The organism is Bacillus sp. LK2, assembly GCF_001043575.1.
In the GTDB taxonomy this organism is placed as follows: Bacteria; Bacillota; Bacilli; order Bacillales; family Bacillaceae_G; genus Bacillus_A; species Bacillus_A paramycoides.
Map to the genome: position 1 here is coordinate 56676 of NZ_LDUK01000045.1, position 84434 is coordinate 141109.

At 36.4% G+C, this 84434-nt stretch carries 90 protein-coding genes, 1 pseudogene, 1 riboswitch and 2 other annotated features (1 of these 94 only partly in view); of the genes and pseudogenes, 27 read left to right on the top strand and 64 right to left on the bottom strand.

Annotated elements, in window-relative coordinates; translation table 11 throughout:
- Window positions 1–236 (bottom strand): annotated as a pseudogene (locus VK90_RS22500) (hypothetical protein) (it extends 207 nt beyond the left edge of the window).
- A gap of 138 nt (window positions 237–374) precedes the next feature.
- Between VK90_RS22500 and VK90_RS22505 the strand changes: the two are divergent.
- Complete coding sequence (locus VK90_RS22505) at window positions 375–929, top strand: histidine phosphatase family protein (protein ID WP_048375362.1); 555 nt, start codon at window positions 375–377, stop codon at window positions 927–929.
- A gap of 74 nt (window positions 930–1003) precedes the next feature.
- On the top strand, window positions 1004–1483 hold the full coding sequence (locus tag VK90_RS22510; RefSeq protein ID WP_048375364.1) for a YbaK/EbsC family protein: 480 nt from the start codon (window positions 1004–1006) through the stop codon (window positions 1481–1483).
- 19 nt (window positions 1484–1502) lie between these two features.
- On the opposite strand, the gene lipA is transcribed toward VK90_RS22510, so the two are convergent.
- Window positions 1503–2399: a lipoyl synthase gene (lipA, locus tag VK90_RS22515; RefSeq protein WP_025149596.1), complete on the bottom strand. Its 897-nt coding sequence runs from the start codon at window positions 2397–2399 to the stop codon at window positions 1503–1505.
- Window positions 2400–2588: 189 nt separating this feature from the next.
- On the opposite strand from lipA, the gene VK90_RS22520 reads away from it, so the two are divergent.
- Window positions 2589–3572 carry a M23 family metallopeptidase gene (locus tag VK90_RS22520; protein ID WP_048375365.1) on the top strand — a complete coding sequence of 328 codons (984 nt, stop codon included), beginning with the start codon at window positions 2589–2591 and terminating at the stop codon, window positions 3570–3572.
- A 46-nt stretch (window positions 3573–3618) separates the two neighbouring features.
- Here VK90_RS22520 and yunB read toward each other — a convergent pair whose 3' ends face one another.
- The 15 genes from yunB to VK90_RS22590 all read right to left on the bottom strand — a co-directional run bounded on the left by yunB (window position 3619) and on the right by VK90_RS22590 (window position 16705).
- Window positions 3619–4350, bottom strand: coding sequence for a sporulation protein YunB (yunB, locus tag VK90_RS22525; protein ID WP_002174058.1), 732 nt, complete (start codon window positions 4348–4350; stop codon window positions 3619–3621).
- A 55-nt stretch (window positions 4351–4405) separates the two neighbouring features.
- Complete coding sequence (locus VK90_RS22530; RefSeq protein WP_002015926.1) at window positions 4406–4708, bottom strand: YunC family protein; 303 nt, start codon at window positions 4706–4708, stop codon at window positions 4406–4408.
- Window positions 4709–4773: 65 nt separating this feature from the next.
- Window positions 4774–6189 (bottom strand): bifunctional metallophosphatase/5'-nucleotidase, encoded by a 1416-nt coding sequence (locus VK90_RS22535; protein WP_331457119.1) that lies wholly within the window; start codon window positions 6187–6189, stop codon window positions 4774–4776.
- Between the two features lie 788 nt (window positions 6190–6977).
- Window positions 6978–7106 carry a hypothetical protein gene (locus tag VK90_RS31125; protein ID WP_269431826.1) on the bottom strand — a complete coding sequence of 43 codons (129 nt, stop codon included), beginning with the start codon at window positions 7104–7106 and terminating at the stop codon, window positions 6978–6980.
- 74 nt (window positions 7107–7180) lie between these two features.
- The gene (gene sufB / locus VK90_RS22540) at window positions 7181–8578 is read right to left on the bottom strand and encodes a Fe-S cluster assembly protein SufB (protein ID WP_002174060.1); all 1398 of its coding nucleotides are present in this window, start codon (window positions 8576–8578) and stop codon (window positions 7181–7183) included.
- 48 nt (window positions 8579–8626) lie between these two features.
- On the bottom strand, window positions 8627–9058 hold the full coding sequence (gene sufU / locus VK90_RS22545) for a Fe-S cluster assembly sulfur transfer protein SufU (RefSeq protein WP_000009523.1): 432 nt from the start codon (window positions 9056–9058) through the stop codon (window positions 8627–8629).
- On the bottom strand, window positions 9048–10268 hold the full coding sequence (gene sufS, locus VK90_RS22550; RefSeq protein WP_002174061.1) for a cysteine desulfurase SufS: 1221 nt from the start codon (window positions 10266–10268) through the stop codon (window positions 9048–9050). Before sufS ends, sufU begins: the two co-directional genes overlap by 11 nt.
- Window positions 10268–11560 carry a Fe-S cluster assembly protein SufD gene (sufD, locus tag VK90_RS22555; protein ID WP_048375370.1) on the bottom strand — a complete coding sequence of 431 codons (1293 nt, stop codon included), beginning with the start codon at window positions 11558–11560 and terminating at the stop codon, window positions 10268–10270. The genes sufS and sufD overlap by 1 nt, the downstream gene beginning before the upstream one ends.
- Window positions 11561–11575: 15 nt before the next feature.
- Window positions 11576–12361: a Fe-S cluster assembly ATPase SufC gene (gene sufC, locus VK90_RS22560; protein ID WP_000929159.1), complete on the bottom strand. Its 786-nt coding sequence runs from the start codon at window positions 12359–12361 to the stop codon at window positions 11576–11578.
- A gap of 238 nt (window positions 12362–12599) precedes the next feature.
- On the bottom strand, window positions 12600–13412 hold the full coding sequence (gene metQ, locus VK90_RS22565; RefSeq protein ID WP_002174063.1) for a methionine ABC transporter substrate-binding lipoprotein MetQ: 813 nt from the start codon (window positions 13410–13412) through the stop codon (window positions 12600–12602).
- A gap of 22 nt (window positions 13413–13434) precedes the next feature.
- Window positions 13435–14100 carry a methionine ABC transporter permease gene (locus tag VK90_RS22570; RefSeq protein WP_002174064.1) on the bottom strand — a complete coding sequence of 222 codons (666 nt, stop codon included), beginning with the start codon at window positions 14098–14100 and terminating at the stop codon, window positions 13435–13437.
- Window positions 14093–15118, bottom strand: coding sequence for a methionine ABC transporter ATP-binding protein (locus VK90_RS22575; protein WP_048375373.1), 1026 nt, complete (start codon window positions 15116–15118; stop codon window positions 14093–14095). The genes VK90_RS22570 and VK90_RS22575 overlap by 8 nt, the downstream gene beginning before the upstream one ends.
- A 200-nt stretch (window positions 15119–15318) precedes the next feature.
- Window positions 15319–15426, bottom strand: a riboswitch (SAM riboswitch).
- A 125-nt stretch (window positions 15427–15551) separates the two neighbouring features.
- Complete coding sequence (locus VK90_RS22580; protein ID WP_048375374.1) at window positions 15552–15896, bottom strand: hypothetical protein; 345 nt, start codon at window positions 15894–15896, stop codon at window positions 15552–15554.
- 152 nt (window positions 15897–16048) lie between these two features.
- A complete protein-coding gene (locus tag VK90_RS22585) occupies window positions 16049–16357 on the bottom strand; it encodes a thioredoxin family protein (RefSeq protein WP_082148028.1) in 309 nt (102 codons plus the stop codon).
- A gap of 3 nt (window positions 16358–16360) precedes the next feature.
- Window positions 16361–16705, bottom strand: a complete 345-nt coding sequence (locus tag VK90_RS22590; RefSeq protein ID WP_000640865.1) for a toprim domain-containing protein — start codon at window positions 16703–16705, stop codon at window positions 16361–16363.
- Window positions 16706–16871: 166 nt separating this feature from the next.
- Here VK90_RS22590 and VK90_RS30335 point away from each other — a divergent pair, with 166 nt between their 5' ends.
- A complete protein-coding gene (locus tag VK90_RS30335; RefSeq protein WP_197088224.1) occupies window positions 16872–17042 on the top strand; it encodes a hypothetical protein in 171 nt (56 codons plus the stop codon).
- Window positions 17043–17201: 159 nt separating this feature from the next.
- Here the strand turns inward: VK90_RS30335 and gcvH are convergent, their stop codons facing one another.
- The 3 genes from gcvH to VK90_RS22605 form a co-directional block, all read right to left on the bottom strand.
- Window positions 17202–17585, bottom strand: a complete 384-nt coding sequence (gene gcvH / locus VK90_RS22595) for a glycine cleavage system protein GcvH (RefSeq protein ID WP_000026897.1) — start codon at window positions 17583–17585, stop codon at window positions 17202–17204.
- 41 nt (window positions 17586–17626) lie between these two features.
- Window positions 17627–17992, bottom strand: coding sequence for an arsenate reductase family protein (locus VK90_RS22600; RefSeq protein WP_048375379.1), 366 nt, complete (start codon window positions 17990–17992; stop codon window positions 17627–17629).
- Between the two features lie 430 nt (window positions 17993–18422).
- Complete coding sequence (locus VK90_RS22605; protein ID WP_048375381.1) at window positions 18423–18950, bottom strand: hypothetical protein; 528 nt, start codon at window positions 18948–18950, stop codon at window positions 18423–18425.
- Window positions 18951–19074: 124 nt separating this feature from the next.
- Between VK90_RS22605 and VK90_RS22610 the strand changes: the two genes are divergently transcribed.
- Window positions 19075–19722 (top strand): phosphatase PAP2 family protein, encoded by a 648-nt coding sequence (locus VK90_RS22610; protein WP_048375383.1) that lies wholly within the window; start codon window positions 19075–19077, stop codon window positions 19720–19722.
- Window positions 19723–19783: 61 nt separating this feature from the next.
- Here VK90_RS22610 and VK90_RS22615 read toward each other — a convergent pair whose 3' ends face one another.
- The 4 genes from VK90_RS22615 to VK90_RS22630 form a co-directional block, all read right to left on the bottom strand.
- On the bottom strand, window positions 19784–20797 hold the full coding sequence (locus tag VK90_RS22615; protein WP_048375385.1) for a PTS transporter subunit IIC: 1014 nt from the start codon (window positions 20795–20797) through the stop codon (window positions 19784–19786).
- Between the two features lie 22 nt (window positions 20798–20819).
- Window positions 20820–21770, bottom strand: a complete 951-nt coding sequence (locus tag VK90_RS22620; RefSeq protein ID WP_048375386.1) for an L-lactate dehydrogenase — start codon at window positions 21768–21770, stop codon at window positions 20820–20822.
- 247 nt (window positions 21771–22017) lie between these two features.
- Entirely contained in the window at window positions 22018–22266 is a 249-nt protein-coding gene (locus VK90_RS22625) for a spore coat protein (RefSeq protein WP_025149610.1), read from the bottom strand.
- Between the two features lie 13 nt (window positions 22267–22279).
- Window positions 22280–22465: a hypothetical protein gene (locus VK90_RS22630; protein WP_048375388.1), complete on the bottom strand. Its 186-nt coding sequence runs from the start codon at window positions 22463–22465 to the stop codon at window positions 22280–22282.
- A gap of 439 nt (window positions 22466–22904) precedes the next feature.
- On the opposite strand from VK90_RS22630, the gene VK90_RS31130 reads away from it, so the two are divergent.
- Window positions 22905–23033: a hypothetical protein gene (locus VK90_RS31130; protein ID WP_269431827.1), complete on the top strand. Its 129-nt coding sequence runs from the start codon at window positions 22905–22907 to the stop codon at window positions 23031–23033.
- A 28-nt stretch (window positions 23034–23061) separates the two neighbouring features.
- Here the strand turns inward: VK90_RS31130 and VK90_RS22635 are convergent, their stop codons facing one another.
- From VK90_RS22635 to VK90_RS22650, 4 genes are all read right to left on the bottom strand, one after another.
- Window positions 23062–23784 carry an MBL fold metallo-hydrolase gene (locus VK90_RS22635; RefSeq protein WP_048375390.1) on the bottom strand — a complete coding sequence of 241 codons (723 nt, stop codon included), beginning with the start codon at window positions 23782–23784 and terminating at the stop codon, window positions 23062–23064.
- A 116-nt stretch (window positions 23785–23900) separates the two neighbouring features.
- Window positions 23901–25685 (bottom strand): acyl-CoA dehydrogenase family protein, encoded by a 1785-nt coding sequence (locus tag VK90_RS22640; RefSeq protein WP_002174076.1) that lies wholly within the window; start codon window positions 25683–25685, stop codon window positions 23901–23903.
- Window positions 25686–25947: 262 nt separating this feature from the next.
- On the bottom strand, window positions 25948–27120 hold the full coding sequence (locus VK90_RS22645; protein ID WP_001206342.1) for an acetyl-CoA C-acetyltransferase: 1173 nt from the start codon (window positions 27118–27120) through the stop codon (window positions 25948–25950).
- Between the two features lie 21 nt (window positions 27121–27141).
- On the bottom strand, window positions 27142–29523 hold the full coding sequence (locus VK90_RS22650) for a 3-hydroxyacyl-CoA dehydrogenase/enoyl-CoA hydratase family protein (protein ID WP_048375392.1): 2382 nt from the start codon (window positions 29521–29523) through the stop codon (window positions 27142–27144).
- Between the two features lie 237 nt (window positions 29524–29760).
- Here VK90_RS22650 and VK90_RS27730 point away from each other — a divergent pair, with 237 nt between their 5' ends.
- Together VK90_RS27730 and VK90_RS22655 are read left to right on the top strand one after the other, a co-directional pair.
- Window positions 29761–29907 (top strand): YuzL family protein, encoded by a 147-nt coding sequence (locus VK90_RS27730; RefSeq protein WP_053081454.1) that lies wholly within the window; start codon window positions 29761–29763, stop codon window positions 29905–29907.
- A 97-nt stretch (window positions 29908–30004) separates the two neighbouring features.
- The gene (locus VK90_RS22655; protein ID WP_048375393.1) at window positions 30005–30844 is read left to right on the top strand and encodes a D-alanyl-D-alanine carboxypeptidase family protein; all 840 of its coding nucleotides are present in this window, start codon (window positions 30005–30007) and stop codon (window positions 30842–30844) included.
- Window positions 30845–30866: 22 nt separating this feature from the next.
- Here VK90_RS22655 and VK90_RS22660 read toward each other — a convergent pair whose 3' ends face one another.
- The 4 genes from VK90_RS22660 to VK90_RS22675 all read right to left on the bottom strand — a co-directional run bounded on the left by VK90_RS22660 (window position 30867) and on the right by VK90_RS22675 (window position 34778).
- Window positions 30867–31784, bottom strand: a complete 918-nt coding sequence (locus VK90_RS22660; RefSeq protein ID WP_002174080.1) for a proline dehydrogenase family protein — start codon at window positions 31782–31784, stop codon at window positions 30867–30869.
- A 310-nt stretch (window positions 31785–32094) separates the two neighbouring features.
- Window positions 32095–32340: a YusU family protein gene (locus VK90_RS22665; RefSeq protein WP_002145027.1), complete on the bottom strand. Its 246-nt coding sequence runs from the start codon at window positions 32338–32340 to the stop codon at window positions 32095–32097.
- 57 nt (window positions 32341–32397) lie between these two features.
- A complete protein-coding gene (locus tag VK90_RS22670) occupies window positions 32398–32700 on the bottom strand; it encodes an MTH1187 family thiamine-binding protein (RefSeq protein WP_002174081.1) in 303 nt (100 codons plus the stop codon).
- 77 nt (window positions 32701–32777) lie between these two features.
- On the bottom strand, window positions 32778–34778 hold the full coding sequence (locus VK90_RS22675) for a methyl-accepting chemotaxis protein (RefSeq protein ID WP_048375395.1): 2001 nt from the start codon (window positions 34776–34778) through the stop codon (window positions 32778–32780).
- Window positions 34779–34986: 208 nt separating this feature from the next.
- On the opposite strand from VK90_RS22675, the gene VK90_RS22680 reads away from it, so the two are divergent.
- On the top strand, window positions 34987–35745 hold the full coding sequence (locus VK90_RS22680) for a TrmB family transcriptional regulator (RefSeq protein ID WP_048375397.1): 759 nt from the start codon (window positions 34987–34989) through the stop codon (window positions 35743–35745).
- Window positions 35746–35849: 104 nt separating this feature from the next.
- On the opposite strand, the gene VK90_RS22685 is transcribed toward VK90_RS22680, so the two are convergent.
- The 6 genes from VK90_RS22685 to VK90_RS22710 all read right to left on the bottom strand — a co-directional run bounded on the left by VK90_RS22685 (window position 35850) and on the right by VK90_RS22710 (window position 41495).
- Window positions 35850–36032, bottom strand: a complete 183-nt coding sequence (locus tag VK90_RS22685) for a hypothetical protein (RefSeq protein ID WP_048375398.1) — start codon at window positions 36030–36032, stop codon at window positions 35850–35852.
- Between the two features lie 69 nt (window positions 36033–36101).
- Entirely contained in the window at window positions 36102–37286 is a 1185-nt protein-coding gene (locus tag VK90_RS22690; RefSeq protein WP_048375477.1) for an MFS transporter, read from the bottom strand.
- Window positions 37287–37394: 108 nt separating this feature from the next.
- Complete coding sequence (locus tag VK90_RS22695; RefSeq protein WP_048375400.1) at window positions 37395–38708, bottom strand: APC family permease; 1314 nt, start codon at window positions 38706–38708, stop codon at window positions 37395–37397.
- A 65-nt stretch (window positions 38709–38773) separates the two neighbouring features.
- Window positions 38774–39010 (bottom strand) — a binding site (T-box leader).
- A 294-nt stretch (window positions 39011–39304) separates the two neighbouring features.
- Window positions 39305–40270: a hypothetical protein gene (locus VK90_RS22700; protein WP_048375401.1), complete on the bottom strand. Its 966-nt coding sequence runs from the start codon at window positions 40268–40270 to the stop codon at window positions 39305–39307.
- A gap of 129 nt (window positions 40271–40399) precedes the next feature.
- Window positions 40400–41182 carry a membrane protein insertase YidC gene (locus tag VK90_RS22705; protein ID WP_048375403.1) on the bottom strand — a complete coding sequence of 261 codons (783 nt, stop codon included), beginning with the start codon at window positions 41180–41182 and terminating at the stop codon, window positions 40400–40402.
- A gap of 28 nt (window positions 41183–41210) precedes the next feature.
- Window positions 41211–41495 carry a hypothetical protein gene (locus VK90_RS22710; protein ID WP_025148284.1) on the bottom strand — a complete coding sequence of 95 codons (285 nt, stop codon included), beginning with the start codon at window positions 41493–41495 and terminating at the stop codon, window positions 41211–41213.
- A gap of 276 nt (window positions 41496–41771) precedes the next feature.
- Here VK90_RS22710 and VK90_RS22715 point away from each other — a divergent pair, with 276 nt between their 5' ends.
- Both VK90_RS22715 and VK90_RS22720 read left to right on the top strand, forming a co-directional pair.
- The gene (locus tag VK90_RS22715; protein ID WP_048375405.1) at window positions 41772–42665 is read left to right on the top strand and encodes a YitT family protein; all 894 of its coding nucleotides are present in this window, start codon (window positions 41772–41774) and stop codon (window positions 42663–42665) included.
- A gap of 263 nt (window positions 42666–42928) precedes the next feature.
- Window positions 42929–43315 (top strand): DUF3938 domain-containing protein, encoded by a 387-nt coding sequence (locus VK90_RS22720; protein WP_002174092.1) that lies wholly within the window; start codon window positions 42929–42931, stop codon window positions 43313–43315.
- 106 nt (window positions 43316–43421) lie between these two features.
- Here VK90_RS22720 and VK90_RS22725 read toward each other — a convergent pair whose 3' ends face one another.
- The 8 genes from VK90_RS22725 to VK90_RS22755 form a co-directional block, all read right to left on the bottom strand.
- Window positions 43422–44855, bottom strand: a complete 1434-nt coding sequence (locus tag VK90_RS22725; RefSeq protein ID WP_048375407.1) for a sensor histidine kinase — start codon at window positions 44853–44855, stop codon at window positions 43422–43424.
- A complete protein-coding gene (locus tag VK90_RS22730) occupies window positions 44855–45544 on the bottom strand; it encodes a response regulator transcription factor (protein WP_048375409.1) in 690 nt (229 codons plus the stop codon). The genes VK90_RS22725 and VK90_RS22730 overlap by 1 nt, the downstream gene beginning before the upstream one ends.
- A 12-nt stretch (window positions 45545–45556) precedes the next feature.
- The gene (locus tag VK90_RS22735; protein WP_048375411.1) at window positions 45557–46327 is read right to left on the bottom strand and encodes an ABC transporter permease; all 771 of its coding nucleotides are present in this window, start codon (window positions 46325–46327) and stop codon (window positions 45557–45559) included.
- Window positions 46328–46337: 10 nt separating this feature from the next.
- Window positions 46338–47156 (bottom strand): ABC transporter permease subunit, encoded by an 819-nt coding sequence (locus VK90_RS22740; protein WP_048375413.1) that lies wholly within the window; start codon window positions 47154–47156, stop codon window positions 46338–46340.
- Complete coding sequence (locus tag VK90_RS22745; protein ID WP_048375415.1) at window positions 47153–47881, bottom strand: ABC transporter ATP-binding protein; 729 nt, start codon at window positions 47879–47881, stop codon at window positions 47153–47155. Before VK90_RS22745 ends, VK90_RS22740 begins: the two co-directional genes overlap by 4 nt.
- 248 nt (window positions 47882–48129) lie before the next feature.
- Window positions 48130–48270: a DUF3985 family protein gene (locus tag VK90_RS29225; protein ID WP_000404783.1), complete on the bottom strand. Its 141-nt coding sequence runs from the start codon at window positions 48268–48270 to the stop codon at window positions 48130–48132.
- Window positions 48271–48366: 96 nt separating this feature from the next.
- Window positions 48367–49449: a M50 family metallopeptidase gene (locus tag VK90_RS22750; RefSeq protein WP_048375417.1), complete on the bottom strand. Its 1083-nt coding sequence runs from the start codon at window positions 49447–49449 to the stop codon at window positions 48367–48369.
- A gap of 20 nt (window positions 49450–49469) precedes the next feature.
- Window positions 49470–49691, bottom strand: coding sequence for a helix-turn-helix transcriptional regulator (locus VK90_RS22755; protein WP_048375419.1), 222 nt, complete (start codon window positions 49689–49691; stop codon window positions 49470–49472).
- 164 nt (window positions 49692–49855) lie between these two features.
- On the opposite strand from VK90_RS22755, the gene VK90_RS22760 reads away from it, so the two are divergent.
- Window positions 49856–50638, top strand: a complete 783-nt coding sequence (locus tag VK90_RS22760) for a PPC domain-containing protein (protein WP_048375421.1) — start codon at window positions 49856–49858, stop codon at window positions 50636–50638.
- Window positions 50639–50695: 57 nt separating this feature from the next.
- On the opposite strand, the gene VK90_RS22765 is transcribed toward VK90_RS22760, so the two are convergent.
- On the bottom strand, window positions 50696–51310 hold the full coding sequence (locus VK90_RS22765) for a DedA family protein (RefSeq protein WP_048375423.1): 615 nt from the start codon (window positions 51308–51310) through the stop codon (window positions 50696–50698).
- Window positions 51311–51724: 414 nt separating this feature from the next.
- Here VK90_RS22765 and VK90_RS22770 point away from each other — a divergent pair, with 414 nt between their 5' ends.
- The 5 genes from VK90_RS22770 (at window position 51725) to VK90_RS22790 (ending at window position 56154) form a co-directional block, all read left to right on the top strand.
- Window positions 51725–52168: a DUF3978 family protein gene (locus VK90_RS22770; protein WP_048375424.1), complete on the top strand. Its 444-nt coding sequence runs from the start codon at window positions 51725–51727 to the stop codon at window positions 52166–52168.
- 29 nt (window positions 52169–52197) lie between these two features.
- Window positions 52198–52659 carry a L,D-transpeptidase gene (locus VK90_RS22775; RefSeq protein ID WP_048375426.1) on the top strand — a complete coding sequence of 154 codons (462 nt, stop codon included), beginning with the start codon at window positions 52198–52200 and terminating at the stop codon, window positions 52657–52659.
- Window positions 52660–53023: 364 nt separating this feature from the next.
- Window positions 53024–53689 carry a response regulator transcription factor gene (locus tag VK90_RS22780; RefSeq protein ID WP_002174104.1) on the top strand — a complete coding sequence of 222 codons (666 nt, stop codon included), beginning with the start codon at window positions 53024–53026 and terminating at the stop codon, window positions 53687–53689.
- Window positions 53667–55115: a sensor histidine kinase gene (locus VK90_RS22785; protein WP_048375428.1), complete on the top strand. Its 1449-nt coding sequence runs from the start codon at window positions 53667–53669 to the stop codon at window positions 55113–55115. The genes VK90_RS22780 and VK90_RS22785 overlap by 23 nt, the downstream gene beginning before the upstream one ends.
- Before the next feature lie 136 nt (window positions 55116–55251).
- A complete protein-coding gene (locus VK90_RS22790; RefSeq protein ID WP_048375429.1) occupies window positions 55252–56154 on the top strand; it encodes an EamA family transporter in 903 nt (300 codons plus the stop codon).
- Between the two features lie 42 nt (window positions 56155–56196).
- Here the strand turns inward: VK90_RS22790 and metG are convergent, their stop codons facing one another.
- Window positions 56197–57831, bottom strand: coding sequence for a methionine--tRNA ligase (metG, locus tag VK90_RS22795; RefSeq protein ID WP_048375431.1), 1635 nt, complete (start codon window positions 57829–57831; stop codon window positions 56197–56199).
- 50 nt (window positions 57832–57881) lie between these two features.
- Window positions 57882–58152 (bottom strand) — a binding site (T-box leader).
- 114 nt (window positions 58153–58266) lie between these two features.
- Here metG and VK90_RS22800 point away from each other — a divergent pair.
- From VK90_RS22800 to VK90_RS22810, 3 genes are all read left to right on the top strand, one after another.
- Window positions 58267–59085 carry a class I SAM-dependent methyltransferase gene (locus VK90_RS22800; RefSeq protein ID WP_048375433.1) on the top strand — a complete coding sequence of 273 codons (819 nt, stop codon included), beginning with the start codon at window positions 58267–58269 and terminating at the stop codon, window positions 59083–59085.
- A gap of 648 nt (window positions 59086–59733) precedes the next feature.
- Window positions 59734–61425, top strand: a complete 1692-nt coding sequence (locus tag VK90_RS22805) for a methyl-accepting chemotaxis protein (protein WP_048375434.1) — start codon at window positions 59734–59736, stop codon at window positions 61423–61425.
- A gap of 117 nt (window positions 61426–61542) precedes the next feature.
- Window positions 61543–61860, top strand: a complete 318-nt coding sequence (locus tag VK90_RS22810; protein ID WP_002174114.1) for a metal-sulfur cluster assembly factor — start codon at window positions 61543–61545, stop codon at window positions 61858–61860.
- 44 nt (window positions 61861–61904) lie between these two features.
- Here VK90_RS22810 and nprB read toward each other — a convergent pair whose 3' ends face one another.
- From nprB to VK90_RS22845, 7 genes are all read right to left on the bottom strand, one after another.
- Window positions 61905–63554 (bottom strand): neutral protease NprB, encoded by a 1650-nt coding sequence (gene nprB / locus VK90_RS22815; RefSeq protein ID WP_053081456.1) that lies wholly within the window; start codon window positions 63552–63554, stop codon window positions 61905–61907.
- Window positions 63555–63761: 207 nt separating this feature from the next.
- Window positions 63762–64460, bottom strand: coding sequence for a pirin family protein (locus VK90_RS22820; protein ID WP_002174116.1), 699 nt, complete (start codon window positions 64458–64460; stop codon window positions 63762–63764).
- 51 nt (window positions 64461–64511) lie between these two features.
- Entirely contained in the window at window positions 64512–64922 is a 411-nt protein-coding gene (locus VK90_RS22825) for a MarR family winged helix-turn-helix transcriptional regulator (RefSeq protein ID WP_002174117.1), read from the bottom strand.
- A 112-nt stretch (window positions 64923–65034) separates the two neighbouring features.
- Window positions 65035–65469: a DUF3920 family protein gene (locus tag VK90_RS22830; protein ID WP_048375439.1), complete on the bottom strand. Its 435-nt coding sequence runs from the start codon at window positions 65467–65469 to the stop codon at window positions 65035–65037.
- A 215-nt stretch (window positions 65470–65684) separates the two neighbouring features.
- A complete protein-coding gene (locus VK90_RS22835; protein WP_048375441.1) occupies window positions 65685–66284 on the bottom strand; it encodes a DedA family protein in 600 nt (199 codons plus the stop codon).
- 83 nt (window positions 66285–66367) lie between these two features.
- A complete protein-coding gene (locus tag VK90_RS22840) occupies window positions 66368–67567 on the bottom strand; it encodes a cation:proton antiporter (protein ID WP_048375443.1) in 1200 nt (399 codons plus the stop codon).
- Entirely contained in the window at window positions 67568–68065 is a 498-nt protein-coding gene (locus VK90_RS22845) for a cation:proton antiporter regulatory subunit (RefSeq protein ID WP_001026069.1), read from the bottom strand.
- 410 nt (window positions 68066–68475) lie between these two features.
- On the opposite strand from VK90_RS22845, the gene VK90_RS22850 reads away from it, so the two are divergent.
- The 3 genes from VK90_RS22850 (at window position 68476) to VK90_RS22860 (ending at window position 71351) form a co-directional block, all read left to right on the top strand.
- A complete protein-coding gene (locus tag VK90_RS22850; protein WP_048375445.1) occupies window positions 68476–69909 on the top strand; it encodes an alanine/glycine:cation symporter family protein in 1434 nt (477 codons plus the stop codon).
- A 416-nt stretch (window positions 69910–70325) separates the two neighbouring features.
- Window positions 70326–70766 carry a Dps family protein gene (locus tag VK90_RS22855; RefSeq protein WP_002174124.1) on the top strand — a complete coding sequence of 147 codons (441 nt, stop codon included), beginning with the start codon at window positions 70326–70328 and terminating at the stop codon, window positions 70764–70766.
- A gap of 387 nt (window positions 70767–71153) precedes the next feature.
- Entirely contained in the window at window positions 71154–71351 is a 198-nt protein-coding gene (locus VK90_RS22860) for a hypothetical protein (protein WP_048375446.1), read from the top strand.
- 18 nt (window positions 71352–71369) lie between these two features.
- Here VK90_RS22860 and VK90_RS22865 read toward each other — a convergent pair whose 3' ends face one another.
- The gene (locus tag VK90_RS22865) at window positions 71370–71651 is read right to left on the bottom strand and encodes a hypothetical protein (protein WP_048375448.1); all 282 of its coding nucleotides are present in this window, start codon (window positions 71649–71651) and stop codon (window positions 71370–71372) included.
- Window positions 71652–71759: 108 nt separating this feature from the next.
- Window positions 71760–72323 (bottom strand): TIGR00730 family Rossman fold protein, encoded by a 564-nt coding sequence (locus VK90_RS22870; RefSeq protein WP_197088225.1) that lies wholly within the window; start codon window positions 72321–72323, stop codon window positions 71760–71762.
- Window positions 72324–72411: 88 nt separating this feature from the next.
- On the opposite strand from VK90_RS22870, the gene VK90_RS22875 reads away from it, so the two are divergent.
- Window positions 72412–72735, top strand: a complete 324-nt coding sequence (locus VK90_RS22875; RefSeq protein WP_002174128.1) for a MazG nucleotide pyrophosphohydrolase domain-containing protein — start codon at window positions 72412–72414, stop codon at window positions 72733–72735.
- 57 nt (window positions 72736–72792) lie between these two features.
- Window positions 72793–73299 carry a ferritin gene (locus VK90_RS22880; protein ID WP_002174129.1) on the top strand — a complete coding sequence of 169 codons (507 nt, stop codon included), beginning with the start codon at window positions 72793–72795 and terminating at the stop codon, window positions 73297–73299.
- A gap of 43 nt (window positions 73300–73342) precedes the next feature.
- Here the strand turns inward: VK90_RS22880 and VK90_RS22885 are convergent, their stop codons facing one another.
- From VK90_RS22885 to VK90_RS22900, 4 genes are all read right to left on the bottom strand, one after another.
- On the bottom strand, window positions 73343–74524 hold the full coding sequence (locus VK90_RS22885) for a NupC/NupG family nucleoside CNT transporter (RefSeq protein WP_048375453.1): 1182 nt from the start codon (window positions 74522–74524) through the stop codon (window positions 73343–73345).
- A 352-nt stretch (window positions 74525–74876) separates the two neighbouring features.
- Window positions 74877–76058 carry a NupC/NupG family nucleoside CNT transporter gene (locus VK90_RS22890; RefSeq protein WP_048375455.1) on the bottom strand — a complete coding sequence of 394 codons (1182 nt, stop codon included), beginning with the start codon at window positions 76056–76058 and terminating at the stop codon, window positions 74877–74879.
- Window positions 76059–76357: 299 nt separating this feature from the next.
- Window positions 76358–77800, bottom strand: a complete 1443-nt coding sequence (locus tag VK90_RS22895; RefSeq protein WP_048375457.1) for an alanine/glycine:cation symporter family protein — start codon at window positions 77798–77800, stop codon at window positions 76358–76360.
- 222 nt (window positions 77801–78022) lie between these two features.
- Window positions 78023–79453, bottom strand: coding sequence for an alanine/glycine:cation symporter family protein (locus tag VK90_RS22900; RefSeq protein WP_048375459.1), 1431 nt, complete (start codon window positions 79451–79453; stop codon window positions 78023–78025).
- A 302-nt stretch (window positions 79454–79755) separates the two neighbouring features.
- Here VK90_RS22900 and VK90_RS22905 point away from each other — a divergent pair, with 302 nt between their 5' ends.
- Window positions 79756–80394, top strand: a complete 639-nt coding sequence (locus tag VK90_RS22905) for an NAD(P)-dependent oxidoreductase (RefSeq protein WP_048375461.1) — start codon at window positions 79756–79758, stop codon at window positions 80392–80394.
- A gap of 218 nt (window positions 80395–80612) precedes the next feature.
- Here the strand turns inward: VK90_RS22905 and VK90_RS22910 are convergent, their stop codons facing one another.
- The 3 genes from VK90_RS22910 to VK90_RS22920 all read right to left on the bottom strand — a co-directional run bounded on the left by VK90_RS22910 (window position 80613) and on the right by VK90_RS22920 (window position 83668).
- On the bottom strand, window positions 80613–81521 hold the full coding sequence (locus VK90_RS22910; RefSeq protein WP_048375463.1) for a thioester domain-containing protein: 909 nt from the start codon (window positions 81519–81521) through the stop codon (window positions 80613–80615).
- Between the two features lie 127 nt (window positions 81522–81648).
- Window positions 81649–82488 carry an aldo/keto reductase gene (locus VK90_RS22915; protein ID WP_048375465.1) on the bottom strand — a complete coding sequence of 280 codons (840 nt, stop codon included), beginning with the start codon at window positions 82486–82488 and terminating at the stop codon, window positions 81649–81651.
- A gap of 16 nt (window positions 82489–82504) precedes the next feature.
- Window positions 82505–83668, bottom strand: coding sequence for an MFS transporter (locus tag VK90_RS22920; RefSeq protein ID WP_197088227.1), 1164 nt, complete (start codon window positions 83666–83668; stop codon window positions 82505–82507).
- Window positions 83669–84063: 395 nt separating this feature from the next.
- Between VK90_RS22920 and VK90_RS22925 the strand changes: the two genes are divergently transcribed.
- Complete coding sequence (locus VK90_RS22925; RefSeq protein WP_002174138.1) at window positions 84064–84411, top strand: winged helix-turn-helix transcriptional regulator; 348 nt, start codon at window positions 84064–84066, stop codon at window positions 84409–84411.
- The last annotated feature ends 23 nt before the right edge of the window (window positions 84412–84434 follow it).

The following is an 84434-nucleotide window of genomic DNA, read 5'->3' on the forward strand; positions in this document are numbered from 1 at the left end:
AAGGTAACTTCTGCATCTTGTACTTCTTTAAATAAGATTTTTTTACGAACACTATATGTTGCATTTTTGTATTCCTTATAGATTTTCTTATCTAACTGCTCATAAAACAAATCTTCACTCACAAATGACCTATTTTGATTGCTCGGGTATTCTAAGTTTTGATTTGATTGTGCATATGTTGTGGACAGTTGCGTGAGAAAACAAGCAATGAATGCAATAATTATTATTTTTTTCATGCTAGCACCCCAAATTTTCATTATCCACATTACTTTTCCACATGCCCCGGTCCCTATTCTCTTCTCTGTACACAAAAAAGGAATTTTTTCCACATTTGTCGAAGTATATATCGTCAACTTGAAAGATGGGGATGAAATATGAAGAAAATTATTGTAATGCGACATTGTTCAGCAACTGGACAAGAGCATAATGCCGAATTAACAAATGAAGGAAGAGACCAATCAAACACCCTTGCTAAATTCCTCATAGAAAATCATCTACAAATAGATTACATTATTTCAAGCCCTTTTGTCCGCGCTATCGATTCTATTCGGCCCTATGCGCTCCAAGCTAACTTATCTATCCAAGAAGATGAACGATTAGCCGAGCGGGTATTAAGCGATGCGCCAATGGACGATTGGATGCAAAAACTAGAATACACTTTCACAAACATAGATATAGCCTATTCAGGCGGAGAGTCAACAAAACAAGCGATGGATCGCGCTATCTCACTTATCCAAGAAGTTTTAAAACTAGAGCATGACACAACATTACTCGTTACACACGGCAACTTACTCACACTAATTTTAAAGCACTTTGATCATACTATTGGCTTTGGTGAATGGAAAGCTTTAACGAATCCTGATATTTACGAAATTACAATCGATGAACAATCTATCATAAAGCGATTATGGAACGAATCATCCAAGTAATATCCCTTTCCAAAACATTCAGTTGACGCCGCGAGAAGAGACTGTACTAACAATAGAGAGGGGTATCATTTCCTATGTACGAAGACGTACTTTCTTTACTACATAAAACAAATGCTTCTTATGAAAAATTTGAACACGAGCCAGTACTCGATTATGAGACAGATCGTATCGTGCGCGAAAGACTTGGTTTACAAGGTACTCCAAGTAAAAGCCTATTTTTAAAATCAAAATCCGGGGAGTATTACGTATTCTTTACGCTAGAAGGAACTCGCCTCAACCGAGGAGAGATGAAAGAAATAACAGGAGAGAGCTTATCTCTCTGTTCTCCTGATGAGCTAAGAGAAGAGACTGGTTGCACTCCAGGATGTGTAGCTCCTTTCGGTTATTCACAAGATGTAACGATTATTGTGGACAGTTTAATTTATACTTACAATAAAATTTTAATCACACCTGGTGTACCTGAATTTACAATTGAATTATCCACAGAGGAATTAAAAAAGATTTTATCAACATGTCAAAATAGAGTTTTAGATTATAAGAAAAAAGAGAGCTAATAATAGCTCTCTTTTTTCATTATTTCGCTTCTGCTGTTTTTTCTTTTGCAGAACGTACTTGCTCGTCCGCATGATAAGAAGAACGTACAAGTGGACCAGCTTCACAATGGCTAAATCCTTTGCTAAGTGCAATTTCTTTAAGCTCTGCAAATTCTGCTGGTGGGTAATATTTAATAACTGGTAAATGCTTCTTAGATGGTTGTAGGTATTGTCCAAGAGTTAAAATATCCACATTGTTTGCACGTAAGTCATCCATTGCTTCAATTAAATCTTCTCTTGTTTCACCTAAGCCCACCATAATGCTCGATTTAGTTGGAATATCAGGCTGCATTTCTTTTGCTCTACGTAAAAACTCTAATGAACGGTCATATTTTGCTCTAGCGCGAACTCGGTCAGATAATCGACGTACTGTTTCAATGTTATGGTTCAAAATATCTGGTTTTGCATCCATTAACATTTTTAAGTTTTCTTCTACCCCACCCATATCAGATGGTAATACTTCGATAGACGTGAATGGATTTTTACGACGTACAGCGCGTACTGTTTCAGCGAAAACAGCTGCTCCACCATCTTTTAAATCATCACGTGCAACCGCTGTTATAACAACGTGCTTTAAGCCCATTTGTACTACAGAATCTGCTACGCGTTCTGGTTCTTGTAAATCAAGCTCAGTTGGCAAGCCTGTTTTAACCGCACAAAAACGACAAGCACGTGTACAAACCGCACCTAAAATCATAAATGTCGCTGTTTTCCTTACAGCCCAGCATTCATGAATATTCGGACATTTCGCCTCTTCACAAACCGTATGAAGATTCTTAGAACGCATCATTTTCTTTAAGCCTGTATAGTTTTCATTCGTGTTTAACTTAATTTTCAACCATTCGGGCTTGCGCTTATATTCTGTTTGTTTTGTCATGGTTATCAACTCCGCACAATATGAAATAGTTTACCGTGTTCGCTTCTTTCAATGTAACATATCTATTCTAACGTATGAAAGCGATTTGCTCAAATGAAGATTCTAAGATTTTTTCCAATCGTTCCCTATAATGAAATACTCCGTATATCCCACACTAAAAAGAGTGATGTTGTGAAAGGAGTCTATTTCATGCTTCGAAAAATTTCTCTTTTGCTTTCGATTTGCTTTCTTCTCCACCAAAACATCGCTTACGGTGAAGATAATCAGCAAAGCATATATGAAAAGCGCATGGCACTATATAAAGAAACCGAGCAATCTTCAGGCATTCCGTGGTATTACTTAGCTGCAATGGATCAATACGAAAGAAATATACGGAGCGTAAGAAAGGATATTCCGAAAAAACCAGATGCCATCATTTCCCTTTATTTCAAACCTGAACTATGGGCTGGACCTGTTAATAGTAACGATACTCTCCCCCATACGATTTCTCTATTTGGTGGAATGGGTTTAGATGGTGACAAAGATGGATTTGCAAATGCAAATAACGACCGCGATCTTCTGCATACGGCAGCAACTATTTTAAAGAAACAAGGAACGTCAGAAGACCGTATTAAAATTATGCTTTGGGAATATTATAGACGTGCAAAAACCGTTGAATTAATTACAGAATACGCCCGCATTTATAGACACTATGGACGTATTAACTTAGAAGGAAATGCTTTCCCTCTCCCTATTCGCAGTGACCATAGCTACCGTAGTACTTTTGGTGCTGGAAGAAGCTTCGGCGGAAGGCGGATTCATGAAGGAACCGATATTTTTGCTAGATACGGCGTACCAGTAAGATCAACTTGCTATGGCATTATTGAAACAAAAGGATGGAATCGTCTTGGTGGATGGCGCATTGGTATTCGTGACCTTCATAATAATTACCATTATTACGCTCATTTAGGTGGATTCTCAAAAGAAATACAGCTCGGACAAATTGTCGAACCAGGAAAAGTAATCGGATTTGTTGGTAGCACCGGCTACGGTCCTCCTGGTACAGCTGGAAAGTTCCCACCACACTTACATTTTGGAATGTATAAAGACAACGGCTATACAGAGTGGGCTTTCGATCCATACATGCATTTGAGCCTTTGGGAACGAAAAGAACGTGCGAATACAAAACGATAACCGTAGCGCATTGCTACGGTTATTTTTTATATTCATTAAAGATATACTAACTATCCGTTTTCTTTTTATCTGGTACAACAACTCCGCCACTTCCATAATAAGTAGGTACCTCACCTTGAACGATGCGCGTTGCAATCGGAATGTTTTGCTTCACCGTAATTTCTTTCGTGTGTAACGGAATCATAACTTGCAACGTCACTTCCACTTCCATAATAATTTTGATCGCTGTATTATTAATTCCTTGCGGCTCAACTAGCTGTTTAATATCCGTATTCACATGACCAATTGGCGTAAATTTAATCGGAATATCTGGTCCTATATTACCAAGAAGCGCATTATCGGTTATACGACCAAAAGGAACTGACATAGATATCCCATTCTCTTCAGAAATACCAAGTGCTTTCATATCCCCTTTTTCTACTTGTTGTAAATATTTCTCTATGTATGCAGTAGTCGATGTTAATATTTCATTTACTTGTTTTGTATTTAAATCAATGGTAGATACTTTTCCGTTCTTATCATTTTGTACTTTCATTAACGTATCCACATCAAATCCTTCATTAATTCGGTCTTTTACCGCCTTCGTCATGACTGCTGTTGCCATTTTATGTGTCTCTGTTTCTCCATACTTAATTAATGTTGGCTGGATACTTTTATTCACAATCCATAATCCTTGTACGACCATTACTATAAAAATAATAAACGAAATAAGCAGTATATACCGAAAGGAAATCGGCCCCCTTCGAAACCGCGAATTGTTCGAACGAAATTTACGCATAAGAAAACCCTCCTTCTTATACTATCTCTATGCAAGAAAGAGGGACGATATATGCTTATCTCATTTTTAATAGTGCATCTTTTCCGATTGTTCCTACTGGAATACCTAAAGCTTCTGCTCCAGTTGTTACTGATTCCAGCGGTGCTTCAAGAAGTTGTTCGATCGTTCTTACACCGACTGCACGGCCAGCGATAATTCCTCGATCTCCTAACTTCTCATTTAAAAGGCCTACATCTAAAGCACCGCACATAATATATCCTTTATCGCTCATTACAGCTAGCAAATTTGTCTTTGGAAGCTTTACGCTAACAGCAATGAACGTATAGTTATCAATTATAATTGGCTCTACATTAACCATAGTTCACACTCCTCTCTTTCTTATCTGTATGACAAGAGAAAAATGAGTGTTACAAGTTAACTAGCCTATAGTTTGACTGAAGATGTATAAGTTATCAACATATTTGTTAACACATCTCTAAGTAATTCTGGCATATAATATTGTTTGTCAGAAAATGTGGATAGCTCTGGGTATAAGTATCCGAATGTAAACATATCAATCGTTCCTACCGTATATATACGTTCTAATTCCAGCGACTCACCGTTAATCAATACATCTTCTAGTAAAATTTTATTCCCTGAAATTGTATCTGGAATCACTTCTAAACCATCGTAAATCATTTTCCCCATTACTTTTCCTCGGAATCCGAATCCTTTCACTTCAAGGTTCTCCATATTCGGCCTACGAGCTTTCAAAATAACTTCTCTTAACGTTTTCCCCGGTACTTTTAATAGACATGGATTAATTGGATGTGGACAAATTCGATGAATGTCCCCGCGCGTCACAACACCTTCATTTAATCCCTCAAGTAGTACACCAGCGTTCACCATTCCAATATCCGCATCACACCACTCTTTAAGCGCACTTGCCAACATATGAGAAAATGTCGTCTCTTTAAACCAATCAACCGGTAATGATTCTTTTAAATGAACGACAGGCTCAGCCATTATATGTTTGCTTTCTTCCTGCAGCATTTCAATTGTGGATAACGGCTCGCTATAAGCACCTAACCGTTCTGTCTTAATCGCTCTACCGTCTTTTTTTAGGAGCACCTTCGTCTCTTTATCCACAGTAAGCTGAACGTGACCGACGTAATGTCCCCATTTTTCACAACAGCAAAGCAAAGTATCGTTTACAAGAACACCCCGCTCAAATAAATGGTGCGTATGTGCACCTAAAATAACATCTATATCATAATGCTCCGCCATATACTCATCCATACTTTTTCCAAGATGAGAAAGCACAACAGTAATATGAGCCGTATCCTTAACTTCTTCTAAAATAGATTCTAAATGGATGATTGGATCTTCAATATGCCAGTCTAACATATGATAAAACTCTGGGTAAGCTACCGTTAATCCGATAAAGGCAATCGTAACTCCATCTGTCGTTGTATGTAATTTATAAGGCTTTGCCCAGGCCGGACGTACGCCCTCTTTTTCAAATAGATTCGCTACGAGCACCTCAAACCCAGCAGCATCATATAGACGATTCAAATGCTCTTTCGCCAATGTAATTCCTTCATTATTTCCAATCGTTACATAATCATATAACGCCTCATTTAATAACTTCGTATTCCCGAGCCCATTTGTTGCTTCCGAAATACTATGAAAACGATCCACATGATCGCCAATATCCACAGTTAAAACAGTCTCTCCTGCTTCCTGTCTGCGCTTTTTCTCCCCTAGTACAAACCGAGAAATTTGCGGCCAATTTTCAAAATGACTATGTATATCGTTTGTATGATATAGGTGGATGATTGTTTCCTTATTTATATTCAGAGAAAAAACCTCCTCTCAGTTCCTTACTGCCATTTACGCTACACGCGCGCAATAATCCTGTAAATACTTTTCGTCTTTTCTTGCTATTTTACATTGTACTCGCATTATAAGAAAAAGCAAAAGATTCCCCTTTCAACATGAAAAATTTTACATTATCATTTACATAAGGAGGTGTTCTCTATTAATCGATATAGCTTTCTCTCACTATGGTCCTCATTAGCAGGAGGCCTTTTATTTATCGCTTCCGTACTTTTCTTGCCTAATCCATTTCTATTTATTAGCATCCCACTCATTATTCTCGGCCTCATATTCAGCATGATTGCAATATCTAAAAACGAAACGAGCAAATTGAGATTTGTCGGTATCTTTGTCTTACTTATATTAGTTATTTTTATCTTAATATGCGTTCCTTTTATATTTGTAATGTTTGGGTTTTAAAGCCGTCTTTTGATGGCTTTTTTTGCGGGTTGAGGGGTATATACGTCCGTTCACCATGTCTCAATTTGTGGATAAAGTGAAACTTTAATCAGTGGGGGTTTTGTTCATCCCCCACTGATTATTAGCCTTCACCAATCGGGCTTTTACGGGCAGTTGATCTCCCACCTAACTCCTTTGCTTTACAGCCGAATTTTGAGGTGGGAGTCTTACTGCCCACAAATAGCGGGATAAATCGATATATCCTTGTCGAAACGTCGATATATTTGACTGCATACTAAGTGGGGTATCCCTCACCCAGCTCCACACAATACAAAAAAGCGCCCTGCTATGCAGGGCGCTTCCTCAATATATTATCCAGTTTCGGCGGCTAGAATGTTCGGTAGCTTCGCTTCTTCCTCACATTCTGGACGAGCCGCTTCCACTTTTAAATATTGTCCAGCTTCGCCTCCTAGACCCTCATGTCTAAGAGCCTTCCGCACCAGAAGATAAAAAGCATCTTCTGTGCGAAAGAACCTTAGCCAACGGGTCTGAACAGTCGGCTTCGCATTTCTATTTAACCAATAGAACCTTCCATCTCAAACTTGATTAGGCGGTTCATTTCAACTGCGTATTCCATTGGAAGTTCGCGAGTGAATGGCTCGATGAAGCCCATTACGATCATTTCTGTAGCTTCTTGCTCAGAAATACCGCGGCTCATTAGGTAGAATAATTGTTCTTCTGATACTTTAGATACTTTCGCTTCGTGCTCAAGTGAAACGTAATCGTTTTTGATTTCGTTGTAAGGAATTGTATCAGATGTAGATTGGTTATCCATGATTAACGTGTCACATTCGATGTTAGAGCGAGAGTTTTTCGCTTTTGGTCCGAATTGTACGATACCACGGTAAGTTACTTTACCACCATGCTTCGCAATCGATTTAGAAACGATTGTTGAAGATGTGTTTGGTGCTAAGTGAATCATTTTTGCACCAGCATCTTGGTGTTGGCCTTTACCAGCAATCGCGATAGATAATGTTAAACCACGAGCGCCTTCGCCTTTTAAGATAACTGCTGGGTATTTCATCGTTAATTTAGATCCGATGTTACCGTCAATCCATTCCATCGTTGCGTTTTCTTCACAAACCGCACGTTTTGTAACTAGGTTGTATACGTTGTTCGCCCAGTTTTGGATTGTTGTATAACGGCAATATGCATCTTTCTTAATGATGATTTCTACTACCGCACTATGAAGTGAGTTAGTCGTGTAAACAGGTGCTGTACAACCTTCTACGTAGTGTACGTGTGCGCCTTCGTCTACGATGATAAGCGTACGCTCGAATTGTCCCATATTTTCAGAGTTAATACGGAAATACGCTTGAAGTGGTGTATCAACTTTAATACCTTTTGGAACGTAGATGAATGATCCACCAGACCAAACTGCAGAGTTTAATGCAGAGAATTTGTTGTCCGTTGGTGGGATTACTTTTCCGAAATGCTCACGGAAAATATCTTCGTTCTCTTTTAATGCGCTATCTGTATCTTTGAAGACGATTCCTAGAGCTTCTAGGTCTTCTTTCATGTTGTGGTATACAACTTCAGATTCATACTGTGCAGATACACCAGCTAAATATTTTTGCTCAGCTTCTGGAATACCTAATTTATCAAATGTCGCTTTAATTTCATCAGGTACTTCATCCCAAGACTTCTCAGATTTCTCAGATGGTTTTACGTAGTACGTAATTTCATCGAAATCTAAGTCGTTTAAGTCGCCGCCCCATTGTGGCATTGGCATTTCATAGAACTTATCCAGTGATTTTAAACGGAAGTCTAACATCCACTGTGGTTCTTCTTTCATACGTGAAATCTCTTCAACGATCTCTTTTGTTAAACCGCGTCCAGCACGGAAAATCGAAACGTCTTTGTCTTTGAAACCATATTTGTAATCGCCGATATCTGGCAGTTGCTTCGCCATGTTGGTATGTCCCTCCTTAGATAACCTCGTTTTTAGGAACCTTTAACATTACTTATCTTCGTTTAAGCCCTTTTCTAACGCTTTCCACGCTAATGTTGCACATTTAATACGTGCTGGGAACTTGCATACGCCTTGTAATGCTTCAATATCTCCTAAATCAATGCTGTCATCATACTCTTTTCCTAGCATCATGTCAGAGAAAATTTTAGAAAGCTGAAGTGCCTCTTCAATTTTCTTTCCTTTTACTGCTTGTGTCATCATCGAAGCTGAAGACATTGAGATTGAACATCCTTCGCCTTCAAACTTCGCCTCTTGTACAATACCCTCTTCTACTTTCATCGTAAGTTGAATACGATCGCCGCAAGTTGGATTGTTCAAGTTAACGGTAACACTATCTTCTAATACGCCATGGTTACGAGGATTTTTGTAATGATCCATAATAACTTGACGATATAACGTATCTAAATTATTAAATGACATTTGTGAAATACTCCTTTGTCTTGATTAGCGATTCAACAAATGTATCAATTTCTTCTTTTGTATTATATAAATAGAAGCTCGCACGTGCTGTTGAAGAAGCTTTCAGCCACTTCATAAGCGGTTGTGCACAGTGATGTCCTGCGCGAACCGCAATGCCTTCTACATCCAATACTGTTGCTACATCGTGAGGATGTACGTCTTCAATATTAAATGTAACGAGACCAGCGCGATGCTTTGGACCATAAATTGTAACGCCATCTACTTCTGATAGTCTTTCTAAAGCGTATTGCGCTAATTCATGTTCATGCTTTTCAATATTATCAAGACCGATTTCTTCTAGGAAATCAATTGCCGCACCAAGCCCGATTGCATTACCGATAATCGGTGTACCTGCTTCAAACTTCCACGGAAGCTCTTTCCAAGTAGATTCTTGTAAATCTACGAAATCAATCATTTCACCGCCAAATTCAATTGGCTCCATATTGTTCAGCAATTCTTTCTTACCATATAATACGCCGATACCTGTAGGTCCGCACATCTTATGAGCAGATAATGCGTAGAAATCACAGTTTAAATCTTGTACATCTACTTTCATATGAGGTGTACTTTGTGCACCATCAACGACCATAATTGCACCGTTTTCGTGTGCGATTGCTCCAATTTCTTTTACAGGGTTAATTGTTCCAAGTACGTTTGATACATACATGATTGAAACGATTTTTGTATTCGGTGTAATTGTTTGACGAGCATCTTCAATTGAGATTGTCCCGTCTGGTTGAAGCGGAAGGTATTTTAAAGTTGCGCCAGTTTTCTTCGCAACTTGTTGCCACGGAATGATGTTACTATGGTGCTCCATGTAAGAGATAACGATTTCGTCGCCTTCTTCTACATTTTCAAGACCATAGCTCGCTGCTACTGTATTTAATGCAGTTGTTGTCCCGCGTGTGAAAATAATCTCTTCCATTGATTTCGCGTTAATAAACTTGCGAACTTTCTCACGTGCACCCTCATACGCGTCGGTAGCTTTCGTACCGAGCGTATGAACACCGCGATGCACGTTAGAATTATATTCTTTATAGTAACGTTCTAACGTTTCAATGACTTGAATTGGTTTTTGAGAAGTTGCTGCACTATCGAAATAAACAAGTTGTTTGCCGTTCACTTTTTGATCAAGAATTGGAAACTGTTTGCGTATTTCATGAATATTCATTAGCGAACTTTCCTTTCAATTACCTCAACAAGCTGTGCTTTTACTCCTTCAATTGGAAGCTCATTTACTACAGGTGCTAAGAATCCATGGATGACTAAACGTTCTGCTTCGCGTTTTGGAATACCACGGCTCATTAAGTAGTATAGTTGGATTGGATCTACGCGACCTACTGAAGCTGCGTGACCTGCCATTACATCATCTTCGTCAATTAAAAGAATTGGGTTTGCATCACCACGAGCTTTCTCGTCTAACATAAGAACGCGAGAAGATTGTTGTGCATTTGATTTAGATGCACCGTGTTCAATCTTACCAATTCCGTTAAAGATAGATGTTGCACTATCTTTTTGTACACCGTGTTTTAAGATGAAACCTTCAGAGTGTTTACCGAAGTGAACAACTTTAGTTGTAAAGTTTTGTGTTTGGTTACCACGGCCAATTGTTACTGTTTTCGTATCAGCAAATGAACCGTCGCCCATTAAGTTCGTTACGTTCTCTGAAATTGTGTTTCCGTCATTCATAAGACCTAAAGCCCAATCAACACGGCCGTCGCGTCCTACAACACCGCGGCGGTTAACGTAAGTTGTTACGTCTTTTGCTAATAGATCAACCGCACCGAATTTCACTTGTGCGCCTTGTTCCACGATTACTTCTGCTACGATATTTGCAATACCTTTAGCATTTTCATTTGCAACGTAGTTTTCTACATAAGTTGCAGTACTGTTCGCATCAGCTACGAATAATACGTGGTTATATACGTTAGCTTCTTCACCGTCTACTAAGAATACAGCTTGAAGTGGAGTTTCAAGAACAACGTTTTTCGGAACATATACGAATGCACCGCCGTTGATTAATGCAGCATGAAGTGCAGTTAGACGATGCTCGTCTACTTTCACGCCGTCTTTCATTAAGTACTTTTGTACTAGCTCAGCATGCTCAGTTGCAGCTGTTACGATGTCTGTAAAAATAACACCTTTTTCTTTTGCTTCGTTTGCTAAAGAAACGAATGCAGTTGTACCAGTACGTTGTACTAATACGCTGTTATTTTCATCGATTAAGTTTTTCACTGCTTCTGGAAGCTCTGTTAAAGAACTTACAGGCTCTTGCTTAGCAGCGTCGCCTTTTCCGATAAAGTCCCATTTTTCAATTTTCGTTTTATCAGGCGTTGGCATTGGAAGTTCAGTTGCTTGTGCAAGAGCTTGTAAGCGGAACTCAGTCAACCAAGCAGCTTCGTTTACTTCGCTTGCGCGCTGACGGATTGTTTCTTGATCGAAAGGTAATGTACCGATTGTCATGTTTATGCTCCTCTCTTACGCTTCTTGCTCTGCTGTTTCGTCTTCAATACCTAATTCTTTTTTAATCCAGTCGTAACCTTCAGCTTCTAGACGCTGTGCAAGCTCAGGACCACCAGATTTAACAATGCGACCGTTCATCATAACGTGAACGAAGTCTGGAGTGATGTAGTTTAATAAACGTTGGTAATGCGTAATCATTAGGCAACCGAACTCTTCGCCGCGCATTTCGTTAATACCTTTAGATACAACTTTTAACGCATCGATATCAAGACCTGAGTCGATTTCGTCTAAGATTGCGATTTTTGGCTCAATCATCATTAATTGAAGAATTTCGTTACGTTTTTTCTCACCGCCAGAGAAACCTTCGTTTAAGTAACGTTGTGCCATTTCTGGATCCATTTCTAGGAATTCCATGTTTTTATCTAATGTACGGATAAATTTCATAAGAGAAATTTCATCGCCTTCTTCACGACGTGCGTTAATTGCAGAACGTAAGAAGTCAGCGTTTGTTACTCCGCTAATTTCACTTGGATATTGCATTGCTAGGAATAGACCTGCTTGTGCGCGCTCGTCAACTTCCATTTCTAATACATCTTCACCGTCGATGATGATGCTACCTTCTGTTACTTCATACTTTGGGTGACCCATAATCGCAGAAGATAAAGTTGATTTACCTGTTCCGTTAGGTCCCATAATTGCGTGGATTTCTCCACCTTTTACTTCAAGGTTTACACCTTTTAAAATTTCTTTGCCATCGATTGATACGTGTAAGTCTTTAACCGTTAATGTAGAACCAGCCATCTCAATACCTCCATTAATCCTCTATATACATTTTAAAAGTTCCTAAAACGTTCATATTCTCATTTTATTCTCATTCTAATTTTATATCAAATAAAATGATATCGCAAACAACTAAAAAAAGTAACAATTTTTTCACAAATGTATATAAGTATTTCCTTTGCATCTTTATATGATACACCTTCCTTCTTATATATATAAAGAAAAAAGGACTGGTAATTTCCCAGTCCTTTCCTTGTATTTATTCACTTAAAGGAAGTACAGCACCTTTATATTCTTTCTTAATAAAATCTTGAATTTCTTTTGAATGCAGTACTTCTACTAGCTCTTTAATTTCTTTTTTATCTTTATCACCTTTACGAACAACTACTACGTTTGCGTACGGTGAATCATTTCCTTCAATTGCAATTGCATCTTTTTCTGGGTTTAATTTCGCATCAATCGCATAGTTAGAGTTAATTAGAACAGCGTCGCCTTCTTTATTGTTATACACTTGTGGTAATAAACCAGGCTCAATATCTGTTTTGAATTTTAAGTTTTTCGGATTATCTGCAATATCTTTTGGAGTTGCCTTAACTGGATCTATTCCGTCTTTAATTTTTAAAATGCCTTCTTTTTGCAAAATTGCTAAACCACGTCCATGGTCGGTAACAGAATTACTCATAATAATTGTCGCCCCGTCTGGAAGCTCTTTTAAGCTCTTATATTTTTGAGAGTATACGCCAATCGGTTCTAAATGAATTTTTCCTGCTATTTCAAAATCATATTTCTTATCTTTAATTTCTTTTTCTAAATACGGAATGTGCTGGAAGTAGTTTGCATCTATTTCCTTATCCGCTAACGATTTATTCGGTAACACGTAGTCTTGGAATTTTTTAATTTCTAAATCAATTCCTTTTTTCTCAAGTAACGGCTTTGCCTTTTCTAAAATAACAGCGTGCGGTACGTTAGAAGCCCCAACAACTAGTTTCTTTTCATCTTTATCTTTTCCACCACAAGCAGCTAACCCAAAAATTGAAGTTGAAATAAGTGCTGTAAGTAATAATTTTTTCATTTAAAATACCCTCCCGTTTTCATTATCTTTTATCTATTCGAGTCGTTACGTTATCACCAATCCACTGAATTAAAAATACAACTAGCAATACACAAATTGTTGCGACGATTGTTACATCGTTATTACCACGCTGGAATCCTTCTAGGTAAGCAAGTGTTCCAAGGCCACCAGCACCAACAACACCTGCCATTGCCGTATAGCCTACTAACGCAATTGTCGTTACCGTAATACCGGATACTAATGCTGGTAACGATTCTGGAATTAACACTTTCAAAATAATTGTGCTTGTTTTTGCACCCATCGCTTTTGAAGCTTCAATTACACCTTTATCAATTTCACGAAGTGCAATCTCAACCATTCTTGCGTAAAACGGTGCTGCACCGATAATTAAAGCTGGCAATGCTGCACTTGCTCCAAGAATTGTTCCAAGAAGAATCTTTGTGAACGGAATTAATAAAATAATTAAAATGATGAATGGTATAGAGCGGAAAATGTTTACGAATGCTCCAATCACCGTATTAATTGCTTTGTTTTCCCATAAATTATCTTTCGCTGTCATAAAGAGTAATAGTCCTAAAATAAGTCCTAAAACAAATGTGGCAAGCGCTGCGATTGCCGTCATATATAGTGTTTCACCTGTTGCTTCTAACATTTGATTCCAATCAACATTTGCAAGTAACTTATCCATGAGCAATCACCTCCAGCTCTACTTGATCTTGATGTATTCCCTCTATCGCTTGCTGGATCGCTGTTTCCTCACCATTTAAATGAACAACTAAACTTCCATAAGAACCGTTATTCGTTTGTGCGATATTCCCTTGCAAAATGCTAACTTCTATATCACTGCGCTGCATTAACCTTTGAAGTACCGGTCTTTCTACTGCCTCACCGATAAACTGCAAGCGAATTACTTTTCCATCTGGGTATTTTTCAATTAAACTTTCAATCGTTTCATTCGTATCTTCAGAATCAGTTAACTGCTGTACAAATCGTTTTGTAATGTCTTGCTGTGGGTTACGGAACACATCAAGTACAGGACCACTTTCTACAATCTTTCCTCTCTCCATTACCGCAACGCGATTACAAATCTTTCGAATAACGTGCATCTCATGCGTAATCAATACAATTGTTAAACCGAGACGCTTATTAATATCTAACAATAAATCTAAAATTTGATCTGTCGTTTCCGGATCAAGAGCTGACGTTGCTTCGTCACATAAAAGTACTTGCGGATTATTAGCTAACGCTCTTGCAATCCCGACGCGCTGCTTTTGTCCACCACTTAGCTGAGATGGGTATGCATCGCCTCTTCCTTCTAATCCAACAAGATGAATTAACTCATCGACACGTTTTCTTCTCTCCGCCTTATCAACACCTGCAATTTCAAGTGGGAATGCGATATTTTCATGAACAGTTCGTGACCAAAGTAAGTTAAAATGTTGAAAAATCATTCCGATTTCCTGTCGCGCCTTACGAAGTTCATTTCCAGTAATCGCTGAAATCACACGATTTGCAATCGTAATTTGACCAGACGTTGGTTTCTCTAACTGATTAAACAATCGGATTAAAGAACTTTTCCCAGCGCCACTATATCCGATAACACCAAAGATTTCACCTTTCTCTATTTTTAAGTTGGCGTTATCTACAGCAGTGACATCACCGCTTTTTGACTTATATATTTTCTTTACATTTTCTAATAAGATCATGATGTTCACCCCTTTTTTTAATAAAAAGCGCAAGCGGCTCTTTTAGATTTACTCCGCAATTTTTTATTTTTAATGCGTGTAATCTATCGCTATTGCTCATCTTGTTGTTTGAATGTCCTCCACATTCAAACAACAAAAAAACCTTTCTGCTTTAGAGAAGCAGAAAGGTTTATATGCGTATATAACAACATTATCCCTCTCTCTCATCTCTCAAAGCATTTGCTTTGCAGGAATTGGCACCATTTCAACATAAGTTGACGGTTGCCGGGCTTCACAGGGCACAGTCCCTCCACCTCTCTTGATAAGAGAAATCAGATTAAATTTTCGTCTGATTTGAAATTTATGAAATTGTCTATATTTTATGAATTGAATTGTATCAATATCCTCATGCCATGTCAACAGAAATTTTCGTAAAAAAAGAAACTTCAGAATTTTAAGCACCCACTGACATCGGTTTACATATATGAAACATCGATTCAACTAATAACATCGTTCGATATGTTCCAGAATATTGTACTCGTCCGTCACTCATTAACGTTTGCAACCTTATATTTCCAGTCACTAATTTTTGAACATCCTCTTCCCCTAAGCAGACGATTTGTTCCGTTCCTCTCGCCTCTTTCAAAAGTTCTATATAATCTCTTGAAATTTGTAATGAACAACATTCATCTCCAAATCGAAAATTAACAGTTCTTTCTCCTTGTCTTAAAAGTGGTTCTAAATGATATTGACCATTAGCGTAATTTACAAATGATTGAAGCAAAGAATATAATTTCACCCTAAATCACATCCTTCATATCACTTTCTATTACATACCATTCCCTCTCACTAAAGAGCAATCCTGTTACTTTCGCTCGACAAATACTGTATCCATCACGCATCTCGACATATTTCCCAAGAAATATGTCGAGGCGGCAAAAACTTTGCCGCCTACTTTAACTCCGTATATAAATATTCAACCGAATGAAATGCATATATCTTCTTCATCAGTGTCCCATTTTCAAAAAGAAGTAAACAAGGTACACTTTCTATCCCATACTCTTTCGCAAAATGCGGAGCATAATTTAAATCTAACATCCCAATTTTCAAATCTTTAATCGTCATCTCAACGACCGTTAACATCTTCTTTGCTAATTGGCATGTTCCACACATTGGTGTATACACATATAACACTGTTTTTTCTTCGTTTTCTATTAGGGCTGTAGCTTCGGCTCCTGTCCAGTCAATCACTTCTATCATTCCTTACCGTAAATATTCTGTATAAACGTCAATGTCAGCTCCCCATAATACATTTGCTAAATGTGAAGAAGGCGCAGTCGCCACCTCGCGATACGAGCGATCAATATAAATATGCTCTGCTTGCGGAAATTCTTTTCGGAATTGTTTTCTTAACTTTTCTCCTGCATCATCAGCATCCACTAGCACATACACATCTTTATCAAAAAACTGATCAATGAGCTCATCCATTTTCGACAAACCAATTGTACCATTTGTACAAACAATTTCCACCGGTTCACGAATAATAGATTCAATCTTTCTTCTGTCCGATTTACCTTCTACAATAATGACTTTTTCCACATAAATCATATGTCATCACCCGATCACCATATACTATACAACCTTTAACTTAGTATATAGTATATTCGTTATTTTCATGTTGTTTCCTGTTTATTTTTGCAAAAGAAAAGCGGAACCGACTGTTTAGCCCTGTTGGCTAAGGTTCTTTCGCACAGAAGACGCTTTTTGTCTTCTCGTGCGGAAGGTTCTTAGACATGAAGGGCTAGGAGGTGGAGCTAGACAAAGAAAAGCGGAAGCGGCTCGCTCAGAACAAGAGGGCATTGGAACTCCTGAACTAGAGGCGCTTTTTGCCTCGCAGGAAGAAGCGAAGCCACCGAACAATCTAGCCACTGGAGCTAGATCATAAAGAAAAGCGCATACGGCTCGCTCAGCATGAAACCTCAACGAAAAAAGTTTTTTCAAAAACGTTCTCCTACATGATAATTAATATATGTATGTTCAAACTCATTATGTAACACACAAAAAAAAGGACAGCACAAAGGCTGTCCTTTCTCTTCGACTATAATTAGTCTTGGTTTGTCATTTCTGCATATTTTTCTGCAGTTAATAACTTCTCAACTTGGCTTGCATCAGAAAGTTCAACTTTAACCATCCATGCACCCTCGTATGGAGATTCGTTAACAAGTTCTGGTTGGTCACTTAATTCTTCGTTTACTGCTACAACTTTACCACTTACAGGTGCGTATAATTCAGAAACTGTTTTAACAGATTCTACGCTTCCGAATGGCTCGTTAGCTTCGATTGTTGCACCTACTTCAGGAAGTTCAACGAATACGATATCGCCTAACTCACCTTGCGCAAAATGAGTAATACCGATAACAACCTCATTACCTTCTGTTTTTACCCATTCGTGTTCTTCAGAGTAACGTAAATTATTTGGAATGCTCATGACTGTACCTCCAGTGAATGTATTAATTATGTAAAAATACCTTATTGGTACTTTTTCCACACACTTTCAAACTGCTCTTCGTTAAAACCAAGTGTTACATTCGTTCCATCTGTTACAATTGGACGTTTAATTAACATGCCATCAGATGCTAAAAGCTCGTACATTTCGTCTTCGCTCGCATCATTTAACTTATCTTTTAGGCCAAGTTCGCGGTAACGCATTCCACTTGTATTAAAGAATTTTTTTAATGGCAATTCACTTTTCTCATGTAAATTACATAAATCTTCTTTTGACGGTGGATTTTCAACAATATGAATCATCTCATATGCTACATCGTTTGCCTCAAACCATTTTTTTGCCTTTTGACATGTGCCACACTTTGGATATGAATAAAATGTTACTGTCATAAATTCACCTACTTTTTTACTAACCTTTACCCTTATCATATAGAAAACATTTTATTATTTCAAACGATTATTCGCTAAACTTTTACTTATTTCGTGATAATTTTTAATAATCCTGCAAATTTTTCTTATTTTTCCGCCATTTATAAGAAAAAAATAAATATATAATTTTTTCTTCACATTCCCTTTCCCCCTCCTTAACCCGAACATACATCTTAAACAAACGTTTATTTAATTTCATATTTTCTACATCAACCTTTTGAAAACATAGATCCTTTCATACCGAACATATACCTTAAACAAACGTTTATTTAATTTCACATTTTTCTATAGTAACCTTTGAAATACATAGATCCTTTCGTGCCGAACATAACCCTTAAACAAACGTTTATTTAAAATAAAAAATAAGAAGCCTCATTTATGGGCTCCTTCATCATCTACTTAAATAATCTGCAATTGTTTGAAATACTAATATATACATATTATGAATATTTTGATCCGAAACAGTATCATTATATAATCCCATACCCCAATATTGCCCCTCACTGCTTCCCATATTTACAAATCCTTGTGTATACATCATTGCTTCATCCTTCGGGGCATTGTCATAATCTAAAGCTTTTTTAGTAAAAATCAAATATGGTCTATCCTGTAATCCGATAAAAAACACTGGCTTCTTTAATGATAAAAATAAGTCCGTATACTGCTCCCTCGATGCTTCTTGAAAATATCCTTTCATGACGAGAAAACCATCAACCTTTGCTGATTTCTCCTGCATCTCTTCTAATTTTACACTTTCAAATTTTATATTTCTAAATGTATCTTTCGGTTTTTCACCAACAACTCCAATTACGAGTGCTCTTCCGTTATATTCTAATTTCTCTCCTTCTTTATCTTTGGCACACCCAGCCCCCACCAGGCATAACAATATAAAAGCTAAGAAATAAAATGAACGCTTCATTTAGCACCCTCTCCCTCTTTTAAGTCAAGTGACAAAAATGTAAGGTGAATTCGATAGCCCAATTGGATTTTCTATATTATAATCAATTGAATTTACTTACATTACTAAAACATAGGAGATTATCATGAAGAAATTTAAACTTTCATCTTTTCTTCCGTTAAGTTATATACTTCTACTCGTACTCGTAAGCCCCCTTTACGATGTGTTAAATAAATCTACTGTTCACGCAGTAAACGTCACAACTATAGTAGACAATTGGATTCCATTTGTGAAAGCATTTATTATTCCTTATTTACTTTGGTTTCCATACTTATACGGTGCACTTATTTATTACTGTTTTACTGATCGAAAGCAATATTACGTCACTTTAAGTAGTGTAATTCTTGGAAAACTTGCTTGTTTTTCTATTTATTATTTTTGGCAGACAACTGTACCACGTCCAACTGTCGTTGGAACAGACGTATTTTCCGAACTAGTCCGCTATATCTATAGTATTGATCAACCAGTAAACTGTTTCCCTAGCATTCACGTTCTTACAACATTTGTAATTATGTTAGCTGCCTTTAAGCGTAGAGAACAGCACGCTTTTGAATATTACATCCTTACGTTCTTCGGTACGCTTATCATTTTATCAACATTATTTACGAAGCAGCATGCATTCGTAGATGCCGTTTCTGGTATGCTACTCGCGGGTATACTATACTTCGGTGTTCAACTCTTGTTAGCAAAAGAAACAGTGACAGTTCCCGTGAAACAAAATCATAAAATGTAACTAAAAAAGCAGACTGTGGCTTCTTCAGTCTGCTTTTATCTATATTAAGGAGATTTTCAAATTAAGATTGCGGTACAGTCATATCACCTGAATGGATACGACCTGCTTTTTTAAGAGCAATGTAAAGTATATAAGAAACAGCTACTGGGATGATGATATAAGTGATTACCATCGCTGGGACAACCTCCCACCCTTGGCTGGAAATTAAATTAATTGGTGCGATAAGAGAGCTTAATCCAAGTCCAGCAATTTCTTTTCCTGCTTCTAGTTGGAAAATTAATGCTGATACCGGGCCGACTATAGCGCTGGCGACGACAGTTGGGACGAGAATCATTGGGTTTTTAGTAATGTTCGGCAACTGTACTTTTGGAGTACAAAGTGCCTGCGCTAATATGCCACCTAAATTATTTTCTTTCGCTGAAATAACAGAGAATCCGATAAATTGAGCAACACATCCTGCAAGTGCTGCACCTCCTGCAACACCATCTAAGCTAAGTGCTATCGCTAAAGCAGCTGATGAAGCTGGAGAGATAAGTAACAATCCCCAAACTACAGCAATCACGATAGAAGCGATAAATGGGCTACCAGCTGAACTATCTTTAATGAATGCTCCAACTGTATTTAAAACTGGGCTAATATTTTGAGCTAACCAAATACCGACTAAACCAGAACCTAGTATCGCTGCAAATGGAACGAGCATCATATCTAAAGCAGTTTTTCCACTTAATCGTTTACCGATATAAACTGCTAAAGTCGCTGTTAATAATGCACCGATTGGTTCACCTGTTTTAATGATAAGACCAGCTTCAGTAATTGAAATTGATCCAGCTCCAATTGCTCCAGCTACCATCGCCGAAAAGATTACGAGCCCGTTTGCACCGAGCATAAAAGCAATCCCGGCTCCAATTGCTGGTGCCATAAGTGATTTTGCAACAACCCCGATTGTAATAAGTAGTGGGATATCAGCAATTCTTCCTATATTTTCGATCAGTAAACCAATTCCAAGGGATACGAAAATACCCTGTGCGATTCCGGCAGATGCTTTAAACACACGAGACATTATATATTCCTTCATTTGTTTCACCTTCTTCTATAAGTTAGTAACCAATTGTCTTCATATAATCGCGTAAAACATCGTTTGATTTTGCAAAGCGACTTTCTTCATCTTCTGATAAGTTCAGCTCTACAACTTCCCTTACACCGCCTCTAGTAATAATTGCTGGTACTCCTGTACAAATATCGTATTCGCCATATTCACCATCTAAAATAGCTGAAACAGCGATAACACGGTGATCATCATTGAAAATTGAACGAGCAATATAAGCTAAAGAATTTCCAATTCCGTAATAAGTAGTTCCTTTACGTTTATAAATTTCCCACCCAGCTTTTGCAGTCTTCTCAACAATTTCATCTAAATCTATCTCACCTAAACGTTCTTTTTGTTCCTCTAAAATTTGTAGAATTGGCTTTCCACCAACAGTTACGTGAGACCAAGCAACCATTTGAGAATCACCATGTTCTCCTAATGAATATCCATGAATGCTACGAGGATCTACCCCTAACATTTCAGATAAAATAGTTCTTAAGCGAGAAGAATCTAGTGATGTACCAGTACCAAGCACGCGATTTCTTGGTAAACCAGATAATTTCCAAACTTGATATGTAATAATGTCTACTGGGTTCGATGCGATTAAGAAAATGCCATTAAATCCACTTTCCATTACGCCACTTACGACACTTTCCATAATCTTTGCGCTTGTTCCTAAAGTATCTAAACGACTTTGTCCGGGCTTCGGTGCTGGTCCTGCTGTAATAATTACAATGTCCATATCTTTGCAGTCTTCATAGCTTCCTGCATATACTTTTGTTCTTGTATTTGTAAAGTTAATGCAGTGCGATAAGTCCATCGCTTCTCCAACTGCACGTTCATGATTTATATCAATTAATAATAGCTCTTCGCAAATACCTTGGTTTACAATGGAGTACGCACAGCTTGATCCAACTAATCCAGTACCGATAATTGCAATTTCTCTTGTATTTCTATTCATGACAATCCCCCTCAATTGATCATGTAATCTATTTCTTTTGTTCTTTACACTCTTAATTATAGAGATTCTCACAGTAGAAACTATGGATACTTTGTGAAATGTTGAACAAACTTTTGTCCTTTTTGTGAAATGCTATATTCTATTTTCGTCATATTTGTTACAACTGGAAAAATATTTCTTTTGTATTTATTGACATATACAAAAATAAAAAAACGAGCGAATCCATTCGCTCGTTTTTTTCATCGTACTATTCGGCACTTAATTGACTTTTTAATTGTTGGACAATCATTTGATTGGCAGGTGCAGCTGGTTTATAATAGTTTTTTTGCTTTGCGTATTCATACATATTACGTTGGCGCATTTCATCTTGATTACGAATTTGAATTAAAGTTTGATGTAACTGTTCATTATCCGACTGAGCAATATAATTTGCATAACTTGTTAAACTTGCATTTAATCCTGCTAAATAATCATTTACCATATCTTTTTCATTCATCTTTCGCTTCCTCCTATCCTAAAAAAGTCATTAGTTGTTGCTTCGTATTTCGTGCATCTTGTGCATCCTTCTCAAGCATTTGCTTTAACTGCGGGTCCGTACAAACCTGTGCATACTGTTCTAACTTGTTAATAATTGTTGCGTGTCCACCGATCAAATGACGTAAGTTTTCCACTTCAAGCTCTGTTAAATTTTGCATAGAATACTCCTACCTTTCTTTGTTCATTCAATATTAGTATTTAGTTCTTTTGGGATTGTATGCATGGATTAACTTTTTCACATGTAAACAAAATAAAAGATGAATAGCTAAGCCATTCATCTTTTATGCTAAATATTTATTTATTCAATATTATAGAGATACGATCATACTTATACTCACAAGTCCGTTCTATAATTAAAATCCTTTAATATAAATATAAAGATGATATAACGAGATTTTTAAAAAGAATAATATGCAATTTTACATATCACAAAAGCTTTGCATTCTATAGTTTTAGAAATTAAATTACTATATAATAATTATTAAATGAAAATTAAAAAAATTTAAAACACCTCTTACTACTTGTCATTACACCACCTTACTTATTCATCATGATTCTCACTACATATAAAATTTATGAATAAAAGGAGAGATACACATGAAAACACATGACTTCCTTACAGAAATCCAGAAAGGCTCTGAACCTAATCCATATCAAGATCCTATCGTATTTAGTTTCCTTTGTTTTTTCTTAGCCGTATATACCTTTTTAAAACCTGCAAAATAATATCATCTAACAAAAAAGAGCCTCTAAATTATTTGAGGCTCTTCCTTGTTAAATTCCGTTCCGCTTCTTCAATCGCTCTTTGCATTTGCAATAATGGATCTTTAATCATCTTCCCGTGACCTGTCGCCAATATAGACGGCTTATACTCCAGCAATTTCTGAGCGCCTGTTAATGCAACTTCTGCATCCCATGTACCAAACATAGGAAATGGAAAAAGCCACTTCAATTGTCCTGCTACCGCCACTCCTCCTCTCGTTTGAAATGCATCTCCAACAATGAGTGCATCATTTCTCGTGTCTAAAAACGCCATTGATCCTGGTGTATGACCTGGAGCTGCAATCGCTACAAGAGAACCAATTTCATCTCCCTCTTGAAGAAGAATATCTGGAATCGTCTTTATTTTTTTTGACACACTCACTTTTACCTGCGTGCCTGGTTCCCCTAGTTGCAGCGACAAATCTCCTTCAAGTAAACGAGCATCTCTTTTAGAAATATAGACTGGAATATCCGGCAGTTCTTGTTTTATAGCATCAAGCGCTCCTACATGATCATCATGTGCATGTGTAATAACAATATTCGTAATCGGTTTCCCTATTTTTCGAGCCGAATCTAAAATCTTCTTTGCACAAAATGGTAAAGCTGCATCAATTAAAGTTAATCCTGTTTCTTCTTCGACAAAATAACAGTTAATCGGAAATAGACGCGGTAAAAATGCTATTTGATGAACTGTTCCTACTTTTATTACCTTCATCTCCTTTACCTCCATTAAAAAAAGCCGTTTACAAATACATATGTAAAACAGCCCTTTTCAAGAATCTATCAATAAAAAAACCAGTAGCCATAAGACCACTGGTTCTCTCTCATCTATTAAACTGTGTAACGCTCATCTTCTAAAATTTTCGCAGCGATTTCACGTTTCTTCGGAATTACGTTAAGTGGTGTGTGGCGAGTTAGTTTGCGTAGTGATGATAACATCATGCGCAGCATGTCGCCGTTTTCAACTGCGATAAGTGTTTCTTTCGCGTCTGCTTCAATTTCGTTGAATGCTTCTTGGCAGAATACTTCAGTGTATAACACTTTTTGTTTATTCTTTTCAAGACCAGTTGTTTTAATTGCTTTTTCTGTACGAAGAACAGCAGATTCCATCGCATAAAGGTTGCTTACGATGTCAGCGATATTCACAAGAATTTCTTGCTCTTTATCTAATGCTTTACCGTATTTTTGAGCAGCTAACCCAGCTACCATTAAACCGATTTTCTTCGCGTTATTTACTAAATACTTTTGAAGTGCTAATGGCTCATCGCCTACTTCTTCTGGCATCATCATCATTAACTCTTCTTGTAATTTTTGTGCTTTTTGTAGTAATGGTAATTCACCTTTCATCGCTTTACGTAAGAACGTACCTGGTACGATTAGGCGGTTAATTTCGTTCGTACCTTCGAAAATACGGTTAATACGAGAATCGCGGTACATTCTTTCAATCTCGTACTCTGCCATAAATCCATAACCACCGTGAATTTGAACACCTTCATCTACTGTATAATCTAACACTTCAGAACCGAATACTTTATTTAAAGAGCACTCGATTGCATATTCAGCGATAGAAGCTGCTACTGCTTTACCGTCTTTTACTTCTTCTTCAGATAATGTGCTCATACGGCTTTCGAATAAACCTACTGTACGATATACAGAGCTTTCAGCTGCATATGTTTTCGCTGCCATATTCGCAAGTTTCTCTTGAATTAATGGGAAGCGAGCGATTGGTTGTTTGAACTGTTGACGTTGGTTTGCATATTGTGCTGAAATTTCTACTGCACGTTTCGCAGATCCAACTGTACCAACACCTAATTTATAACGGCCGATATTTAAAATGTTGAACGCGATAATATGACCTTTACCGATTTCACCAAGTAAGTTTTCTTTCGGTACTAATGCATCTTCTAAAATTAACGTACGAGTTGAAGAACATTTAATACCCATTTTCTTTTCTTCTGGGCTTGTAGATACGCCAGCATACTCTTTCTCTACGATAAATGCTGAGAAATGCTCGCCATCTATTTTTGCATATACAACAAATACATCAGCGAATGCAGAGTTTGTAATCCATTGTTTTTCACCATTTAATACGTAATGTGTACCTTCTGCATTTAAACGTGCAGTTGTTTTTGCACCTAAAGCGTCAGATCCAGAACCTGGCTCAGTTAATGCATATGCAGCTAATTTTTCACCAGTTGCAAGTAGTGGTAAATATTTTTTCTTTTGCTCTTCGTTACCGAATAATACGATTGGTAAAGATCCGATACCAACGTGAGCACCGTGAGTAATTGCAAAGCCACCAGCGCGAGAGAATTTCTCTGCGATTAACGCTGAACTTACTTTATCAAGGCCAATTCCGCCGTACTCTTCTGGTACGTCAGCGCCTAATAAACCAAGTTCACCAGCTTCTTTTAAAAGGCGAACAGAACGATCAAATTCGTGTTGCTCTAAATATTCAAGCTCTGGAAGAACTTCATTTACGATAAAGTCCTCTGTCGTTTTTGCAATCATTTTATGCTCAGATGAAAAATCTTCTGGCGTAAACACTTGATCAATTGTAATCTCATCAACTAAAAAGCTACCGCCTTTAACCGCACTTCCTACTGTTTTTTCCATGAAAATTTCCTCCTTCATATTTTCATAAGCCGCTTCTCTCGCTTTGAAAGAAGCTGGCTCTCCCTTTTATTTTTTATAAACCTTTGTTGCTTCCATTCTTTACTTTAGCGTCCTCTTGTTCTGAGCGAGCCGCCTGCACTTTTTCAATCTAGTTCCGGTGGCTAGAACAGTCGGTCGTTTCATCCCTTCCTGTGAGGCAAAAAGCGCCTCTTCGTCAGGGCTTCCAACGTCCTCTTGTTCTAAGCGAGCCACCTGCACTTTTTTATAGTAATTCAAACACTCCCGCTGCTCCCATTCCGCCACCGATACACATTGTTACGATACCGAATTGTTCGTTGCGGCGTTTCATTTCGTGAATAAGAGATAGTGTTAGTTTCGCTCCTGTACAGCCAAGTGGATGTCCAAGTGCGATTGCACCGCCGTTTACGTTTACTTTTTCTTCATCTAATCCAAGCTCACGAATAACTTGGATAGATTGAGAAGCGAATGCTTCATTTAGTTCGAATAAGCCGATATCGGATAGCTCTAAACCAGCTAGTTTTAACGCTTTCGGAATTGCAGCGATTGGGCCGATTCCCATTACTTCTGGTGGTACTCCAGCTACTGCAAATGAACGGAATTTCGCAAGTGGTTTCATGCCATCGCTCACTGCTTTTTCACGATCCATTAATAGTACAGATGCTGCGCCGTCACTCATTTGTGAAGAGTTACCAGCTGTTACAGAACCGCGAACGTTAAATGCTGGACGTAATTTACCTAAAATGTCTAGCGTCGTCTCTGCTCTTACACCTTCGTCTTGTGCGAAAATGATCGTTTCTTCTTGCAATTTGTTGTTTGATCCAACCGTACGTAACGTTACATCCACAGATACTGTTTCATCAGCAAAGTTCCCTGCAGCTAATGCTTTTGCTGCACGCTGATGACTTCTTACCGCAAATGCATCTTGCTCTTCACGAGAAATTCCATATTTCACAGCAACTTGCTCTGCTGTATGTCCCATACCCATATAATATTCTGGAGCCGCTTCTACAAGGCGACTATTTGGACGAACAACGTGTCCCATCATTGGAACTAAACTCATTGATTCCGCTCCGCCTGATAATACAGCTTCAGAGTGCCCAAGCATAATGCGCTCTGCTCCGTAAGCGATACTTTGTAAACCTGAAGAACAGTAACGGTTAATTGTAATAGCTGGAACATCGTAAGAAAGTCCTGCTAGCCCGCCGATATTACGAGCCATATTTAAACCTTGCTCTGCTTCTGGCATCGCGCAACCGAAAATCAAATCGTCGATTGGTCCTTCATAATTCGCACGCTTTAACGTTTCCTTTACTACTAACGCCCCTAGATCGTCAGGACGAACTGTTTTTAATGAACCCCTCTTTGCTTTTCCAATTGGTGTTCTTGCTCCCGCAACAATGACAGCTTCTCTCATGAACGATATCTCCCCTCGTTATTAGTTACGTAATGGCTTCCCTTTTACAAGCATGTGCTGCATTCTTGCTTGTGATTTCATCTCACTTACTAAGCTAATAAATGCTTCACGTTCTACATCTAATAAATATTGCTCGTCAACTTCTGTTCCGTACGGTACTTTTCCGCCCGCAATGACATATGCAAGTTTCTTCGCAATGTGAAGATCATACTCAGAAATATAACCAGATAAATGCATTGCTTCTGCACCAAGTACAAGCGTTGCATAGCCTGTTTCGCCAACAACTGGTATCTTTTTACGAGTCGGTGCTTTATACCCTGCTTCATATAAAGCAAGCGCTTTTTGTTTCGCATCATATAGTAAGTGATCACCATTCACACTAATACCGTCTTTATCGCCTAAGAAGTTGTTAGATACAGCTTCTTGTGCTGATGTAGAAACTTTCGCCATCGCTACAGATTCAAATACTTTATTCGCAACTTTTTGTAAGTCGAATTCTACACCATTTGCCATTTTGTTTAAGTGTTTAATGTATAGCTCTTTGTTACCGCCTCCGCCAGGGATTAAGCCAACACCTACTTCTACTAAGCCCATATATGTTTCGCTAGAAGCTTGAATGCTCGCTGCTGGTAAACAAACTTCTGTACCGCCGCCAAGCGTCATACCATATGGTGCTGCTACAACTGGCTTAGAAGAGTACTTAATTTTCGTCATTGCATCTTGGAAGTTTTTCACAACCCACTCAATTTCAAAGTAGTTGTCATCTTGTGCTTCCATTAAGATCATTGCAAGGTTCGCACCAACGCAGAAGTTCTTCGATTGGTTTCCGATAACAAGACCTTTATAATTCTTTTCTACTTCATCAACAGCGTAGTTAATCATTTGCGTAATATCCATACCGATTGCATTGCTCTTCGAATGGAATTCTAGGCAAAGGATGCCATCGCCTAAATCAATTAAGCTCGCTCCGCTATTTTTCTTTAACACACCGTTTTTCTCTTTTAATTGTTTAAGAGAGATTGCTTTTTTGTTACGCTCGATTAGCTTATATTCACCATTATCGTAATAGTAGCTATCGCCATTATCATACTTATAGAAAGTAGTAAAACCTTTCTCTAACATTTCTTTCACCCAAGTAGGAACAACCGCGCCGTTTTCTTCCATCTTTTGAACAGATTTTTCAACACCGATTGCATCCCAAATTTCAAATGGTCCTTGCTCCCAGCCGAAGCCCCATTTCATTGCTTGGTCAATTGCAACAATATCGTCAGCAATTTCTTTATGAAGTTTTGCAGAGTATAAAAGAGTTGGTGTGATAATATTCCATAACAACTCTCCTGCGCGATCTTTCGCGTATACAAGCGCTTTCAATTTATTCGCTAATCCTTTTTCTTGCTTACTTAACTCTACGGATGCAGCTTTTAATTTTTTACGCGCTTCGTATTCCATCGTTTCAGGATTTAATTCCAAAATTTCTTTTCCTTGTTTTAAGAAGAAACCTTGACCAGTTTTACTTCCAAGCCACTTTTTATCAAGCATGTCATGCATGAAAGCTGGTACTTTAAATACGTCGCGCTCTTCTTCTTGTACATTTTCATATACGTTATTTGCAACGTGCACAAATGTATCTAAACCAACAACATCTAATGTACGGAACGTTGCGCTCTTCGGACGACCAATTAATGGACCTGTTACAGAATCAACTTCTCCAACGCTATAGCCACGCTTAATCATTTCTTGAAGCGTTACAAGCAAGCCGTACGTACCGATGCGGTTTCCGATAAAGTTTGGTGTGTCTTTTGCGATAACAACGCCTTTTCCAAGAACGTCTTCGCCAAATAATTTCATGAAGCTTAATACTTGTGGATCAGTTTCTTTCGTCGGTATTACCTCTAGAAGTTTTAAATATCGTGGTGGGTTAAAAAAGTGTGTGCCTAGGAAGTGTTTCTGGAAGTCGTCTGAACGACCTTCTGCCATTTTTTCAACGGAAATGCCTGATGTATTTGAGCTCACAATCGAGCCTGGTTTACGAACAGCATCTACTTTTTCAAATAGTTTTTTCTTTATATCTAAGTTTTCAACTACTACTTCAATAATCCAATCTACATCAGCAAGACGCTCAAGATCATCTTCTAAGTTACCTGCTTCAATCAGCGCTAGATTACCTTTCACTGTCAGAGGAGCTGGTTTTTGCTTTACTAGTTTTTGTAGTGCAGTGTTACTAAAACGATTTCTCACACTTTTATGTTCTAATGTAAGTCCCTTCGCTTCTTCTTCTTTCGTAAGCGCCGGTGGTACAATATCAAGCAATAATGTCGGAATACCAATATTAGCTAAGTGTGCCGCAATCCCTGAACCCATTACGCCTGAACCTAGAACAGCAGCCTTTTTAATTTGGAACATCCAATTCTCCCCCTATTCTTGAATGAATGCTCATTCAATTTTTCGACATAAGTCGCAATCAATGAGTGAGCCTCTACTAATAAATATATGACAACGTTTGAATTTTCGCAATATATTTATTGATAAAATTTTCTGAAATAAATACTTTTCTTTCATTTGGCTATGCTATGTATGTGTATTTTCGTTACTCAAATACACTTTTCCTTTTTATAATCTGACGAAACTGGAGGAATATATATGGCAAGAATTAAGAAGAACCCTTCAAAAGCTGGAATTAGTGCAGCAAGCGTAACAGGAAACGCTGGTCCAATTGATCGTGGCGTTGAAAAAGGGCGTCAAGGTAATAACCAACAATATAAGAAGCATAATATGGGCGAAAAATAACGCTATATTTTTGGGCAGAGAACGTGGCATAATGATTAATGGCTGCTTTTTCTGCCCAATTTATTTGTACATACGGAAAACAAAAGAGGGAACGACGATGAAACGAACAATAATTATGATTGTAATGATTGCCACACTATTTACAGGGATGATTTTCTTCTCTTATGCACATAGGCAACAAGTTGTAAGAGCAGATCAACCTGATATTACTGGTCAATATGGGATTACAATCGATGCAGACACAGGGGAAATTTTGTATGGAAAACGTGAAGATGAACGCTCTTATCCGGCTAGTATAGCCAAAATGATGACAACTCTTCTCTTACTAGAGAATGTAAAAGAAGATGAAGAAATTACAATTACAGAACACGCGATTAAAACAGAAAGTCAAAGCGCAAAGATTAAGCTACGCGCAGGTGAAAAATTAAAACGTGATGAAGCATTAAAGCTTATGCTGATCATTAGTGCAGACCCAATCGCTGAATCAATTGCAGAACATATTGCAGGATCAAAAGAAGCGTTTGTGAAAATGATGAATGCTAGAGCGAAGGAACTTGGTACAAAACATGCAACTTTCAAAAACGCAAGCGGTGCTGATGCACTTGGAAATAAAGTATCACCTTATGACATTGCTATTATTACGAAAGAAGCATTAAAATATCCGATTGTTTTAGAATATATGAATTCAACACGCACAACACTGCATACTTCAGAGCGCTCTCCCAAAATTGCAAACTATGGACGAGAAGAACTATATGACGATCCATATGCGATTGGAAGTAAAAGCGGTTTATCTGCACTCGGAAAATATACAGTCGTAACTGTTGATGAAAAAGACGGTAAACGTGTTATTAACGTCGTATTATCTTCTACTCGTACACAGCTATATCCTGATACGAAGAAAATGGCACATTACGCATTTCAACAATTAAAATAACCAAGGAGAATTTTCTCCTTGGTTATTTTTTAATCATACCTTTTAAAACGAATGCAACGTTTGCTGGGCGTTCTGCTAGACGGCGCATGAAATAACCATACCAGTCGTTTCCATAAGGCACGTAAACACGCATTTTATAACCTTCTTTTACTAGCTCAAGTTGACGCTCTGTACGAATACCAAATAACATTTGGAATTCAAATTGATCCCTTGAAATATTGTGTTCTTCGGCAAGTTTTTTCGTATATTCAATAATCGCTTCGTCATGTGAAGCAATTGCAGTGTAATTTCCATTTAATAAGTGCATTTTAATAATTTTTTTATAATTGTCATCTACATCTTTCTTGTCCGGGAACGCTACTTCTTCAGGTTCTTTATAAGCCCCTTTTACAAGACGTAAATTCGGATTATAAGCATTTAAATCTTCAATATCTTTTTCTGTACGATATAAGTACGCTTGAATAACAGTACCGATATTATCGTATTCAGATTTTAATTGTTTAAAGATATCAATTGTTTTTCCGCAACGCGTATAGTCTTCCATATCAATTGTAACAAACACACCATTTTCTTTTGCAGCTTCTAAAATGCGGCGCATATTATTCATTACAATCTCATCAGAGATATCTAATCCCATAGAAGTCATTTTTAAAGAAAGCTGCGAATCAAGACCTTCTCTTCCAATTGCACGAATCGCTTCAATCGATTGGGTAGCCATTTCATTTGCTTCGGCTTCATTATCAACGAATTCACCTAAATAATCGATTGTTACACAAAGACCTTGCTTGTTTAATTGTTGAATTGCCGCTGTCGCTAATTCAATCGTCTCCCCTGCGACGAAGCGACCTGCACCAAAGCGCAAACCGTACTTTTTAGCCAGTTTTGTTAGCGCTTTATTTTTTGACAAGAAAAGAAACGAATTTCGCATTAATTGTTCCATGTAATTCACCCCTATGACTGTACTTTATCTGTTTTTTACCCCTCTTCAAAATTATATCATTCTTTAAAATTATTTGATACAAATAATTATTTAGATAATTTATAAAATACTATAAAAATATTTAAAACCCTATATTCTCGCTTGTAAATATGAAGGAAATATTTTTCGACATTTAGAAAAAACAGGTTTACTAGGCAAAAAATAAGCATACTGAAAATATTCGACATGCTTATAAAACCCTTTATATTCCATGTAAGTTATATAAGGATATTAATAAAGAAAACTTGAGGTAACATTACCTCAAGCTTTCTCACTTCTCATTTCGCTTCTCATCATTTAACTTTTTAATATTCGTAATTAATTGTACCATCTCTTCTTTCGCGTCTGGATACGTCTCATTCCAATGCTTCACTAAAGCTGGCATCGTCTTAGCAATGTAAGAATAAAGTGCCCATTTTTGCACCTGCTCTTTTCGTTCTTCATTACTTTCTCCTAGCAATAGCTCTGTATACTTTTCTAAAAGTCCATCAAATTGCTCATTAAACTTCTCACTCATCTCATTTCCTCCTATATGTAACACTATAAAAAAAGCAGCGAATATCGCTGCTTTTTCTTATAATTTTGATCGAACAGAGTTTAACTTCTTCTCCATCGTGCTTACTTTATCACGACGATCATCGATACGAATTGTTGTCGCAACGCGCTGTGCACCTTTCGTATACGGTACTTCATGCATTTGTTGAATTACTTCTAATAAAACAGGAAGATCTCCTTCAATTACTGTATTCATCGGTGTTAATTGATACTTCACGCGATCAGCATTTTTCTCTAACACTTTTTGTACTTCTGCAACATATTCACTAACACTTGGATTACCTGTTCCTACTGGAATAATCGATACATCAACAATTGCCATCGTAGTCTTCCTCCTATAATTGCTTCTTATATATCCATTGTCTATTTTACCGAAATCCTCATCATTTTACTAATTTGTTATTCCTCTACTTTAAACTGCTCAACTAATCTTTCTAAGTCTCTCATATGCTCTGTCAAACTTTCCATCGTATGAGCTACTTTTTCTAAATGATTCACTTGCGATTCAGTTGCAGCATTTACCTCTTCAGAAACAGCTGCACTTTCTTGACTCGTACCAGCAATTGTTTGCATTACCTCTGTAATTTCTCCCTGCTCGTGACCTATATTATTTACCTCTTCTACAATTTTTTCAACTGAGGTACTAATCGTATTTACAACTGACATAATCGTGCGGAATTCCGTTTCTGCCTCTGTCGTCACTTGATTTTGTATATCCGCAATATCTTTCAATTTACTTACGACTTCTACAACTCGTTTTACTTCTAATTGTACATCATCAATCATCGATGCAATCTCTCCGGTTGCCTCTTTTGATTGTTCAGCTAATTTTCGAACCTCTTCCGCAACAACAGCAAAGCCCTTACCTTGCTCACCTGCACGTGCCGCTTCAATCGAAGCATTTAGAGCAAGTAAATTCGTTTGATCCGAAATACCTTTTATAAGCTCTACAACATTTTGAATCGATCCGACTCTTTGCTCTAACTTACCGGATGCTTCCTCTGTATGAACAACAATCGAAGATGATTCTCCTTTTGTACGAACTAAATTCCGCATCGTATTTAATCCTTGCTTAGATGCCTCTTCTGCTTTGCCAGCCACTCCTTTTATTTCACCAACGGAGCTATTCATTTGTTCCACTGACTGCGCCATATTCTCAAGCTGCGCTGAAACTTCATCTACACTATTAGCAAGAGTAGATGCTCCCCCGCTCACATCATCCATTGCACCTGATACTTCTCTACTAGCTGCTACCGTTTCATTCGTTAAATAATGTAAGTTATTCGTTGATTGTTGCACTGTCGATACACTATTTTTAATTTTACTTACCATTTCATTCATTTGCTCCACCATATGATTAAAGTGAGTCGTAAGCGTACCAACCTCATCTTTACTTGTCACTTTCATTTGCAGTGTTAAATCACCTTCCGCTACTTTATGAACGTGATTCGTTAACAATTGTAACGGTCTTGCTAATCTTCTTGAGAATAAATATGAAGCTAATATTCCAATCAATAAACTTATGCATGCCATTATAATAACTGTATTTCTTGTTTCTACGAGTAAGCTATCAATTGACTCTTTCGGATATACAATCCCAATTTTCCATTTCATCTTATCAAATAACTGACTATAGGCTACTACATCTTTCCCACCTAATGTCGCCACCGCAAATTTCGTTTCATCTTTATGTAAGCTTTTAACGAGTGGTTCTTTTGAAACATCTTTTCCTACTTTTTCTGGATACACAATGGCAATATTTTTATCATTTACAATAAACATTTCTCCGCCATTATTATATTGAATATTATGGAGTAGCTTTTGAATCGTCCCTAATGATACATCCATTGCTACAACCCCTAACACAGAACCATCTTGTCCGACAATGGCTTTTGAAACTCCAATACTTAACTTACCTGTCGCGATTTCATATTGTGGTTGTCCCCAAATAATCGATTTTGTATCTGCTTCTGATGTTTTATACCAAGGACGACTTGTTGGATCATATCCTTCAGGTACTTTTCCTCCGTCAGCAAGATTTGCGCTTAACGTTTTTTTATCTTTCGTCCCAATATATACATCTAAAATATCAGGATGATTCTTTTTAAATCTTGAAAATTCTTTTAAAATAAAACTCTCCTCTTCTGGAGTAACCCCATCTTGTAACATGTTTTGAATATCATCATGACTTCCATAATGGCCCATATCTTCTTCAATCCGCTGCATAAATGCAGTTAACTGCTCTGTTACAAGATCCATCGTATTTTGAGAATACTGATCAAGGGAACGAGTCTCCTTCTCTTTCTGTAACTGATACACAGCTGTACCTAATATTACAAACATCATAGAAATAAGCACCGAAAATACTACCGCAATTTTTAAACGTAAACTTCTTAACATCTTCCCCCAAGCATCCCCTTCTCGATGAAATTTAATCATATTAATCACTATATTAAGTATAATAGATAAATAGGAAAGCTCAATCTATATAGTTTAAAAATTTGAAATTTGTTCTCATTCCAATCAGCTTAGTTATTATCGTAGTACTTGTGTAAAAACAAATAGTTCATTATCCTTAACATATAATCTCATTCGTTCGGAGGGAACTATGTTACAAAAATTCGGTTTCTCACAATATGAAAGCCAAGCTTATGAAGTTGTCGTATCAAGCAATGAACCATTAGATGCAACAACCATTGTTAAACATTCAGGTGTTCCAAAAGCAAAAATATATGAAGTGTTAGCACGCCTAATTGATAAAGGGATGGTAATGGATTCTGTTTCAGAAAAGAAAAAATTGTATACAGCATTACCACTCAAGCTAGCAATTGAAAAGTTAACGACAGAATTCCAATCTAATATTAAAGAACTTGAAAATAATATTTCTAAAAAATCATTTACAGATGACCGTGTTTGGAGTTTAAAAATGCAGTCTTCTATTAAAGTACAAAGTAGGCAACTTGTAGAGGATGCGAAAGAATCCATACGCATCTCCGCATGGAATGATACCCTTTTAGAATATCTTCCTTTACTAGAACAAAAGGCAAAACAAGGTGTCCAGATCGAGGCCCTCATAGTTGGAAAAGTAGAAACAGACTTAGAAAACATACATTTTCTAATCCCAACTGAAGAGCCTAACGCATTAGAGCGCTACTTACTGCTCATCGTTGACGGTCGCGAAATTTTATTTGCTGGTGTAGAACAAGAATCATGGCAAGCGATGAAAACAATGTCGCAGCCTTTCGTGAAATTTTTTACGGAATTCTTCTATCATGACGTTGCACTTGCGAAGATTACAGAGAAGCACCATGATCTCTTTATGGAAGATGAGGAAATTAAGAGTTTGTTGATGAAGTTGAGGTATTAACAAGGGGCGAGCTAACAGTAACTACATAGTTAGCAGAACAACAATTAACAAGTCTCGAATTTGATTTATACTTACTTCAATATATAAAAAAGGAGTCTAGTTATTCACCTAGACTCCTTTTCATTTTGCTCTTTTATCTCCATCAACAGCTCAATGATTTTCTCATTTTGCTCAACTTGTTTCTCAGAATTTTGATAGATGAAACGAACCCATCTAAATAAAAAAATTACAAGAAAGAATGGTACAACAGTAAATAGAAAGCCAATTATCGAAAAGTTTGAATCCATATATCATCACCTCGTTACCTACATCCTTCTACTAAATCCTTTAATTTTTTATAAATAAAAAAGAACCTATCAAACGATAGATTCTTCTTTCCCAAACTGAGTAGAACGCCCTCTCGTAATAGAGAAAATCGCACAAAGCAGTGCCAATATTATAAAACCGCCGCCTACCCACGCATTATTTATAACAGATGATTTCTCAATAACAACTCCGCCTACTGTTGAACCGAGCGCAATACCTAAGTGAAGTGCGGAGTTATTTAAGCCTTGCTGGATACCAGCTGATTCCGGTGCAATTTCAATTAAATAATTTTGCTGTGCGGGTGAAATCGCCCAGCTCAGCATACTCCAAATTCCCATCATAATAATAAATAGTGGGAATGAGAATGTCATCATCGGCAACATGAATATTGCACAGGCAAATACGATAATGACGGAAATAATACTTTTCTTCGATCCCCATTTATCAGCAAGCCATCCACCGAAGCCACCGCCGATTACTGCTGCGATTCCGAAAATAAAGTAAAACACACTAATCCAGTTTGCTTCAACATGCATGACATCTTTTAAGAAAGGTGTTAAATATGCATATAGTGTTAAATGCCCCGTTAAAAATAAAAATGATGTTAACTGTGCACTTACAATTTTTTTATCTTTTAAAGTAGCGATTTGTTCTTTTATTGATAATACTGATGTCGCTGGTACTTTCGTTAAGAACAACGAAATACAAGCAATTGCCATAACAGTTAATATCAAAATTAACACAAATGGTGCACGCCATCCGTATGCATTTCCGAGTACAAGACCGAGCGGTACTCCAAGTACGAGCGAGCCACTAATCCCCATGAAAATGATTCCAATTGCACGCGCACGAAAATGCGGTTCTACTACACTAGATGCAAGTGTTACCGACAGTGCAATAATAAGCGAACCACCAGCTGCACAAATGACCCTTGAGAACATTAACATTCCGTAATTCACACTACATGCTGAAATGATATTTCCAATTAAGAAAATCGATAATGCCCCAATGTATAATGTTTTTCTTTCAAACTTCCCTGTTAATGCTAATAAAACTGGACCTGACAAAGCAAATACTACCGAATATACGGTTATAAGCTGACCAGCCGCGCTAATAGATACCCCTAAATCATTGGCAACTAAATCGAGCGTCCCTCCTATAATTAGCTCAACCGTTCCGACTACGAAAGCCGCGATAGCTAAAATATACACACGAAAATTCAAGACTTTCCCCACACTTTCTTTTAGGTTACTACGGCTATAGTAACCTAAAAGAAAAATGGACGCAAGTATAATTTTTTCACAATAAAAAGGCAGGCGTATTATACGCCTGCCTTTCAATCATTAAACTCCAGTTTCTTTTTTCTTATTTAAGTACCAATATACCGGAAGTCCAGTAAAGACAATTCCAATTGATAAGAAACAGCTTACCGGATCGTTAATAATCGCACTACCAATTACAAAGAGCGAACCTAAAATCGCAACGATCGGTACAATTGGGAATAGCGGTACACTATATGCACGCTCTTTATTCTTATTACGTTTTCGTAAAATGAAGACACCAATAAACGTCATTACATAGAAAATATAAATAATGAATACGGAAATCTCAGATAGCTTATTCGGATCACTAATAATCATTAAAATAATTCCTAAAATGATTTCAGCAGTAATCGCATTTGCTGGTGTTTTGAATCTCGGACTTTCTTTTGCGATAAACTTAGAAAACGGAAGTTGGCCACGCTCTGCCATCGACATCGGAATCCGTGGGAACGTTAAAATCTTTCCATTTAAACAGCCGAAAATAGAAATAATAATACCGATACTAATAATTTTCCCGCCATATTCTCCAAGTAACATGCCCGCAGCTGTCGCTGTTGCGTTTTCTCCAAGGTCTACAATTTTCGCTGCTGGTAATACATTTAATAACGCTAAGTTAATTAATACGTAGGCAGCTGTTACAATTAAAATCCCAACCGTCATTGCTTTCGGTAATAACTTTGTTGGATTCTTCATTTCTCCGCCAATAGAAGCAAGTAAAATCCAGCCATCATAAGCAAATAAAGTTGCTAAAATTGCCATCCCAATACTTTGATTTTCTGATATCGGTACAACTACGTTGAAGATATCACTATTCCCTTTCCAAAAACCTAACACAACAATTAATACAATCGGAATCATCTTCCCAATTGTCGTGATTGTTTGAACGATACCTCCGTATTTTGTTCCCATACTATTTACAACGCCTAGGAACACAACTGTTCCAATTGCGATTGGTAAATTCCATACTTTATCTAAATAGAAAAAATTAATCATTAAAGAACTAAAGTACAAACCTAATGTTCCAATAATAGCTGGTCCATAAACAATCGTTTGCATCCAACCTGATAAATAACCCCAAAAGCTTCCGTAAATCTCCTCTAAATACGTATACAACCCACCATTTTTCGGAATTTGCGCTCCAATTTCGGCTACTGTTAAACCACTTGCTAACGTCAACAAACCACCAATTACCCAAGCAAGAATAGCCATATTAGAACTCCCTGAGTAATCTAATACGCTCCCTGGTTTCATAAACACACCAGACCCAATAATAGTTCCTACTACGATAGAAAGTGCTACTGTTAAACCAATTTTATTTTTCTCATCATGATGCATGCTGCGTATCCTCCTTCCAATTCTAGTGTGATGCAAAAATGAAATAAAAAAACACTCCTCCCTAAAAAAGGGACGAGTGTTATATTCGTGGTTCCACCCTTGTTTCAATTGGTAAAGTTACACACTTCACCAATTTCTCAAGTCTAAATAACGGTTTTTGCCGGCAAGCAATTACTAGGTATCCGTTCACTGCTGCAGTTCAGAGGTGGTAATCAATTTCCCCGTATTAGGAAGCTCACAGCCAAAGGCTTCCCTCTCTGAGAATCGTAAAAAACTGATCATGTCCTCATCATCACTTCTTGATGTCGAATTTTGTAGTTATTGTTCATTATATTGAATTGTTAGAAAAAATCAATATATATTTTATATAACATAAGAAATATTTCTCTCCTTATATTATAACAGAAGATACTACATTTCTCTAATCTGCTCTTCCGTGAACGACATGAGATGGTACATAAAAATATATCGGCGATTTTCAAAACACATCGATTATCCAACAAAAAACGACAATAATAAGAGGAGGCTGTTCCAAAGACAGCCCCCTCGCATATGTACCTTTCGGTTGCCCACACGAAAGATACAACATAGTTCAATTATTTATCTTCGTTTTTCATAAAAAACTTATGATGTGGCAGATCAACATTCAATGCCGCTAGTTGTTTCTTTTCATTTTCTAGAATCGCTTTCGCTTTTTCTTTTGTTGCTGCATCTAAGTTCGCAAAGATGTCTTCATGCTTCTCTTTCTCAGGAAGTTTCACACCTAATTTTGTTAATTCCTCTTTCGCTTGCTCACGAGTTAATTTCCCGGATTTTTCTTGCTCTAAAATTGACTTCGCTTTTGCTTTTGTCGCCTCATCTAATCCTGCAAACATGTCCTTGTGCTTATCCTTCTCCGGGAATTTCACACCTAGTTTTGTCAATTCCTCTTTTGCCTGTTCACGAGTTAATTTCCCGGATTTTTCTTGCTCTAAAATTGACTTCGCTTTTGCTTTTGTTGCTTCATCTAATCCTGCAAACATGTCCTTGTGATTACCCTTCTCTGGGGATTTCACACCTAGCTTTGTCAATTCCTCTTTTGCCTGTTCACGAGTTAGTTTCCCGGATTTTTCTTGTTCTAAAATTGACTTCGCTTTTGCTTTTGTCGCTTCATCTAATCCTGCAAACATGTCCTTGTGATTACCCTTTTCTGGGGATTTCACACCTAGTTTTGTCAATTCCTCTTTTGCCTGTTCACGAGTTAGTTTCCCGGATTTTTCTTGCTCTAAAATTGATTTTGCTTTTTCTTTTGTCGCTTCATCTAATCCCGCAAACATGTCCTTGTGCTTATCCTTCTCCGGGAATTTCACACCTAGTCCCTCTAATTGTTTCTTTGTATCATCCATAATTGTTTTCACTTTTTGTTTCGTTGCCTCATCTAAATTCTTCTTCGCAGTTCCTTTTGTAACTTGCTCAGCTGCTGGGGTATTAGTTGCTGCAAACGCCGGTACACCAACTCCTCCTATAATTCCAAATGATAGAGCACCTGCAATTGCTAAATACCCAACTTTTTTCTTCTTCATAGGAAATTTCCTCCTTCATATTTCTAAAGCATGTACACTTTCGTATACAATGCCAATAGTAATGTTGATTTCTTAAAATTTCCTTAACGACTAAAAAAAAATACACCGCTCATCACGAGCGGCGTATTTCTAAGCTTTTTGTAATTGTAATTCTTCACGTTCCATTACTTTTCTTAATACAATTGTTTGTGTCATTGTAAATAAGTTACCTGTAATCCAATACAACACAAGTCCTGACGGTGCCGCAAATCCCATAAATAAAATCATTGCCGGCATCATAATTTGCTGTATTTTCAGCATTTGTACTTGCTCTCCAGGCGTTATATTAGATTGAAACACCTTCATCTGGATAAATGTTGTGAACGCTGCAATAATCGGTAATATATGATATGGATCTGCATGTCCTAAGTTCACCCATAAAAACGAAGATGTACGAATCTCTTCAGTTCGGCTAATCGCATAATACAAAGCAGAGAAAATTGGCATTTGTATAAAGATTGGCCAGCACCCAGCTAACGGATTCCAACCGCCTGATTTCATTAGTTCTGACATTTCTTTTTGATACTGCTTTTGTTTTTCAAGATCTTTGCTTACATCACCGTATTTTTTCTTTAGCTTCTGCAATTCAGGTTGCATTTTTTTCATTTTTGCTTGACTGCGATATTGTGAAACAGCTAATGGAATCATTGCTGAACGAATAACGAGCGTCATGACAATGATAGCAATCCCGAAGCTAGCCCCAGGTATATGATGAGCAACAAATTGAATCATAAACGAGATTGGATATACAAAATAATGGTTCCAAATCCCCGTACTATGTGAATCAATTGTGCCTGCATTACTGCAGCCAGATAAAACAAAAACAAGTAATAATGATAAACTAATGAGCGCAGCTCGGTATGATTTTAACATGTTCATTCCTCCAATGTTTCGTAATTAATTAGCGAAACATTGGTGTATACGGACCTACCTCGTCACTCTCTCCACTCGATTCTTGTCTGCGAACAGAACGAATCATTCCATATTTATAAAAAATAGAAAACAGCGGTACATTTCCTATACCTTCTTCACATGTATCAACTAGTTTAAAAGCTCTCTGTCTACCACTCGATGCTTGCTGGCGTACGAAACGAGAAACGTTAGCAAGAAAAAAGACTTCTAATAAACAAAGTGCCGTCGTTACAAACGATATATATAGAATTGCATCCTGCAATAAAAATTCCATCGCTTCACATCCTTAATAAAGTCATTTTAGCACATTCAACAAACATTCTCTATTTCCTTTTATTTTCAAAAAAGAATTTTGCATATTTTCTCAAAAAAACTATGCTAGAAAATCAATGTATTCGCTTTCTTTAGTATATTCACACACATCTTTGAATAGGTTTAATTTATTAGAAATTTATAAAATTTTTGCATTATAATAAAACTATTGCCAGTTTTTGAAAAAAGCTTTATTCTCTTCTTGTAATCAAAAATGAATATGGAGATGAAACATACTATGGGTCAACTAGGAGACGCCGATTACGTTCCCGACACCGCCTTTTTATCCTTCCCAGCAGCTAAAACATTTCACCTAGAATTTATAATACAGTTGATTGTTATTTTTATAGCTTCTATTTTGTATGCAATTTCTATGAATATGTTTTTTATCCCGCATAATATGATTAGCGGTGGATTCGCTGGCGTAGGGATGATTATCGGTTATTTAATGCACTACAATATCGGTGCACTTATCTTTTTACTAAACATTCCTCTTCTTATTTTAAGTTACTTTTACTTAGGAAAGAAGACAACCTTTTTAACAGCATACTTTGTAGCTATATCATCTTTAGCGATGAATATTATCCCGGTACATCAAGTTTCAGACGATATTTTATTATCTTCTGTATTCGGTGGTGTCATCTGCGGCGCGTCCTCAGGAATTATATTCCGATTTGCTTCTTCAACAGGTGGTTTTGATGTTGTTGGATTGATTGTAGCGAAACATCGCGATGTTTCAATTGGAGCAATCATCTTTGGATTCAACTTAATTTTACTTGTTGCAGCAGGATTTATTTTCGGATGGGATATTACACTTTATACGTTAATTAGCCGGTTTGTAGTCAGCAAAGTAATTGATGCTGTGCATACGAAACATATTAAATTAACGATAATGACAGTTACAGAAAAAGGCGAGGAAATAAAAAGCGCACTACTACATCGCGGCATACGTGGCGTAACAATGGTAGATGCTGTCGGCGGCTATACAAACCATAAGAAAAAAATGATTTACACTGTCGTAACTCGCTACGAGTTAGGCGAAATGAAACGTATCATTCGCCAAGTAGACAATCGAGCATTTATGAATATTACTGAAACCGTTGAAATTGTTGGACGTTTCAAACGTATATAAAAAGGCGCAAGGAACTACAATTCCTTGCGCTTTTTATTTTTTACACTTGTTACAAAATCAGATAATTCTATTATTATGCGCTCAAATATGTTATAATACAAAAAAGCACGTATAGACTTTGGGAGTTTCTCTTTAGAAACGCGAAGCCAGGTATACACAAATCAACATAGTTACTCTTCAATATCCTTTTAACAATTCACTTCAATATACTATACCTACCTTGTTAACTTCCAAATCATCTTATTACATAGGGAGATGAACATATGAATCAATATATACGATATACAATAGCTATCTTGTTTGCCATCATCGGCGGCGTAATCTGCTTCTGGACAAACACTCAGCTTGGAGAGAATATCATCTTTAATGGAATCGAAACACTTGTAAGCGCTTCAATTTTAGGTGGATACATTTTCTTCCTCTTCAATCCAGAAGAAAATGCTCAAAAAACAATGTTATTAACAATGATCGGAATCGTTGGCGGATGTATTTCCTACTCAATGACAAACTATACATTACCACTTCAATTAAGCTCAGCTTTCTTCCACGGTCTTTGGACTTGGTTTATTGCATTCTGCCTAGCAGACGTATTCAACCTACTACAAGATCACGAAGAAGAAAATGGTCAACAAATTGAAAGTAACTCGTAAGCTGGAAGATATTCTTCCAGCTTTTTTAGATTGGTTTGCATACCCCACTTAGTATTTACCGAAATATATCAACGATTTTTTCATTATATCGATGCTTAACTCCTATCTATATACCCCCGCTTGGAATTCGAAACGAAACATGTGCCCCGCCTCGCACCTTGCTATTTTCTACCTGTATTTTACCGCCATGCTTCTCAACAATTGTCTTGGCAATATATAACCCAAGTCCAAAGTGCTCCTTACTTCCTGAGCGTGACTGATCTCCCTGATAAAAACGTTGCAATACTTTTTTCAAATCTCCTTCTTGGAAACCAGGTCCTGAATCATATACATGAAAATCTATTGTGTCATGCCAAGCACATACTTTAACGAGCATCTTCCCTGACACCGGCGTAAACCGAACTGAATTCATTACGATATTATCCATTACTTGACTGATCCGCTCTTGGTCAAATACTAAACTCTGTATATCCTCATTATTTTCAAAGGTAACATCCCACTCAATCTCTTTTTTCCTAGCTATACATTCATATTCTTCTAGTTTTTTTAGAAAGAATGGATTTATATGCACTTTATTTAAACGTAATTGAAACGAGAAACTTTCTAACTCATTTACTGTTTGAAACTCCTCAAGAAGTTTTGTCATTCTGTTTGTGTTTCGTTCAATCGTTTGTAAATACCGATGCAACAAGTCTTCATTTTTCCATAAGCCACTTTGCAAGCCTTCTGTATGACCTTGCACAATCGTTAGCGGCGTTTTCAAATCGTGAGAAATTGCTCTAATGTATTCTCTTCTTTCTTCTTCTAACTCCCACTGCCGTGACAAACTAGTAGCTAATGCTGCACGCATATCTTCAAATGAACCGACTAATTCACCAATCTCATTTTGTGCGTTGTATTCTAAATGAAAATCTAGATCCTGCTCTTGAATTCTTTTTGAAGCCTCTGATAATTCAGCAAGTGGTTTCTTTATTCTTTTCCCCATTCGGTTTGAAACGATGTAGGATAAAATTGTAATGTATATAAAGGGTGAGGCTAAAAATAAGATTACCAACAAGAAATCAATCGACGAGGCGGTTGACAGCGCCAAATGATAATTAAGCCCTATTGCTCCCTGTAGCTCTCCATCCTTATCCACTAAAGGCAGATATGTCGTAACTTCATTATCATCATCTTCCTCATGAATATTCGTATTAATAACACTCAAAATCGGTCTCTCATTTGTTATCAATTTTGTTTTATATGTACCATAAGAAATATCTCCTTGCCTATTAACAATTTGATATTGAATGCCCTCTCTAGGGACAACTTTCTCTAATTCATTTCGCTCTTTCTCATTTAACAATAGCGTGCCTTTATCTTTTACGTATTCTTTTATCATAGGAATTTTCTGCTCATAATAATTTGCAGGAAATACTTTCCCACTCTTCGTTAGCCAATACCAACCACTAGCCGCCGTTAAAACTGTCAGTATTAAACTACCAATTAAAACTATTAAAAAACCAATTACTAGCTGTTGTTTAATTCGTAGCCTTTGCATCAATTCTGTACACTCCACTTATATCCGATTCCCCATACAGTTTGAATATATGTATACTCTCTGTCATATACACCAAGCTTTGTTCTAATTTTCTTGATATGCTCAACTACAGTAGAAACATCACTTTCACTATCATATCCCCAAATCTTTTCAAACAGCTGCTCTTTCGTCAAAACTTGGCCGGTATGAAGTGCTAACATTTTCACGACTTCATACTCCTTTTTTGTAAAGTGAATTTTTTCTTTGCCTAATATTATTTCATAACTCTGCAAATCTATTACTAAATCGCCATAACGCAGAAAATTCTTTTGCCCCATCATTTTCAATTCTGTCGTACGGCGTAAATTGGCAACAATTCTCGCTTTCAACTCTTTTAAACTAAACGGCTTATTAATATAATCGTCTCCACCAATCAATAAACCTTCTATACGAGACTGCTCACTACTATCTGCACTTAAAAATAATATAGGGCATGTATAGAACTCTCTCATCTTCTCGCACACTTTAAATCCATTCATATCCGGCAACATAACATCTAAAATAATGAGATCCACGCTACTATCCAATTTTTCCAAAGCCTCTTCACCACTTAATGCACTTCTTACTTCATACCCTTCCATGACAAGACTATCTTTAATAAATGTAAGAATATCCGGTTCATCATCTACAAGTAATACTTTGCCCGCCACGGTAATTCCCTCCTAATTAAATACATCTTTTTTACGCCAGCTAAACATAGCTGCTATTGCACATCCTCCTAAAATTGTACCATTTATTAGGTAAAATGTTACTTTCCCCTCACTTAATATTCTTAGAATTGATTCGCTTCCAATTACAAAATAACTTATTTCTTCATTCACATACAAACCAGCTACTAGTAAACCAACTATCACAAAATACGTAATAATAGCGTTTTGAAACCAAAGACTTACAAAGCTACTCAACATTAATAAAGTGCTTGCGATAAACCATAATATTAAATAATATTTTAGAGTATATAAAATAGAGGCACCTGTCCCATAAATGACTTGTTTATCCAAAAAGAATGTCTCCTCTGCATGCCTTATAAAAAATGTTCCATATACATAACTCTCTATAAATGCTATTAACAAAAACAAACTTACGATACTCATTTGAGTAATCCATTTTGCCAATAATAATTCCCATCTACTTACCGGACGGATCATGATAAGACGATATGCGCCAGATGAAATTTCACTATTAAAGCTATCAATAAATAAAATCGGAAAAATTAATAAGAATAGAGTAAAATACCATTCTCTTGTAACCGCGACAGGAAAGTTCAAATTACTTAAGATTGCTTCCGTCCCTTTTGTATCGTAAATAGCAACTCCAAAAGTATGAACCCATACACTGTGCAAAATAAGTAGCAGGCCAAAAATAACAATTAATACTTTCGTCTTCTTCCTATCAAAAATCCGTTCAAATTCACTTATAAGTATTTGTCCCATTCTTCACACCTCACACAAAATTATCTTTTTTTCCTATCCAATAAACTGTTACAGTGTTACAAACAACAATGTATATAAGTAAAATTACAGATCCAAAAAAGATCATTCGTGAACTACCAGATAAAGATATAGCAATTCCTTCATGTTGTAATTTAATTAAAGAAGAATAATTAATATAAAGAAAAGCCGGTGATTTCCCTATCACTAACGCCATCGCTGGGTATCCAAAAGAAAATATAATGAATCCCATACCAAGAAGGGTTGCACTTGTTGTCGATTTACTTATAACCGATAGCATAATTAATATGCTAGCCATCGCTATTAAGGTAAGATAAGCAATTCCATAATAAGAAATACAGTATAAGAAAACGCCAAGTGCATTCATTTTTTCCGTATGATAAAACAAAAGAATGCTCGGTTCATGCTCAAAGAAAATGTAGCCAATACAATAACTACAAATAAAATAGGCACCTATAAATAGCAAACTTACTGCTAATACCGTAATTATTTTCGCAATAAGAACCTCAGAATACGTGTATGACCTTTGGATTATCATCCGAATTTGACCGCTATGATATTCTTGAGCAAACACAAGGACAATCAAAACGAGTAAAACGAGATTACATATACTCATAAGCATTTCAGATAATGCAAGTACTGGGAATGAATTCGCATATGTATAATCAACTGCTATCCTTTCTACCTCTTGATTATGTTTCAAATAATACTTCGCAGCCCCAAGTAACATTACCGGTATCATCAAAAAACAAAGCCATGTTACTTTCTTCGCCCAAAGCCGCTCCCATTCAGAGCGTACTAGCCTCATCATGAACTCATCATCTCCACGAAAATATCCTCTAACTCTTTATTTTCACCTTGCAGCTCTTCTGTCGTTCCACGCCAAATAAGTGATCCTTCCCGAATCATGACCCACGAGTCACACATAAGTTCCAATTCACGAATTAAATGACTAGAAATAAAAAAAGTAATTCCCTTCTCACGCTGTAAGTCGAGTACAATTTTACGAAGTTGCTTAATTCCAACTGGATCTAATCCATTAGACGGTTCATCCAAAATGATAAAATCTGGCTCCCCAAGAAGTGCCTGTGCAATCCCTAAACGCTGTTTCATCCCTAACGAATACGTACCAACTTTATCGTCCGCACGATTTTCTAAACCAACGATTTCTAACACTTGCTGCACTTTTTTTTCAAGAACTTCTCCACCAGTATTTAACGTAATCCTACCTAAATTCCGTAAATTTTTTCGCCCTGACATATAAGGAAAGAAAATTGGAGCTTCTACAATTGCCCCTACATACTGAAGAGCTTCTTTCCTATTTTTTTGTACGCTCTTTCCATTAATGAAAACCTCTCCTTCATTTGGCCGAATCAGTCCCATAATGGTCCGAATAAGTGTCGTCTTTCCTGAACCATTTGGCCCAACAAAACCACAAATTTCATTTTTATAAACCGAAAAAGACATATGACTTAGCAACGTTCTTCCCTTCACCCTCTTCGTCACATCTCTTACTTCTAAAACCGCTTTTTTCATCCTTACCGCCTCCTTACTACAAGAATAGAAGGTAAAAATAAACAATTTATAAACAAATAAAAAGAAGTTACCCCACGGCAACTTCTTTTCCACATACCCCACTTAGTATTTACCGAAATATATCAACGATTTTTCAAATATATCGATCATTTCTCCACTTATATCAACGATTTTTTCATTATATCGATGCTTCGATACAGGATATCGATTTACCGACACTCTTCGACATCCTAAACACACAACATACCCTATCCCCCAAGTAACTTACTGCCGAACTCTACGATTAAAAAGATAACTAATAGGATCGCGAGTATCTTTAATGCTACATATGCTACTTTAAAAACAGCATAAATAAGCAAGACTATCAAAATAATCGTTAAAATTTCCATATTTACTTCCTCCAAGCTTTGCTCTTCTTATCTCATTTTACTCGCCTCAGACTTTTTATGGAACGGCATAAGATGACATATAAAAAATAGGATACCTTATCCATCGTAAGATACCCTTTCCTTCAACTGCTCGAACCATTCTCGCTCTAGTCGCCAAAAGCCCATTTCACTCTTTTCACTATTCTTCAATTCTTTATCCGCTTCTTTCATATAAATGCAGCAAGCTTCCACATTATTCTCTAAATATTTAAGAATTGCTTGTGTACGGTAATATCCATGTAAATCCAGTCTTGTAATTGCCTTTGCGTGTTCCTTCGCCTCTTGCAGAGAAAGGCTTTCCTTCTGATAAAGTACTCTATATAAAAGATACCAACTATGAAAACTGCCAACGAAATATTTATTTTCTTTCGTTACAGGTAGTTGAACAATTTGTTCTAAATACGGTATCGCTCTTTCCATTCCCTCTTGATCAGATCGAGCAAAAAAGATGAGCATGAGTCCACTCATGATATCTCTTATATCTTTATCCTCTTTTAATTTTTCTTCGCTTATTTCTATTAAACTCTCATCCCAATCTTTCGGCCTTTTGCAGCTTAATAACTCGCCCGATACTTGAATGTTATATAAATGTTGCTTAGCCTTTTCATCATCTTTAATTAAAATGAGAAATTGCATGCCATCGCTTAATAGCGTTCCCTTTACTGGAATTGCTGTGACGACAAAGATTGCAAGGTGTAACACAGAAAAGTATAAAAGCATGTGGTAATAACTCACCATATATATGTAACCTGATACAATGCCGAATACGAAACTCGTTAATGGTCCACTTAAAGTCATCCATGCCCATTTTCTTGAAAGGTTCGGTGTGTATGGAGAAGGCGGCACCAGCATTGCAACGCCTCCAACATACATCCACATTTTATTTTCTCTAATTCGTATTTTTCCCTTTTCTTTTTGGACAGTAATGGGGCCTACTGTCATAAATTTAAATTCTAAACCACCTATCAAACCAAATATTACATGCCCTAATTCATGGATAGCTAACACTAACAATGCAATTCCAAAAAACGTCCATATTTCAATGACTTGCTGTACTTTTTCTATTCGAATAAATCCATATAAAACGGAGCAAACAAGGGCAACAAACATTGAAAAGGCAGGTCTTCTTAAAATGTCCAACGTTTTTCTCCCCCTTCGCTTTACTCTCCATCTCCATCTTCCCCCTCCACTAATGTAAATATCTCCTCTACCGGCGCCCTAAAAATCTGTGCGATTTTTAGCGATAACACAATAGATGGCGCATAATCTCCGCGCTCAATTAAACTAATGGTTTGCCGTGATGAGCCAATCGCTTTCCCTAAATCCCCTTGTGATAAACGATGCTTTTCTCGAAATTCCCTCACTCGATTTCGAAGCTTCATGTCTTACCTCTTTTTCATTTATCCAATTAAAATTGTAAATAATATCCTTATTTTCTTCAATAATAATTGTCATTTTGACGTTAATAATCGACAACACAACTTCTATATTATTACATCCATACCCTATATAATGAACATGGAATATTAAACATGCGAGGTGACATATGAATAAAACATCTATCTTTTCTTATATTCTCACTAAACTTACAGCAGCTTGCTTATTATCTTTATTACTTACTAGTCTCACACTCTCCGGCGGTAGCGGGCTAACAAGATATAAATTTTTGACCGGATTACATGAACTACTCTTTACTTTATCTACACTTGTTATTGTTTCTTATGCAATCCTTTGTTCCGTTTTCATTGATAAAGTAAAATTTAAAAATCATAGCACCTTAAAAAAAGTATGTCTTTACATTCTTTGCGGTTATTTATTCTTTCTTCCATTCCTAATTTTTAAAGAAACAAATTTTCTCTTTGTACTTTTTGCAGGATCTATCGGAGCAATTTTTTCTGTTTTTTTCTATCTATGCACACTTATAACGAAAAAATTTATATGGATTGGATATATCATTCCTATTGTTATCTTGATTACACTCATCACTATTAACTTCGTTGATGTCACACAGAAGGAGCAATGGACCGAGAAAAGAACCCAAAACTCTTTCGAAGCATCTTTTCAACATTTCAGTGGTGAACATAAAATCCCAATTGAACTAAAACGGGGTGATATATTAGAATTTACCATTGAATCACCATCTGAAAATCCGAATGCCTACATGGGAGACATAAAAATGTCTAGTGAATTCCAAGAGGAAGAAAACTATTTAGCTTCAAACGGTCCTAATACGTACCAATTCGCGGCAATTAAAACAGGAACTTATTACATTATAGTTAGTGGAAATAAGTTAAAAGGAAAGTTGAAAGTAGATTGGAACATAAAATAAAAAGGCAGTGCCCAAAAGCACTGCCTTCCTAAATTCTGACATAGAATGGATTCCATATTAACTTGCGTTTTGTACGAATACTCGTTTTAGCTGTTTGCGGAAACGAACGCCTAGCGTGATTGCTATAATAACAACTACTCCAAAGATGATTTTGCCGATATGCTCTTCCAGTGCTCCGAAAATATCATGTAAGTTACCACCTAACCAGTAGCCACCGATTAAGAAGAATGATACCCAGAATAAAGCGCCGGAATAAATTGTGATTGCAAAGCGCCGGAATGGTAGGTTAATAATTCCTGCGAAGTATCCTGTAAAGTGGCGTACGCCTGGAATGAAGAAGCCGATAAAGATAAGAAAATATCCATACTTATCAAACCACATTCTCGTTAAATCAATTTTTCTTTGTGTTAAAAATACGTATTTCCCATATTTTTGAACGAAAGGCATACCTAATTTATTTCCTAAAAAGTATTGAATTGTCATTCCTACACTTGTCCCAATAAAGGATAGGATAATTAAAATCGGTAAACTTAAATCACCCTTCTGTGCTAAAAATCCCGCATATGCTAATGTTGGCTCTCCCGGAAAAGGAAGCGCAATATATTCTAACAGCAAGCCTACAAGTACTACATAATACCCGTATTGCTGAAATAATTCATGAACCCATTCCATGTCATCTCTCCTTCCATTCACGTACAACTTCTTACTATTATTGTATAAAAAAATTGTCGAAATAACTATCACAATAGCTTACATTTTTATTACATTTTTGTAAGGCTAACACTAAAATTTCCTGTTCTCTATTTGCTTATATCCATTATCATTTTAAAACAAGCTAACAACTATCTATCGTACTAATAAAATCCATTAATATACATTTTTTATCCAGTTTTTAACACTCGAAAATCACCTTATTTTGTTCTCTATAAAAAACCATCACAAACTCATATGAACTTCATATTAGCTTCATATACGTATTGTAAGATTATATCGGAATTTGTTGAAAAATTTAACCAATATATGACTAAACATTAAATTGAATAAATATAAGTCGCTTTTCGAAATTGAAAAAAGGGTGAATAAGAAATGGAAGCTTATAAAATGCATGATTTTATTAATACAAATGTTGAATCTCATCAAAATGAAACCGTTTTTAATTTACACATATGTGAAACAAACGAGTTTGACGTAAGTTTAACAAAATCCACAACGCTATCTTTTATCGTTTCTAAAAAGAATATTAAGATTGTCACGAAAAAATGGACTAATTCTAATCAAGAAAGCATGATTGGAAAAAGCTATATCCTTCCAACGAAAGCGTTTCATTATTTCTTACCTATCATTTCTGAAACAGAAGATGAAATGAATATTCAAGTACAGAGCTTCGGACTACACGGTGAACTTTTACTAAATGAAAGATTGCTCATCGATAAAAACAACAAACACAATACAAAAATTACTACATTTTTTGAAGCATTAAATGAAAACGTCCATCAAGCATTACGTGGATTACAAATTCATTGTATGTAATACTACTAAAATAGTAAAAGGAGAATATAATGAAAAAATTATTATTAAGTGCGCTATTATCATTAGGATTTTTAACTCTTCCATTCACTACTGCAGAGGCAGCTACAACGAAAGATCAGCTTATCGTAAACACGCAGATAAATAAAATGGATTATTATCAAGATGGAAAATTCATAAAAAGTTTCACTGTCGCTACTGGAAAAGCAGCAACCCCTACACCTAAAGGTACTTTTCAAATCGTAAATAAAATTAAAAACCGTCCTTATTATACAGGGAAAATTAAAGGTGGCGATCCACGTAATCCCCTTGGTGACCGTTGGCTCGGATTAAATATGGCAGGAACTTACGGAACAACTTATGCGATTCATGGAACTAACAATAATCAAGCAATTGGAAAAGCAACAACACTTGGTTGTATTCGTATGTATAACAATGATGTACGCTGGTTATTTGAGCGTATTCAGGAACAAGCTACTGTCACTGTAAACTAACCTAAGAACAAGATTTACGTGTAGCCAAGAATTTTATGTCTTGGCTTATTTTATTTATTCATTTACAGTAGCAAAACAACTGTATTTACATATATAATGAAAATATATTGTGTTCAACAACATCGAAACATTGATAAACATAGATATTAAAATTATACAGTTATAATGTTTTATAAATTTTACAATACATACTATAATAGAATTACTGTAATTCTGAACTATTCAGTGACACTAAACAATTCCCCTTGCTACTTTCATGATTATTTTATAGCGGGGGCTTATTATATGTATAAACAATCTGAGTCATCCAAAAAATGATGAATTCGAATATTGCAGTAAAAAGCGTTATTTAGGAGGTGTTACTATGACGCATATACTGGTGATTGAAGACAACCCAGATATACAAGAACTTATTCGTGAATTTCTAATGGCACAAAACTTTACTGTTGATGTAGTTGGTGCTGGAACAGAAGGCATTCTTCTTTTCCAAAAAAACTCATACGATCTTGTCCTCCTCGATGTAATGTTACCAGATATAGATGGCTATAGTATTTGTAAAATTATGCGAGGACAGTCTGATGTACCAATCATTATGTTAACAGGCTTACATAATGAAGAAAGTGAAATTAAAGGATTTGAGTTAGGTATTGATGACTATATTACGAAACCGTTCCATTACGCGGTATTTATTAAACGCGTAGAAGCTGTATTAAGAAGGACAACAACGAAGGAAGCTGAAACCGCAACTATACTACAATTCCATGAATTGATGTTAAATTCTACAGCATACGCAGCTTATGTTCATGGTAATCAAATTGAATTAACAACAAAAGAATTTGAAATTATATATACTTTGCTACAAAATCGTGGAAAAGTATTATCAAGAAGTGATTTGTTGAATAAGGTATGGGGCTATGAACACTATGGTGATGTAAGAGTAATAGATACACATATTAAAAACTTAAGAAAAAAATTAGGAATTAATTATATTAAAACGGTGAAAGGCATTGGCTACAAAATCGAAGCGTAGCAAAGACAACATCACCAAGAATATTTTCATCAAAACCTTATTGTTTTGTATCCTTTTATCACTTTGCCTTTATCAAATTATTTATTTTTTAGCCTTAAACTACGATAAAGGGCATTATACGAAAAATCCTGAAACGCAAAATGTAGAACATGCGGAGTCAGATAAGAAAAACGATCAAAGTAAAAAGGAACAAAATAAAGCTGTATCAGAGAGTAGCATCTCGAATTTTCAGCCCTCTAGTATAGACTATAAAACACTCTCTACAGCCATCAATCATATTTTGCAGCCTAGCCAAACTGCAAAAGCAAACGCGAAAGAAAATACGCAAAATATTTCGGGGGAAAGTAACAAAACGGATTCACCTACTGGACTTGAAAAAAACGCCACTAGCAATAATGTCTTACATACGCAAAATGCAACGAATAAAACAAGTGAATCGCAAGATAATCCAAGTTTAGCAGATGCTCTGCACCAATTAGCTCCGCATATTGGTGCAACAATGCTTGCATTATCTTTACTCGGTTCTTTAGTTTACGCAAAATTAATTGCCAAACCTTTCCAATATATGAGTGATACTTTAAAGGACATTATGAAGCTGGACTTTTCAGATAAACAATCACTTAACAAAAATGCGGATCAAACAGATTTTAATTTGCAAGTAGCCGCTTCACAGGTCCCACATATTGTGAAGAATTTACATGAAACAAATAAAGATTTACGAAATGAACTCAAGAAAGAACAACAATTAGAACAATCTCGGAAAGAATTTATGTCTATGGTGTCCCATGAATTAAAAACACCAATCGCAGCTGTTATGGGACAACTAGATGGCATGATTCACGGAATCGGTGCTTACAAAGATAGAGACAAATACTTAAAGCGATCCTACGAGATGATGCAAGATATTAACGTATTAACGGAAAAAATGTCAGAATTATCCAAAATACAAAACCCTCAATTTAAACCGAATTTAGAAGTTATTTCACTATCTAATATCATTGAGGACGTGATGAAAAAAGTAGATTACTTTATATCTGTAAAGCAATTAAATGTTCAATCTAATATTAAACAAGACGTACAAATTTTAGCTGATCCTAAATTTATTCAAACCGCTATTTTTAACATTATTTCAAATGCAATTCATTATACAATCGATCATCAGCATGTATATATAAAGCTGTATGAAAAACCAAACGGTTACGCATTAGAAGTATTAAATACAGGTTCACAAATCGACGAAGACAAACTCGCTCATTTATTTGAGCCTTTCTATCGTGCTAACCCTGGAAACAATGGTTTAGTACAAGGTAGCGGTCTTGGCTTATATATTGTAAAACAAATACTAGATAAACATCAGTTTCCTTATGGAATACAAAACACACCTCAAGGTGTAAAATGCTCGATTGTTTTTCCAAAAGCAATGTAAACTACTATAATTTCATACCCCAAACTCATACTTCGTATGAGTGGCGGAATTTTGTAGAGTGTCTTACTCTGTTTCGTTCGCCCGTTGTCCTTATTTGGATGGCGGGCGTTTTTTATTATTTATAAGGAGGATATTCATGGGAAAATTCAAGTATTCATTACTCGTTTTATTCGGAGCTTGTAGCTACGGCGTACTTTCTACTATTTTTAAGCTCGGTTTTATGGATGGCTTTTCAGCCCATCAGCTATTAGGTGGACAATATGTCTTCGGATGGATCGGACTTCTTCTGCTCGTTCTTTTCTTTTCACGCCATAAAGTAACAAAAAAGCAATTCTTTTCATTACTAACAGTCGGAACAACGATGAGTATGACTGGGATTTTCTATGCTATTTCTGTAGAAGAACTACCAGCCTCTATCGCTGTCGTCTTACTCTTCCAGTTCACATGGATTGGTGTCGTTATCGAAGCTATTGCAAATCGAACATTTCCAAGCCGCGAAAAAGTTATATCTATCATTATTTTATTTACTGGTACATTGTTTGCGGGTGGTGTCTTTGACGGTCTCGGACAAAGTTTTCCCACGAAAGGTATTATCTTTGGATTATTAGCTGCTGTCTCCTTTTCATTCTATGTGTTTGCAAGTGGACGCGTTGCTACAGATGTTCCGCCTTATACGAAAAGCTTTCTTATGACAACAAGTGCTACTCTTATCGTATGCCTATTCTTCCCGCCAACCTTTTTAACAGATGGTGCTTTACAAGCCGGTCTATGGAAATACGCTTTCTTCCTCGGATTATTCGGCGTTGTTGTACCTGTCATTTGTTTTTCTATTGGTGTGCCAAAAGTCGGCACAGGACTCGGTACGATACTAGGAGCAGCTGAATTACCAACAGCTATTATTGCTTCTATTACACTTGTACATGAAGTTGTAACGCTCATGCAGTGGATTGGGATTATTTTCATATTGCTTGGTATTTTTACACCTCAGCTGCTTACGGCTAGGACAGGAAAAAAACATAGTAGTGTGCATAATGCATAACACAAGACCTTTCATTTACTTGAAAGGTCTTTTCCTTATATTTCACTTTACCGCTCCATATAACTTCTCTACCTCATGCTCAATTTGTTTTACATCGATTCGCTCAAATAATGGCTGTACATTATCAATTCGGTTTGGCAACGTATTTTGTGGTTCCCAACTTTGTTTAACAATCGACAATGTGTTTCTAACTCTTTCACTGGAAAACGGTAAAAATGGTTCAAGGAGATTTGCAAAATTAGCGATAAGGTAAACACAATTATAAATTGTTTCCTCACATGAAACTGGGTCGTCTTCTCTTTGTTTCCACGGCTGCTTTTCATCAAAGTATTTATTTGCAAAGCGTACTGCATCAAATATTGTTTCTAGCGCCACCTTAAATTTAGTTTGTTCAATCGCATCTCCTACACTTTTATATAATCCTTCAACCGTATCTTTCAGCTCTGTATTAATACTCCCCTTTGGTACAATGCCATCATAATACTTTTCAATGAACTTTAACGTCCGATTCACAAAGTTCCCGTATGCACCTAATAATTCACTATTATGACTGTAAATGAATTCACGCCATGAAAAATCAGTATCACGATTTTCTGGTGCATTTACTGTTAAAAAGTAACGAATAGAATCTGGATTATAGCGTTCCAATATATCAGGTACCCATACTGCCCAGTTTTTACTTGTAGATAACTTCCTTTTTTCTACTGTTAAATACTCATTCGAAACGATATGACGAGGGATCGCTTCTTCTCCTGTTCCAAGTAATACCGCCGGCCAAATGATTGAATGAAACGGAATATTATCCTTTCCGTGCACATAATATGTTTTCACATCTCTATCCCAAAACTCTTGATCATCTTTCCCTGTTTCTTCAGCCCAATGTTTACTCGCTGAATAATATCCTGTCACCGCTTCAATCCATACGTAAATTTTCTTATCCTCATATCCTTCCACTGGAATTGGTACCCCGATTGGTAAATCACGTGATACTGCCCTGTCTTGTAAGCCTTCCTTTAAATATCTCTCTGTTAATTGAATTGCATTGTCGCGCCATGTTCCTTTCTGCTTTGCAATTTCTACAGCCGCTTTAATTTGCTGCTGGAACTTATGCAATGCAAAATAGAAATGCTCGGTTTCCTGTACTGATGGCGTACTACCGCATAACTTACATTTCTTTTCTAACAAATCGAGTGGATCTAAAATAGCGGAACAAGCATCGCATTGATCCCCCCTCGCCCCTTCATGACAATGCGGACAAATACCTTCCACATAACGATCAGGTAGAAATTGCGTACACGTTTCACAATAAGCTTGTTCGACTATTTTTTTATAAATATGATCTTCTTCTAATAGTCGCAAAAAAACTTTTTGAACAGTTTCATGATGGTGCTCACTATCTGTACGTGTATAGCAATCATACGTAAAACCAAGATTATGAAAACATCGCTCGAATTCTTCATGATATTGATCAGCTATTTTCTTTACTGTAACCCCTTCTTGTTTTGCTCTAATTGCAATCGGTGTTCCATTACAATCACTTCCTGAAACATACAACACACTCTCACCTTTAGCCCGGTAATAACGAGCTAAAATATCTCCTGGCAATAAAGCTGCAATATGCCCAAGATGTAACGAACCATTTGCATACGGCCAAGCGCCTCCAATAAAAATACTCATCTTACATTCCTCCTTAAAAATATAAAAAGCCCCGCCCCTATCTTAAAAAAGATAAGGGCGGGGCTGTATAAACAGTCGCGGTACCACCTTATTTCGTCAGTCATTCACATAACTAACCTTAACAAGTACGGAGCTATATGCTCTTATACTGTGGTTTTGATAACGAGTACCAACTCTCGTCGCCGCCTACTATTATCATTTGATAAGTTCAGGACGAAGCTCAAAGGCCATTGTTCAAATGAATATTCTTGCTTCTTCTCAGCTACCGAAGCTCTCTGGAAAGAATGGTTTCATTCTACTTTTCCTTTTCAACGCTCTTATGTATAACACGTATTTTACGACTAAAGAACAGAAAAATCAAACTTTTATTCAAAAAGAACAGGAAATCTCATTCTCCCACCGAATAAATATACGTTCACAAAAGGAGTGATAAGCTTGAATCAAAAGCAACTAAGTACTATTAATGAAAAAAGCTGGAATGCAGCTGCCTATGAAGCTTGGACAAATCGCCACGGTGCACCGGCAGAATATGCAAAAAAGCTCATGCAAGATCCTGTTCATGAAGTAGCTTATTATTTACCTTACATACACTCTCCAAAAGGGAAGCGTATTATTAATTTACTCGGATCAAAAGGAAATAAAGCAGTTGCTCTTGCCCTTTTAGGGGCGGATGTAACAGTTGTAGATATTTCAGCAAGCAATGAAAAATATGCAACTGAATTAGCAAAAGCTGCTGGAGTCTCTATTCAGTATATCGTTTCCGACGTACTAGATTTAAATCTATCCCAATCATTTGATATCGTATTACTGGAACTTGGCGTACTCCATTACTTTTTAGACTTAAAGCCACTCTTTCATATAATCTCTAACTTATTAAAACAAGATGGGACATTTATACTGCGCGACTATCATCCTGTTTATACAAAATTATTAGGAGTAGATCATCCAGCATTTCGAGCAAATGGAAATTATTTTGATGAGGAACTTATTGAAGATGACGTGGCTTATAGTACTCTCCTTACGGAATCACAGAAAGAAGCTTTACCGAGAACAAAGATTAGGCGCTGGACACTTGGAGAAATTATTACGGCAATGGCAGAAACAAATTTCAAAGTTGAAAAGCTAATTGAAGAACATGGACCTCATCAAAGATGGGTCTTCCCTCCTACTGCACCCGAAGGAATTGAAGAACGTATACCAGGTCTATATACATTAATTGCGACAACATGCAAAAAAGGATCCCTTCACGGATAGGATCCTTTTTTTTGCATGCTTACGCATATAAGTTGAGGTTGGAGATTACCATAATTCTGTAGAATAGGACACAAGATATTTCAACATTCGTCTCTGACTTACGTCGTCAAAAAGGGGTATGACCAACATAACGAAGAGTAATGTTTCGGTTGATAGTGATAATCGTTATCAACTAATTAGAAGTATACATGATGTTATTTCGAATTACAATAGTATTTCTTATTTTTATTTAAGAATTTTTGATATATAAATGTATACATTTTAAGAACATTTACTCATACTCATCTGCCTCTTTCCATTACCTGCTATAATTTTCATTGAACAGATTAATAACTTCATTCAGCTGGTGACCAAGTAAGTGTAATGAAAGACATTGCTACAAAGTCATCAGAAATGAAAACTGCAGTACAAGAACTTGAAGGTCTCGTTTCTCATTTCAAAACAAATGCATAAAAATAAAAAAGGGGGATTTCTCATTTTAGCCCCTCTTTTTTTACTTTTAAATATATCTTTCTCTCTCCCCCTCTGTCTGCTATAATGCCTAGAGGAAAGAAGAAAGCTTTGTTCCTTTAGGAGTGAAGCTTTCTTTTAACTTTTAATATGAATTAATCCTAATACTAAGATTTTAAAATGAGGCTTTTTTATCATATGAGTTTTATGAGCATTAGAAAAAAACTGCTGTTCATGATGGGAACGGTTTGCGCTTTATTTGGCATCGCCTTAGCTTTTATTCTATTCTTTGCTATTGATCAAACTCGTAAAGCTGAAGCACTGCAAAAAGAAATTTCCCCCCTTGCAACAGAATTAAAAGAGCGTGGAGACGCTTATCAAGTTCAACTTTCTGCTTTAAGAGGTTATTTACTGCAACACGATCAGGTCGAATTAGACAAGTTTCATGAAATGAGTAAGCTTCTTGAAGATAAGAAAGCACAACTTCTTTCTAACCCTAACGTATCCCAATCCGTGAAAGATACAATGGAATTAGGCTCTACTTGGAGAAAATTTATTGAAGAAAAAGTTTTCTCTCTTGCAAAAGAACAAAAGTGGGACGAAGCATTACAAGTCGCTTCTTCAGAAAATGGCACTGTTTATAAAGTTATTGGTGATTTTACAAACTATTGCAACGAACAAGCTAAGTTACGTGAACAATCCATTGAAAAAATTGATCAATCAGCACTACTCATTGAATACGTTATATTCTTATCACTTGTTATATGTATTGTCGTTGCAATTATTCTTGCATGGTGGTTCTCTGGTAAGCTTGTAAAACCAATTCAGCAAATTGATACTAAACTAAAAGAATTATCCTCTCAAGAGGGTGACCTAACAGCTCGCCTACAAGTAAATAGCAATGATGAAATCGGTGCAATTGCAACATCATTTAATAAAATGTTAGAAAATCTGCAACATATCATTAATCGTGTTCAAAAAACTTCTGTGGAAGTACAAAACGCTTCTGAAAATATGTTAGAAAAGACCAATACATCGCTTGATGCGACAATAAAAGTTCAAAACTCGATGTCTAATTTAAATGCAAGCATTCAATCGCAAACTTCTAGTATGGAAGAAAGCTCGACTGCAATGGATGATATGTCAATAAGTGTTCAACGTATTGCAGAATCCGCTTCGTCTGTAGCCGAACTAGCTGTAGTCACATCTGAACATGCTAACGACGGAAGTACTGTAATCCAAAAATCTATTTCACAAATGACAACGATACACGAAGCCGTAAATGCTACATCCGAAGTAGTCGAACGTCTAATCACTCATACGAAATATATTGATACAGCTGTACAATCTATTTCTAATATCGCTGAGCAAACAAATCTACTTGCTTTAAATGCTTCTATTGAAGCGGCTCGTGCCGGCGAACAAGGGAAGGGATTTGCTGTCGTAGCAGATGAAGTTCGTAAACTTGCTGAACAATCAAAAACAGCTGCAACAGATATTAACCAATTGCTGCATCAAATTCAAAATGACACAGAAACTGCTAGCTCTATGATGTCTCAAGGTCGTTCCGAAGCATTTGAAGGTATTAACGTCATTCGCGAGGCCGGCTCTTCTTTCACAACAATCGTTGATCAAGTGAATAAAGTGTCCACTCAAATTCAAGACATATCAGCAACTGCTGAAGAGATGGCTGCAAGTGCTGAAGAAATGAATGCTTCACTCAATAACATTGCTTCAATTTCTAATGAAGTATCAAGTGAAACGGCCGCAACAGCGCAATCGGCTGAACAGAAAGTCGTTGTTATGAATGAAATGGCTCTAACTGCAAAACAAATGAAACAAACGGTTGAAGAATTAGATCAACTTGTATCTCACTTTAAAACTGAATAGCTTTTCAAAAAAATTCCTCTTCCAAGGAGGAATTTTTTTTGAGCTCATTCCCTGCACATTGCACGTATTTCCGTTATAATGAGAATCTATATCATTAATGTGTAGGAGGTGCTACTCATGTCACAAGAAGCATTTGAAAATAAATTGTATGCAAATTTAGAGGCTGTTATTGATCCAGAGCTAGGTGTTGATATTATCAATCTTGGATTAGTTTATGACGTTACAGCCGATGAAAATAATAATGTTGTCATTACAATGACGATGACTTCTATCGGTTGTCCAATGGCTGGCCAAATCGTATCAGACGTTAAAAAGGTATTATCAACGAACGTACCTGAAGTAAATGAAATAGAAGTAAACGTTGTATGGAATCCACCGTGGACGAAAGAACGTATGTCACGCATGGCAAAAATCGCATTAGGTATCCGTGATTAAATAAAGAAAAGACCTGACAATCCAGTCAGGTCTTTTTTCTCTTATTATTTTACTCCTACAGCGTCATAAGCTTTCGTTACAGCTTGTACAGCTTTAGAGTTTTTACCATATAAATCTTCTGCTGATTGAAGTGCAGCTTGACGCATCATTTTAAAGTCAGAGTTTGCAGTTAAATATTTAGTAAGAGCACGGTAATAAATTTTCTCTGTCGCTTCACGGCCCACTCCAGTTACTTTCACACCGTAATGATCTCCGCCGTCAGATACTAAGTATGCAGCTTTATTGTTAATACTACTGTTAATGTGAACGCCGCCATTATCAGCTGTTCCAGTATAGCGTTTATTGTAATGATCTGGGTAACCTTCACCTGGTTTTAATGGATTTGGAATAGATGCTGGATCTTTCAGAGAACGAAGCGCATCACCAGGTTTTCCAGGTGTATAAATATCCGCACCTAAATCCCAGCTCTTCTTCTCAACCATGACACCCATAATATCAGATAACGATTCATTTAACGCACCTGACTCATTTTTGTAAACAAGATTTGCTGTATGTTCAGTTACAGCATGCGTTAACTCATGGCCAATAACGTCTAGGCCAGCTGATAATGGAATAAATGTCTTTCCATCACCATCACCATACATCATTTGCACACCGTTCCAAGCCGCATTATTCCATGCTGTACCTACGTGAACAGTAGAAATAAGTTTTGCACCTTTATCATCGAAGGAATTACGATTAAATGTCTTTTTATAGTAATCGTATACTTTTCCTGCGTTCACATGTGCATCAACAGCCGCTTTATCTTCGAAGAACTTAGATTTACTTTCAACTTCTTCTCCTGTATATCCAAGCCATTGTGAGAATAAATTAAACCAGTTTTCGTCCATATTCTCTGCATCAAATGTATGGATACCTTGTCCTCGTTTACCATCAAATAAGTTGAACGCTCCTGTTTTCGTATCTTGAGCGATTTCAAATGATTGTCTACCGCCTAATACGCCATAACCAAATCCAGTAATTTGATCTACAGCATTATATTTCTCAATAATATTTCCATTTGTCGCATCAACAAAATAATGCCAATATCCTGGAGCTGGTTTTGAAACTGACGCTTTAACAAGGTATGCAAGATAGTACTTTCCATCTTTTTCATACACAAATAAATCTTTTTTCACACCATCATAATTATTTACTTTACCAATTTCTTTCTCAATATCAGCCTTTGCAATCGTTTCTGCTTGCTCATCAGTAATACTTGCTGCCGCTGGAATATTTTTATCTTCTAAATTCGGAATAACTTGTCCGAAAAATGCTTTTACATTATTCTCTTTATCAAGAGTAACAGTTTGATCTGATCCATACACAGGGACATTATTATGCTTTTCAACTAACTTCACATGTGTCGTACCTGATTCATCGTCTTTTTCTTCCCCAACGACATTGAAATGTTTTTCAATATTTCCTGCTAATTTAAACATATCCTTTTTGCTCTCTAAATATTGAAATACTGTCTCTTTTTTATCTAGCCCTTCTGGTGCTTTCCATTCTTCACCTATGTAAGCTGGTGTTTTAAACTCTTGGTGATACTGGATTTTTTGCTCTTCTGCTTTCGTCGTAGTTGCTCCAAATGCCCCAAACCCACTTGCGATAACAGTTAACGCTAATGCTGATGAAATTACTTGCTTTTTCAATCTAACACTCCCCATTCCCCTAAAAGTTTTTGACACCTTTATAAAATTCTGAATAGTCCTCCTGATACCTGTTTCCAAAATTTGAGAAAGTTTTTTCTGATAATTCAACCCATAAAAAGAGGACATCTTTTTTCGATGTCCTCTTTCCTCTAACTTTTCATCCCGTTATTTATATGCTGAAAAAACCCTACTGATTAAAGTTTCACTTTATTGTATCTTCATTTCAATTGCTAAATAATGAGACTTCTCTTTCGCTTGAATGTGAATATCCTCTTCTACAGCCTCCGCTGCATCACGCATTACAAGTGTTTCACCGTTTACAACACTGCTACCTTCAATTTGTACAAGGTACAATTGACGTCCTTCTGTAACAGGAAAATGAATTTCTTTTCCAGCTTCTAACGATAAAGAATATAAATTCGCATCTTGATGAATTTGAATTGGTGCATCGCCTTCCAATGGAGATACCATGTGGAACCATTCGTTTTCGCGCTTGCTCCAATCAAATTTAAACTCACCATAGTTTGGCTTATGACCAGCGCGGTCTGGCAAAATCCAAATTTGTAATAGACGTAATGTTTCATTTCCTAAATTATGCTCACTATGAAATACGCCAGTACCTGCACTCATATATTGAACATGTCCACGCTCAATTGTTCCGCGGTTTCCCATACTATCTTCATGCGTTAAAGCACCGTCTACAACGTACGAAATAATCTCCATATCGCGGTGCGGATGCATATCAAAACCAGTTTGTGCCGCTACTAGATCATCGTTAATCACACGCAATGCTCCAAAGCTCATGTTATCTGGATTATAGTAATTAGCAAAGGAAAAATGAAAATGTGTATTTAACCAGCCGTGATTTGCTCTTCCCATATTTTTATGATCAACTTTTCTAAACATATCCTTCACCTCATATTATCTCGAATTCAAGATTTATTTTTAAATTTTTTCTTACTGTAATTTTTTTAGTAATTTTAATAATTGATTTTGTTCTTCTATATTTAAATTATGAAACTGCTCCGCTTGGAACGTTTCTTGAGGTGGGACGATTTCCTCATATAAAGCTCTTCCCTTTTCTGTTAACGAAATATATTTCGTAGTACCTTCTTGTTCACGCCCAATCCACTCCAGCTGCTCCATTTTATTTAAAAGCTGAGTGACATTTCCTTTCGTAACAAATAGCTTATTTCCAAGTTCTTGCTGCGTTAAACGATCGTGGCCTCCAATTTGAACTAATACATCAAACTGAGCAGCAGATACATTCCACTTTTTCAAATGCTGATTTGTCTCACGAATACTTCTATTATAAAAGCGTGATAAACGAAACCATAATAGTAACCCTAGTCTATCTTCTGTTTTCATTCCATCACCTCGCTCGTTTGATATTATTAGTTTAGAACTAAACTTTATAAAAGTCAAATACTTATTTTTAGTAAGCAGAAAAGAAAGCACAGCACTATTTCTCCACTATGCTTTACATCAATTTTCTATTTTTATATTCATCTACTTTCCTCTCCGCGAACTTCCTCGCATCTTTCTCAATCCATCTCTCTTCGTACGATTCACTTCCAACATACAATACATCCCTCTTATGCTGCATCGCATGGCGAAATTCATGCAAAAGTGTTTTAAGCACTTGCTCATACTCTTCCCACATACAAACGAAAATTAATTGTTTTTCCTTATGATAAAAACCACCTACTGGGAATAAAAACTCCTCTTCTTCTTCCCCTAGTGCTAAAAGCACATTATTTGCATCACACGTATCACAAAAAATAACTGGCGTTTTACTTACTTCAATAAGAGAAAACAAATCATTTCTAATCCTTTTGACATCCCAAGGAAGCTCCGAATCCAACACATACCAATTCTCAACTTGTTGATATACATTTTGAAACTGGAGTTCCATTTCTCTATATTCCCCTTCCCAAACTCCCTTTTCTTATATATATGCCACAATATGGTAAATATTAAACATATCCCTCTCTAACCAATGTGGCGTCATATCTATTTCTTGTAAAAAAGGAATCTATTTATCAATAGATTCCTTCACGATAATGATTTTTATAAAATCCGATCTTATATGTCAATTTTTCAAAGCAAAGCTTTATACATAATATATTCCTATTTGTTACTCTGTTTTCGTACTTTTTTCAACACGAAATAACAAATGCCAAACCCTATAGCCGCAAGTGCAAAATATTTAACATAAGGGCCAGCCACTTTATTGATACTTTCCCATTCTTCACCTAATTTTAGGCCTAAATACACAAATACAATTGACCACGGAATAACAGCAAGTGTAGTCAGCGTAATAAATTTAACATGCGACATTTTCGCAATACCTGCTGGTATCGAAATAGCATGACGTACAACAGGAATAAAACGCGCTGTAAAGATAACACCAGTTCCATAACGATTAAACCACGCTTCCGCATAATCAATATGTTTCTTTTGAATTAAAATATATTTCCCATAGCGTTCCAGAACTGGTCTTCCCCCGTAACGGCCGATCCAATAAATAAATAGTTGCGCGATTACACCGCCAATTGTACCGAATGCAACAGCACCCCAAAATGTAATGCTTCCTGTTGATACTAAATACCCTGCATACGATAACACTATTTCACTTGGGATAACTTCCAGCATTAATCCAAGCATAATTCCCCAATAACCGAGTCCTTCTAGAAAAACTAAAACTGAATGAATTAAATCTCCTAACATCTTTTGCCTCTCTCTTTACTGTTTTAATTATCCAAAATAAAAGTACAAGAAGTGAATATCTTGTACTTTTGTTTTTTCTAAGTTTAGGTAGTCTTTGTATTCCACTTAAAGATTTTATTCAAGAACTTATATATATTATTTGATTCCTTAGTAAGAAGCGGTCCTAAAATGGATAGGATGAGCACATATAGCGCAGAGAATGGCTTCAATACTGACATTAAACCACCCGCAATACCAATGTTGGCCATGATGATAGAGAATTCTCCTCTTGAAACAATTGTTAGACCAATATTTGTCGATGCTTTATGAGATAATCCAGCTTGTCTTCCTGCAATCATTCCCGCTACAAAGTTACCGATTATTGTAAGGAGTACAGCACCTAACGTTAGCCATATTGCTCCGCCTAATGAGAACGGATCTATACTTAACCCGAAACTGAAGAAGAAAATAGCTCCGAAAAAGTCTCTAAATGGAACAACAAGATGTTCGATTCGATCACTATGCTCTGTCTCAGAGAAAACTAGTCCTAAAAGAAGTGCCCCGATTGCTTCTGCAACGTGAATTGTTTCTGAAAAACCTGCAATAAAGAATAACGAAGCAAATACTACAATAATAAAGATTTCATCTGAACTAATATTCAACAGTTTATTTAATAACGGCGTAGCCTTTCTAGCTACAATAAAGAATAGAAGCATATATCCTAAAGCAATTCCAATTGAAGTGAGAGCACCTAAGAATGAAGCGTGATCCCCAAGGACTAAGCCAGAAACTACCGATAAATATACAGCAAGGAATATATCTTCAAACATAATAATTCCTAAAATTAGTTCGGTTTCATTATTACCAGTTCTTCTTAAATCCACTAACACTTTAGCAACGATAGCGCTAGAAGAAATCGTAATAATACCCGCAATAATTAAGATTTCTAATAAAGGGAACCCCATTAAAAATCCATATAATAACCCAAGTGAGAAGTTGATCAAAATATAGATTGTTCCACCGATAGCAATAGAACGTCCAGATTTAATTAGTTTTTTCATCGAAAATTCTAATCCTAGATAGAAAAGAAGGAACAGAACGCCAATCCTTCCAAGGAAGGAAATCACACTTGCACTTTCAATAAATTTGAGATCGATAACACCTATTGTCGGCGCGTGCGGCCCTACTAACATTCCGAGCACAATTAGAAAAGGAATTACTGAGAATTTAAACTTTCCAGCAATCACCGCAGCAATTGCAACTAATATTAACGCTGTACCAACTTCAAAAATTAAAGTATCCATCTAGTCAGTCCCCCTATTTGAAAGTAATTCATTAATAATTTTTTTAATTTCTTCTCTCTCACCTGAAACTACAAGCATATCTCCTTCTTCAATTACCGTTTCTGGTCCTGGATTAAATAGCTTTTTCATATTCTTTTTCATAACTGCAATTATCGTTACGCTATATGTTTTTCTTATTTCAAGATCACCAATTGTTTTTCCGATTGCTGGAGCTGCATTCTCCACTTTGAACCACTCAATCGCTAAACCTTCAAAAACCATCTCAACATTTTCTAATGCTCGAGGTTTATACACCATTCCGCCTAATATTGCTGCAATTTGTCTTGCCTCTGAGTCACGCAGTGAAATACTTGAGATACTTTCTTCATGATCTGAATCAAAATGATACATTTCTCTACGCCCATCATCATGAATGACAATCACCATCTTTTCGTTACCTTTCGTAACGATTTGAAACTTATACCCAATACCCGGAAGTTCACTTTCTCTAATATTCATATTTAGCTCCTCCACAACAATTTTTATTTGAATTTTCTGTTTTTCTGTCTTTTATTCATCCAATCAATTTTAGAAATTCTAACCATTCAGGGTACCTGTGATTTGGAAATCTTTTATTGTAATAATAAGTGGCCCCTAAAAAGATACTTAAAGATGTAATGATAAAAAATACATTACTTCTCATTTTCAAATTCTCAAGACTTACTTTCAATAAAGATTCTTCTTTCAAATTATCCCCTCTTTTTCGCTTTAAATTTAGTTTTTTAAAATGTAAATAATTCTAAAAATATTACGATGTAACTTAATCATAACATAAAACGTATTTAAGTAACATGTTTTTTTAGAAAATTTGATTCTGGTATATTTTTTGCATATAATTTTCTTATTATGAAAAAAAGGAAGTGTATTATATGGTTGATATCTTTAGCAGATTCCTTGAGGTGACGAATAATATTTTGTGGTCATATATTCTTATTGCAATGTTAATCGGCTTCGGTCTTTATTTCTCTATTAAATTGAAATTTGTCCAAATTACGCATTTCGGTGAGATGGTCAGTTTAATTAGTAAAGGATTCAGTCAAAAAGAAAAGAAAAAAGATAGCATCTCCCCATTCCAAGCATTTTGCTTAAGTGCAGCGGCACGCATCGGTATCGGGAACTTAGCTGGTGTAGCATTAGCAATTTCCATGGGTGGACCAGGCGCAGTATTTTGGATGTGGTTTATCGCTATTCTCGGAGCAGCTACTAGTTTTGTGGAATGTACGCTTGCCCAAATTTATAAAGTAAAAGATGGAAGCAGATTCCGTGGTGGACCAGCATATTACATGGAAAAAGGGTTAAACAAACGCTGGATGGGTGTCTGGTTTTCACTTCTCATTACAGTTGCGTACGGATTAATTTTCAATTCAGTACAAGCAAATACAGTAACAATAGCGTTTGAAAATGCTTTTGGACTAGGGCGAACTATCGTAGGAGCTCTATTAGCTTTATTAGTTGCAGTTATTATTTTTGGCGGTGTGAAGAGCATTTCACGTATTACAGAAATGATTGTTCCTCCAATGGCAATCGTTTATATTGGTGTGGCTATTTTTGTCGTTATTAAAAACTTCAATATGTTACCAAGCATTTTTCTAGAAATATTTAACGGTGCATTCGGTTTAGACCAAGCCATCGCTGGTGGTATTGGAGCAGCAATCAAGTTCGGAATTCAGCGCGGTTTATTCGCGACAGAAGCAGGTATGGGTAGCTCTCCTAATGCAGCTGCAACATCAGATGTATCTCACCCTGCAAAACAAGGACTTGTTCAAGCATTAGGTGTTTTCGTAGACACATTCTTAGTATGTACATCAACAGCATTTATCGTATTATGTTCTGGACTTTACAAAGGATCAAATTTACAAGGAATTGAATTAACACAGCAAGCATTAAGTTCACAAATCGGACCGTGGGCAAGCACTTTCTTAGCGATTATTATTTTCCTATTTGCTTTCAGTTCCTTACTAGGAAACTACTATTATGGTGAAACAAATATCGCATTCATTAAAGAAAGCAAAACATGGTTAATGATTTATCGCGTTGCAGTTGTCGGAATGGTGTTCTTCGGATCAATCGCTGCCCTTCAAACAGTTTGGAGTTTAGCTGATTTATTTATGGGGCTAATGGTATTCACAAACTTAATTGCCATCTCATTCCTTAGCAAGTTCGCCTACGCAGCATTAGTAGACTATATTAAGCAAAAGAAACAAGGAAAAGATCCTGTTTTCTATGCAAGTTCTATCCCTGACTTAAAAAATACGGAGTGCTGGGATGGACAGGATATAGAAGAGAAACAGCAGGCTGTATAACAAATAAAAGCGGAAGCGGCTCGTTCAGAATGTAAGGAGGATGGAGCTTTTGACGTAGAGGCGCCCTTTGCCTCGCAGGAAAAAGCGAAGCCACCGAACATTCTAGCCGCTGGAGCTGGATATCAACTAAAAGCGGAGGTGACTTGCTCAGAACAGGAGGGCATTGGAGCTCCTGACGAAGAGGCGCTTTTTGCCTCACAGGAAGGCGCGAAATGACCGACTGTTCTAGTCACCGGAGCTGGATACTAAATAAAAATCCCTATTACTTCACAGTAATAGGGATTTTTATTTACAACAGTTCATAATTTGTTCAAATTAATTCCAGCAAAAGGGTTGATTTATACAAATTACTAGATTATAATAATTATAAATTAGTAATCGATATAACATAACAACTCAAAAGGAGATTGATCATAATGAATAAACAAGTAATCGAAGTATTAAACAAACAGGTAGCAAACTGGAGCGTTTTATTTACAAAACTACACAACTTCCATTGGTACGTAAAAGGACCTCAATTCTTCACACTACATGAGAAATTTGAAGAGCTTTACACAGAATCAGCTACTCACATCGATGAAATTGCAGAACGTATTTTAGCAATTGGTGGCAAACCAGTAGCAACAATGAAAGAATACTTAGAACTATCTTCTATTCAAGAAGCAGCTTACGGAGAAACTGCAGAAGGGATGGTCGAAGCAATCATGAAAGACTACGAAATGATGCTAGGCGAATTGAAAAAAGGTATGGAAATTGCACAAGACTCTGACGATGAAATGACATCGGACTTACTACTTGGCATCTACACAGAACTAGAAAAACACGCTTGGATGCTACGTGCATTCTTGAATCAATAATAACTTAAAAGCGGAAGCGGCTCGTTCAGAATGTGAGAAGGATGGAGTTTTTGACGTAGAGGCGCTCTTTGCCTCGCAGGAAAAAGCGAAGCCACCGAACATTCTAGCCGCTGGAGCTGGATAATAACTTAAAGTGGAAGCGGCTCGTTCAGAGTCGCTTCTTTTTATGCAGTGCTCAAACATGATGGTACATGGAATTATATCGGCGATTTTTCAAATATATCGACTTTGCGACAAATAGTGACAATGTTAGTACCCCCTCCTCTACTTTTATCAATATATTACAATCCCTTTTATGTTAAAATATAGAAAACACCCTTTAGTAAACAGATCCAAAAAGCTTTTCCAAATTCATCATTTACTACTTAAATGGCGGGAGTGGTTCAGTTGAAAGACTACTTAATTCGGGCATTTTTCGCGTTAATAACAGTTGGGATTCTCTTACTTATAGCTAATATTTTCAACATACATGTCGAGGTTAAAGACTATCCTTTCCTCATTGTTGCAGCAATTGGTGGCGGTTGGGGTGGCTGGTACCTGTATAAAAAACAAAGTAATCAAAGTGATAAAGGCATTCCAAAGTAATATGGAATGCCTTCCTTGTTATTTCCGTCTATAGTAAATAGTAAAATTTAGACCGCTAATAAAAATAATCCCAATAAACATATAAAACGATTCTGGATCTCCGCCTAGATTATACTCATCAACGATAAACCCAGACATAAAAAGTGTTATCGCCGAAACACCGATACACAATATAGAAATAAACCAAAGCGAAAACTCATTAATCAGCTCTTTCTTCTGTCTTAAAACAATTAGCATAGCAAGAATAGACGCTGCTAAAATGCTTTTAAAAACCGGACGTAAGTACACAAACTCTTCCATCTATGTCCCCTTCCATAAAACATTGTACTCCAACACTAACATATTTAACCAAATTAAAAACACATGCCTTTTTACGATAAAACAGACATGTGTTTCTATAAAAATGTACTATGATAGTTGCTTCCACTTCGTCCCCAAAACAGGACGCTCGTAATTTTGTATCTTATAAATTAATTCGTCTGCCGTCTCAGCTGAAACGATTAACTCTTTATTTGACGGATTCATAAAGCCCTCTTCAGCTGCACGATCAATCATTTGTAAAATTGGTCCGTAAAAATCTTTAATGTTTAATAAACCAACCGGCTTATTATGTATACCAATTTGTGACCAACACACAACTTCAAATAGCTCTTCAAACGTTCCATATCCGCCCGGTAATGCAATGAAAGCATCTGCAAGCTCTGCCATTTTCGCCTTACGCTCATGCATCGTTTCTACTTCAATTAATTCTGTTAATCCTGTATGAACAATTTCACCGCGGAATAAACCACGCGGCATAACACCCGTTACGCGTCCACCTAAGCGAAGAACTTCGTTTGCTACTTCTCCCATTAATCCAACGCATGAACCACCGTATACAAGCTCATAATCATTCTCAACAAACATTTTCCCTAATTGAATTGCCTGCTCTTTAAATTCTGGTCTTTCCCCTAAATTTGAACCTGCAAACACACAAATCTTTCTCATTCCTACACCCCGAAACTATATATTGTCATGATACAATGAATATTGTACAACATATTGAAGGGATGAGGAAGAAATGGATATTGTTGCATTTCAAAGATGGGTTGAGGAATTTTACGAAAAACGGAGCTGGTCTCAGTATAACTCCTTTATTCGCTTAAATTTCTTAACTGAAGAAGTTGGGGAAGTTTCACGCGTTGTGCGCGCAATTGAAATTGGTCGTGATCGTCCTGATGAACAAACGAAAGGACAAGAGGAATTACGGTTAGAATTAAAAGAAGAACTTGGGGATGTTCTTGCGAATCTTATTATTCTCTCGCAAAAATATGATTTAGATTTGCAAGACATTATGGAAGCACACGTCACAAAGCTTTCGAAAAGGTTCGAAGTGACTAAATGAGAATATTATCAATTATGATATAATAACTTTGTCACGATACAAAGGAGGAGTTTTATTATGTTATCAAAAAAATTACATGATGCACTAAATGAACAAATGAACTTTGAATTCTACTCTGCCCACGCTTACATGGCAATGGCTGCTTACTGTACAGCCGAGAGCTATGATGGCTTCGCTAACTTTTTCCTTGTACAAGCTGAAGAAGAGCGTTTCCACGCAATGAAGCTTTACAACTATATTAATGACCGCGGCGAGCGCGCTATTATTACTGGGTTTGATAATCCTAATAATGAATATGAATCTGTATTGAACGCTTTTGAAGTCGCACTTGAGCACGAGCGTGAAGTAACGAAACGCATTTATAACTTATCTGATATCGCTTGGGATGAGCGCGAACACGCAACAATTACGTTCTTAAAATGGTTCGTTGACGAGCAAGTAGAAGAAGAAGCTTCATTCGATAGCATCATTCAAAAATTAAAGCGTATTACAAACGATTCAAATGCACTATTTATGCTAGATGCTGAATTAGAGAAGCGTACATTTACGCCTCCGGCTGAATAACAAAAAAAGCAATGAGCCCGCGCTCATTGCTTTTCTTAATTTATTAAAGCATAACCCCAACGATAATCGCTGATAATATACTTACTAACGTTGCACCGTATACAAGTTTTAATCCGAAAGAAGATACAACGTTTGCTTGTTTTCCATCGATACTCTTCGTTGCACCTGCGATAATTCCGATAGATGAGAAGTTCGCAAATGATACAAGGAAGATTGATAAAATACCTACTGTACGAGCTGATAAGTCGCCAGCTACTTTTCCTAAATCAAGCATCGCAACAAATTCGTTTGTTACTAATTTCGTTGCCATAATTTGTCCTGCTTGTAGCATCTCTGATGTTGGAATACCCATTATGAATGCTAATGGTGAGAAGATATATCCTAAAATGCTTTGGAATGTGATTCCGAAAATTGAATCGAATACACCGTTAATTGCTGTAATTAATGCTACGAAACCGATTAACATCGCCGCTACTGTTACAGCGATAGAGAAACCAAGCATAATATATTCGCCTAACATTTCAAAGAATGTTTGTTTCTTATCTTCTTGTAATTCTAAAATATCGTCTTCTTCTTTTACGTCATATGGATTAATGATGTGAACGATAATGAATCCACTAAATAAGTTTAGTACAAGTGCTGTTACTACATATTTTGGATCAATCATTTTCATGTAAGAACCGACGATTGACATCGATACTGTTGACATTGAAGATGCACATAGTGTGTATAAACGATTTTTCGGTAATTTGCTTAGTTGGTCTTTTACTGTAATGAATACTTCACCTTGACCAACAATTGCAGCCGCTACTGCATTATATGATTCTAATTTTCCTAAACCGTTAATTTTACTTAATACGAAACCGACTGCACGAATGATAATCGGTAAAATTTTAATATGTTGTAAAATCCCGATTAATACTGCTAAGAAAATAATCGGTAATAATACTGTTAAGAAGAATGGTGCTTGTCCATCGTTTGCTAGACCACCAAATACGAAATTAACCCCAGCTTCCGCAAATTTTAAAATAGCGCCAAATCCATCTGCAATCCCTTTTACTAATACAAATCCGATCTTTGTATTTAGTAAGAAATACGCAAGTACCAATTGAATAACAAGCATAACTGCAATTGGTTTATATTTAATTTTCTTACGATCTGAACTGATAAGGAAACCTAGTACAAACACTACAAGTAAACCGACTAGAAACATTACTAGTTTCATATGTGAATCCTCCACTTCTCCCACGAGTTATTGGTCGTATAACGTATAACGAATGACGTCTGACCATTGATGTTAAAAAAATTTTAAACCCCTAAATACTATTCAACTGTCACCTAAAATCAGTAAGCGTTTACATAAATTGCAATTTATAAAAGGTAGCCTCTTCTCTCCTACCGTATTGAAAGTCTGAAATTGATACCACCTACAAATCAAATTGTAAGCGTTATCTAGACGAAATGCAATATAAATTTTAAAAGATTTTTATATGTTAATATATTCCTAACTAATTGGTTTTTTTATGTAAAATTACCATAAAACAATAGCCCTAACTATGAGCTAGGGCTATCCTTTTTTATAACATAACACCAACGATAATCGCTGATAAAAGACTTACTAGTGTCGCACCGTATACAAGTCGTAATCCAAATGATGAAACAACGTTTGATTGGTTTTCATCAATTCCTTTCGTTGCACCTGCAATAATTCCGATAGATGAAAAGTTCGCAAATGATACAAGGAATACAGAAAGAATACCGACTGTACGAGCTGATAAATCACCAGCTACTTTTCCTAGATCAAGCATCGCAACAAATTCGTTCGATACTAATTTCGTTGCCATAATTTGTCCCGCTGTTACCATTTCTGATTGCGGGATACCCATTACGAACGCTAATGGTGAGAAGATATATCCTAAAATAGCTTGGAATGTAATACCGAACACTGAATCAAACAAGCTATTGATTGCTGTAATTAATGCTACGAAACCAAGTAACATTGCTGCTACCGTAATCGCAATCGTGAAACCAAGCATAATATATTCGCTCAGCATTTCAAAGAATGATTGCTTTTTCTTATTTTCTAACTTTAGTGTATCCTCTTCTTCCGTAATATCGTACGGATTAATAATATGAATAATAATGAAACCACTAAATAAATTTAATACAAGTGCTGTTACTACATATTTCGGCTCAATCATTTTCATATAAGAACCAACGATTGACATCGATACTGTCGACATCGAAGATGCACATAGTGTATATAAACGATGTTTCGGGATTTTACTTAATTGATCTTTTACTGTAATGAATACTTCTGCTTGTCCAACAATTGCAGCCGCTACTGCATTATATGATTCTAGTTTTCCTAGACCATTTACTTTACTTAACAAAGTACCAATAGCACGAATAAATATCGGTAAAATTTTAAAATGCTGCAGAATTCCGATTAATACCGCAAAGAATACGATTGGTAATAATGCCGTTAAGAAGAATGAAACTTCTCCTTTATTAACAAGACCTCCAAATACGAAAACGATTCCAGATTCCGCATATCCAAGAAGCGCCCCAAATCCATCCGAAATTCCTTTTACTAAAATATAACCAACTTGTGTATTTAATAAGAAATACGTTAACGCTAACTGAATAACAAGCATAACCATGATTGGTTTATACTTAATCTTCTTTCGATCCGCACTTATAAGAAAACCGAGTACAAATACAACGAGTAATCCTACAAGAAACATAACAAACTTCATTAATAAAATCCTCCATTTAACTCTTCTTTAATGTTGAACGTCTGACAACTCGAAATAAGAAATAATCCGAACTTTCCATTTATCCTCTCAAACCATTAGTCGGATATGAAAGACCATAAAATCTCTTGTCCCAAAGCCATTTTCCATTCTAACACAAATTACAACTCACATCCTCATATTTCTCTAAAAAAATTACATTTCATTATAAAACCCTCATTAATGTTCGTCTTTTACCTCTACACTCCGTTTATTGCCATAAAAAAAACGAGCATCAAATTTCTTTGATACTCGCCTTTTTATTATACTGCTTTTTCTTTATCTGCTACTGCTGGCTTGTCCCAGCACTCTGTATTATTCAAACCAGGAATAGATTCCGCATAAAAGACTGGATCTTTCCCTTGTTTCTTTTGCTTTACGTAATCTGATAATGCAGCGAAAGCGAATTTAGAAAGGAATACAATTGCAACTAAGTTAATAATAGCCATAATACCCATGAATAAATCTGCTAAATCCCAAACAATTTGAATTGTTGCTACAGAACCTAACACAACCATACCAAGTACAGCAATACGATATGCTGTTAATAAAACTTTACTTCCATTTAAGAATTCAATATTTGTTTCACCATAATAGTAGTTACCTACTAATGAACTGAATGCAAACAAGAAGATTGCAACTGCTACAAATATAGAAGCCCACGGTCCGATATGTTGACTTAATGCTTGCTGTGTTAATTGAATTCCATTTAAATCAGCCGCATTATGCACATCTGATAATAAAATAATAAATGCTGTACAACTACAAATTAATAATGTATCTGTAAATACCCCTAAAGTTTGAATGAAACCTTGTTTAACTGGGTGCGTTACGTTTGCAGTCGCAGCTGCATTCGGCGCACTACCCATACCTGCTTCATTTGAGAATAATCCACGTTTTACCCCTAGTAAAATCGCAGCTCCTAATCCTCCACCTACTACTTCTTTAATTCCGAAAGCATGTAAGAAAATTTCTTTAAATACATACGGAATTGCCGTAATGTTTGTTACAACAACGAACAATGCAACTGCTACATATATAATTGCCATTACTGGAACAATCATTTCAACTGCACGAGCAATTCGCTTAACCCCACCGAAAATAATGATTGCAAGTAAACCAGCCATAACAACACCAACAAGTCTGCTATCTGTTTTAAATGCACCATCAAAAGCTGCTGCTACAGTATTAGACTGTACAGCGTTAAAAATCAATCCGAAACTTACTGTTATTAAAACAGAGAAAATAGCTCCAAGCCAGCGCTTATTTAATCCCTTTTCCATATAATACGCTGGACCACCTCGGAATGCATTCCCATCTTTTACTTTATAAATTTGCGCTAATGTGCTCTCTACAAATGCAGAAGCACCCCCAATTACAGCGATTAACCACATCCAAAATACAGCTCCTGGACCACCCGCTGAGATTGCAATAGCTACACCAGCTAAGTTACCAGTACCTACACGAGAAGCTGTGCTCATACAAAATGCTTGGAATGAAGATACGCCACTTTTTTCTTTTTGCGCTTTTCTTGTTTTCGAACTCGCTCCATCCCCAAGTAAGCGAATCATTTCACCGAAGTAACGAACTTGGACAAATTTCACACGAAATGAAAAGTAGAGCCCTAACCCAATTAACATCGCAATAATGATATATGACCAAAGAATATTATTTACATCCCCAATTACCTTAGCTAAAAAGTCCATAATTGTACTCCCCTCTTCTACCAATAAGAAAATTATATTCTAAAAACTTTTAGCAATCAAGGATTTTCGACAAAAATGTAAGGTTTTATCACACAATGATGTTAACTTTCCTAACATATGTATTTTTGTAAAAGCTATAATAATGTTCATCTTTTACCCTTTACATCATTTATTACAACAAAAAAGGCGAGCATCGATTTTCTCCCGATGCTCGCCTTTTTATTATACTGCTTTTTCTTTATCCGTTACCGCTGGTTTATCCCAACACTCTGTGTTCGTTAAACCAGGAATAGAATCTGCACTGAAAACTGGATCTTTCCCTTGTTTCTTTTGCCTTACATAGTCTGCTAATGCAGCATACGCAAATCGTCCAAGAAGTGTAATCGCAATTAAGTTTGTGATTACCATTAGACCCATGAATAAATCCGCCATATTCCATACGACTTGAAGCGTCGCAACAGAACCGAATAATACCATTCCCACTACCGCAATACGATAAATCGTTAACCAAGTTTTGCTTTGTTTAATGAATTCAATATTCGTTTCACCATAATAGTAGTTTCCTAGAAGTGAACTGAAAGCAAATAAGAAAATAATAATCGCTAAAAAGCTACTTGCCCATGAGCCAATTTGTGAACTTAATGCATTTTGTGTTAATTCAATACCTTCTAAATTTGTCGCTTTATACGCACCAGAACATAATACGATAAATGCTGTTGATGTACATACTAAGAACGTATCTACTAAAACACCGATCGTTTGAATAAAACCTTGTTTCGCTGGATGCGTTACATCAGCGGTTGCTGCTGCGTTCGGTGCACTACCCATACCTGCTTCGTTTGCAAATAATCCGCGCTGGATACCATATTTCATCGCAGCACCGATACCGCCACCTACAGCTGAATCTAAACCGAATGCACCTTTAAAGATTTCTGTAAACACATCTGGTAGTAAATAGAAGTTTTTAATAACAACGAAAATAGCTACTGCAATATAAATAATTGCCATCGGCGGAACGATCATTTCTGACATACGCGCAATACTTTTCACACCACCAAAAATAATAACCGCGACTAATGCTGCAAGTACAATCCCTACAATATAACGCTCAACACCGAAAGCATTTTTAAATGCTAATGTCACTGTATTTGCTTGTACTGAGTTAAAAATTAAACCGTAACTAATTGTGATTAGAATAGAGAACCAAATCCCCATCCAACGTTTATTTAAACCTTTTTCCATATAATAAGCAGGACCACCACGGAATCCACTGCCATCTTTTATTTTATAAATTTGCGCAAGCGTACTTTCTACGAAACTTGAAGACGCCCCGATAATCGCAATAACCCACATCCAAAATACAGCTCCAGGTCCTCCCATTGAAATAGCTAGTGCTACACCAGCTAAGTTCCCGATACCAATACGAGCTGCTGAACTCATACAAAAAGCTTGGAATGACGATACACTGCCCTTTTTACGTGACTTTCCAGTTAATCCATCACTCATTAGTCGAACCATTTCCCCTAAATGAGTAATTTGTACGAATTTCAATTTAATAGAAAAATAAAGCCCTAAACCAATTAACATTGCAATAAGAATATATGACCAAAGAATTGTATTCGTTGATGAAACGAATTGTTCTAAAATATTCATACAATTAACCCCTCCTTTTCTCCATAAATCGAATTATATTCAAAAAATATTCAAAAATCAACATTTTTCGACACTTTATGACTTCCAAATATTAGGTTGCCCAGCAGGGTTATTTTGTTTTTATGACTTTACTTTTACTAGCTGCACATACTAAAACAAAAAATAAATTCATAAACACCCCCATTGACAAAAACGCCAACCTGTAACTATAATTGTTACATCGAGTTGTAACAAACACAATTACAATACGTTTATTCGTTTTCGGATATACACTTTAACAAAACACTTTGGAGGGATTTATTATGAAAATCGGAATTATCGGAGCAAGCGGAAAAGCAGGAAGTCGTATTTTAAAAGAAGCATTAGATCGCGGACATGAAGTAACTGCCATCGTAAGAAGCGCTGCAAAAATTACAGAAGACAATGTAAAAGTTTTAGAGAAAGATGTATTCAACCTTACATCTAATGACCTACAAGCATTCGATGTTGTTGTAAATGCATTCGGTGCTCCAGCGGGTGAAGAGCACCTTCACGTAGATGCAGGAAACGTACTAATTGAAGCACTAAAAGGTGCACCAAATACAAAATTACTTGTAGTGGGCGGAGCTGGAAGCCTATTTGTAGACGAAGAGAAAACAACACGTGTATTCGACACACCAGGATTCCCAAAAGAATACCTAGCAACTGCTCAAAACCAAGGTAAAAACTTAGAAATCTTACAACAAACAAACGATATTACTTGGACATTCATCAGCCCTTCTGCGCTATTTGCACTAGGAAAACGCACTGGTTCTTACAAAGCTGGTAAAGACAACCTTCTTGTGAACTCAAAAGGTGATAGCTACGTAAGTTACGAAGACTTCGCAGTAGCAGCACTTGATGAAATCGAAAATCCAAAACATATAAATGAACGCTTCACAGTTGTTTCTGAAGCTGAGTAATAAAAAAGCTCGTAAACATTATGTTTACGAGCCTTTTTTATTTCTTTTAAGCTTTTACCTCTTGTATACCCTCTGTTAAACCTTGCTCTGTAATTTTAAAGAACTTTTCTTCTGTCTTCTTAACATCATCTTGTATTACATCATTAATTATATTTCCCTAATATAATTAATGATGTGTGCATAAGAAAAAGCATTGGCAAATGCCAATGCTTTTTCCTTTATCTTTTATGTTGATTCGGTTTATTTGGTTTATGTGGCCCTTCAGCCTTCTTCCAACTTACCGCTAACTCTGGACTCGTTTTTTCTTCACTACGCTCAAGTAACACAACTGCATTTTGAATCGTCGGCGTTCCTTTATGCGCAATTCCTTGTAATTTCGTTAAATTTCCTGATACTTTAAAGCTAAATCCACCCGATGGCGTTTGTTTCGGAATTAAAATGCGGAATTTCTCTCCTACATTAAATTCAGTTTTCACTTCACCTTTTTCATTTACGAACTTCGCGCCTTCTGGTGCACCTGTTGCTTGTACTTTATACGTTCCGCTTTTTGCGTTTGTTTGCACTGTATATAAACCAGTTTCAAAAAACTCATCTTTCAATACTGCTTCTTGTTCTTCTGTAGGATTTACACTCATCGTAATTTCTTGTAGTTCCTCACTAGCGCTTGCTCTTGCAACTATATCTTTCGTTACTTTTTCTACATTTTTATTACGAAAATCTAAATCGTTAATATCAATTTGTTTTAACGCATTCCACACCGCAAGCTGCGTTGCGTAATGTGCATCTCTCCAATCAGAAACACCTAATTCTTGCGGACTCTTCTGTGGATATCCGTTTAATAATACGCGGTACACTTCAATATCCACTTTCCCCATTTCCGGTAAATCTTGACCACTTGGAGATTTCAAATCAACATTTAAGCAAAAAGCAATTTTACCATCTGCAGTTTTAATAAGTTCTGTTCGAATTGGCTTCTTCTTTGACCTACTATAACTCCAATCCATTTCATACTTTGTATGATCCATAACTTCTGCGGATGCTTTTTGAAGTGGGAATAATAAGTTCGTAAATACAAATAAAACACTCAAAAAAGCAGCCATTAGCTTGAACGATCGTTTTATATTCATGTCTACAACCCCTTATAAAATAACAAATTTACTACTGTTTATTATTTAGTTAGAACATTTTTTTATGCATAAGCAAAACAAAAAAAAAGAGTGCTAACTGTTTGCACTCTTTCTCTCCACTATAAATTTAGAAATCAAAGTTATCAGGGTCTGGACCAACACGGTGATTTTCGTTTAACGCATCGATTTTTTCCATATCTTCTTTCGTTAATTCGAAGTTAAATATATCAGCATTTGCAATAATACGATGTTCTTTCGTTGATTTTGGAATTGTTACAACTTCGTTTTGCAGATCCCATCGTAAAATAACTTGAGCTGTTGTCTTACCATATTTATTAGCAATTTCTTGTAATGTTTCATTATCTAATAGTTGACCTTGCATAAGCGGTGACCATGCTTCCAGTTGAATACCTTGCTCTTTACAGAAAGCTTGCAGTTCCTTTTGCGTTAAACGCGGATGATATTCGACTTGATTAATCATCGGTTTAATTTCTGCACCTTCCATTACATCCTTCAGGTGATGGATTTGGAAGTTACTTACACCAATTGCACGTACACGCTCTTCTTTATAAAGTGTTTCTAAAGCTCTCCACGAATCTTTATATTTCCCTTCAACAGGCCAATGAACAAGATATAAATCTAAATAATCTAGCTCTAATTTTTTTAAGCTCTCTTCATATGCAGCAAGTGTTGTTTCATACCCTTGATCTGCATTCCATACTTTTGACGTAATGAATAAATCTTCTCGCGAAATTCCTGCTTCTTTTATACCAGCGCGAATGCCTTCTCCAACCGCTTTTTCATTTCCATAAATCGCAGCCGTATCAATACTACGGTATCCTGCTTTAATTGCCAATTTAACAGCCTCTACCAGTTCCGGTCCATCTTCTACTTTAAATACACCTAAACCGAACCAAGGCATTTCTACACCGTTATGCAATACTGTTTTACTTTGTAAATTTTTCATTATACTCTTCTCTCCCTTATTTCACTTGATCTCTTTTTTCTAAGCTCATACTCCATGCTGTTAAAATAACAGCGCCTACTACCATAATGCCGCCTACCCAAGCTGTATGAATTAGCCCTAACGAGTTCGTTACAATGCCCCCTAAATAAGCACCGAGGGCAATCCCTGCGTTAAACGCTGCAATGTTAATTGCTGATGCAACATCAACGGCACTCGGCACGAAACGTTCAGCCAATATAACGACATACACTTGTAGCCCGGGAACGTTCATAAATGCGAATAGTCCCATGAAAATAATTGTAATAAGCCCAGCTACTTGAAATGGCGCTGTAAATGTTAGTACGAATAATACAATTGCTTGAATGAAAAACATATAAAATAATGCGCGAATTGGATTATGATTTGATAACTTCCCGCCAATCATATTTCCAATCGCAATTGCGATTCCATACACTAACAAAATAATTGTAACGGTACTTACTTTAAACCCTGTCACTTCTTGTAATAGCGGAGATAAATACGTAAATGTTACAAACGTTCCCCCGTATCCTAATGCAGTAATGATGAAAACAAGTAATAGTCTTCCATTCGTGATTAGTTTGAGTTGATCACGAAATGATACAGACGTACCTTTTTTTAAATTAGACGGAATTAGCACGCTATTTGCGACTAAGGCAACAATTCCAATTAATACAATCACCATAAACGATGCTCTCCAGCCAAATTGTTGACCAATAAATGTTCCAATAGGGACACCTGTAATAGTCGCAACGGTTAAACCTGTAAACATAAAAGCAATTGCGCTAGCACGTTTATTTTCTGGGACGAGTGCAGCTGCAATCGTTGAACCAATTGACATAAAAACACCATGTGCAAATGCAGAGACAACCCTTGCTATAAGTAAAACAGTAAAACTCGTTGCTACCGCTGCAATTCCATTACCAATAATGAAAACAATCATAATCCACATTAATAACGTCTTTCTCGACATAGTAGCTGTTAACGCCGTTAACACAGGAGCGCCAAACGCTACTCCTAATGCATATAAAGAAACGGTTAAGCCCGCTGTTGTAACAGAAACATGTAAATCCTCTGAAATAGACGGTAATAAACCAACGCTAATAAACTCGGTTGTACCAATCCCAAACGCACTAATTGCTAGCGCTAATAAAGCTAACATACTTCTTCGATTCGTCTGAACAGCCGAAGAAGATACTGTATATGAATTCAATTGAACTCCTCCTTAATTCAAGAAATCCAATCATAATAGTATGATAAAAAGGCCTTTTTATCTTCTACAAAAATAACTTTATTGCTTATAAATACTATTATGATTCGTTTCATTCTCTTTTTGAAGAACGCACTTTAAAGTACGATAGGTACCAAAAAGTAACATAGGCACTTTTTAGTACCGTACTACTCATTTCCCTCTTACGTATGCTATTATGAAACATATTCAACACGATAAAAAGTACGCACTTTAAAGTGCCATAGGCACTAAAAAGTAACATTTAAGTTTATTTAGCTTCTTTTATTGAAGAACTGAAATCTATGTTCATCAAAGGAGATTTTTATATGAAGAAATATAATATTCCTGTGGAGGCAACTTTAGAGGTTATCGGCGGAAAATGGAAAGTCGTTATTCTTTGCCACTTAACGAAAGGTACAAAGAGAACGAGTGAACTAAAACGTTTAATGCCTGGTATTACACAAAAAATGTTAACACAGCAACTACGTGAATTAGAAGAAGATGGCGTTATTCACAGAAAGGTATATAATCAAGTACCACCAAAAGTAGAATATTCCCTCACTGACTACGGGTGGTCTTTAGAATCGATTCTTGATTCTCTTTGTACTTGGGGCGAATGCCATCTTGAAAAAAGCGGCAACACATCCATGTTAATTACAGAGGGTGAACAATAAGAAAAAAAGGAAAAAAAGAACAA

Coding starts and splice junctions, on each gene's coding strand:
- VK90_RS22890 (WP_048375455.1), bottom strand. CDS start 76,058: ATGAAGTTTGTTATGTTTCTTGTAGGATTACTCGTTGTATTTGTACTC.
- VK90_RS22670 (WP_002174081.1), bottom strand. CDS start 32,700: ATGGCAATTGTTGATGTATCGATTATTCCAGTAGGAACAGGTAATCCA.
- VK90_RS22530 (WP_002015926.1), bottom strand. CDS start 4,708: ATGGTTAATGTAGAGCCAATTATAATTGATAACTATACGTTCATTGCT.
- VK90_RS22780 (WP_002174104.1), top strand. CDS start 53,024: ATGACGCATATACTGGTGATTGAAGACAACCCAGATATACAAGAACTT.
- VK90_RS27730 (WP_053081454.1), top strand. CDS start 29,761: ATGGCAAGAATTAAGAAGAACCCTTCAAAAGCTGGAATTAGTGCAGCA.
- VK90_RS22850 (WP_048375445.1), top strand. CDS start 68,476: ATGGTTGATATCTTTAGCAGATTCCTTGAGGTGACGAATAATATTTTG.
- VK90_RS22830 (WP_048375439.1), bottom strand. CDS start 65,469: ATGGAACTCCAGTTTCAAAATGTATATCAACAAGTTGAGAATTGGTAT.
- sufU (WP_000009523.1), bottom strand. CDS start 9,058: ATGTCATTTAATAATTTAGATACGTTATATCGTCAAGTTATTATGGAT.
- VK90_RS22900 (WP_048375459.1), bottom strand. CDS start 79,453: ATGAATATTTTAGAACAATTCGTTTCATCAACGAATACAATTCTTTGG.
- VK90_RS22505 (WP_048375362.1), top strand. CDS start 375: ATGAAGAAAATTATTGTAATGCGACATTGTTCAGCAACTGGACAAGAG.
- gcvH (WP_000026897.1), bottom strand. CDS start 17,585: ATGAGCATTCCAAATAATTTACGTTACTCTGAAGAACACGAATGGGTA.
- VK90_RS22725 (WP_048375407.1), bottom strand. CDS start 44,855: ATGCAAAGGCTACGAATTAAACAACAGCTAGTAATTGGTTTTTTAATA.
- VK90_RS22520 (WP_048375365.1), top strand. CDS start 2,589: ATGCTTCGAAAAATTTCTCTTTTGCTTTCGATTTGCTTTCTTCTCCAC.
- VK90_RS22720 (WP_002174092.1), top strand. CDS start 42,929: ATGAATCAATATATACGATATACAATAGCTATCTTGTTTGCCATCATC.
- VK90_RS22885 (WP_048375453.1), bottom strand. CDS start 74,524: ATGAAACTAGTAATGTTTCTAGTCGGTTTACTTGTAGTGTTTGTACTA.
- VK90_RS22820 (WP_002174116.1), bottom strand. CDS start 64,460: ATGTTTAGAAAAGTTGATCATAAAAATATGGGAAGAGCAAATCACGGC.
- VK90_RS22855 (WP_002174124.1), top strand. CDS start 70,326: ATGAATAAACAAGTAATCGAAGTATTAAACAAACAGGTAGCAAACTGG.
- VK90_RS22590 (WP_000640865.1), bottom strand. CDS start 16,705: ATGATTTATGTGGAAAAAGTCATTATTGTAGAAGGTAAATCGGACAGA.
- VK90_RS22570 (WP_002174064.1), bottom strand. CDS start 14,100: ATGGATAAGTTACTTGCAAATGTTGATTGGAATCAAATGTTAGAAGCA.
- VK90_RS22845 (WP_001026069.1), bottom strand. CDS start 68,065: ATGAATATTAGAGAAAGTGAACTTCCGGGTATTGGGTATAAGTTTCAA.
- VK90_RS22765 (WP_048375423.1), bottom strand. CDS start 51,310: ATGGAATGGGTTCATGAATTATTTCAGCAATACGGGTATTATGTAGTA.
- VK90_RS22705 (WP_048375403.1), bottom strand. CDS start 41,182: ATGTTAAAATCATACCGAGCTGCGCTCATTAGTTTATCATTATTACTT.
- VK90_RS22615 (WP_048375385.1), bottom strand. CDS start 20,797: ATGAAGGAATATATAATGTCTCGTGTGTTTAAAGCATCTGCCGGAATC.
- VK90_RS22695 (WP_048375400.1), bottom strand. CDS start 38,708: ATGCATCATGATGAGAAAAATAAAATTGGTTTAACAGTAGCACTTTCT.
- VK90_RS22790 (WP_048375429.1), top strand. CDS start 55,252: ATGGGAAAATTCAAGTATTCATTACTCGTTTTATTCGGAGCTTGTAGC.
- yunB (WP_002174058.1), bottom strand. CDS start 4,350: ATGCGTAAATTTCGTTCGAACAATTCGCGGTTTCGAAGGGGGCCGATT.
- VK90_RS22645 (WP_001206342.1), bottom strand. CDS start 27,120: ATGAGAGAAGCTGTCATTGTTGCGGGAGCAAGAACACCAATTGGAAAA.
- metG (WP_048375431.1), bottom strand. CDS start 57,831: ATGAGTATTTTTATTGGAGGCGCTTGGCCGTATGCAAATGGTTCGTTA.
- VK90_RS22740 (WP_048375413.1), bottom strand. CDS start 47,156: ATGATGAGGCTAGTACGCTCTGAATGGGAGCGGCTTTGGGCGAAGAAA.
- VK90_RS22675 (WP_048375395.1), bottom strand. CDS start 34,778: ATGTTAAGAAGTTTACGTTTAAAAATTGCGGTAGTATTTTCGGTGCTT.
- VK90_RS22575 (WP_048375373.1), bottom strand. CDS start 15,118: ATGATCTTATTAGAAAATGTAAAGAAAATATATAAGTCAAAAAGCGGT.
- VK90_RS22810 (WP_002174114.1), top strand. CDS start 61,543: ATGTCACAAGAAGCATTTGAAAATAAATTGTATGCAAATTTAGAGGCT.
- VK90_RS22600 (WP_048375379.1), bottom strand. CDS start 17,992: ATGACAGTAACATTTTATTCATATCCAAAGTGTGGCACATGTCAAAAG.
- VK90_RS22905 (WP_048375461.1), top strand. CDS start 79,756: ATGAAAATCGGAATTATCGGAGCAAGCGGAAAAGCAGGAAGTCGTATT.
- VK90_RS22880 (WP_002174129.1), top strand. CDS start 72,793: ATGTTATCAAAAAAATTACATGATGCACTAAATGAACAAATGAACTTT.
- VK90_RS22635 (WP_048375390.1), bottom strand. CDS start 23,784: ATGAAGGTAATAAAAGTAGGAACAGTTCATCAAATAGCATTTTTACCG.
- metQ (WP_002174063.1), bottom strand. CDS start 13,412: ATGAAAAAATTATTACTTACAGCACTTATTTCAACTTCAATTTTTGGG.
- sufC (WP_000929159.1), bottom strand. CDS start 12,361: ATGGCTGGTTCTACATTAACGGTTAAAGACTTACACGTATCAATCGAT.
- sufD (WP_048375370.1), bottom strand. CDS start 11,560: ATGACAATCGGTACATTACCTTTCGATCAAGAAACAATCCGTCAGCGC.
- VK90_RS22660 (WP_002174080.1), bottom strand. CDS start 31,784: ATGGAACAATTAATGCGAAATTCGTTTCTTTTCTTGTCAAAAAATAAA.
- VK90_RS22680 (WP_048375397.1), top strand. CDS start 34,987: ATGTTACAAAAATTCGGTTTCTCACAATATGAAAGCCAAGCTTATGAA.
- VK90_RS22625 (WP_025149610.1), bottom strand. CDS start 22,266: ATGAATGAAAAAGATATGGTAAATGATTATTTAGCAGGATTAAATGCA.
- VK90_RS22710 (WP_025148284.1), bottom strand. CDS start 41,495: ATGGAATTTTTATTGCAGGATGCAATTCTATATATATCGTTTGTAACG.
- VK90_RS22735 (WP_048375411.1), bottom strand. CDS start 46,327: ATGGGACAAATACTTATAAGTGAATTTGAACGGATTTTTGATAGGAAG.
- VK90_RS22865 (WP_048375448.1), bottom strand. CDS start 71,651: ATGGAAGAGTTTGTGTACTTACGTCCGGTTTTTAAAAGCATTTTAGCA.
- VK90_RS22775 (WP_048375426.1), top strand. CDS start 52,198: ATGAAAAAATTATTATTAAGTGCGCTATTATCATTAGGATTTTTAACT.
- VK90_RS22610 (WP_048375383.1), top strand. CDS start 19,075: ATGAAGAAATTTAAACTTTCATCTTTTCTTCCGTTAAGTTATATACTT.
- sufB (WP_002174060.1), bottom strand. CDS start 8,578: ATGGCGAAGCAACTGCCAGATATCGGCGATTACAAATATGGTTTCAAA.
- VK90_RS22665 (WP_002145027.1), bottom strand. CDS start 32,340: ATGAGTGAGAAGTTTAATGAGCAATTTGATGGACTTTTAGAAAAGTAT.
- VK90_RS22585 (WP_082148028.1), bottom strand. CDS start 16,357: ATGATAGAAGTGATTGACTGGACAGGAGCCGAAGCTACAGCCCTAATA.
- VK90_RS22655 (WP_048375393.1), top strand. CDS start 30,005: ATGAAACGAACAATAATTATGATTGTAATGATTGCCACACTATTTACA.
- VK90_RS22755 (WP_048375419.1), bottom strand. CDS start 49,691: ATGAAGCTTCGAAATCGAGTGAGGGAATTTCGAGAAAAGCATCGTTTA.
- VK90_RS22925 (WP_002174138.1), top strand. CDS start 84,064: ATGAAGAAATATAATATTCCTGTGGAGGCAACTTTAGAGGTTATCGGC.
- VK90_RS22895 (WP_048375457.1), bottom strand. CDS start 77,800: ATGGACTTTTTAGCTAAGGTAATTGGGGATGTAAATAATATTCTTTGG.
- VK90_RS22700 (WP_048375401.1), bottom strand. CDS start 40,270: ATGAAGAAGAAAAAAGTTGGGTATTTAGCAATTGCAGGTGCTCTATCA.
- VK90_RS22760 (WP_048375421.1), top strand. CDS start 49,856: ATGAATAAAACATCTATCTTTTCTTATATTCTCACTAAACTTACAGCA.
- VK90_RS31130 (WP_269431827.1), top strand. CDS start 22,905: ATGAAAACACATGACTTCCTTACAGAAATCCAGAAAGGCTCTGAACCT.
- VK90_RS22685 (WP_048375398.1), bottom strand. CDS start 36,032: ATGGATTCAAACTTTTCGATAATTGGCTTTCTATTTACTGTTGTACCA.
- VK90_RS22825 (WP_002174117.1), bottom strand. CDS start 64,922: ATGAAAACAGAAGATAGACTAGGGTTACTATTATGGTTTCGTTTATCA.
- VK90_RS22920 (WP_197088227.1), bottom strand. CDS start 83,668: ATGTTAGCTTTATTAGCGCTAGCAATTAGTGCGTTTGGGATTGGTACA.
- VK90_RS22745 (WP_048375415.1), bottom strand. CDS start 47,881: ATGAAAAAAGCGGTTTTAGAAGTAAGAGATGTGACGAAGAGGGTGAAG.
- sufS (WP_002174061.1), bottom strand. CDS start 10,268: ATGAATATTCATGAAATACGCAAACAGTTTCCAATTCTTGATCAAAAA.
- VK90_RS22510 (WP_048375364.1), top strand. CDS start 1,004: ATGTACGAAGACGTACTTTCTTTACTACATAAAACAAATGCTTCTTAT.
- VK90_RS22915 (WP_048375465.1), bottom strand. CDS start 82,488: ATGAAAAATTTACAAAGTAAAACAGTATTGCATAACGGTGTAGAAATG.
- VK90_RS29225 (WP_000404783.1), bottom strand. CDS start 48,270: ATGGAAATTTTAACGATTATTTTGATAGTCTTGCTTATTTATGCTGTT.
- VK90_RS22605 (WP_048375381.1), bottom strand. CDS start 18,950: ATGAAGCGTTCATTTTATTTCTTAGCTTTTATATTGTTATGCCTGGTG.
- VK90_RS22875 (WP_002174128.1), top strand. CDS start 72,412: ATGGATATTGTTGCATTTCAAAGATGGGTTGAGGAATTTTACGAAAAA.
- VK90_RS22620 (WP_048375386.1), bottom strand. CDS start 21,770: ATGAATAGAAATACAAGAGAAATTGCAATTATCGGTACTGGATTAGTT.
- VK90_RS22770 (WP_048375424.1), top strand. CDS start 51,725: ATGGAAGCTTATAAAATGCATGATTTTATTAATACAAATGTTGAATCT.
- VK90_RS22840 (WP_048375443.1), bottom strand. CDS start 67,567: ATGGATACTTTAATTTTTGAAGTTGGTACAGCGTTAATATTAGTTGCA.
- VK90_RS22640 (WP_002174076.1), bottom strand. CDS start 25,685: ATGGAAAAAACAGTAGGAAGTGCGGTTAAAGGCGGTAGCTTTTTAGTT.
- VK90_RS22805 (WP_048375434.1), top strand. CDS start 59,734: ATGAGTTTTATGAGCATTAGAAAAAAACTGCTGTTCATGATGGGAACG.
- VK90_RS22835 (WP_048375441.1), bottom strand. CDS start 66,284: ATGTTAGGAGATTTAATTCATTCAGTTTTAGTTTTTCTAGAAGGACTC.
- VK90_RS22650 (WP_048375392.1), bottom strand. CDS start 29,523: ATGTTCCAAATTAAAAAGGCTGCTGTTCTAGGTTCAGGCGTAATGGGT.
- lipA (WP_025149596.1), bottom strand. CDS start 2,399: ATGACAAAACAAACAGAATATAAGCGCAAGCCCGAATGGTTGAAAATT.
- VK90_RS22910 (WP_048375463.1), bottom strand. CDS start 81,521: ATGAATATAAAACGATCGTTCAAGCTAATGGCTGCTTTTTTGAGTGTT.
- VK90_RS22715 (WP_048375405.1), top strand. CDS start 41,772: ATGGGTCAACTAGGAGACGCCGATTACGTTCCCGACACCGCCTTTTTA.
- VK90_RS22630 (WP_048375388.1), bottom strand. CDS start 22,465: ATGCAAAATTTAACAGAGCTTGAAGTGGAAAACTTACGTCATTTGATC.